Annotated in this window: 107 protein-coding genes, 1 tRNA gene and 1 riboswitch (2 of these 109 running past the window's edge); of the genes, 65 read left to right on the top strand and 43 right to left on the bottom strand. The window is 37.5% G+C overall.

What is annotated here, in order from left to right; all coding sequences use genetic code 11:
* From FB2170_RS01055 to FB2170_RS00980, 15 genes are all read left to right on the top strand, one after another.
* Positions 1-608: the 3' portion of a HEPN domain-containing protein gene (locus FB2170_RS01055; protein ID WP_013304638.1), read on the top strand. 1,483 nt of this gene lie to the left of the window's left edge; the window shows 608 of its 2,091 coding nt (coding positions 1,484-2,091); the start codon falls outside the window, past its left edge; the stop codon is at positions 606-608.
* Positions 601-1,368: a uroporphyrinogen-III C-methyltransferase gene (gene cobA, locus FB2170_RS01050; RefSeq protein ID WP_013304637.1), complete on the top strand. Its 768-nt coding sequence runs from the start codon at positions 601-603 to the stop codon at positions 1,366-1,368. The genes FB2170_RS01055 and cobA overlap by 8 nt, the downstream gene beginning before the upstream one ends.
* A 2-nt stretch (positions 1,369-1,370) precedes the next feature.
* Positions 1,371-1,952: a bifunctional precorrin-2 dehydrogenase/sirohydrochlorin ferrochelatase gene (locus FB2170_RS01045; protein ID WP_013304636.1), complete on the top strand. Its 582-nt coding sequence runs from the start codon at positions 1,371-1,373 to the stop codon at positions 1,950-1,952.
* Between the two features lie 91 nt (positions 1,953-2,043).
* Positions 2,044-2,149: riboswitch (SAM riboswitch) on the top strand.
* Positions 2,150-2,249: 100 nt separating this feature from the next.
* Positions 2,250-3,242 carry a homocysteine S-methyltransferase family protein gene (locus tag FB2170_RS01035; RefSeq protein WP_013304634.1) on the top strand — a complete coding sequence of 331 codons (993 nt, stop codon included), beginning with the start codon at positions 2,250-2,252 and terminating at the stop codon, positions 3,240-3,242.
* Positions 3,243-3,264: 22 nt separating this feature from the next.
* Positions 3,265-3,747 carry a hypothetical protein gene (locus FB2170_RS01030; RefSeq protein WP_013304633.1) on the top strand — a complete coding sequence of 161 codons (483 nt, stop codon included), beginning with the start codon at positions 3,265-3,267 and terminating at the stop codon, positions 3,745-3,747.
* Entirely contained in the window at positions 3,747-6,437 is a 2,691-nt protein-coding gene (metH, locus tag FB2170_RS01025; RefSeq protein ID WP_013304632.1) for a methionine synthase, read from the top strand. Before FB2170_RS01030 ends, metH begins: the two co-directional genes overlap by 1 nt.
* A gap of 18 nt (positions 6,438-6,455) precedes the next feature.
* On the top strand, positions 6,456-7,409 hold the full coding sequence (gene metF, locus FB2170_RS01020) for a methylenetetrahydrofolate reductase [NAD(P)H] (protein ID WP_013304631.1): 954 nt from the start codon (positions 6,456-6,458) through the stop codon (positions 7,407-7,409).
* Between the two features lie 84 nt (positions 7,410-7,493).
* Positions 7,494-8,594 (top strand): acyloxyacyl hydrolase, encoded by a 1,101-nt coding sequence (locus tag FB2170_RS01015; protein WP_013304630.1) that lies wholly within the window; start codon positions 7,494-7,496, stop codon positions 8,592-8,594.
* Entirely contained in the window at positions 8,591-9,340 is a 750-nt protein-coding gene (locus FB2170_RS01010) for a head GIN domain-containing protein (protein WP_013304629.1), read from the top strand. The genes FB2170_RS01015 and FB2170_RS01010 overlap by 4 nt, the downstream gene beginning before the upstream one ends.
* A gap of 81 nt (positions 9,341-9,421) precedes the next feature.
* Positions 9,422-10,516, top strand: a complete 1,095-nt coding sequence (locus tag FB2170_RS01005) for a serine hydrolase domain-containing protein (RefSeq protein ID WP_013304628.1) — start codon at positions 9,422-9,424, stop codon at positions 10,514-10,516.
* A 288-nt stretch (positions 10,517-10,804) separates the two neighbouring features.
* Positions 10,805-11,632: a prephenate dehydratase gene (locus tag FB2170_RS01000; RefSeq protein ID WP_013304627.1), complete on the top strand. Its 828-nt coding sequence runs from the start codon at positions 10,805-10,807 to the stop codon at positions 11,630-11,632.
* Complete coding sequence (locus tag FB2170_RS00995; RefSeq protein WP_013304626.1) at positions 11,629-12,774, top strand: pyridoxal phosphate-dependent aminotransferase; 1,146 nt, start codon at positions 11,629-11,631, stop codon at positions 12,772-12,774. The genes FB2170_RS01000 and FB2170_RS00995 overlap by 4 nt, the downstream gene beginning before the upstream one ends.
* 1 nt (position 12,775) lies before the next feature.
* Entirely contained in the window at positions 12,776-13,633 is an 858-nt protein-coding gene (locus FB2170_RS00990; RefSeq protein ID WP_013304625.1) for a prephenate dehydrogenase, read from the top strand.
* Positions 13,634-13,646: 13 nt separating this feature from the next.
* The gene (locus FB2170_RS00985; protein ID WP_013304624.1) at positions 13,647-14,729 is read left to right on the top strand and encodes a bifunctional 3-deoxy-7-phosphoheptulonate synthase/chorismate mutase type II; all 1,083 of its coding nucleotides are present in this window, start codon (positions 13,647-13,649) and stop codon (positions 14,727-14,729) included.
* A 94-nt stretch (positions 14,730-14,823) separates the two neighbouring features.
* A complete protein-coding gene (locus FB2170_RS00980; RefSeq protein ID WP_013304623.1) occupies positions 14,824-15,498 on the top strand; it encodes a head GIN domain-containing protein in 675 nt (224 codons plus the stop codon).
* A 36-nt stretch (positions 15,499-15,534) separates the two neighbouring features.
* On the opposite strand, the gene FB2170_RS00975 is transcribed toward FB2170_RS00980, so the two are convergent.
* Together FB2170_RS00975 and FB2170_RS00970 are read right to left on the bottom strand one after the other, a co-directional pair.
* Entirely contained in the window at positions 15,535-15,975 is a 441-nt protein-coding gene (locus FB2170_RS00975) for a hypothetical protein (RefSeq protein WP_013304622.1), read from the bottom strand.
* A gap of 142 nt (positions 15,976-16,117) precedes the next feature.
* Entirely contained in the window at positions 16,118-16,921 is an 804-nt protein-coding gene (locus FB2170_RS00970; protein WP_013304621.1) for a hypothetical protein, read from the bottom strand.
* Between the two features lie 109 nt (positions 16,922-17,030).
* Between FB2170_RS00970 and rsgA the strand changes: the two genes are divergently transcribed.
* The 10 genes from rsgA (at position 17,031) to FB2170_RS00920 (ending at position 25,992) form a co-directional block, all read left to right on the top strand.
* Entirely contained in the window at positions 17,031-17,984 is a 954-nt protein-coding gene (gene rsgA, locus FB2170_RS00965; RefSeq protein WP_013304620.1) for a ribosome small subunit-dependent GTPase A, read from the top strand.
* Positions 17,985-18,011: 27 nt separating this feature from the next.
* Positions 18,012-18,464, top strand: coding sequence for a D-aminoacyl-tRNA deacylase (gene dtd / locus FB2170_RS00960; protein ID WP_013304619.1), 453 nt, complete (start codon positions 18,012-18,014; stop codon positions 18,462-18,464).
* Positions 18,464-18,790: a nucleotide pyrophosphohydrolase gene (locus FB2170_RS00955; protein ID WP_013304618.1), complete on the top strand. Its 327-nt coding sequence runs from the start codon at positions 18,464-18,466 to the stop codon at positions 18,788-18,790. The genes dtd and FB2170_RS00955 overlap by 1 nt, the downstream gene beginning before the upstream one ends.
* A 36-nt stretch (positions 18,791-18,826) precedes the next feature.
* On the top strand, positions 18,827-20,056 hold the full coding sequence (locus FB2170_RS00950) for a 3-phosphoshikimate 1-carboxyvinyltransferase (protein WP_013304617.1): 1,230 nt from the start codon (positions 18,827-18,829) through the stop codon (positions 20,054-20,056).
* 99 nt (positions 20,057-20,155) lie between these two features.
* The gene (gene queA / locus FB2170_RS00945) at positions 20,156-21,205 is read left to right on the top strand and encodes a tRNA preQ1(34) S-adenosylmethionine ribosyltransferase-isomerase QueA (protein WP_013304616.1); all 1,050 of its coding nucleotides are present in this window, start codon (positions 20,156-20,158) and stop codon (positions 21,203-21,205) included.
* A gap of 100 nt (positions 21,206-21,305) precedes the next feature.
* Positions 21,306-22,352, top strand: a complete 1,047-nt coding sequence (gene rlmN / locus FB2170_RS00940; protein WP_013304615.1) for a 23S rRNA (adenine(2503)-C(2))-methyltransferase RlmN — start codon at positions 21,306-21,308, stop codon at positions 22,350-22,352.
* Between the two features lie 93 nt (positions 22,353-22,445).
* Complete coding sequence (locus tag FB2170_RS00935) at positions 22,446-23,423, top strand: polyprenyl synthetase family protein (RefSeq protein ID WP_013304614.1); 978 nt, start codon at positions 22,446-22,448, stop codon at positions 23,421-23,423.
* Positions 23,424-23,535: 112 nt separating this feature from the next.
* Complete coding sequence (locus FB2170_RS00930; protein ID WP_013304613.1) at positions 23,536-24,099, top strand: RNA polymerase sigma factor; 564 nt, start codon at positions 23,536-23,538, stop codon at positions 24,097-24,099.
* Positions 24,086-24,829, top strand: a complete 744-nt coding sequence (locus FB2170_RS00925) for a hypothetical protein (protein WP_013304612.1) — start codon at positions 24,086-24,088, stop codon at positions 24,827-24,829. Before FB2170_RS00930 ends, FB2170_RS00925 begins: the two co-directional genes overlap by 14 nt.
* Before the next feature lie 80 nt (positions 24,830-24,909).
* On the top strand, positions 24,910-25,992 hold the full coding sequence (locus tag FB2170_RS00920; protein WP_013304611.1) for a hypothetical protein: 1,083 nt from the start codon (positions 24,910-24,912) through the stop codon (positions 25,990-25,992).
* A 21-nt stretch (positions 25,993-26,013) separates the two neighbouring features.
* Here FB2170_RS00920 and FB2170_RS00915 read toward each other — a convergent pair whose 3' ends face one another.
* On the bottom strand, positions 26,014-26,253 hold the full coding sequence (locus FB2170_RS00915) for a zinc-ribbon domain-containing protein (RefSeq protein ID WP_013304610.1): 240 nt from the start codon (positions 26,251-26,253) through the stop codon (positions 26,014-26,016).
* 69 nt (positions 26,254-26,322) lie between these two features.
* Here FB2170_RS00915 and dnaG point away from each other — a divergent pair, with 69 nt between their 5' ends.
* A complete protein-coding gene (dnaG, locus tag FB2170_RS00910) occupies positions 26,323-28,302 on the top strand; it encodes a DNA primase (protein WP_013304609.1) in 1,980 nt (659 codons plus the stop codon).
* 75 nt (positions 28,303-28,377) lie between these two features.
* On the opposite strand, the gene FB2170_RS00905 is transcribed toward dnaG, so the two are convergent.
* Positions 28,378-29,007 carry a response regulator transcription factor gene (locus tag FB2170_RS00905; protein ID WP_013304608.1) on the bottom strand — a complete coding sequence of 210 codons (630 nt, stop codon included), beginning with the start codon at positions 29,005-29,007 and terminating at the stop codon, positions 28,378-28,380.
* Positions 29,008-29,163: 156 nt separating this feature from the next.
* Positions 29,164-29,952 carry an NAD(+) synthase gene (gene nadE / locus FB2170_RS00900; protein ID WP_013304607.1) on the bottom strand — a complete coding sequence of 263 codons (789 nt, stop codon included), beginning with the start codon at positions 29,950-29,952 and terminating at the stop codon, positions 29,164-29,166.
* A gap of 91 nt (positions 29,953-30,043) precedes the next feature.
* Here nadE and gldB point away from each other — a divergent pair, with 91 nt between their 5' ends.
* From gldB to FB2170_RS00885, 3 genes are all read left to right on the top strand, one after another.
* Positions 30,044-31,000, top strand: coding sequence for a gliding motility lipoprotein GldB (gene gldB, locus FB2170_RS00895; RefSeq protein ID WP_013304606.1), 957 nt, complete (start codon positions 30,044-30,046; stop codon positions 30,998-31,000).
* Complete coding sequence (gldC, locus tag FB2170_RS00890; protein ID WP_013304605.1) at positions 31,001-31,336, top strand: gliding motility protein GldC; 336 nt, start codon at positions 31,001-31,003, stop codon at positions 31,334-31,336.
* A gap of 156 nt (positions 31,337-31,492) precedes the next feature.
* Complete coding sequence (locus FB2170_RS00885; protein ID WP_041632964.1) at positions 31,493-32,821, top strand: ATP-dependent 6-phosphofructokinase; 1,329 nt, start codon at positions 31,493-31,495, stop codon at positions 32,819-32,821.
* A 4-nt stretch (positions 32,822-32,825) separates the two neighbouring features.
* On the opposite strand, the gene FB2170_RS00880 is transcribed toward FB2170_RS00885, so the two are convergent.
* Positions 32,826-34,442, bottom strand: coding sequence for an alkaline phosphatase D family protein (locus tag FB2170_RS00880; protein ID WP_049782660.1), 1,617 nt, complete (start codon positions 34,440-34,442; stop codon positions 32,826-32,828).
* A 99-nt stretch (positions 34,443-34,541) separates the two neighbouring features.
* Between FB2170_RS00880 and FB2170_RS00875 the strand changes: the two genes are divergently transcribed.
* Positions 34,542-34,904 carry a hypothetical protein gene (locus FB2170_RS00875; RefSeq protein WP_013304602.1) on the top strand — a complete coding sequence of 121 codons (363 nt, stop codon included), beginning with the start codon at positions 34,542-34,544 and terminating at the stop codon, positions 34,902-34,904.
* 7 nt (positions 34,905-34,911) lie between these two features.
* Here the strand turns inward: FB2170_RS00875 and yihA are convergent, their stop codons facing one another.
* From yihA to FB2170_RS17310, 3 genes are read right to left on the bottom strand one after another with little or no spacing between them, the layout of a single operon-like run.
* Complete coding sequence (gene yihA / locus FB2170_RS00870) at positions 34,912-35,523, bottom strand: ribosome biogenesis GTP-binding protein YihA/YsxC (RefSeq protein ID WP_013304601.1); 612 nt, start codon at positions 35,521-35,523, stop codon at positions 34,912-34,914.
* Between the two features lie 11 nt (positions 35,524-35,534).
* Entirely contained in the window at positions 35,535-36,299 is a 765-nt protein-coding gene (locus FB2170_RS00865) for an alpha/beta fold hydrolase (protein ID WP_013304600.1), read from the bottom strand.
* A gap of 17 nt (positions 36,300-36,316) precedes the next feature.
* Positions 36,317-36,457 carry a hypothetical protein gene (locus FB2170_RS17310; protein WP_013304599.1) on the bottom strand — a complete coding sequence of 47 codons (141 nt, stop codon included), beginning with the start codon at positions 36,455-36,457 and terminating at the stop codon, positions 36,317-36,319.
* 109 nt (positions 36,458-36,566) lie between these two features.
* On the opposite strand from FB2170_RS17310, the gene FB2170_RS00860 reads away from it, so the two are divergent.
* From FB2170_RS00860 to FB2170_RS00785, 16 genes are all read left to right on the top strand, one after another.
* Positions 36,567-37,037 carry a division/cell wall cluster transcriptional repressor MraZ gene (locus tag FB2170_RS00860; protein ID WP_013304598.1) on the top strand — a complete coding sequence of 157 codons (471 nt, stop codon included), beginning with the start codon at positions 36,567-36,569 and terminating at the stop codon, positions 37,035-37,037.
* The gene (gene rsmH / locus FB2170_RS00855) at positions 37,027-37,920 is read left to right on the top strand and encodes a 16S rRNA (cytosine(1402)-N(4))-methyltransferase RsmH (RefSeq protein ID WP_013304597.1); all 894 of its coding nucleotides are present in this window, start codon (positions 37,027-37,029) and stop codon (positions 37,918-37,920) included. Before FB2170_RS00860 ends, rsmH begins: the two co-directional genes overlap by 11 nt.
* Before the next feature lie 7 nt (positions 37,921-37,927).
* Positions 37,928-38,248: an FtsL-like putative cell division protein gene (locus FB2170_RS00850; protein WP_013304596.1), complete on the top strand. Its 321-nt coding sequence runs from the start codon at positions 37,928-37,930 to the stop codon at positions 38,246-38,248.
* Positions 38,248-40,254: a penicillin-binding protein gene (locus tag FB2170_RS00845; protein ID WP_013304595.1), complete on the top strand. Its 2,007-nt coding sequence runs from the start codon at positions 38,248-38,250 to the stop codon at positions 40,252-40,254. Before FB2170_RS00850 ends, FB2170_RS00845 begins: the two co-directional genes overlap by 1 nt.
* A complete protein-coding gene (locus tag FB2170_RS00840) occupies positions 40,251-41,714 on the top strand; it encodes a UDP-N-acetylmuramoyl-L-alanyl-D-glutamate--2,6-diaminopimelate ligase (protein ID WP_013304594.1) in 1,464 nt (487 codons plus the stop codon). Before FB2170_RS00845 ends, FB2170_RS00840 begins: the two co-directional genes overlap by 4 nt.
* Before the next feature lie 24 nt (positions 41,715-41,738).
* Positions 41,739-42,959 carry a phospho-N-acetylmuramoyl-pentapeptide-transferase gene (mraY, locus tag FB2170_RS00835; protein WP_013304593.1) on the top strand — a complete coding sequence of 407 codons (1,221 nt, stop codon included), beginning with the start codon at positions 41,739-41,741 and terminating at the stop codon, positions 42,957-42,959.
* On the top strand, positions 42,960-44,294 hold the full coding sequence (gene murD / locus FB2170_RS00830; protein WP_013304592.1) for a UDP-N-acetylmuramoyl-L-alanine--D-glutamate ligase: 1,335 nt from the start codon (positions 42,960-42,962) through the stop codon (positions 44,292-44,294).
* A 2-nt stretch (positions 44,295-44,296) separates the two neighbouring features.
* Positions 44,297-45,496 (top strand): FtsW/RodA/SpoVE family cell cycle protein, encoded by a 1,200-nt coding sequence (locus FB2170_RS00825; RefSeq protein WP_013304591.1) that lies wholly within the window; start codon positions 44,297-44,299, stop codon positions 45,494-45,496.
* A complete protein-coding gene (murG, locus tag FB2170_RS00820) occupies positions 45,483-46,574 on the top strand; it encodes an undecaprenyldiphospho-muramoylpentapeptide beta-N-acetylglucosaminyltransferase (RefSeq protein WP_013304590.1) in 1,092 nt (363 codons plus the stop codon). Before FB2170_RS00825 ends, murG begins: the two co-directional genes overlap by 14 nt.
* On the top strand, positions 46,575-47,927 hold the full coding sequence (murC, locus tag FB2170_RS00815) for a UDP-N-acetylmuramate--L-alanine ligase (RefSeq protein WP_013304589.1): 1,353 nt from the start codon (positions 46,575-46,577) through the stop codon (positions 47,925-47,927).
* Positions 47,917-48,636: a cell division protein FtsQ/DivIB gene (locus FB2170_RS00810; RefSeq protein WP_013304588.1), complete on the top strand. Its 720-nt coding sequence runs from the start codon at positions 47,917-47,919 to the stop codon at positions 48,634-48,636. Before murC ends, FB2170_RS00810 begins: the two co-directional genes overlap by 11 nt.
* A gap of 8 nt (positions 48,637-48,644) precedes the next feature.
* Positions 48,645-49,967, top strand: a complete 1,323-nt coding sequence (gene ftsA / locus FB2170_RS00805) for a cell division protein FtsA (protein ID WP_013304587.1) — start codon at positions 48,645-48,647, stop codon at positions 49,965-49,967.
* Between the two features lie 47 nt (positions 49,968-50,014).
* Positions 50,015-51,934, top strand: coding sequence for a cell division protein FtsZ (gene ftsZ / locus FB2170_RS00800; RefSeq protein ID WP_013304586.1), 1,920 nt, complete (start codon positions 50,015-50,017; stop codon positions 51,932-51,934).
* Between the two features lie 90 nt (positions 51,935-52,024).
* Positions 52,025-52,471 (top strand): GatB/YqeY domain-containing protein, encoded by a 447-nt coding sequence (locus FB2170_RS00795; protein WP_013304585.1) that lies wholly within the window; start codon positions 52,025-52,027, stop codon positions 52,469-52,471.
* A gap of 19 nt (positions 52,472-52,490) precedes the next feature.
* Positions 52,491-52,564, top strand: a tRNA-Arg gene (locus FB2170_RS00790).
* Positions 52,565-52,738: 174 nt separating this feature from the next.
* Positions 52,739-53,824, top strand: a complete 1,086-nt coding sequence (locus FB2170_RS00785; RefSeq protein ID WP_013304584.1) for a hypothetical protein — start codon at positions 52,739-52,741, stop codon at positions 53,822-53,824.
* Positions 53,825-53,865: 41 nt separating this feature from the next.
* Here the strand turns inward: FB2170_RS00785 and FB2170_RS00780 are convergent, their stop codons facing one another.
* Positions 53,866-54,624 (bottom strand): flavodoxin family protein, encoded by a 759-nt coding sequence (locus tag FB2170_RS00780; RefSeq protein WP_013304583.1) that lies wholly within the window; start codon positions 54,622-54,624, stop codon positions 53,866-53,868.
* Between the two features lie 377 nt (positions 54,625-55,001).
* On the opposite strand from FB2170_RS00780, the gene FB2170_RS00775 reads away from it, so the two are divergent.
* The 4 genes from FB2170_RS00775 to FB2170_RS16970 all read left to right on the top strand — a co-directional run bounded on the left by FB2170_RS00775 (position 55,002) and on the right by FB2170_RS16970 (position 61,100).
* Positions 55,002-56,222 carry a Tm-1-like ATP-binding domain-containing protein gene (locus FB2170_RS00775; RefSeq protein WP_013304582.1) on the top strand — a complete coding sequence of 407 codons (1,221 nt, stop codon included), beginning with the start codon at positions 55,002-55,004 and terminating at the stop codon, positions 56,220-56,222.
* 172 nt (positions 56,223-56,394) lie between these two features.
* Complete coding sequence (locus FB2170_RS00770) at positions 56,395-57,258, top strand: phosphoenolpyruvate hydrolase family protein (protein ID WP_013304581.1); 864 nt, start codon at positions 56,395-56,397, stop codon at positions 57,256-57,258.
* A 5-nt stretch (positions 57,259-57,263) separates the two neighbouring features.
* Complete coding sequence (locus FB2170_RS16975) at positions 57,264-57,674, top strand: cupin domain-containing protein (protein ID WP_013304580.1); 411 nt, start codon at positions 57,264-57,266, stop codon at positions 57,672-57,674.
* A gap of 87 nt (positions 57,675-57,761) precedes the next feature.
* The gene (locus FB2170_RS16970) at positions 57,762-61,100 is read left to right on the top strand and encodes a PVC-type heme-binding CxxCH protein (RefSeq protein WP_013304579.1); all 3,339 of its coding nucleotides are present in this window, start codon (positions 57,762-57,764) and stop codon (positions 61,098-61,100) included.
* Between the two features lie 6 nt (positions 61,101-61,106).
* On the opposite strand, the gene FB2170_RS00755 is transcribed toward FB2170_RS16970, so the two are convergent.
* From FB2170_RS00755 to FB2170_RS00730, 6 genes are all read right to left on the bottom strand, one after another.
* A complete protein-coding gene (locus FB2170_RS00755; protein ID WP_013304578.1) occupies positions 61,107-61,973 on the bottom strand; it encodes an AraC family transcriptional regulator in 867 nt (288 codons plus the stop codon).
* Positions 61,974-62,053: 80 nt separating this feature from the next.
* The gene (locus tag FB2170_RS00750) at positions 62,054-63,022 is read right to left on the bottom strand and encodes a YpdA family putative bacillithiol disulfide reductase (RefSeq protein WP_013304577.1); all 969 of its coding nucleotides are present in this window, start codon (positions 63,020-63,022) and stop codon (positions 62,054-62,056) included.
* Positions 63,022-63,681: a ribulose-phosphate 3-epimerase gene (gene rpe, locus FB2170_RS00745; RefSeq protein WP_013304576.1), complete on the bottom strand. Its 660-nt coding sequence runs from the start codon at positions 63,679-63,681 to the stop codon at positions 63,022-63,024. Before rpe ends, FB2170_RS00750 begins: the two co-directional genes overlap by 1 nt.
* 95 nt (positions 63,682-63,776) lie before the next feature.
* Positions 63,777-64,706 carry an SGNH/GDSL hydrolase family protein gene (locus FB2170_RS00740; protein ID WP_148232035.1) on the bottom strand — a complete coding sequence of 310 codons (930 nt, stop codon included), beginning with the start codon at positions 64,704-64,706 and terminating at the stop codon, positions 63,777-63,779.
* A gap of 13 nt (positions 64,707-64,719) precedes the next feature.
* Positions 64,720-65,652: a tetratricopeptide repeat protein gene (locus FB2170_RS00735; RefSeq protein ID WP_013304574.1), complete on the bottom strand. Its 933-nt coding sequence runs from the start codon at positions 65,650-65,652 to the stop codon at positions 64,720-64,722.
* On the bottom strand, positions 65,645-68,275 hold the full coding sequence (locus tag FB2170_RS00730) for a c-type cytochrome (protein WP_013304573.1): 2,631 nt from the start codon (positions 68,273-68,275) through the stop codon (positions 65,645-65,647). The genes FB2170_RS00735 and FB2170_RS00730 overlap by 8 nt, the downstream gene beginning before the upstream one ends.
* A gap of 138 nt (positions 68,276-68,413) precedes the next feature.
* On the opposite strand from FB2170_RS00730, the gene FB2170_RS00725 reads away from it, so the two are divergent.
* Positions 68,414-69,382: a sugar phosphate isomerase/epimerase family protein gene (locus FB2170_RS00725; RefSeq protein ID WP_013304572.1), complete on the top strand. Its 969-nt coding sequence runs from the start codon at positions 68,414-68,416 to the stop codon at positions 69,380-69,382.
* A 16-nt stretch (positions 69,383-69,398) separates the two neighbouring features.
* Here FB2170_RS00725 and FB2170_RS00720 read toward each other — a convergent pair whose 3' ends face one another.
* The 5 genes from FB2170_RS00720 to rpsO form a co-directional block, all read right to left on the bottom strand.
* Positions 69,399-69,851: a tRNA (cytidine(34)-2'-O)-methyltransferase gene (locus FB2170_RS00720; protein WP_013304571.1), complete on the bottom strand. Its 453-nt coding sequence runs from the start codon at positions 69,849-69,851 to the stop codon at positions 69,399-69,401.
* Positions 69,841-70,071: a VF530 family DNA-binding protein gene (locus FB2170_RS00715; RefSeq protein WP_013304570.1), complete on the bottom strand. Its 231-nt coding sequence runs from the start codon at positions 70,069-70,071 to the stop codon at positions 69,841-69,843. The genes FB2170_RS00720 and FB2170_RS00715 overlap by 11 nt, the downstream gene beginning before the upstream one ends.
* Positions 70,072-70,284: 213 nt before the next feature.
* Positions 70,285-71,148, bottom strand: coding sequence for an RNA polymerase sigma factor RpoD/SigA (locus FB2170_RS00710; RefSeq protein WP_013304569.1), 864 nt, complete (start codon positions 71,146-71,148; stop codon positions 70,285-70,287).
* 158 nt (positions 71,149-71,306) lie between these two features.
* Entirely contained in the window at positions 71,307-73,520 is a 2,214-nt protein-coding gene (locus tag FB2170_RS00705; protein WP_013304568.1) for a polyribonucleotide nucleotidyltransferase, read from the bottom strand.
* A gap of 193 nt (positions 73,521-73,713) precedes the next feature.
* Positions 73,714-73,983: a 30S ribosomal protein S15 gene (gene rpsO, locus FB2170_RS00700; protein ID WP_013304567.1), complete on the bottom strand. Its 270-nt coding sequence runs from the start codon at positions 73,981-73,983 to the stop codon at positions 73,714-73,716.
* 163 nt (positions 73,984-74,146) lie between these two features.
* Between rpsO and FB2170_RS00695 the strand changes: the two genes are divergently transcribed.
* Positions 74,147-75,007, top strand: a complete 861-nt coding sequence (locus FB2170_RS00695) for a hypothetical protein (protein WP_013304566.1) — start codon at positions 74,147-74,149, stop codon at positions 75,005-75,007.
* 50 nt (positions 75,008-75,057) lie between these two features.
* On the opposite strand, the gene accD is transcribed toward FB2170_RS00695, so the two are convergent.
* From accD to FB2170_RS00680, 3 genes are read right to left on the bottom strand one after another with little or no spacing between them, the layout of a single operon-like run.
* Positions 75,058-75,915, bottom strand: coding sequence for an acetyl-CoA carboxylase, carboxyltransferase subunit beta (accD, locus tag FB2170_RS00690; protein WP_041632961.1), 858 nt, complete (start codon positions 75,913-75,915; stop codon positions 75,058-75,060).
* A 27-nt stretch (positions 75,916-75,942) separates the two neighbouring features.
* Entirely contained in the window at positions 75,943-77,010 is a 1,068-nt protein-coding gene (gene fbaA / locus FB2170_RS00685; protein WP_013304564.1) for a class II fructose-bisphosphate aldolase, read from the bottom strand.
* Between the two features lie 59 nt (positions 77,011-77,069).
* Positions 77,070-79,691 carry a BamA/TamA family outer membrane protein gene (locus FB2170_RS00680; protein ID WP_041632960.1) on the bottom strand — a complete coding sequence of 874 codons (2,622 nt, stop codon included), beginning with the start codon at positions 79,689-79,691 and terminating at the stop codon, positions 77,070-77,072.
* A gap of 24 nt (positions 79,692-79,715) precedes the next feature.
* Here FB2170_RS00680 and FB2170_RS00675 point away from each other — a divergent pair, with 24 nt between their 5' ends.
* Entirely contained in the window at positions 79,716-80,438 is a 723-nt protein-coding gene (locus FB2170_RS00675; RefSeq protein WP_013304562.1) for a TrmH family RNA methyltransferase, read from the top strand.
* Between the two features lie 7 nt (positions 80,439-80,445).
* On the opposite strand, the gene FB2170_RS00670 is transcribed toward FB2170_RS00675, so the two are convergent.
* Both FB2170_RS00670 and ubiE read right to left on the bottom strand, forming a co-directional pair.
* The gene (locus FB2170_RS00670) at positions 80,446-81,141 is read right to left on the bottom strand and encodes a porin family protein (RefSeq protein WP_013304561.1); all 696 of its coding nucleotides are present in this window, start codon (positions 81,139-81,141) and stop codon (positions 80,446-80,448) included.
* A 4-nt stretch (positions 81,142-81,145) separates the two neighbouring features.
* Positions 81,146-81,874: a bifunctional demethylmenaquinone methyltransferase/2-methoxy-6-polyprenyl-1,4-benzoquinol methylase UbiE gene (ubiE, locus tag FB2170_RS00665; RefSeq protein WP_013304560.1), complete on the bottom strand. Its 729-nt coding sequence runs from the start codon at positions 81,872-81,874 to the stop codon at positions 81,146-81,148.
* A gap of 253 nt (positions 81,875-82,127) precedes the next feature.
* On the opposite strand from ubiE, the gene trkA reads away from it, so the two are divergent.
* Positions 82,128-83,477 (top strand): Trk system potassium transporter TrkA, encoded by a 1,350-nt coding sequence (gene trkA, locus FB2170_RS00660; protein WP_013304559.1) that lies wholly within the window; start codon positions 82,128-82,130, stop codon positions 83,475-83,477.
* A gap of 1 nt (position 83,478) precedes the next feature.
* Positions 83,479-84,969, top strand: a complete 1,491-nt coding sequence (locus FB2170_RS00655) for a TrkH family potassium uptake protein (RefSeq protein WP_013304558.1) — start codon at positions 83,479-83,481, stop codon at positions 84,967-84,969.
* Positions 84,970-85,022: 53 nt separating this feature from the next.
* Here the strand turns inward: FB2170_RS00655 and FB2170_RS00650 are convergent, their stop codons facing one another.
* Both FB2170_RS00650 and FB2170_RS00645 read right to left on the bottom strand, forming a co-directional pair.
* Positions 85,023-86,210, bottom strand: coding sequence for a pyridoxal phosphate-dependent aminotransferase (locus FB2170_RS00650; protein ID WP_013304557.1), 1,188 nt, complete (start codon positions 86,208-86,210; stop codon positions 85,023-85,025).
* A gap of 16 nt (positions 86,211-86,226) precedes the next feature.
* The gene (locus FB2170_RS00645) at positions 86,227-87,327 is read right to left on the bottom strand and encodes a fatty acid desaturase family protein (RefSeq protein ID WP_013304556.1); all 1,101 of its coding nucleotides are present in this window, start codon (positions 87,325-87,327) and stop codon (positions 86,227-86,229) included.
* 119 nt (positions 87,328-87,446) lie between these two features.
* Here FB2170_RS00645 and rsmG point away from each other — a divergent pair, with 119 nt between their 5' ends.
* Positions 87,447-88,082 (top strand): 16S rRNA (guanine(527)-N(7))-methyltransferase RsmG, encoded by a 636-nt coding sequence (gene rsmG, locus FB2170_RS00640; protein WP_041632959.1) that lies wholly within the window; start codon positions 87,447-87,449, stop codon positions 88,080-88,082.
* Positions 88,083-88,452: 370 nt separating this feature from the next.
* Here the strand turns inward: rsmG and pruA are convergent, their stop codons facing one another.
* The 4 genes from pruA to FB2170_RS00620 form a co-directional block, all read right to left on the bottom strand.
* Complete coding sequence (pruA, locus tag FB2170_RS00635; RefSeq protein WP_013304554.1) at positions 88,453-90,081, bottom strand: L-glutamate gamma-semialdehyde dehydrogenase; 1,629 nt, start codon at positions 90,079-90,081, stop codon at positions 88,453-88,455.
* An 84-nt stretch (positions 90,082-90,165) separates the two neighbouring features.
* Positions 90,166-90,552 (bottom strand): Co2+/Mg2+ efflux protein ApaG, encoded by a 387-nt coding sequence (gene apaG / locus FB2170_RS00630; RefSeq protein ID WP_041632958.1) that lies wholly within the window; start codon positions 90,550-90,552, stop codon positions 90,166-90,168.
* A 7-nt stretch (positions 90,553-90,559) separates the two neighbouring features.
* Positions 90,560-91,693 (bottom strand): DUF3667 domain-containing protein, encoded by a 1,134-nt coding sequence (locus FB2170_RS00625; RefSeq protein ID WP_013304552.1) that lies wholly within the window; start codon positions 91,691-91,693, stop codon positions 90,560-90,562.
* A gap of 28 nt (positions 91,694-91,721) precedes the next feature.
* Positions 91,722-92,966, bottom strand: coding sequence for a DUF5103 domain-containing protein (locus FB2170_RS00620; RefSeq protein WP_041632617.1), 1,245 nt, complete (start codon positions 92,964-92,966; stop codon positions 91,722-91,724).
* A 152-nt stretch (positions 92,967-93,118) separates the two neighbouring features.
* Here FB2170_RS00620 and FB2170_RS00615 point away from each other — a divergent pair, with 152 nt between their 5' ends.
* From FB2170_RS00615 to FB2170_RS00580, 8 genes are all read left to right on the top strand, one after another.
* Positions 93,119-94,468, top strand: a complete 1,350-nt coding sequence (locus FB2170_RS00615) for a Na(+)-translocating NADH-quinone reductase subunit A (protein ID WP_013304550.1) — start codon at positions 93,119-93,121, stop codon at positions 94,466-94,468.
* Between the two features lie 3 nt (positions 94,469-94,471).
* On the top strand, positions 94,472-95,746 hold the full coding sequence (locus FB2170_RS00610) for an NADH:ubiquinone reductase (Na(+)-transporting) subunit B (RefSeq protein ID WP_013304549.1): 1,275 nt from the start codon (positions 94,472-94,474) through the stop codon (positions 95,744-95,746).
* Positions 95,747-95,748: 2 nt separating this feature from the next.
* Positions 95,749-96,498 (top strand): Na(+)-translocating NADH-quinone reductase subunit C, encoded by a 750-nt coding sequence (locus tag FB2170_RS00605; RefSeq protein ID WP_013304548.1) that lies wholly within the window; start codon positions 95,749-95,751, stop codon positions 96,496-96,498.
* A gap of 1 nt (position 96,499) precedes the next feature.
* Positions 96,500-97,147, top strand: a complete 648-nt coding sequence (locus tag FB2170_RS00600; RefSeq protein WP_013304547.1) for an NADH:ubiquinone reductase (Na(+)-transporting) subunit D — start codon at positions 96,500-96,502, stop codon at positions 97,145-97,147.
* 21 nt (positions 97,148-97,168) lie between these two features.
* A complete protein-coding gene (nqrE, locus tag FB2170_RS00595; RefSeq protein ID WP_013304546.1) occupies positions 97,169-97,915 on the top strand; it encodes an NADH:ubiquinone reductase (Na(+)-transporting) subunit E in 747 nt (248 codons plus the stop codon).
* Positions 97,916-97,917: 2 nt separating this feature from the next.
* Positions 97,918-99,225 (top strand): NADH:ubiquinone reductase (Na(+)-transporting) subunit F, encoded by a 1,308-nt coding sequence (nqrF, locus tag FB2170_RS00590; protein ID WP_013304545.1) that lies wholly within the window; start codon positions 97,918-97,920, stop codon positions 99,223-99,225.
* 95 nt (positions 99,226-99,320) lie between these two features.
* Positions 99,321-99,686, top strand: a complete 366-nt coding sequence (locus tag FB2170_RS00585; RefSeq protein ID WP_013304544.1) for a hypothetical protein — start codon at positions 99,321-99,323, stop codon at positions 99,684-99,686.
* Complete coding sequence (locus tag FB2170_RS00580; protein WP_013304543.1) at positions 99,664-100,692, top strand: FAD:protein FMN transferase; 1,029 nt, start codon at positions 99,664-99,666, stop codon at positions 100,690-100,692. Before FB2170_RS00585 ends, FB2170_RS00580 begins: the two co-directional genes overlap by 23 nt.
* Here the strand turns inward: FB2170_RS00580 and FB2170_RS00575 are convergent.
* From FB2170_RS00575 to gpmI, 3 genes are read right to left on the bottom strand one after another with little or no spacing between them, the layout of a single operon-like run.
* A complete protein-coding gene (locus FB2170_RS00575; RefSeq protein WP_041632957.1) occupies positions 100,689-101,456 on the bottom strand; it encodes a class I SAM-dependent methyltransferase in 768 nt (255 codons plus the stop codon). The genes FB2170_RS00580 and FB2170_RS00575 overlap by 4 nt on opposite strands.
* A gap of 40 nt (positions 101,457-101,496) precedes the next feature.
* Positions 101,497-102,315: a type I methionyl aminopeptidase gene (gene map / locus FB2170_RS00570; RefSeq protein ID WP_013304541.1), complete on the bottom strand. Its 819-nt coding sequence runs from the start codon at positions 102,313-102,315 to the stop codon at positions 101,497-101,499.
* A gap of 33 nt (positions 102,316-102,348) precedes the next feature.
* On the bottom strand, positions 102,349-103,851 hold the full coding sequence (gene gpmI, locus FB2170_RS00565) for a 2,3-bisphosphoglycerate-independent phosphoglycerate mutase (protein WP_041632613.1): 1,503 nt from the start codon (positions 103,849-103,851) through the stop codon (positions 102,349-102,351).
* A 241-nt stretch (positions 103,852-104,092) separates the two neighbouring features.
* Here gpmI and FB2170_RS00560 point away from each other — a divergent pair, with 241 nt between their 5' ends.
* A complete protein-coding gene (locus FB2170_RS00560) occupies positions 104,093-104,488 on the top strand; it encodes an ankyrin repeat domain-containing protein (RefSeq protein WP_041632956.1) in 396 nt (131 codons plus the stop codon).
* Positions 104,489-104,596: 108 nt separating this feature from the next.
* Here FB2170_RS00560 and FB2170_RS17400 read toward each other — a convergent pair whose 3' ends face one another.
* From FB2170_RS17400 to FB2170_RS16965, 8 genes are all read right to left on the bottom strand, one after another.
* Positions 104,597-104,764: a DUF6747 family protein gene (locus FB2170_RS17400; RefSeq protein ID WP_013304538.1), complete on the bottom strand. Its 168-nt coding sequence runs from the start codon at positions 104,762-104,764 to the stop codon at positions 104,597-104,599.
* Between the two features lie 129 nt (positions 104,765-104,893).
* Positions 104,894-105,658: a M48 family metalloprotease gene (locus FB2170_RS00555; protein ID WP_013304537.1), complete on the bottom strand. Its 765-nt coding sequence runs from the start codon at positions 105,656-105,658 to the stop codon at positions 104,894-104,896.
* 40 nt (positions 105,659-105,698) lie between these two features.
* Positions 105,699-106,433, bottom strand: coding sequence for a M15 family metallopeptidase (locus tag FB2170_RS00550; protein ID WP_013304536.1), 735 nt, complete (start codon positions 106,431-106,433; stop codon positions 105,699-105,701).
* A gap of 373 nt (positions 106,434-106,806) precedes the next feature.
* Entirely contained in the window at positions 106,807-107,949 is a 1,143-nt protein-coding gene (locus tag FB2170_RS00545) for a gliding motility-associated C-terminal domain-containing protein (protein ID WP_148232034.1), read from the bottom strand.
* A gap of 4 nt (positions 107,950-107,953) precedes the next feature.
* Entirely contained in the window at positions 107,954-109,075 is a 1,122-nt protein-coding gene (locus FB2170_RS00540) for a hypothetical protein (protein ID WP_013304534.1), read from the bottom strand.
* A 4-nt stretch (positions 109,076-109,079) separates the two neighbouring features.
* Positions 109,080-112,778 (bottom strand): collagen-like protein, encoded by a 3,699-nt coding sequence (locus FB2170_RS17630; protein ID WP_013304533.1) that lies wholly within the window; start codon positions 112,776-112,778, stop codon positions 109,080-109,082.
* 413 nt (positions 112,779-113,191) lie between these two features.
* Positions 113,192-114,373 carry a gliding motility-associated C-terminal domain-containing protein gene (locus FB2170_RS00530; RefSeq protein ID WP_148232033.1) on the bottom strand — a complete coding sequence of 394 codons (1,182 nt, stop codon included), beginning with the start codon at positions 114,371-114,373 and terminating at the stop codon, positions 113,192-113,194.
* Between the two features lie 11 nt (positions 114,374-114,384).
* A protein-coding gene (locus FB2170_RS16965) for a beta strand repeat-containing protein (RefSeq protein ID WP_049782630.1) crosses the window boundary here: on the bottom strand, positions 114,385-115,343 show its 3' portion. It continues 3,388 nt past the right edge of the window; 959 of the gene's 4,347 nt are visible here — the last part of the coding sequence; its start codon lies beyond the right edge, outside the window; the stop codon is at positions 114,385-114,387.

The following is a 115,343-nucleotide window of genomic DNA, read 5'->3' as shown; positions in this document are numbered from 1 at the left end:
TGATAAAGGTGCCAAGCAGAAGAGGACCAGAAGCATTACGGTTGGTTTTGAATGATTATGATGCAAATGGAGAGGGTTTGTCATATGCTTCCTATTACGAAAAAAAGGGAGAGCCCTACTTCTACAATTTACTCAAGCCATTGGGAGCATTGGATAATCTTACCCAAGAAGATTTTATTGATTGGGGGGCAAAGGAAAAATACCAGAAAGCTATAGGAATAGGAGAATGCGCGGGCGTAGTTATTGACCTAATAGCCACCTTGTTATATGAGAGCGAGGAGAAAGTGCAAAATGCTTCTTCCAGTTATGGGCAGGGTAAATGGGCTGCAAGTATATATCATTCATATGCTGCAATGGTTAATTCAGCAAAGGCTCTATTGACTGCGGAAAAAACAAAAACCAATACCCATTCGAGTATTATAAAAGATTTTGATAAAATATTCGTGGATTCAAAGAGAATTGAACTTAAAAGTGAATTTTCTGAATTGGTTTTACAAATAAAGAAAAATGAGCCAACTTCTGAATTTGCAAAAAGCTATTTAGAGGATGCAAAATACTTTCTTGAAAGTGTTGACGCTTATAGAAAATTGGACTTGGTCAATGTATAAAGAACCTAAATTAACGGTAGTTGGGGCTGGCCCAGGAGATGTGGACTTAATCACTTTGAAGGGTGTAAAAGCCTTATCAAATGCTGTCGTTGTTTTATATGATGCTTTGGTTGATAAAGAGTTATTGGGTTATGCTCCCCAAGCAGAACACATATTTGTCGGTAAGCGCAGAGGTTGCTACGCTTATCAGCAAGAACAAATAAATGAGTTGATTGTCAAAAGAGCTAAGTCGCATGGCCATGTTGTTAGATTAAAGGGTGGTGATCCATTCGTTTTTGGTAGAGGGGCAGAAGAAATGGAATATGCAGCCGCCCATGGGTTGGAAGTTGCTATGGTGCCAGGTATTTCATCATCGGTATCAGTGCCGGCAGCCCAGCAAATTCCAGTAACTAAAAGAGGTGCTGCAGAAAGTTTTTGGGTGATAACAGGGACAACTAAGGACCATAATTTATCCAAAGATGTTCACTTGGCAGCCAAATCAAACGCTACTGTAGTAATTCTAATGGGGATGAGTAAATTAACTGCAATTGTTGATTTATTCAAACAAGAAGGGAAATCAGAAACACCAATAGCCATCATCCAAAATGGCACGCGGAAAAATGAGAAAGTTGGTGTAGGGACAATTGGTACAATAGAGACTATAGTTAAGCGACAAGAACTGGCAAACCCAGCTATTATAATTATTGGCGAAGTTGTGCAACATAGAGAACGGATTTTTGAAGTTCAAAAACAATATTCTGAATTGGAAGTAACACATTGATAATGGAAAGGAACAATCTATACCCAATTTTTTTGAAGACTTCAAAGTTGACAATTTTGATTATCGGTGGGGGTGAGGTTGCAGAAGAAAAATTACGGTTTTTGACTAAGTCGAGTCCAGATGCAAATATTACCATAGTATCACCAATGTTCAGAGATGAAACTTTAATTTTGGCCAAAAAGTTTGAGGCTGTATTAATAAAAGAGACCTATCATAAAAGGCACTTAGATGGCATGCACCTAGTTGTGGCAACAACTGATAATCCAAATGTTAATCTTAAGGTGTACAAAGATTGTAGGCAGCAGGATAAATTAGTAAATGTGGCCGACAATCCGCCATACTGTGATTTCTACATGGGGGGTATTGTAACAAAGGGTAATGTCAAAATTGCAATATCAACCAATGGTCAATCCCCAACAACGGCAAAAAGACTGCGCCAATTTTTTGAGGAAGTAATCCCAGAGGATATAGATGAAATGGTAAGGAATCTTAATAGTTATAGGAAAAGGCTAAAAGATGACTTCGGGCAAAAGGTGGATAAAATGAACAGGTTGACTAGGTCGTTGGTAAATTCCGACGAGTAATGTTTATTGGATTACCTAAATCTTCGGCTATTCCTTGCATTTAAAGTAACTGTGCCGTTTCTTTGCAACCAGTTCATAAACAATACTGAAACCGTTATCAAGAAAGGCGGAGGGACTAGACCCAATGAAACCTTGGCAACCCTTTACTTTAAAGTAGGTGCTACATTCTATTACGCCTATGGCGTGAAAGATAACAGAGAAAAAGAAGGTCTTTCTTTCATCCAATCTTGATACATTTTTTAACAGTTTTAAACCATAGTCTATTGACTATATAATTCACATGGTTTTGAATTAAGAATGAAAGAGATAAAAGACATATTAAAAGAACGTGTATTGATACTTGATGGTGCCACGGGCACCATGCTTCAACGGTATAAATTTACGGAAGAGGATTTTAGGGGAGAGCGTTTTAAAGAATGGCCACTGTCATTACAGGGTAATAATGATTTATTGTCGTTAACACAGCCTGAGGCCATTGCTATAATTCATGCGAAGTATTTAGAGGCTGGTGCCGATATTATTGAGACGAATACTTTTTCTGGAACAACAATCGCGATGGCAGATTACCAGATGGAGGAGTTGGTCTACGAGCTGAATTATGAATCAGCAAGGATTGCCCGAAAAGTCGCTGATGAGTTTACTGTTAAGAACCCGGACAAACCAAGATTTGTAGCAGGGAGTATTGGTCCAACCAATAAAACAGCTAGTATGTCACCAGATGTCAATGACCCAGGATTTAGGGCGGTTTCATTTGATGAACTAAGAATTGCTTATAAACAACAAGTTGAGGCTCTAATTGATGGAGGGGTCGATTTACTTTTGGTCGAAACAATTTTTGATACGTTGAATGCAAAGGCTGCACTTTTTGCTATTGAGGAAGTGAAGGAAGAGCGAAATATGGATATTCCGATTATGGTGAGCGGTACTATTACCGATGCCTCCGGAAGAACCTTGTCAGGACAAACAGCCGAAGCATTTTTGATTTCGATTTCCCATATCCCAATCTTGTCAGTAGGATTTAACTGTGCCCTTGGGGCAAGTCAGTTGGTGCCTCATTTAGAAGTTTTGTCCGCAAAGACAGATTTTGCTGTTTCTGCGCACCCGAATGCTGGATTGCCAAACGCTTTTGGGGAATACGATGAAACTCCAGAACAGATGGCTTCTCAGATAAAAGAATATCTAGAAAAAGGATTAGTGAATATTGTTGGAGGTTGTTGTGGTACTACTCCGGAACACATTTCGGCAATGGCAGATTTGGTTAAGGATTTTGAGCCAAGAAATAGTTTGTAACGAGTCTTAAATAGAATAAATCATGAGAGGTTTTGGTGTTTTTATTGTTGTCATGACAACTTTTATATCTTGTAATTTGTCCAATAAAAAACAAATTGAAAATCTCAAAGAGACAGGTAATAACTTAGAAGGTACTTGGAAATTAGTGTATGGTGAAATTCGTGAGAACGATTCAGTGGTCGTAAGGGATTTATCGAAAGCTGATTTTATAAAAATCATCAACAAATCCCATTTTGCCTTTTTCAATCAAAAACCAAAAACTAGTGAAGGGTTTTATGCAGGTGCAGGAACGTATGAGCTGAAAGGTGAAGACTATATAGAAACATTGGAATTTATTGGAGCCGATAATTTAAGAAACCACAAGTTTCCTTTTAAAATTACAATAAAAGGAGATTCTCTAATTCAAACTGGTTTAGAAGAAATAAAGGAAGCTGGTTTGAAAAGATATATTGTTGAAAAGTATATCAGGATTGGTTATGAAAACCAAATTAATCGTTTGAATTAATGAGTACAATATCTCAAAAATATCTAAAGTTAAGCGGACTCGAACCACTAGTGGTAACCCCTGAAAGTAACTTCATAAATGTAGGGGAACGTACAAACGTAGCCGGCTCAAAAAGGTTTTTGCGTCTTATTAAAGAAGAAAAATTTGAAGAAGCTTTGGATGTTGCCCGGCACCAAGTAGAGGGCGGTGCCCAGATTATTGATATTAATATGGATGACGGACTCATCAATGGTAAAGCGGCTATGGTGAAATACCTAAATCTCATTATTGCTGAGCCTGATATTGCACGGGTACCCATTATGATCGATAGTTCTAAATGGGAAATAATTGAAGCAGGACTACAGGTAGTACAAGGAAAATGCGTTGTTAATTCCATTAGTTTAAAAGAAGGTAAAGAACAATTTGTTCAACAAGCCAAACTCATAAAACGATATGGTGCTGCAGTAATCGTAATGGCGTTTGATGAAGTGGGGCAAGCAGATAATTATGAAAGACGATTGGAGATTTCTAAACGTTCCTATAGTATTTTGGTCAACGAGGTAGGTTTCGCACCTGAAGATATCATTTTTGACTTGAATGTTTTTCCGGTAGCAACCGGAATGGAGGAACACAGACGAAACGCACTGGATTTTATTGATGCAACAAAATGGGTTAAGACGAACCTTCCATACTGTAGTGTAAGTGGTGGAGTTAGTAATGTTTCTTTTAGTTTCAGGGGAAATAACCCGGTTCGTGAAGCCATGCATTCAGTTTTCTTATATCATGCTATACAGGCGGGCATGAATATGGGTATTGTAAACCCAACCATGTTAGAGGTGTATGATGATATTCCTAAAGATTTATTGAAACATGTTGAAGATGTTATTTTGGATCGGCGAGATGATGCTACAGAACGGTTATTGGATTTCGCAGAATCTGTTGTTGGAAAAGCCAAAGAAAGTAAAGTCGATCTGTCATGGAGAGAAGATTCTTTACAAGACCGAATAACCAGAGCACTGGTTAAGGGGATAGATCAATATATTGTTGAGGATGTTGAAGAGGCCCGAACAAATGTAAATAGACCTATTGAAGTAATTGAAGGTCATTTGATGACTGGGATGAATGTTGTGGGCGACCTTTTTGGTAGCGGAAAAATGTTCTTACCGCAAGTGGTTAAATCTGCAAGAGTGATGAAAAAAGCGGTGGCCCATTTACTTCCCTTTATAGAAGAAGAAAAGAAAAATAACCCTGATGCTATAGCTGGAGGTGCTGCCGGAAAAATCCTTATGGCAACGGTCAAAGGGGATGTTCATGATATCGGTAAGAATATTGTGAGCGTGGTTTTGGCCTGTAACAATTATGAGATTGTTGATTTAGGAGTTATGGTACCTCCTGAGAAAATCATCAATGCAGCAAAAGATGAAAATGTTGATATCATTGGGTTAAGTGGATTAATAACCCCATCATTGGATGAAATGGTGTTTCTTGCCAAGGAAATGGAACGTCAAAATTTTAATGTTCCTCTGCTCATAGGGGGTGCCACCACCAGTAAAGCACATACCGCAGTGAAAATTGATCCTCAGTACAAAAATGCGGTTGTTCATGTAAATGATGCCTCAAGGGCAGTTACGGTGGTTGGGGATTTATTGCAGAAAGAAAACTCGGATAATTATAAAAAAGAGATTAAGCTGAACTATGAGGAGTTTAGGGATAAATTCTTGAAACGCTCAAAACAAAAAGAATATAGGACCATTAATGAGGCTAGAGCCAATAAATTCAAAATTGATTGGAAAACTGAAGAGGTAATAAAACCAAATGAATTGGGTATTCAGGTTATCGAAGATTTTGATTTACAGAAATTGGTTCAATTTATAGATTGGTCACCCTTTTTTAGAAGTTGGGACTTACATGGTAAATACCCTGATATTCTCAAAGACAATGTTGTAGGTCAACAGGCAAGAGAACTTTTTGAAGATGCCAAGGCCATGCTGAAAACAATAGTTGACAAAAGTCAATTGAAGGCAAAGGCTATTTTTGGACTGTTTCTAGCAAATTCAGTCGATAGTGATGATATTAAGGTCTTGATCAACGATGAAACTAAAAAGTTTAGAACACTCCGTCAGCAACTGAAAAAAAGAGAAGGAGTGCCCAATTTTGCGCTGGCAGATTTCATCGCTCCACAGGAAACAGGTATTCAGGATTATATTGGTTGTTTTTGTGTTAGTACTGGTTTTGGTACTGCAGATTTAGCTGCAAAATTTGAGGAGGATCATGATGATTATAGTTCGATTATGATTAAGGCCCTAGCTGATCGTTTGGCCGAAGCATTTGCGGAGTATTTGCATAAAGAAGTGAGAACCAAGTATTGGGGCTATTCGTCGAATGAACATCTGAGTAATGAAGAACTCATTAAAGAAACATATAAAGGTATTCGCCCGGCACCTGGTTATCCTGCATGTCCTGACCATTTGGAGAAATTAACCATTTGGGAAATTCTAGGAGTTAAAGAAAAGATTGATGTTGAACTAACAGAGAGTTTGGCGATGTGGCCGGCTGCGAGCGTGAGCGGCTATTATTTTGCTAACCCAGAGGCCCGTTATTTTGGATTGGGAAAAATAAAAGAAGATCAGGTTTTGGATTATGCCAAAAGAAAGGGAATACCTTTAGAGGATGCCAATAAATGGCTGGCACCAAATATTGCGGAAGATTAAATAATTATACAAATCAGAATGAAGATTACAGATCACATATTAAATGCCAAAGGGAAAACATTGTTTTCTTTTGAGATAGTTCCTCCAGTAAAAGGGAAAAACATTCAAGAATTGTATAATAACATTGATCCGTTAATGGAGTTTAAACCTCCGTTTATTGATGTGACTACGTCCCGAGAAGAATATGTTTACATTAACAAATCTGGGCTGTTAGATAAAAAATTGACACGAAGACGTCCCGGTACTGTGGGGATATGTGCTTCTATTCAACATAAATATAAAGTAGATACGGTGCCGCATATTTTATGTGGAGGTTTTACCAAAGAGGAAACGGAATATGTACTTGTTGATTGTCATTATTTAGGAATTCAGAATGTCATGGCCTTGCGCGGTGATGCACGTAGCGAACAGAAATACTTTGAAGCCACAAAAGGCGGTCATGCTTTTGCCAGTGAATTGGTTGGGCAGATACAAAATTTAAATTGTGGTAAGTACTTGCATGAAGAGATAGAATCTGACAATTGTGCCGATTTCTGTATTGGGGTTGCCGGTTATCCAGAAAAACATTTGGAGGCACCATCACTGCAATCAGATTTAAAACGATTAAAAGAAAAAGTTGATGCAGGGGCGGACTATGTGGTGACTCAAATGTTCTTTGACAATCAAAAATATTTTGAATTTGTTGATGCGGCAAAAGAAATAGGTATCAATGTTCCAATTATTCCGGGTATAAAACCTATCGCGGTAAAAAGACATTTGCAACTGTTGCCTCAAGTATTTCGTATAGATTTGCCTCAGGATTTGATAGATGCTGTTGATGATTGTAAAGACAACAAGGCGGTTCGTCAAGTAGGTGTGGATTGGGCAATACAGCAGTCTAAAGAGTTAAAAGCTGCTGGTGTTCCTGTATTGCACTATTACTCAATGGGCAAATCGGATAATATCCATGCAATTGCAAAAGGTGTATTCTAGATTCATTTTTCTTTTTTGAAATGAGAGTTTTGAAACAGTAATACACATAATAGGGAAACCTACTTTTTACTATTTTTACACCCCATGAACCTAAGGTTACTTCCCATAGTTTTACTGGTATTTTCCATTGGCTTTTCGCAGAGTAATGAGAAGCTAATGAAATATACTTTAGATGTAAATCAGTATTATGGATCGATTATGCTTCATAATACTGATATATCACATCTCATTTCTGACCATCCAGCTGGATTGATATTGAGTCTAAATCGTAAAACCTACGGAGATGAAGAATGGCATCAAGAATATAATTACCCGGACATAGGAGCTTCGTTCATTTACCAAAATATGAACAATTCAACGTTGGGCCATAATTACAGTCTTTATGCACATTATAATTTCTATTTCTTCAAACGAAACATGCAGTTTCGTATAGGTCAGGGGATTGCCCATACTTCGAACCCCTATGATAAGTATGAAAACTTCAGGAATAATGCCTATGGCTCTGATTTTATGAGTTCTACATATCTGATGTTGAACTACCACAAAGAAAATATCTTCAAGGGATTAGGTTTTAAGGCGGGGGTTTCAATCATCCACTATTCAAATGCCAACTTTAGAGCCCCTAATACATCTACCAATACTTTTGCCTTTAACGCTGGCTTGATTTATGATTTGGATGGAGGAAAAGAATTGGCATATTTGGTTGATCCGGAAAAAGTAAATGTCACCGAACCTATAAAGTATAACTTGGTTTTTAGGGCAGGATTGAATGAAAGTGATGTTATAGATATGGGTCAATATCCTTTTTATATTATATCAGCTTATGCTGACAAACGATTGGGTAGAAAGAGTGCAATTCAAATAGGTGCAGATATTTATTTTTCAAGATTTTTGAAGGAATTGATAAGGTTTCAATCCATTGCTTTTCCTGAAAATGGCGTTTCTTCGGATGATGACTACAAACGTGTTGGTCTTTTTTTGGGTCATGAATTATTTATTAATGAGATGTCCATAATAACGCAGTTAGGTTATTATGTTTATTACCCTTTTGATTTTGAAGGGAAGATGTATAACAGGGTTGGACTAAAACGTTATTTTGGTGATAAGATTTTTGGAGCAATAACCTTAAAATCACATGGGGCTAAGGCCGAAGCGGTTGAATTCGGAATTGGAGTGAGATTATGAAAAAGATACTGAACATATTACTTTTTATGATTTTGATCTCTTGTAATAATGAGAATGCACCGGACTGTTTTCAAGATGCCGGAGAACTTGTTAGGGTAGAAGTTGACATGGACACTTTCGCAAAAATAACGGTGTTTGAAAATGTTAGCTTAATACTTGAGCAAGGTGATGTGCAAAAGGTGGAGATTGAAACGGGTGAATTTCTTCTAAACGAAGTTACTGCATACGTTGAAGGTGATAGATTGATTTTGCAAAATGAAAACGGTTGTAATTTCTTCAGGGATTATGGTCTTACCAAAGTATATGTTACTTCTCCAAATATTACAGAAATACGAAGTAGCACTGGGTTGCCAATTAAAAGCAATGGAGTTCTAGGTTATTCTTCTATAAGGTTGTATTCGGAAAGTTTTGTAAATCCGGATGCGGAAACCACAGATGGGGAGTTCGATTTGGAATTGAATTCGAAAAACGTAGGGGTGGTTGCAAACGGAATAGCATATTTCAAATTAAGGGGAAATACGGAGCACTTAAGTGTGACAGTGGCTGCTGGTGATTCACGAATTGAAGCTGAAGATTTGGTTTCTGAAACTATTAGCCTTAATCATAGAGGAACCAATGATATCCAAGTTAACCCACAACAATCAATAACTGGAGTTATCCGAGGTACTGGAGATGTAATAAGTTTTAATCAACCAGCAACAATTGAGGTTGAGGAATTGTACACGGGCAAACTAATTTTCAAGTAGTTTCGGAAATATATTGAGGGGTGGGTCCATGTAAAACTTTATAGCTATCTATTATTTTTAATTAAAAGTATTGATTCAATTTTGAAATCGATTTTGACATATTTGAATAATCTATTTTCATCTGAGAGTAATGAAAGCCTGTATCCAAATTCTAAGGGATTGGCCAAAGCAGATGATTTATTGAATTCATTAATAGAAGAAAAGAGAATTCCAGGGTTGGCAATTACTGTTTTGAAAGAAGGTAAAACCATTTTTCAAAAAGGATATGGATATGCCGATTTGGAGGAGAAAATAGTTGTTGACCCGCAGAGAACAATATTTCGTATCGCAAGTGTCTCAAAGAATATTGCCGCCACAGCCCTTGCTCATATGGTAAAAGATGGAGTCATAGACCTGGATGCCTCTTTGTATAATTATGTTCCGTTTTTTCCAAAGAAGGAATATGATTTTACCATTCGTCAATTAGCAGGTCATACCGCAGGAATCAGAGGGTACAAGGGTAAAGAATATGGATTGAACAAGCTCTATTCAATTAAGGATAGTCTTGAAATATTCAAGGACGATGATTTGCTTTTTAAGCCAGGTAGTGATTATCATTACAATAGCTTTGATTGGGTGTTGATTTCCTTGGCGATGCAAGAAGTCAGTGGTGTTTCATTTGAAGAATATGTCCGGGAAAAAGTATTGATTCCTTTGGGCTTATCGAATACATTCAGTGAGGCTGTCTGGTTGAGTGGGTTCGAGACCTTAGAACAAGGAGTTCGATATCTATCATCATTTTACTCAAAAAGTAGATTGGGTTTTCGAAAAGCCATTCCGGTCAATAATGATTATAAATTAGCGGGTGGGGGTTATGTTTCCACTTCCGAGGATATTGCCAAATTTGGGCAGTTCTATTTAGACAATGAAATTCGCGATAACGACGTTATTTCTGAATTTCTTACATCTCAAATAGTTAATGGTAAACCTACTTATTATGGTTTAGGTTGGCAGGTAAGTGAGGATAGTAAGGGAAGACGTTATTTTGGTCACATAGGAAACGGAGTTGGGGGGTATTCAAATTTGTTTGTTTACCCTAACGAACAAATTGTACTCTCAATTTTAGCGAACTGTACTAATCCCAGAATCCAGAAAGAATTGGATGAATCTATCGACCAGATAATTTGTGATTCTTAATAAATGCCCAATTTTAGAAGGAATTCTTTAATGAAATTGCACATTCATGAAAAAAACAAAAAAAAATCGTGGTAAAAGACGATTTTTAAATTTAATAATTACCTTAGCCAAAGATTTGACAATAAGATGAGTAAGCAGTATTTCTATAATGGTTTTTATTTTTTCTTCTTTTTTAAGAGAGAAACGGGACTGTTGTAGTGTATTGTAAAAAAATATAACATTGAGTCCCGTGAAAAACGGGACTTTTTTTGTTAAAAAAAGCTGGAGTATTTAGGATAATAAGAGATCATGAGTTTAAAAATAGCCATACAGGGAATAAAAGGTTCAAACCATCATCAAGTAACAAAGGAATATTTTGATAAGGATATTGATTTGGTTGAATGTATGTCTTTTCATGGTTTGGTAGATTGTTTGGTTGATTCAACAGCGGATAAAGGGGTAATGGCAATAGAGAACTCCATTGCAGGTTCAATTATTCCTAATTACGCATTGATAGACGATAAGAAATTACATATTATTGGGGAGCATTATTTGAACATACATCACAATTTAATGGCCCTCGAAGGGCAGTCTATAAATGAAATCACAGAAGTAAGGTCGCACCCTATGGCGCTTTTGCAATGTCGGGAGTTTTTGAAGACAAACCCTCATATAAAAATGGTTGAGGACGTGGATACGGCAGAAACTGCGAAACAAATCCACGATAAACAATTAAAGGGAATTGCAGCAATCGCTCCAAGTGTGGCTGCCGACCTATATGATTTGGAGATTATCGCTCCTGGAATACAGACGATTAAAAACAATTCAACTAGGTTCATCATAGTAAAGACCAAGAATAAGGAATGGCCTAAAAGTGAGATCAACAAAGCGTCTTTACGTTTTGTTACTGACCACAAAAGGGGAAGTTTGGCAACTGTGTTGAATGTGATGAGTGATTGTAGCCTCAATTTGACCAAGATCCAGTCGTTACCGATTATTGAAACCCCTTGGAAATACGCCTTTTTTGTCGATGTTACTTTTGATGAATATGATAATTTTGCCAAGGCCAAATCACTTTTGGAAATAATGTCAGAGAATTTCAGGGTTTTGGGAGAGTATAAAAATGCGAGAATATGATTCAGACAGCCGAAAGATTAAGGACAGTTGAAGAATATTACTTCTCAAAAAAGTTGAGGGAAGTTCGTGGACTAATTACTGAAGGAAAACCAATAATAAATATGGGTATCGGTAGCCCAGATTTGGCGCCGTCGGAGGAGGTGATTACTTCTATTCAACAATCAATAACAGAAGCAGGGGCACATCAATACCAAAGTTATCAAGGTTTACCTCAATTACGTAAGGCCATTTCGGATTTTTATAAAGATAAATTCGATGTGGTTGCGGATGAAAATGCAGAGATTTTGCCTTTAATGGGATCAAAAGAGGGGATTATGCATATTAGTATGGCCTTTTTAAATGAAGGCGATGAAGTATTAATTCCGAATCCAGGATACCCTACCTATACTTCAGTTACAAAACTGGTTGGGGGAGTTCCAAGACTGTATAATCTTACAGAGGAATCTGGTTGGTTTCCCAATTTGGATGATTTACAAAAGCAAGATTTAAACAAGGTTAAAATCATGTGGGTTAGTTACCCGCATATGCCAACAGGAGCTACTGCTACTAAGGACCAATTATTGAGTTTAGTTCAGTTCGCTAAGAAGAACAACATCCTTTTGGTAAATGACAACCCTTACAGTTTTGTCTTAAGTAAAAACCCCATTAGTATTTTAAGTATTGAAGGAGCAAAAGAGGTGACTTTAGAGCTTAATTCCTTAAGTAAAACCTTTAATATGGCAGGCTGGCGTGTTGGTATGGTACTTGGGAATAAAGCACACATCAACGCTATTTTGAAGGTGAAAAGCAATATGGACTCGGGCATGTTCTATGGTATTCAGAAAGGAGCTGTTGCTGCATTGAAAAGTGGAGAAGACTGGTTTAGTTCATTGGACCAACTTTATACCAAACGCAGGGAAGCGATGTTTGCATTGGTTGATAAACTCAATTGCTCTTATGATAAAAATGCGGTGGGGATGTTTGTTTGGGCGAAATTACCCAAAGGATCCGTTTCCTCAGAGGAGTTTGTAGATAGCGTTTTATACGATAAAAATATTTTCATTGCTCCAGGCACAATATTTGGAAGCAACGGAGAAGGGTATATTCGATTTTCGCTCTGCGTGAAATTGGAAAAAATAAAAGAAGCATTAGAAAGGTTTTAAGATGAATGTATTTATAATCGGTATCGGATTAATTGGCGGTTCAATGGCCAAAGACATAAAAAGGCTTAACCCTAATACCAAGATTTATGGTGTGGATTCGAGTGCGACCCATTTAGATGAAGCTATTAACTTGGATATAATAGATTACAAGTCAAGCTACAATGATTTGAATTTGGCAGATATTGTAATTGTTAGTATACCGGTCGATGCAATGGTAATTGAACTTCCAAAAATACTGGAAGAAGTCAATGATGATTGTGTTGTGGTAGATGCTGGTTCAACAAAAGCTATCCTTTGTAAAAGTTTGGAAAATCACCCGAAAAGGAGAAATTTTTTGGCAAGTCATCCAATAGCAGGAACAGAATTTTCAGGCCCATCAGCAGCAATAGATGGTTTGTACCAGGGAAAAACCAATATCATCTGCGAGGTTGAAAAAACGGCATTCAAACTTCAAGAAAGAGCATTAGAGTTATTCCAGCAAATGGGCATGCGAATTAGGTATATGAACCCAGAGGCTCATGACAAGCATATCGCCTATGTATCGCATTTATCACATATAAGTTCATTTATGTTGGGAAAGACCGTAATTGAAAAAGAGAAAAATGAGCGCGATATTTTTGACATGGCAGGGTCGGGATTTGAAAGTACGGTACGTTTAGCAAAAAGTTCACCAGCCATGTGGACACCGATTTTTGAACAGAACAAGGAAAATGTAGTAGAGACTTTAGAGGAATATATTCAAAACCTCGAAGACTTTAGACAGCTTTTACTGAAAGATGATTTTGAGGGGATTTACAAAGAAATGAACAATACAAATAGAATAAAGGAAATTTTAAGAGGAATACCACTAAACAAATAATAGTATACTAAAAATGGAGAATTCAAAAAAAATGAGAACATGGTTAGATGATTTAGGATTAGATCATCCGTTGGTTATTGCGGGCCCATGTAGTGCTGAAACAGAAGAACAGGTCTTGAAAATTGCACATGAACTTAAAGATACAGATGTTAACTATTATCGTGCCGGTATTTGGAAACCAAGAACCCGTCCAGGTAATTTTGAAGGTGTTGGGGCTTTAGGCCTTAAATGGTTACAAAAGGTTAAGGAGGAGACAGGATTGAAAACGGCAACAGAAGTTGCTAACAAAGCACATGTTGAATTGGCATTGGAGCATGACATTGATTTATTGTGGATTGGAGCTAGGTCAACTGTTAGCCCATTTATTGTTCAGGAAATTGCTGATGCTTTAGAGGGTACCGAGAAGACTGTTTTGATTAAAAACCCTGTAAATCCTGATTTGTCTTTATGGTTGGGAGCTGTTGAAAGGTTATACAGCGCAAATATCAAAAACTTAGGTGTTATACACAGGGGGTTCTCTACATATGAAAAGTCAAAGTATAGAAATATACCGGAGTGGCAATTGGCTATTGAATTACAGACCAAATTCCCTGATTTGCCAATTATCAATGATCCATCTCATATTACTGGAAACAGAAATATGATTTTTGATGTATCCCAAACTGCGTTGGACCTTAATTTTGATGGGTTGATCATAGAGACTCATCATGACCCAGAAAATGCTTGGAGTGATGCGGCCCAACAGGTAACACCTAAAACATTGGTTCAGATTATGAAAGATCTACGTATAAGAAAAGAGTCTGATGAAGAAGCTGAATACATGGGTAAATTAGATAACCTTAGGGCACAGATAGATATTTTGGACAATCAATTAATCGAGACCTTAGGAAAGAGAATGAAGGTATCAGATGGAATAGGAAAACTCAAAAAAGAAAAGAATGTGGCAGTTCTTCAGAGTAATCGTTGGAACCAGATTCTAGGTGCGATGATACTGGAAGGGGAGTCAAAAGGATTGAGCGAAGAGTTTGTGCTTAAAATGTTCAAGTCAATTCACCAAGAATCAATCAATCATCAAGAGAAGATCATGCAATCTTAGAAAAAATCCCGATTTATAATCGGGATTTTTTTTTGAAAACTGTAACAATCATTCTTAATTTCAATCTTTAAAGAAATCAAAAAGAATAGAACAAATGAAAAAAATACTTTTCCTTTTAGTGGCCATAAGTTCACTTACTGTTTCTGCCCAAAGAATGATAGATAAAGAAGTGGGTGATTTCAATAAAATCAAGGTCTTTGATCTTATTGAAGTGAACCTTATAAAATCAGATGAAAACAGAATTACCATTAAAGGTGATAATGTCTTTGATATAAAAGTTGTGAATGACAACGGTACTTTGAAATTAAGAATGCAGTTGGACAAAAGGTTTAGAGGTGAGGACACTTTCATTGAGGTCTTTTATAAACATTTAGATGTTATTGATGGGAATGAAGGAGCTAAAATCGTTTGTAATGAATTGATAAAACAAGACCATTTGGAAATACGCTCACAAGAAGGTGCCCAAATAAAAGCAGGGTTAGATGTTGTTGATTTGGAAGTTAGGGCGGTAACGGGTGGAATTGTTGAAGCTTCAGGCTTGGCCGAAAACCAATGGGTGGTATTAAATACTGGTGGTGTATTCGAAGGTAGAGAACTCAAGACTTCCAATACTGATATAAAGATAACTGCGGCAGGTGAAGCTGAAGTTTTTGCATCAGAAAAAGTGGATATAAATGTAAAGGCTGGGGGAGATGTTTATGTATATGGGAATCCCAAAGATGTAAATAAAAAGACCCTGGCTGGTGGCAGGGTCTATATTAAAGACTAAAAACTAAAAGCCCTGATGAGATCATCAGGGCTTTTTTTATCTTTTAAAAATATAACGGGTAATAAAGATCCCTGAACCATCACCTTTACCACCATCACTTTCTACAGCGCTGGTTACAAAAGCCAATTCCCATCCTTCGGCGACCATTGTATTTATTTTTGAAGTAATAAGAGCATCATTCGCTGCGATATTCTGAAAACGAATTCCACCAATATTGAAAAAGTTCAATAATTTGGTTTCCTCAAAATTCTTAACTCTAATTTCGTCTCTTTTCGATTTATTTCGGGTTTTGTCTTCATCAGTTTGGACGCTTGTGAACTCTTGATAATCCTTGTCTTCGTTAGCACTTATTATTCGAGACCTTCCCAATCCGCTGGATACAATAGATTCAACACTGGTAATTACTTTGTATTCTTGGGCATTTGTTTCATATGAAAGTAAACCCAACAAGGAAACAACGATAATTAATTTTTTCATGACGTCTAATTTAAGTTTTAATTAATATAAAGATAAGGACAACTGAATAAACAGAAGGTTGCGTAGAAAATATAAAAAAAGTCCTCTAAGATTTCATAGAGGACTTTTAATACTTTTTACTACCTACTGCTGAAAGAATATTTTATTGAATTGAGAAATCAAAAACGGATTGATTATCCCTTCCTTGAGGAACGGCACCTTGGTAAATAAAGCAGTACTCACCAGGCTCTAAAGCATCTGGAGTTACTTTAAATTTATTGCCTTCTATTTCTTCCATAGAAAAGTTCAGCGCATATTTTGGATCGATACCGCTGCTGCTTGCTATCCAGCTTTTCTTGCCAGTAATAACTTCCCGTAAGTTCTTTTTCTCTTTAACCGTAAGTTTTACCAAAACAAATTCATTAGGGTTGCTGGCCATTCTAAACCACCAGTTAAATATACCCGTATCCCCTCCTTGGTTATTCTGCATATTGTCAACCTCAGTTACACTTGGGTCGAAAATAAAAGTGAATTCTGGGGCTCTTGTTTTTAGTACATTATTTGAATGGATACCTGGCAACTGAGCCTTTTTCTTGGAATTTATTAAACCTGAAACTAGCCTTTGAGCTGCAGCATTTGAGTTTGTACCTGAAAATACGCTGGGCTGGATCAATTTATCTTCGCCATTTTCTGCCAAGTAGTAAATACCGGTTTTGGATTTGGTATTTTGTTTTGACTTTGCCATAATCAAAGAAAGAATCTCTGAAGATACACCAGCTTTTTTTAGGGTTCCAAGTGCTGAAATTGAAGCATCAAATTTGACATCTGAAGTATTGATTTTATCAATAATCATATAATCATCAAAACCAAGTTCCATCATCTGTACTACAGATTCATTGGTAATGGTTTCTTGTGAAAGGCCTTGAAAACCGATCATAATTAATAATAGTAAAAATAATTTTTTCATTTTGTAATGGTTTTATAAATGTTCTATTTTGATTATCAACAATAATACCAAATATATATTATTTTGACCATTAAATGATTTACTTTGTATCAACACTTATAAAAGATGTATGGTTGGCACGGTTTATAAATCTACTGGTAGTTGGTATACCGTAAAAACCAATAGTGGAACTTTTTATAAGTGTAGGATAAAGGGCAAATTTCGTATTAAGGGAATCAAAAGCACCAATCCGGTTGCAGTAGGTGATATTGTCAAATTTGATGTTGAAAAAATTGGTGATGAAACCATTGGTATTATTACTGAGATAACCGATAGAAAAAACTATATAGTTAGAAAATCAGTAAAACTATCAAAGCAAAACCACATTATTGCCTCAAACTTAGATCAAGTATTTTTGCTCATAACACTTAAAAACCCAAAGACATATACCATTTTTATAGATAGATTTTTGGCAACTGCCGAAGCCTATGATATTCCTGCAATTTTACTTTTTAACAAGATTGATTCTTATGATGAGGAAGAACTACTTGAGGTGAAGTATTTGGCGGCTTTGTATCGTGAAATTGGTTACACCTGTATTGGTATTTCTGCAAAAACTGGAAAAAATGTTGATAAGGTTAAAAATCTAATGATAGGTAAAACCAGTATGTTTTCTGGTAATTCAGGCGTGGGTAAATCTACATTGATAAATGTTTTGGAGCCTGAACTGAATATTAAGACCACTGAGATATCTGAACAACACCTGCAGGGCCAACATACGACTACTTTTGCTGAAATGTTCGATTTAAGTTTTGATGCCAGGATTATTGATACTCCTGGTATTCGTGGTTTTGGGATTTTTGATATGGAAAAAGATGAAATCGGGGATTATTTTCCAGAATTTTTTAAACTTAAAGCTGATTGCAAATTCAATAACTGCCTTCATTTAGATGAGCCAAAATGTGCGGTTAAGGCAGCCCTGGAAAGTAATGAAGTCACGTGGTCCAGATATAAGAGCTATGCGCAAATGGTTTCTGGTGATGACGAGACTTATCGAATTGATAATTTTGAGAATAATCAATAGATAAGTGACGGTAAGAAGATTATAAATATGAGGATTATTATTCAAAGGGTTTCAAAGGCTAGAGTGACTGTTGACGATAAAGTGGTATCAAGTATAGGTTTGGGTTACTTGATACTATTGGGGGTTGAAAATGAAGATGGTCAAGAAGATATTGATTGGCTTTCAAGAAAGATATTGAATCTTAGGATTTTCAATGATGAAAATGGTGTTATGAACAAATCATTATTGGACGTTGGCGGTGATGTCATTGTTGTTAGTCAGTTTACGTTGCACGCATCTACCAAAAAAGGCAATAGACCTTCATATATTAAAGCTGCAAAACCAGATATTGCAATACCGCTTTATAAGAAGTTTGTAGGGCAAATTCAAAAGGATCTGGGTAAGAATGTAGGAACAGGTATTTTTGGTGCTGACATGAAAGTAGAGTTGTTGAATGATGGTCCGGTTACTATAAGTATTGATTCAAAAAACAGGGAATAATGGGAATACAAAAAACGCAGCAGGAGGTAGATAATTGGATCAAAGAACATGGCGTTCGCTATTTTAATGAATTGACCAATATGGCCCAGCTAACTGAAGAGGTTGGTGAAGTGGCCCGTATTATTGCTCGAAGATATGGTGAGCAGAGTGAAAAAGAATCGGACAAAGGCAAAGATCTTGGAGAAGAACTTGCCGATGTACTTTTTGTGGTTCTTTGTCTGGCCAATCAAACAGGAATTGATTTAGAGGAAGCTTTTAATAAGAAAATGGGTCTTAAAGCTAAACGGGACCATGATAGGCACCAAAACAATGAGAAGCTCAAATAATGTTATATTTGGGCTTTTCTTTTAAACCTATCTATCTTGAAATTAAACCTATCTGGTCCAGCCAGTGATTTTTTAAATTCCTCTGTGCAAATTACCGGCTCAAAAAGTGAATCTAACCGTTCATTATTGTTACAAGCCCTTTATCCAAACATATCTATAGAAAATTTATCTAATTCTGATGACGCTGAGGTCATGCAGAAAGGTCTTGCTATTTCAAATGGGGAAGTAGATATTCATCATGCAGGTACGGCAATGCGTTTTTTAACAGGGTATTTTGCCTCCCAACCGGATAAAGAAGTGGTTTTGACGGGTTCTCAAAGAATGACAGAGAGACCAGTGAAAGTATTGGTCGATGCTTTAAAAAATTTGGGTGCCGATATTGAATATGTAAATAACGAAGGCTATCCCCCAATTAAGATAAAAGGAAAAAAAATCCAAAAACATCAGGTTAGTTTGCCTGCGAATATAAGTAGTCAATACATCTCATCTTTATTGCTGATTGCCCCTAGCTTGGAAAATGGTTTAGAGCTCAATTTAGTAGGTGAGATAACTTCCGTCCCATATATAAAGATGACATTGGGGCTATTAAACCAAATAGGAGTTGAGACCTCTTTTAGTGATAATATTATCAAAGTTTTGCCAAAAAATAATGTTGGGAGAACAGAATTGGTCGTAGAATCTGATTGGAGTTCTGCTTCATATTTCTATAGTATTGTTGCCTTGAGTAAAGTTGGTTCAGAAATTAAATTGGGCTCCTATAAACGAGACAGTTTACAGGGAGATAGTGTACTAGCTAATATTTATGAAAGCTTTGGTGTAGATACCACATTTGTCAATAACGAAATAGTATTAACGAAGACTCAGGATTGTTCACTTGATTTAATTGAGTGCGATTTGGCCAATGCCCCCGATATTGCCCAGACCATTGCGGTTACCTGTCTTGGATTGGGAATAGGCTGTGAACTAAGAGGCTTACATACCCTTAAGATTAAGGAAACAGATAGGTTGGTGGCAATGCACGATGAACTTACAAAGTTCGGTGCAGATGTTGTGGTGACAAATGAGACCTTGACTTTAAAAAAATCAAATAGTATTAAATCAGGCGTTTCGGTTGATACGTATAATGACCATAGAATGGCCATGGCCTTTGGTCCTTTAGCTTTAAAAACTTCGTTCAATATTAATGATGCCGAGGTAGTTTCCAAATCATATCCCGATTTTTGGAAAGACCTTGAGACCCTTGGTTTTAAGCTTCGGAAATTATAATTATGATTTAATCGGCGATTTACTTGACATCCGCTATGTCGAGGTCGTATATTTGCAGCCGCAATTTTTGCTAATAAAATTTACAATAATTACAACCATATGAAATTATCGCACTTCAATTTTGAACTTCCAAATGATTTGTTAGCTGAGTACCCTGCTGAAAACAGGGACGAATCTAAATTAATGGTCATCCATAGAGAAACTGGCAAGATTGAGCATAAAATGTTCAAGGATTTGATTAATTATTTTGATGAAGGAGATGTAATGGTCTTGAACAACACTAAAGTTTTTCCTGCTAGATTATATGGTAATAAGGAAAAAACAGGTGCACGTATTGAGGTGTTTTTACTACGTGAATTGAATGAAGAACAACGTCTTTGGGATGTTCTTGTTGATCCAGCACGTAAAATACGTATTGGCAACAAGCTTTATTTTGGAGAGGACGAAAGTCTAGTTGCCGAGGTTATTGACAATACGACATCTAGAGGTAGAACGCTACGTTTCTTATATGATGGCTCTTATACAGATTTTAGAAGAAAACTTCGTGAACTAGGCCAAACTCCATTGCCAAAGTATATTAAACGTGATGTTGAGGAGGAAGATGAAACACGGTACCAGACTATATATGCAAAACATGAGGGTGCCGTGGCTGCACCTACTGCTGGTTTGCATTTTTCTAAACATTTATTGAAGCGCCTTGAAATCAAGGGAGTGGATTTCGCTGAATTGACTTTGCATGTTGGTTTAGGAACTTTCAACCCTGTAGAAGTTGAAGATTTATCCAAACATAAGATGGATAGTGAAGAGTTGATTATTGATGAAAAAGCCACTGAAATAGTCAATAATGCCAAGAGCAATAAAAGAAAAGTGTGTGCAGTTGGTACAACAGCTATGCGCGGATTGGAAAGCGCGGTTTCTTCAGAACATACTTTGAATACGTTCAATGGTTGGACTAATAAATTTGTTTTTCCACCGTACGAATTCAGTATTGCAAATTGTATGGTCACTAATTTTCATTTGCCAAAATCTACCTTACTGATGATGGTTTCGGCTTTCATAGGGCATGATTTAATGAAGAAGGCATATAAAGAAGCTATCTTGGAAAGCTATAAGTTTTATTCTTATGGTGATGCAATGTTGATTATATAAGCTTTGCTTTTCCCTTAAAAAAGGAACCGTAAAACCAGAGAATTTAAAACCCGCTTTATTGATATTTTTTATAGAGCGGGTTTTTAGTTTCAATCGAATAATGAAAGAAGTTATCAAAAAGAAAGATATTAGGGCTTTGACCTTGGATCAATTGCGAGAGTTTTTCGTTGCCAATGGCGATAAGGCTTTTCGTGGAAATCAGGTCTATGAATGGCTTTGGAAAAAGTCTGCATATTCTTTTGAGGTAATGACCAATATTTCCAAAGAAACTAGAACCCTTTTGACTTCTAATTTTGTGATCAATCATATCAAGGTAGATCAAATGCAAAGAAGCAAGGATGGCACAATCAAAAATGCCGTTCGTTTGCATGATGATTTGGTGGTAGAATCGGTTTTGATTCCAACAAAAACAAGAACAACAGCTTGTGTATCTAGTCAAGTAGGCTGTAGTTTGGATTGTAAGTTCTGTGCAACAGCGAGATTAAAGCGGATGCGTAATCTTAATCCTGATGAAATTTTTGATCAGGTGGTTGCAATTGATAATGAGAGTCGATTGTATTTTAATAGGCCTCTAAGTAATATTGTCTTCATGGGCATGGGTGAACCCTTAATGAATTACAATAATGTGCTAAAGGCAATTGATAAAATCACCTCTCCCGATGGATTGGGGATGTCACCAAAAAGAATCACTGTTTCAACCTCCGGGGTACCTAAAATGATTCGGAAAATGGCCGATGAGCAGGTTAAATTCAAATTGGCCGTTTCATTACATTCTGCCATAGATGAGATTAGAACTTCGATTATGCCCTTTAATGCAACGCTGACGTTGGCAGATTTAAGAGAGGCTTTACAATATTGGTACAGTAAGACCAAGAGTAGAATAACTTATGAGTATGTCGTTTGGAAAGGAATAAATGACACACTAAATGATGCTGAGGCCTTGGTCGATTTCTGTAGATTTGCTCCATCCAAGGTTAATTTGATAGAATATAACCCTATAGATGATGGTGATTTTCAACAAGCAAATAATAAAGCCATTGATATGTATGTAGACACACTTGAGCGTAGAGGAATTACGGTGACAGTTCGGCGCTCAAGAGGCAAGGATATTGATGCCGCATGTGGTCAATTGGCGAATAAGTCGTAGCATTTGTCAATTCACCCTTTGTATTTAAGAAAATACCATATTTTTTTCCCTAAATTTAGCGACCAAACCAGGTAAGACGTTAAACTAAATTATTTGAAAGTTGTATCTCAAATAAAGGATCCTGTTAATCAGGAAATGGAGCTTTTTGAAACCAAGTTCCGCGAATCCATGTCTTCCAAGGTCGCTCTACTAAATCGCATCACCTATTATATAGTAAACCGAAAAGGAAAGCAGATGCGTCCTATGTTCGTGTTCCTGACTGCCAAATTATTGAATAATGGTGAGGTTAATGAACGTACCTATCGCGGAGCTTCTATTATAGAATTGATCCATACGGCAAGTTTGGTGCATGATGATGTAGTAGATGAAAGCAATAAACGTAGAGGTTTTTTCTCTATAAATGCACTTTGGAAAAACAAAATTGCAGTACTGGTTGGTGATTACCTATTTTCAAAAGGGCTTTTATTATCACTTGATAATGGCGATTTTGATTTATTGAGAATTATATCCGTGGCGGTTCGTGAAATGAGTGAGGGTGAGCTTTTGCAGATAGAGAAAGCACGTAGATTGGATATTGATGAAGAAATTTACTATGATATAATTCGCCAAAAAACAGCAACTTTAATCGCTGCCTGTTGTAGTATGGGCGCCTGTTCTGTCAAACCAGAATCTGAGGAAGTAGAAACTTTTAGAAAATTCGGAGAGTTTTGTGGTATGGCCTTTCAGATTAAGGATGACCTCTTCGACTATGGCGAACAGAAAATAGGGAAACCTACTGGAATAGATATTAAGGAACAAAAAATGACCTTGCCACTTATCCATGTTTTGAATATATGTTCAAAATCCGAAAAGAAATGGCTCATAAACTCGGTTAAGAATCATAACCGAGATAAGAAAAGAGTTAAAGAGGTAATTGCATTTGTCAAAGACAAAGGAGGTTTAACCTATGCAGAGTCTAAAATGCATGAGTTTAAGAAACAAGCCTTGGATTTACTTTTAAGTTACCCAAAATCGGCATATAGAGATTCGCTAGAGTTGATGGTGGATTATGTGGTTGACAGAAAAAAATAGTTTTAAATCATTCAAAATCAAATTGATAGCTATGGGTTTGAATTTTTTTTAAACCTTAGGCAACCATCTCCTTTAATTTTGCGTCTATCTTTATAGAAGACAATCAAACAATTTGAAGATCATTCCATTTTATAACAACGAGAAACAACTCATAAAAAGAGCAACTGCGGAAAATCAAGATGCGCAGAAGCGTATTTATGATAAGTATGCACCCAAAATGTTGGGGGTGTGTAGGCAATACGTGAAAGATTTACAATTTGCCGAGGACGTTATGATCTGCGGGTTTTTAAAGGTTTTCAAAAATTTGAACACTTTTAAGTTCAAAGGGAGTTTTGAAGGTTGGATACGGCGGATAATGATACGCGAGAGCATTTCTTATGTCAGAAAACAACAATTTGTGGTCTATGATGATGAGTTATATGACAGATACGAATCGGGAACGAGCATAATTTCTTCCGATATGGATGTTGAATACATACAAATGCTCATAGATGCTTTACCAGAAGGATATAAAATGGTCTTTGTGCTATATGTAGTTGAAGGTTATAAGCACAATGAAATTGCAGAGATGTTGCAGATTTCGGAAAGCACATCAAAATCGCAATTATTTAAAGCTAGAAAAACACTGCAAGAAAAATTGCAGCAACAAAATATTATAGGTTATGGAACCCGATAAATTTGAAAAACATATTAAGAACAAACTGAACGAAAGGGAGATAAGCCCATCAATGGAATCTTGGGACAAGATTTCCAGTCAGTTGCAATCACCAGAGACCTCAAAGTCCAATAGGTTCTTTTGGTATAGTATTGCGGCAGCTTTTGTTGGAGTATTGCTGATTTCTACAATATTTTTTAATAGGCAGGAGGCAGCTATTAATACGGAGGTTCAAATAGTAGAAACGCCTAAAGAAAGTATTAACATACCTGAAAAGCAGCATGAGGTAATCAACCAAAAAGAAGTAGAAGAAAAAGTTATCAATGCACAAAGAGTTATTGTTCAAAAAAAAATAAATGAACCAAGGGAAAAAATAGAGAAGGCGATAGACAATGATTCGCAAATAGCCTCTAACGAGGAGGTTAATAGAGATATTACTGAAAATGAAATTATAACCAACACAAAAGAGCAGTTGTTAAATGCAAAAATTGCAGAGGTCGTTGCTCAAGTCAATTTGTTGGAAAATAGCAATTTGCCGGTTTCAAGTGCTGAAGTAGATTCATTGCTGAGAAAGGCACAACAAGAGATCTTGACCGATAAAATTTTTGGTAAAGAGGGCAAAGTAGATGCTATGGCACTATTGAATGAAGTAGAAGGGGAGTTGGATCAGTCATTTAGAGAGCAAATTTTTGAAACCTTAAAGGAAGGTTTCCTCAAAGTAAGAACGGCGGTTGCTGACCGCAATAATTAGTATCCATCAATCAAATATTTATTTCTTTCCCTCCTCCAAATAGGAGGGGTGGGAGGATTAAATCCTAAAATCAATTTAGTATGAGAGTTATTACCATTTATTTAGTAGTGTTTTTTTCCACTTTGGCGGTCCAAAACGTAATTAGCCAGGAAGAGGATTATCAACAAAAAGTAGAATTTCTGCTGAGGCAAAAAGAACAAATAAGTCTTCAAGAGAAAGAGGCATTGAAGTTTGAAGTAGAGCAGATCAACAAACGATATGAGAAAAATCAAATTAGCTATGAAGAGTCCAAGGTATTAAAAGAAACCGCAGCAAAAAAGCGCGCACTCAACATTGAAAACCGAGTTGCTATAGTAGAAAATGAAATTCTTTTATTGGAGCGTAACCACGGAGAAGTTTTGGATGTTGAAACTATTGATAGCACTGGGATATCTTCTATAGAAATTAATTTTGATTTTAAAAGAGCAGACGGTTCATCGTTACTTTGGGAAAAAAGAAGAAGAATAAAAAGAGAATTAAAATATGACCGAAGGACGTATTCTGATTTTGTAATGGCCATTGGCCTGAACAATGCACTGATTGATGGTCGATCAATCAATGATTCTCCTTATAAAATTGGTGGTAGCCGCTTTTTTGAAATGGGTTGGTCTTGGAGAACACGGGTTTTTGAAAATACGAATTTTTTACGATTGAACTATGGGTTTTCTTTCCAGTTTAATGGCCTAAAGCCCAAGAACAACCAGTATTTTGTGGCCGAGAATGGACAAGTTGAATTGCAAGATTTCGAATTTGATCTTAAGAAATCAAAGATTAGAATGGATAATTTGGTTTTCCCTGTTCATTTGGAATTTGGTCCCTCAAAATTGCATAAGACTGACAAGACGATGCGATATTCACTTCGAAATCAATTTAGATTGGGAATTGGAGCCTACGGAGGGTTTAATATGGGAACTCGCCAGAAACTGAAGTACAACCGTAATGGTGAAAACGTGAAAGATAAATTAAAAAGAGGGTACAATACCAATGATTTAGTATATGGTTTAAGTGCTTATGTGGGTTTTGATGGGGTTTTGTTATACGCGAAGTATGATTTGAACCCGATTTTTAAAGATGCACTTATAGAGCAGAACAATATCTCTTTGGGCCTTCGGTTTGATTTATAGTGTTTATGAATCCTTGGGATTTTATTCCAAGGATTTTTTCATTTCTGTAGTAAATTCTTCCTTATAATATGTTCTTTTGCAATGAGAACATTCAATTATTTCATTCTTTGATATCTTAAAGAGTTTTATCCAGAACAAATGAAAATAATTTTTCCGTATGTATGCGGTCAAAGTACTTTTCTGTCCGCAGAAATCACATTTTATAGTATGTAATTTTTGCACTTTCTCTTTACCAGGTCTCATTCCGAAGAATAGTATCATTTGTTTAGTTTTGCCTATCCTAAGATAAACTAAAATTGCCTATTTTTATTCGCTAGTTTTATCCCACAAATGATTTCAAAATCGACCATTGATCAAGTATATGAAACCGCCCGTTTAGAGGAGGTGATCGGTGATTTTGTCCAATTAAAAAAATCAGGTTCCAATTTTAAAGGGTTAAGTCCGTTTTCAGATGAGCGAACACCAAGTTTTATGGTATCGCCTGTTAAACAGATTTGGAAAGACTTTAGTAGCGGTAAAGGAGGTAATGTGGTTGCGTTTCTAATGGAGCATGAACATTTCACTTACCCTGAAGCCATAAAATATTTGGCAAAAAAATACAATATTGAAGTTGAGGAAACCGAGCGTACTGATGAGCAAAAACAAGAGGCCAATGAAAGGGAAAGTATGTATTTGGTTTCAGAATTTGCTCAGTCCCATTTTGCCCAAATGTTATGGGAGTCAGAATTGGGTAAGGCAATTGGGTTAACATACTTCAAAGAACGGGGCTACACTGATGAGACCATCAAAAAATTTGGACTCGGTTATTGTCTTGACCGGTGGGATGGTTTTACCACCGCGGCTTTGGATAAAGGGTACAAGTTAAACTATCTTGAGAAAACCGGTCTTACCATTGTAAAAGAAGACCCCAAGAATCCTAATGGTTCTAGAAAGTTCGATAGGTTTAAGGGTAGGGTAATGTTCCCAATACATTCGATGAGTGGCCGGGTTTTGGGTTTTGGAGGACGTATTTTGACCAATGACAAAAAGGCTGCTAAATACTTAAACTCTCCTGAAAGTGAGATTTATCATAAGAGTAAGGTTCTCTATGGTATTTACTATGCAAAGCAAGCCATAGCCAAAGAAGATAATTGTTATTTGGTGGAAGGGTATACAGATGTAATTCAATTTTATCAAAGAGGAATTCATAATGTAGTTTCTTCAAGTGGAACAGCGCTGACTCCTGAGCAAATTCGTTTAATAAATCGTTTGACCAAAAACATCACGGTTCTTTTTGATGGCGATGCTGCTGGTCTTAGGGCATCTCTTCGGGGTATAGATTTGATATTGGAGCAGGGAATGAACGTTAAGGTCTGTACTTTTCCTGAAGGAGAAGACCCAGACAGTTTTGCTAAAAACAATGAGCTTGAGGATATTATCAATTTTTTACAGCAGAATTCAAAAGACTTTATTCAGTTTAAGGCTTCATTGTTGGTTGAAGAAGCTTCCAATGACCCTATAAAGAGGGCCGATACTGTTCGGGATATTGTAAATAGTATTTCAAAAATTCCTGATACCATTAAAAAAGAGATTTACATTCAAGAATGCGCTCAGATAATGAATGTTTCCGAGGCTGTCTTATTCAATACTTTGGCCCAGATTGGAAAAAAAGATATTGCAGAGGCTTCCAAAAAAGCAAAACAGGAGCAAAAGGCATTTGATGTTGTCAAAAATGAACCTGTGCCTGAAAAGGTAGATGTTCAATATGAATTGGAACGGAAAATAATTGAGCTGTTATTGCTTTACGGGAACAAAAAAGAGGAGTTCGAGGATTTGGTGTTAAAAGAAAATGAAGATGGCGATTTAATTTTGGAACCTGAATCTTTAGAAGTTAAAGTGTATGAAAAAATATACCTGGATCTTCAAGACGATGAAATTGAACTTGCAAATCAGCATTTTAAGAGTATTTATTATAAGTTAATCGAGCAACTTAATGAGAAAGAAGATTTTGCGATAAATACGTTTATAGCTGATTTAGATCAGGAAATGGTTACTGAGATATCTTCCATTTTAATGGAAGAGGAAAAGTATGTATTACACAATTGGGAAAGTAAGGATATCTACCCCAAGGATAAAATAATAGGTGTATCTCAGTTGGTCAGTGAAACTATTCTCACCCTTCGTTGTTTCTTGATTAAAAGAAGAATGGAGACCTTACAGAATAGTACGGAAGATAATTTTGAAGATAATAGTGAGACGCTCGAGGAGATAATGAACTATTTAAACCTGAATAAGTTACTTAACAAAAAGCTGAATAGGGTATTGTCCTAAAACTGAAAAAATGATGCGATTAAAAAAAGCCTGACCAATATTGGTCAGGCTTTTTAATACTTAAACTTTTAGGATTTAATACAATTCCAAGGCTTTTGCTTGTTGCAATAAATCTACCATGTTGTCAACGTTTAATTTTTTCATTAAGCGCGCCTTATAGGTACTAACCGTTTTTTCATTCAGGTTAAGACCCAAGGCAACATCTTTGTTACGTTTGCCGCTCGCCAATAATTTAAGAACTTCAACTTCTCTTGTAGATAGTTTTCTAAAGAATCTACGTGGTTTTTGAGTTCCTTCATCAAAAGCCAAACGTTGTGCAAGTTCATTGGTGATAAACATATTTCCTTCGGCCACTTTCTTTACAGCAGAAATGATGTAATCAATATCAGATGCTTTTGAAAGGTAACCAAAAGCACCTGCTCTTATGGTACTTAGAGCGTAGACGTCTTCAGATTGTCCACTGTACATTAACACCTTCACATCAGGATATTCTTTTTTCATTCTCCTTAAAGTGGCGATACCATTAATCTCTGGAATGTCCATTTCTAACATTACCACATCAGGTGAAGTTGCTTCAAGCTTATTAAAAAGCTCCGAAGTAGTTGAAACATCCTCTACAACTTCAATTCCACTTGCATTGTTCAATACTTGTTTAACGCCCATTCTAATGATAGGATGGTTGTCCGCAATTAGCACTTTAATCATTTTGTTGATTTTTTCTAGATAAGTTCATACAATGTCATCCAAAACTACTGACAGACAATGTAAGATAAAAATATCTAATTTGGTTGGTAAAATTCAGTTATTTAGTTAATGTTTGGTATTATTTTCGATTTATGTATTTGATTTTTAGTTGAATGGTTATTTTAATGTCTCAGGAATCTTACAAATTGGTATTGGTATCATTTTATGTTGATTCACTGAATTCAATTTTTTAAATATAGTGAAAACTTGTTGTTTTCGGCCAGAAAAGTCGTTGGCGGACATGCCTTTATCGCTTTCTTCCATAGCCCACTCCAATTCAGGGTATGTGGCTCCTATTTGATCTTCATCAGTTCGGTCATCACCCCAGAGGCCATCAGTAGGTGCGGCTTTTATTATTTCTTCATTGATTCCCAATACTTTGGCAATTTCGTACACTTCGCTTTTCATTAAATCGGCAATCGGACTAAGGTCCACTCCGCCATCACCATATTTGGTATAAAAACCAACTCCAAAATCTTCAACCTTATTCCCTGTTCCAGCTACTAAATATCCGTTCAAAGCAGCAAAATAATATAGGGTGGTCATTCTGAGTCTTGCCCTGGTATTGGCTAAAGACATAAATCTATCCGCTTCATTCTCAACTGCGGGTACTGCGCTTATAAAATTATCAAAGACAGCGGTAAGCTCAACAGTTAAGTCACTTGTTTTGTCAAAATTGGTTTTCAGCCATGCAATATGATTTTGAGCTCTACTTACTTGGCTCTTTTCTTGGTGAATTGGCATTTCCAAACAAAGTAGGTCTAGACCGGTTTTAGCACATAAGGTTGAAGTAACGGCAGAATCAATCCCTCCGGAGATTCCAATAACAAACCCTTTAATTCCTGCATTTTCAGCATAATCTTTTAACCAAAGAACGATATGGTCAATAACTTTTTCGGTTTTCATGGGAGTTTTTATTTGATTAAAACGATTAACTTTGCCCGATAAAAATAAAGCCTTGCTCTTTAAGATTAAAATTTAAAGGAAATTACTTTATATGAAGAACCCATTTTATTTATTATTGGTATTTCTAATTATTATTACTGGTTGTGAATCGGAAGATAAGGTCAGTGAAGAAGTTAGCAAGATGTCTTTGGATTTAAAAGTGTCAAGATTTGATAATGAATTTGCCAATGCTTCGCCGGTTGATATTCCAAAACTTAGAAAAGAATACCCTTATTTATTTCCCGCCCCTGATAGTGTCTGGATTGCAAAACTACAGGACTCACTGCAAATGGAATTACGGGAAGAAGTAAAGGTTGAATTTAGCGACTTTGAAAAAGAGAAGGCAGATATTGAGTTGTTGTTTAAGTATATAAAATACTATTTCCCAAAATATGAGGTGCCTAGGGTAATTACGGTTACTAACACAGTAGACTATAATAACCGCATAGTTTTGGCCGATAGCTTATTACTTATTGGACTGGATAATTACCTGGGAGCAGAGCATAAGTATTATAGGGAGTTGCAGAACTACATCGCTTCGGATATGAATCGTGATTATATTGTTAGTAACGCGGCAAATGCATTTGCCAATAAAGTCGTTTCACGTCCAAGAGAAAGAACTTTCCTGGCGCAATTGATTTATCAGGGTAAAGTATTATATCTAAAAGATAAAATAATGCCCTTTCATTCAGATGAACAAAAGATAACATATTCGGAAGATGAATTGACATGGGCTCAGCTTAATGAAGAACCTATGTGGAGGTATTTTATTGAACGCGAATTATTATATAGTACGGATAGTAAATTGTCACAACAATTTTTAGACCCGGCCCCCTTTTCTAAATTCGGCTTGGAACTGGACAATGAGTCCCCTGGCCAATTGGGACGTTTTTTAGGATGGCAGATTGTTCGGTCTTTTATGGAAAAGAATGATGTTTCTTTACAACATTTAATGAACTTTTCGGCGGAAGAAATCTTTAAAAAATCCAACTACAAACCAAAGAAATAAATGGCAAAATCACACACATCGGAGATAACTTTAAAGGTGGGATTAGATGAAAATCGTGTTCCTGAAGAACTAACTTGGTCTGCAGAAGATGGAGGTATCAATAACGAAGACGCAAAAGCTATGCTTTTATCTGTTTGGGATAGTAAAAACCAAGAATCTTTGAAAATTGATTTATGGACAAAGGATATGCCCGTTGATGAGATGAAGGTGTTTTTTCATCAAACATTGGTATCTCTTTCCGATACGTTTATGAAGGCCACGCAGGATGAAAAAATGACGGCCACAATGAAAGATTTCTGTGATTATTTTGCAGAAAAATTGGAATTGAAAAAGTAAAGATTGCCCTCAATCGTTTGCGCTGATACAATTGTTCCAATGTATTGTCAAATATCGTCTTCAAGGTATTTTTCAGGTTATTGAAGTATGGAAGTCTTGTTGATAAGTCGTAAATTTATAGCTTGTTTTAATTCGTAATACGTCTGGACAATGGAAATGAAAAACGAAGAAATGTTCGATATTAATGTTCTGGGAAAAGCTTTATTTGATTCTCCTTTGGGGTTAAGTAAAGTTCAAGGTGATGATATATTCAATTTTGTCAACGAAGATGAAAAAATACTACAGAATATCTCTCTAAAAGAATTCAAGAAGAATACTGCTGATGCGAAGGAACCTTTAGCTATGGAAAAAGCGGGTCCGAGAGAAAAGATCTTTTTTGATCCCAAAAAAACCACAGCGGCAGTTGTTACTTGTGGGGGATTGTGCCCTGGAATTAATAATGTGATTCGAAGCCTTGTAATGGGGTTACATTACTTTTACGGTGTCAAGGAAATATTGGGTGTCCGTTATGGTTTTGAAGGATTAAACCCTTCATACGAGCACGGTTTTGTGAATCTAACGCCAGAATATGTCAAGGATATCCATGAATTTGGAGGAACAATTCTGGGTTCGTCCAGAGGTGGTCAGGATATTGGTATAATGGTGGATACCTTGGTTGATAATGGTGTTGATTTGTTATTTACCATTGGTGGTGATGGAACTTTAAAAGGTGCCAATGCCATTGGTGAGGAAATAGAAAAACGTGGTTTGAATATTTCGGTCATAGGTATTCCGAAAACAATAGATAACGATATTAATCTTATTGACAAGTCGTTTGGATATGAAACGGCTTATCATGTTGCAAATCCAATTATTAGGGATGCTCATAATGAAGCAACTGGTGCCTATAATGGCATTGCCATTGTAAAACTAATGGGTCGAGATAGTGGTTTTATAGCAGCATCAGCGGCAATATCAATGCCCGTTGTAAACTTTGTTTTGATTCCGGAAATGCATTTTGAACTCGAGGGTGAAAACGGATTTTTAGAAACGCTTAAAAAAAGGTTGGATTCAAAACATCATGCGGTTATAGTAGTGGCCGAAGGAGCAGGACAGAATCTTTTCAACAAAGATAAGAACGGGCAACTTACAGACGCCTCTGGGAATATTCAGCATGATGACATTGGGCTATTTTTGAAAAATAGTATAGCTGATTATTTTAAGAAAAATAACTACGAAGTCACCATAAAATATATAGACCCAAGTTATATTATTAGGAGTGCGCCAGCCAATCCTGGAGATAGCGTTTTTTGTAGCGGATTGGCTTATCATGCAGTACATGGAGCTATGTCTGGAAGGAGTAAATTTGTAGTCGGTCGAGTTAATAATCAATATGTATACTTACCGATAACAGCAGTAACCAACAAAAGAAAGAAAATTAATATGGAAGGCGGTTATTGGTACGCCGCTCTAGAAAGTACAGGACAGCCCTTTGAGATGCGCTAATTCTCTACTTTATCTTAACCGTCATTGGCCACCCTTCAAATTGTTGGGCATTTGGTTGTGTAACATCAACATATCTCGGCCAACATTCAAAAGTTGTTTCATTTGATTTTGTGTTGAACCTTATAAGTCCGTAACCACCTCCTTTTGAACTACTCTCAGGATTTACATAGGCATACATGCTTATTTTATTATTGAAACCATCCAAATAATCTCCAGTCCAGGGTAGTGATGTGTTGGTGTTTGGATTTGCCCCAGCTTTTTCATCTTCTGGCCACCACCACCTGCTATAATAGTCATTCACGATTGCGGGTACCACGAAGGCCCAGGGTCCATCTCCAAATTCATGTATACCCTGTTTTATAACTGTTGCTAAATGCTGGTCTCCAGCTATATGAACTGCACTCGCCTTTTTTATCAATCCGAGAGCTTTGTTTCTTCCAGTTTGGGGCCAACCGTTTGAGTCTAAATCTGCATGTAAACGATTCTCTTTTTGCCCATGAATATGAGCTCCGCCGCAGAAACCAGTTTGAGAGAGGACCACTTTCACTAACTCCGTATTTTGATTGCCCCAATCCTCTAAAAAGTGTAATTGACGGTTACCTAATAGTTTCAAGCCCTCTAAATCAATCGATGCTGGATCATATTCCGGATTTCTTATATGATCAGGCCTTGGTCCTTGTTGAGGTATTTTTCCTTTCGGCCCCGATTTGAACTTTCGATCTTCCAAAATCGCAAAATCAATATCACCCAATAATAGATTGGTATAATAAACGCCTATTCCTTGTTCCACAGGTGTAGGATCATAAGGGTCAGGTAAATGGGAAGTCTGGCACCGTTCCACCATTTTCACATATTCAGGATGATAGCGATAGCCGCCATCCGGACTGCCTTTTGCCGTGGAAACCTTGCCATTTTCACCCCATAGGTTACCTTGGCCAATATCATGATCATCAGGAATGGTAATGCAAGGTCGGTTTCTGAACGTCTCTTTAAATTGAAGTCCAAATTTTAGCCAAGCAGCTGTATGTTCCGTATGGTCATAGGATTGGTCGCCGGCGAAAAACATTAAATCTGGATTTTGATGATTAATGTTACGTACATAGTTTTCCCTTAATCCACGGTCTTTGTTAGAGTTACAGGACAAGGCAGCCAACACTACCTCGTTTTTGTTTTTTGGATCTTTGCGTATCAAACCCTCAAAAGTTGATTTCTCCCCATGGCGCAATCTATATTTATAGTTATTGGAGTCATCCCAATCTTCTACCCTAAATAGGGCAGACCACCCCAAATCGTTTACAATTTGATTTTGGATTTCTCGCCACATCCCATTTTCTTCAATTTCTAATCTAACTTCACGTGTTTCTTCTGGATATAATGGATATAACTGGGCACTTAGTTTTAGTGTTCTATTGGAAACCGTGTAAATTCCAAAGGCCAAAACACTATCCCGATTTACTTTTAGATTAATTATTGGGTTGTTCTTGCGATTCCACCAATCATTTATAGACAAAGTATCAACATTCGAAAAAGGTGAAATCACAGGTGGAATTTGTTCCTTTTTTTGCTCAGCACAGCCTAAAATGCAAATAAAGAATAGTGAAAGAATCAGTGTTTTTCTCATAGGAAGAATTTTAGTCATTTAAGGTAAGGGCACATTGGTTTGTATGACCAATGTGTTATTAAATATAATACTTTTAGATATTAAACACTTAGAGTTGAAATGCTGGAAAAAATAATCTTTGTTTATAATGCCAATTCAGGTAAGCATAATATGATACTTGATAGTCTTCATAAGATATTCAGTCCAAGTACCTACGAATGTAATCTTTGTGATATTACCTATGGAGTATTTGCTGAAAATAAAGTTTGGAAGAAATTTAGAAAAGAGACCAAGTTGAGCATGGAGTTTTTGCACAGGGATGAATTCACGAAAAAGTATGGGTCAAAGGCACAATTAAAATTTGAATATCCTGTGGTTTTGACTGTTGTTAGCGGTGATTTGAAGGTTTTGGTACAAACAAAAGAAATGAATGCAATGCAAAGAGCGGAAGATTTGATAAAAATAATTCAGCAAAGGGTTTGATCTCTTACTAGTTTTCTTTGAAGAATTCTTGATTTATACTTTCTATGTAGTGTAAGAGTTCGTCTCTGCCCATATTTTTTGAGGAGGAAGTAACAAAGTAATTAGGTGCTTCTTCCCAAACACCATTGAGCAATTCCTTGACATAGGAATTCACATTAGCCTCCATTTGCTTGGGTTTCAATTTATCTGCTTTTGTGAAAATGATGCTAAAAGGAATCATGTTTTCTCCTAGGTATTCCATAAACTCCATGTCAACCTTTTGGGGTTCATGACGAATATCTACCAAGACAAAGGCGCTGACCAATTGCTTGCGCTTTATAAAATAGTCGGTGATATATTTTTGAAAAGTCCTTTTGTCCTTTTTTGAAACACGGGCGTAGCCATAGCCTGGTAAATCTACCAGAAACCAATTGCCATTTATTTTGAAATGGTTTATGAGCTGTGTTTTTCCAGGTCTTCCCGAGGTTTTGGCGAGACTTTTACGTTCGGTCAACATATTAATGAGCGAAGACTTACCTACATTTGAACGTCCTATAAAAGCATACTCAGGTAAAGGTTCATTAGGGCATTTGGCAACATCGGAATTGCTCATTACAAAGTCTGCCGACTTTATTTTCATAAAATTGAATTTTAGAAATTTCGTTGCTCTAACCAAGCATCAAGAATCTCGTTGAATTGATCAGGGTGTTCCATCATTGGTGCGTGACCGCACTTTTCTATCCAAAACAGGTCAGAGTCAGGTAATAACTCATGAAATTCCTCCGCGACATTTGGTGGAGTAACCGAGTCATTTTTCCCCCAAATAATGCAGGTGGGGTTTTTCATTTTGGGAAGATCCTTTGACATATTGTGACGAATGGCACTTTTCGCAATTGAAAGGGTCTTAACTAATTTCACCCTATCATTTACAGTTGCAAAAACCTCGTCCACAATTTCTTTGGTAGCTACGGCAGGATCATAAAAAACATCTTGCGCTTTTTTCTTTATGAATTCATAATCCCCGCGCTTGGGATAACCGTCACCCATGGCACTTTCGTAAAGCCCTGAGCTACCGGTGATTACCAAAGCCTTAACCATTTTTGGGTATAATTTTGTATGCAATAGTCCAATGTGTCCGCCTAAAGAATTACCCAAAAGAATAACATCTTTTAGACCCTTGTATTCAATGAATTTCTCTAAATATTTAGCGAAGCTTTTTACGTTGGTCTTCAATAGTGGCATTGTATAAATCGGAAGCTCGGGAATCAAAACTTTATATCCTTTTTGTGGAAAATGTTCGGATACACCTTTGAAGTTGCTCAACCCGCCCATAAGACCATGTAAAATTATAATAGGTGTTCCTTCTCCCTTTTCAATATATCGATATTTGCCTTCTGTAATAATCTTTTCTTCCATTCAGAACACTTCTGGTCTTAATTGGCAAATATAGGCAATTCCTCAAAATTCCTGTCCATTGCTGCCATATTGTAATTGGAAGGTTGGGATATTCTTCGAACAATGCCTCCAAAGTTGAACGAAAACATAATCTCATTCGAATTCAATAACCATCCCATTTACTTCAAAATGAATTGAATTTATCAACAAAGTGGTAAATAGTGGTAAATAGTGGTAATAATTTATATATATTTGAGTTATAAATAGAGAAATTGGCCTTTTGGCGTGATGAATTTTAACGAAGCATATTATTGTAAAGCTGATGCCAAAGGTAGGGTAATGTTGCCTTCTGCCCTAAAAAATAGGTTATTGCCTGTTTTGAAAGATGGTTTCGTTCTGAAACGATCAGTGAGTGGAGCATGCTTGGAATTGTGGCCAATGTCCCGATGGAATGATATGATGTTGAACATTAAAAAATTGAATCGTTTCGTCAAAAAAAACAATGACTTTATCCGCATTTTTATGGCTGGGGTAAAGGAGGTTGAAATTGACAATGCCGGTAGGTTGTTGATTCCGAAGAATTTAATGGGAATTGCTGGTATCACGAAGGAAATAGCATTAAGCCCGTCTATTGATATTATAGAAATATGGGACCAGAATAATTACGAAAAGGCCATTAAGATTTCAGATAAGGAGTTCGAAGTTTTGGCCGAGGAGGTAATGGGTGATTTTGGAGAAAATATTCCCGATGTATCATAATCCGGTACTCTTAAAAGAGTCTGTTGAAGGACTGGATGTAAAGAAAGATGGAGTTTATGTTGATGTGACATTTGGTGGAGGAGGTCATTCCAAGGAAATATTGAAAAGACTAGGGCCTAAAGGTAGGTTGTTGGCATTTGATCAAGATGAAGATGCTTTGGACAATAAATTGGGTGATGAACGTTTTACGTTGATCAATGAAAATTTTAGGTATATAAGACAGTTTCTGAAGTTCTATGGCATTCGAAAAGTAGATGGGATTTTGGCTGATTTTGGTGTTTCATCACATCAGTTTGATAAAGCTGAACGTGGGTTTTCAACACGTTTTGATGCTGATTTGGACATGCGAATGAGTAAAAAAAATAGTGTTTCGGCCTATGATGTAGTAAACTCATACGAGTTTAATGATTTGAGGAAAGTTTTATTTCAGTATGGAGATTTGCGAAATGCAAATGCAATGGCCAATAAGATTATAACGAGCAGGGAGGAGGCTCCAATAAAAACCTCAGCACAGTTAAAAGAGGTGTTGAGGCAGTTTTTGCCAAAGCATAAAGAACATAAGATATTGGCCCAGATATATCAGGCTATTCGCATAGAGGTGAATCAGGAGATACAGGTAATAAAAGAGTTGTTGGAGCAGGTTCCCGAGTTGTTGAATCTTGGAGGTAGATTAAGTGTGATAAGTTATCATTCCTTGGAAGATCGATTAGTTAAACGGTTCATTAGGGCCGGATTATTTGAAGGAGAACCGGAGAAAGATTTTTATGGAAACATCGATGTTCCCTTGAAAAAAGTTGGAGGATTAATAGTTCCATCTCGCGAAGAAACAGCTTTGAACAATAGAGCACGTAGCGCCAAATTAAGAATAGCAGAACGTATTTAAGGTTAAAATGAAAAAAGGAATTCTAGATGTACTAAAAGGCAAGTTTTTGGTCAGTGGCGATGCTCCACGAAATTGGCTGTTTATAATTTTTGTTTCGTTTTTGGCAACAGTAATGATAGGAAGCTCACATAGCGCTGATAAAAAAGTACATCAAATTGCAGCTCTAAATGAAGAGGTCAAGGAGCTGCGTAGTGAATTTGTTGACCTGCGGTCAGATGTTCAAAGATTAAAGTTGGAATCTACAATTACAAAAACAGTCGAGGGAAATGGATTGTATCCATCAGAAACACCTCCAAAGAAGATAAAAGTAAAATCTGAAAAGGATTAATGGCAGTTACCGAGAAAAGCATATTGACCAGGTTGTACGTTGTGGCGGGTTGTCTATTCCTGTTTGCTGGTATAGTGCTTTTTAAATTGGTGAGTATTCAGATGGTACATGGTGAAAAGTACAGGGGTCTTGCCATGAAACGAACGGAAAAAGTATTTACTATAGCTCCAAATCGAGGAAATCTATATTCTGATGATGGCAGCCTTTTGGCCACATCAGTATCAAGGTATACTATTCGTTTTGATGCTGTTACAGTTAGTGATACCGATTTTAAAGAGCAGGTCAAACCATTATCCAACTCTTTGTCCAAGCTTACAGGCAAAACATCTTCCTATTACCAACAACTTTTACGAAAGGCAAAAGCAAATAAAAACAGGTATACACTTTTAGCAAGAAATCTTGATTATTCCGATTATATGTCGGTCAAGGAGTTCCCTTTATTGAATAAAGGGCCTTATAAAGGTGGGTTGATCGTTGAGCAGAAAACAGTAAGAGAGCATCCGTTAGGTAAAATTGCTGAAAGAAGTGTTGGGTACGAACGTAAAGATGAAAACGGTTATTACACTAGGGTTGGACTTGAAGGTGCTTTTGGACAATATTTGCGAGGGGTTGAAGGTAAACGTCTTAAGCAGAAAATTGCCAAAGGACAATGGAAGCCTATCGGGATGGATAATATTATTGAGCCTAAAGACGGTTATGATGTAATATCCACAATCGATATTAATATTCAAGATATTGCCCATCACGCCCTTTTAAAACAATTGGAGCATTATAAAGCGGACCACGGTACCGTGATTGTGATGGAAACCAAAACAGGTGAAGTTAAGGCGATTTCCAATTTAGGAATGACCAAAGAAGGTAAGTACTATGAGCGCTTGAACTATGCCATCGGTGAGTCCCATGAACCGGGTTCTACTTTCAAATTAATGAATATGGTTGCTGCGCTTGAAGATGCGGTTATCGATACCAGTGCAGTCGTAGATACGGGTAAGGGATCTTGGAAAATATATAAGCACCGTGTCAAAGATTCCAAGCATGGTGGGTATGGTAAAATTTCTTTTGCCAAAGCATTTGAAGTTTCCTCAAATACGGCATTTGCCCAAGTCATTCATAATAATTATAAAGAAAATCCTGAAAGATATGTTAACCGTTTGCGAGGTATGCAATTACATCAAGAATTGGGGCTTCCGATAAAAGGCGAGGGGACACCTGTACTCCGTAATCCTGGTGATAAAGGGTGGTCAGGGCTTTCATTAGCACAAATGGCATATGGTTATGAGGTCTCAATGACACCATTGCAGGTACTCACATTCTATAATGCAATCGCCAATGATGGGGAAATGGTAAAACCCCGAATGATAAAAGAGGTAAAAGAATGGAATAGGTCGGTTATTAAATTTGAAAAAGAGGTTATCAACCCTTCAATATGTTCGGAAGAGACCGCTGCAAAAGTGAAACAATTATTGAAAAATGTTGTGGAGAAAAAGCATGGTACGGGTCATAAACTGTATTCTCCCAACTTCTCAATGGCAGGAAAGACAGGTACAGCTCAGAAAAACTATGTTTCTAAAGACCCAGATAAATTAAGGTACATATCAACTTTTGCTGGTTATTTCCCGGCAGAAGAACCAAAGTACTCTTGTATTGTAGTTATTCATGAACCTGATAAAAGTGTTGGGTATTATGGTGCTGATGTATCAGGTCCTGTTTTTAAATCTGTGGCGCAAAAAGTTTATGCGACCAACCCATTGATTGATGAGGTTCAGATGCTGAATTCTGAGAATCAAAAATTGGACGAGTCCTATCAGAAATACTATGTGGAAGCCCAGAAAAAATACAATAAGGTGCCGAATGTAAAAGGAATGTGTGGAATGGATGCTGTGTCAATCCTTGAGAACCTCGGAATCAAAGTTGAAGTTCGGGGCAATGGAAAAGTTAAGAAGCAATCTATTTCGCACGGAACGGATATTAATAAAGTGGATAAAATCGTATTGGATCTTTCATGAAGTTGCTAAAAGACATATTATTTGGAGTTGGCCTTACCGCAGTGAGCGGGTCCACCAATCTAATGGTAGGTACTTTATGTTTTGATTCGCGGAAAGTAAAATTAGATGATGTCTTCGTAGCTATAAAAGGCACTTTAACCGATGGCCATAAGTTTATCGAAAAGGCTATTGATTCTGGTGCGGTTTGCATAGTCTGCGAGACCATGCCAGAACAATTAGTAAATGGGGTTACATATGTTGAGGTAGATAGCGGTAATAAGGCATTGGCAATAATGGCCTCCAATTATTATGATAACCCATCCAAGAATTTGAAATTGGTGGGAATTACTGGTACTAATGGTAAGACTACTATTAGTAGCCTTTTGTATCAACTGTTTAAAAAGGCAGGATTTAAGGTGGGGTTGATTTCCACTATAAAAATAATGGTTGACGATAAAGAATATGCCACAAGTCATACCACTCCCGATGCAATGACCATAAACGAGCATTTGGATTTAATGAATGAAGAAGGTGTGGAGTTTTGCTTTATGGAGGTGAGTTCTCATGGCATTCATCAAAAACGGACTGAAGGTTTGGTGTTTGAAGGCGCTATTTTTACCAATCTTACACATGACCATTTAGATTACCATAAAACATTTGCAGAATATCGGGACACTAAAAAATCGTTGTTTGATAAGTTGCCAAAAAATGCTTTCGCACTTACCAATGTTGATGATAAGAACGGACTGGTAATGTTGCAAAACACAGCGGCAAGAAAGTTTACATATGCTTTAAAATCATATGCTGATTATAGGGCACAAATTCTGGAAAATCAGTTTGACGGTCAATTGTTGAAGGTTGATGATGATGAGTTATGGACCAAACTTATAGGTCACTTTAATGCCTATAATGTTTTGGCCATTTATGCCACGGCAGATTTGTTAGGCCTGGAAAAATTGGAAACGCTTCGATTATTAAGCGAATTGGATAATGTAGATGGCAGATTTCAATATTATATATCAAAGGAGAAAATTACGGCAATAGTTGATTATGCCCATACGCCGGACGCCCTAAAAAATGTGCTCGAGACAATCGGCACATTGAGGACTGGAAATGAAAACGTCATCACCGTTGTGGGGTGTGGTGGCGACAGAGACAAGTCTAAGCGTCCGGTAATGGGTAATATCGCTTCACAAATGAGTAATAAGACCATTTTTACATCAGACAACCCACGAACGGAATCCCCGTCTGTAATTATTGAGGAAATGGAAGCAGGTGTTGAGCCTCAGAATGTCAAAAAAATACTATCAATAGAAAACCGTGAACAGGCAATAAAAACCGCTTGTCAGTTAGCAACGGCAAACGATATTATTTTGGTGGCTGGGAAAGGCCATGAGACCTATCAGGAAACAAACGGAAAGCGAATTGATTTTGATGATTTCAAGATAATAACAGATGTATTAAAAAGTCTGGATAAGTAAAGAGTTTAATAAGAAGAACAAGGAATGCTATACTATTTATTTGAATACTTGGAGAATGAATATCAAGTGCCGGGAGCTAGCCTTTTTGGGTTCACGACTTTTAGGGCAGCTATGGCTATTCTTTTTTCTTTGCTTTTAGCAACTGTTTATGGTAAAAAAGTAATTCTTTTTCTTCAACGTAAACAAATTGGTGAGAGTATTCGCGATTTGGGTTTAGACGGTCAGAAACAAAAAGCGGGTACGCCAACAATGGGTGGTTTGATTATTATTATGGCCACTTTGATACCGGTTTTATTGTTCGCTGACATTATGAATATCTACATAATCCTGTTGATAGTTACTATTCTTTGGATGGGTACAATTGGATTTATAGATGATTATATCAAAATCTTCAAAAAAGATAAAGCCGGCCTAAAAGGAAGATTCAAAATATTGGGCCAAGTGGTTTTAGGATTAATTGTAGGTGCAACGCTATATTTTCATCCTGAGGTAACCATGCGTGAACATGATAAAAGTATAATTACTGAACAATATACCGTAGAACAGGTAAAGGGAGAGGATATAAAATCTACAAGAACAACGGTTCCATTCATAAAGAATAATGAATTTGATTATGGGAATCTTATATCATGGGCTGGAGATGGCGCAAAGGATTATGTCTGGTTGATATTTGTTCCTATGATAATTTTAATTGTGACTGCCGTTTCTAATGGTGCCAATCTAACCGATGGCATTGACGGATTGGCGGCGGGTACATCGGCTATTATCGTTTTTACTTTAGGGGTTTTTACTTGGGTGTCTGGTAATATTATTTTTTCGGATTATCTGGACATTATGTATATAACCGGAGTTGGTGAACTTTTGGTTTTTGTAACGGCTTTTGTGGGTGCGTTGGTCGGATTTCTGTGGTATAATGCTTTTCCGGCGACAGTCTTTATGGGAGATACTGGGAGTTTAACTATTGGAGGGGTAATTGCCGTCATTGCTATTATCATTAGAAAAGAACTATTGATTCCAATTTTATGCGGAATCTTCTTTGCTGAGTCGATTTCTGTAATGCTGCAAGTAGGTTATTTTAAGTATACCAAAAAGAAATTAGGTGAGGGAAAACGAATATTCCTTATGGCGCCATTACACCATCATTACCAGAAAAAAGGGTATCACGAGAGTAAGATAGTAACGCGTTTTTGGATTGTGGGAATTTTGCTTGCGATTATTACAATTGTGACACTTAAAGTACGTTAGATGGCACGATTGGTAATCCTTGGTGGAGGAGAAAGTGGAGTGGGTACAGCCATTTTAGGATTGAAAAAAGGATTTGAGGTTTTTGTCTCAGATAAAGGCAAAATAAAGAAAAAATATAAAGACGTTCTTGAACATATTGGGATTAATTGGGAAGAAGAAAAACATTCAAAAAGTGTAATTCTGAATGCCGATGTTGTTATGAAAAGTCCGGGAATACCTGATACGGTTCCTTTAATAAAAGAATTAAAGGAGAAGTTGATTCCGGTCATTTCTGAGATTGAGTTTGCTGCAAGGTATATTGATGCAACCATCATTGGCATAACAGGTAGTAATGGAAAGACCACTACAACCATGCTAACCAACCATATTTTCAAAGAGGAAGGTTTGGACGTAGGTATGGCAGGCAACATTGGGGACAGTTTTGCTAAAATGGTCGCAGAGAATGACCATGATAATTATGTCTTGGAAATAAGCAGTTTTCAATTGGATGGTATAAATGATTTTAGGCCTCACATAGCTATAATCACCAACATTACTCCTGATCATTTGGATCGCTACGAATACAAGTTTGAAAACTATGTTGCTTCGAAATTTCGAATCGCAGAGAATCAATCGAAGGAAGATTACCTTATTTATGACGCTGATGATGAGGTTATAGTAGAATGGTTGAACAAGCACCCAGTTAAATCCATATTAATGCCTTTTTCAATTAAGAACGAATTGACTCAAGGGGCATATTTAAAGAACGATAGAATAATTATTAAGACAAATAACGAGACTTTGGAAATGATGACAAGTACACTAGCATTAGAGGGCAAGCACAATTTAAAAAATACCATGGCGGCAGCCACGGCCGCTAAATTAATTGGAATCCGTAAGGAAACCATACGTGCAAGTATTGCCAATTTTCAAGGCGCGGAGCATAGATTGGAAAAAGTATTGAAGATCCAGCATGTTCAATATATCAACGATTCCAAGGCTACGAATGTGAATGCAACATACTATGCCCTGGATAGTATGAGTGCACCTACTGTGTGGATTGTTGGCGGAGTGGATAAAGGAAATGATTATAAAGAATTAATGCCCTTGGTGCGTGAGAAGGTAAAAGCAATCATTTGTTTAGGTAATGATAATTCAAAAATTGTTGATGCATTTGGCAATGTGGTCGATTTAATGGTTGAGACCTACGCTATGGAGGAGGCCGTTAAGGTGGCCTACAAAATAGCCGAACGAGGTGATACTGTTTTATTGTCTCCGGCATGTGCCAGTTTTGATCTGTTTGAGAATTATGAGGATAGAGGGCATCAATTTAAAGAAGCGATTAAAAATTTATAGAAGTGTTGAATTTCTTTAAAAATATCAAAGGTGATAAAGCCATTTGGGCCGTAGTGGCACTTCTGGCCTTGTTTTCATTTTTGCCCGTTTATAGTGCGAGCAGCAACTTGGTCTATGTAGTTGGTAATGGAACTACCAGTGGGCATTTGATCAAGCATGCTCTTCTGTTGTTTTTGGGTTTTGGAATTATTTATGGTGTACATAAGATACCTGCACACTTTTTTAAGGGCTTGTCATTAATTGCCATGCCTATTGTTTTGGTGTTGTTGGTATTTACTTTGGCGCAAGGAACAACTATCGATGGAGCTAATGCCAGTAGGTGGATACGTATTCCTCTGGTTGGGTTCACTTTTCAAACCTCAAATCTAGCTGCTGTTGTATTGATGATCTATGTGGCTCGCTATCTTACTAAAATAAAAGATGACGTTATAACATTCAAAGAAAGCATTCTTCCACTATGGGTCCCGGTTTTCTTGGTGATTATACTTATTCTACCTGCCAACTTTTCAACTGCTGCAATTATATTTTCAATGGTTTTACTATTGTGTTTTTTAGGAGGTTATCCGATGAAATATTTAATGGGTATAATAGGAACGGGAATATTGTGCTTAACCATTTTTGTGTTAACAGCTAAAGCAGCGCCAGATTTGTTTCCTAACCGTGTGGATACTTGGATAAGCAGAATAGAAAATTTCTCAAACCCTGAAGATACCGAAGCTGATTACCAAATAGAAAGAGCTAAAATAGCAGTTGCCTCTGGAGGAATAGTGGGTAAAGGTGCCGGTAAAAGTGTGCAAAAGAACTTTTTGCCACAGAGTTCATCAGATTTTATATATGCGATTATAGTTGAGGAATACGGTTTGGTTGGCGGTTTTGTGTTGATGTTCTTCTATCTGCTATTGTTGTTTCGCATAGTGGTAGTGGCCAATGGGAGTCAAACTATTTTCGGGAAACTTCTAGTTTTGGGAGTTGGTCTGCCCATTGTTTTTCAGGCGTTGATAAATATGGCAGTTGCGGTAGAATTATTTCCGGTTACAGGTCAGACTTTACCACTGATCAGTAGTGGAGGTACATCAAGTTGGATGACATGTTTGGCAATAGGAATTATTCTGAGTGCTAGTAGAAAAAGCGACATTTTAGAGAGAGAGGATACTGAAATTGATGATACAAATCCGTTAGAAGTATTAAGTGGGCAATTATAGATTTATACTATCCGGAGGCGGCACAGGAGGGCATATTTACCCTGCGATTGCCATAGCAAATGAGTTAAAAAAAAGACATCCAAATGCCGAGTTCTTGTTTGTCGGGGCCAAAGACAGGATGGAGATGGAGAAAGTACCGCAAGCAGGATATAAAATAGAAGGATTATGGATTTCTGGGTTACAAAGGAAACTGACCCTAAAAAATTTAATGTTTCCATTTAAATTAATAAGTAGTTTGTTCAGAGCAGGTAAAATATTGACCAAATTCAAACCTCATGCAGTTGTTGGCACTGGAGGCTTTGCCAGTGGGCCATTATTGAAAGTGGCTTCGGGTAGGGGCATACCATGCGTGTTACAGGAACAAAACTCTTATGCTGGTATAACCAATAAGCTGTTAAAAGATAAAGTAGCCAAGATTTGTGTGGCCTATGATGGAATGGAAGCCTTCTTCCCTTCAAATAAAATTGTAAAAACTGGTAATCCGGTCCGTGGTGATTTGGTCCGTTTAGGAGCTGATAAAAAACAGGCATTGGATTTTTTCGAATTGGATAATAGCAAGCCAACGTTGTTGATATTGGGGGGAAGTCTCGGAGCGCGTCGAGTTAATCAACTAATAGAACAAAAGTTGGATTATTTCAAGGAGCTGGGCATTCAGTTGATTTGGCAATGTGGTAAACTTTATTTTGAAGAATACAATAAGTACAATTCGGAAACCGTAAAGGTCATGGATTTTTTGAATAGAATGGATTATGCATATACCTCAGCTGATATAATTATTTCAAGGGCAGGGGCAAGTTCGGTTTCAGAGCTTTGTATAGTAGGTAAGCCCGTAATGTTTATTCCATCTCCAAATGTTGCGGAAGATCATCAAACAAAAAATGCAATGGCTTTGGTAAATGAAGAGGCTGCGTTAATGATCAAAGAAAAAGATTTGGATGATGATTTTGAGAACGCTTTCAGTGCGTTGTTCGAGTCAAAATCAAAACAGGGGGATTTAGCAAAGAATATTCAAGAATTGGCACTTCCAGATGCCACAAAAAATATAGTTGACGAAATAGAAAAGTTGTTGGTTGTTTAAATGGATTTGAAAAAAATAAATAGCGTTTATTTCATAGGCATCGGAGGCATAGGAATGTCCGCCTTGGCACGCTATTTTAGGTTCATTGAAAAGAATGTGGCAGGTTATGATAAAACCGAAACACCGTTAACTCAAGAGCTGGAGGCACTAGGGATAGATATTCATTATAATGATGATTTGAAAGCAATTGATGATTGCTACAAAAATACGGAGGATACGTTGATAATTTATACACCCGCGGTTCCCAAAACACATTCTGAATATCAATATTTCCTATCAAAAGGATTTGAGGTTCATAAGCGTTCCGAGGTGTTGGGAATGATTACAAAAGATACTTTTTGTTTTGCTGTTGCCGGCACCCACGGGAAAACCACTACCTCAAGTATATTGGCTCATTTGCTCAATGAGACGGGAACGCCTTTTACTGCATTTTTGGGAGGTATATCAGAAGACTTTAATAGTAACTTTTTATTTAGGGGCTCGGATTATTCTGTCGTTGAAGCTGATGAATTTGATCGTTCGTTTTTAAGACTTTATCCCGATGTGGCCTGTATTACCTCAATGGATGCCGACCATCTTGATATTTATGGTAATAGCGAAGAGCTTACTAAGTCATTTAATGATTTTGTTGGTAAAATAAACCCAGATGGAAAATTGTTTGTTAGGAATGGTTTGCCACTTGACGGCATAACATATGGGATTGAAGATGATTCAGATTATTGTATTCGAAACTTAAAAATAGAACATGGTGCCTACATTTTTGATTTGAAAACTCCTAAGACAACATTGTCAGGAGTTAAATTCAACAAACCCGGAAAGCACAATTTGCTTAACGGATTGGTTGCTTTTGCAATGGCGATAGAGGCTGGTTCCCCTCCCTATCGCCTTGCTGAAGCTTTAGGTACTTTTAAAGGTGTGCAACGTAGATTTTCATATAAAATCAAAGAAGATGATTTTGTATTTATCGATGACTATGCGCATCATCCAACTGAAATAAATGCCGTTTACGATGCTATTGCAGAAATGCATCCTGATAAAAATGTACTTGCGGTTTTTCAACCACATTTATTTTCAAGAACAAGGGATTTTGGCGACGATTTTGCTGAAAGTCTATCAAAATTTGATAGTATTCTGTTATTGGAAATTTATCCGGCCAGGGAGCAGCCAATTGAAGGAATCACTTCGAAGTGGTTGATGAAAAAAATTGATAATGACAATAAGAAATTAATTGGGAAATCAAACCTTATCCAAGAAATAAAAGCACAGAGCCCAGATGTCTTGGTGACTATGGGAGCTGGGGATATTGGTCTAGAGGTATCAAGAATAAGAAAAGAATTTGAGTATGCGAATTAATTGGAATTACATTAAGATGATTGCTCTATTACTTGTGATTATGGGGCTTTACGCGTTTTCTAATCATAGGAGCAAGGAAAAAAGTGTTAAGGGGCTGAATATAGAATTCGTTGGGGATCAGAACCTTTACATAACTCAGGGCATGGTTAATAAATTGTTAATACAAAATTACGGACCCCTCACAAATGTGCCCAAAGAAAATTTAGTTTTGAATACTATAGAGAAGGTCATTGAGGCCAATGAAATGGTGAAAAGTGCCCAAGTTTATCTTACTGTAAACGGTGAGCTTACGTCAAAAATCGTGCAACGCAAGCCAATCGGACGAATCGAGGGGAATTCTAAGTTTTATCTGGATGATGAAGGTAAAAGTATGCCATTATCCATGAGTCATTCTGCTAGAGTTCCAATAATCACTGGTAAGGTGACAGGAAAAAGTCTTGAGGATGTTTATGAGATTTTAAAGTACATAAACCAAGATGATTTCTTGAGAAAAAATGTGATAGGTATTCATATTGAGGATGATGAAAGATACCAGTTGAAGTTTAGAATGGAGCAGTTTGTAGTGAATTTGGGAGGAGTTGATAATCTAGAGGAAAAGTTCAACAACTTCAAAGCATTTTATGTAAAGGCAAACAAGGATGAAACCTTGGAAGAATATAATGTTGTGAGCTTAGAGTTTAATAATCAAGTAGTGTGCACCAAAATATAATATAGAAAATGGAACAAGGTAAATATTCAGTTGGTTTAGATATCGGAACTACAAAAATCGTTGCCATAATCGGTAAGGAAAATGAATACGGGAAGATAGAAATACTTGGTATTGGTAGGTCAAAAAGTTTGGGTGTACACAGGGGTGTTGTTAACAACATCACACAAACGATACAATCTATACAACAAGCCGTTGAAGAAGCAGAGGTTAATTCTGGTTTAAAAATAGGTTCTGTTGTTGTAGGTATTGCTGGCCAGCATATACGCAGCTTACAACATAGCGATTATATAACCAGGGCAGATGCCGAAGAGGTCATCAACGAGGATGATTTGGATAGATTGTGCAATCAGGTTTATAAACTGGTGATGTTGCCGGGTGAGGAGATTATTCATGTATTGCCTCAGGAATATAAGGTTGACGGCCAAGCAGAAATAAAGGAGCCTATCGGAATGTACGGTGGTCGTTTGGAGGCTAATTTCCATGTGGTGGTTGGTCAGGTTTCCTCAATAAAAAATGTAGGGAGATGTATTAAAAGTGCAGGTCTTGATTTAGGAAAAATTACCCTTGAACCGTTGGCATCTTCTGATGCAGTATTAAGTCAGGAAGAAAAAGAAGCTGGTGTTGCGCTCATTGATATAGGAGGCGGAACTACTGACCTTGCTATTTTTAAGGATGGTATTATCAGGCACACTGCGGTTATACCTTTTGGGGGTGGTGTTATCACTGAAGATATCAAAGAAGGTTGCTCAATCATTGAGAAGCAAGCTGAATTGTTGAAAATAAAATTCGGGTCGGCATGGCCAGGGGAGAACAAGGATAATGAGATTGTTTCTATTCCTGGCTTGAGAGGCAGGGAACCAAAAGAAATAACCTTAAAAAATCTTTCAAAGATCATTCATGCAAGAGTAGTTGAGATTATTGAGCAGGTTTATGTTGAGATCAAAAACTATGGTCACGAAGAGCAAAAGAAAAAGCTGATAGCCGGTATAGTTTTGACGGGTGGCGGTAGTCAATTAAAACACCTTAAACAGTTGGTGGAATATATTACAGGAATGGATACAAGGATTGGATATCCAAATGAACATTTGGCGGGCGATACCGATGAGGCGGTGGCCAGCCCTCTATATGCAACTGCAGTAGGTCTTTTGATGAATGCTGTTAAAAATAATGGTATGGATATCATTTCGCATGAAGAAGAAGTCCAAGAAGAAATGGCATACGCCGACTCTGAGAGTATGAAGACCAGCTCTAAAATTCCAGCAGGTGAGCGCAAAACAGTATTTGATAAATGGTCTGAAAAATTGAAAGATTTCTTGGACAACGCGGAATAAATGGCGTAGAAAATATAAACACTATAAAAACCAGTAATATTAACAATATGAGCAAGAACACTGAAATTGAGAGTATCTCTTTTGATCTACCTAAGAATCAAAGCAATGTTATAAAAGTCATTGGAGTAGGAGGAGGTGGTAGTAACGCCATTAATCACATGTTTGAAGCCGGCATCAACGGAGTTGACTTTGTAATTTGTAATACAGATTCCCAAGCTTTGGAGAACAGTGCAGTTCCAAACAAAATACAACTCGGCGTTTCACTTACCGAAGGCTTAGGAGCTGGTGCGAACCCTGAAGTTGGTGAGCAAGCTGCCATTGAAAGCATGGAAGATATAAAAACCATGTTGGACAATACTACAAAAATGATATTCATCACCGCTGGAATGGGTGGAGGAACAGGTACTGGTGCTGCTCCTGTCATTGCCAAACAAGCAAAAGAGATGGATGTTCTGACCGTAGGTATTGTGACCATGCCTTTCCAATTTGAAGGTAAAATGCGGTGTCAGCAAGCCCAGTTGGGTATTGAAAAACTTCGTGCCAATGTTGATTCGCTCATAGTCATCAACAATAATAAATTAAGGGAAGTATACGGTAATTTGGGATTCAAGGCTGGTTTCTCCAAGGCGGATGAAGTATTGGCAACTGCCGCTCGTGGTATTGCCGAGGTAATAACACACCATTATACCCAAAACATAGATTTACGCGATGCTAAAACTGTCCTTTCAAATAGTGGTACAGCAATTATGGGCTCTGCAATGGCCTCAGGTTCCTCAAGGGCCAATGAAGCTATTATGAAAGCTTTGGATTCACCATTGTTGAATGACAACAAAATATCAGGAGCCAAGAATGTATTGTTATTGATAGTATCTGGTTCCCAGGAAATCACTATTGATGAAATTGGTGAAATCAATGATCATATTCAAGCGGAGGCTGGTCACGGTGCCAATATTATTATGGGTGTTGGTGAGGATGATACTTTAGGTGAAGCGATTGCTGTAACAGTTATTGCAACAGGTTTTAACCTTGATCAACAAGATGATATTGTAAATACTGAATCCAAAAAAATAATTCACACGCTAGAGGAAGAGCAAAAAGCGGAGCAAGATTTAACGCCCAAGAACATTGTTCATCAATTGGTAGAGGAAGAAGAGAATGACGAACCTCAGATGATTACTGAAATTGAGGAGTTGGATGGTTTAGACTTGATTCCAACGACGAACTACATTAAGAACTTTAACGTGTTTTATGAAGAGGTGGTCGCGGAAAATGTTTCTGAAGATGATTTTGTGATATTTGACGCAAAAGACTCAGTTAAAGATATTGAAGTTGTTGACCCAGAGGTGGTTTCATCAAAGAAGATAGAGGAAGATCAATTTGCCATAAGTTTTGATTTGCCCCTGGCGGAAAGTACTGAGGAGGATAAAGAAAATGTGATTTTGTTCAACCTTGATGATGATGTTAAGGATATGGATGTTAATGAGCATGTCGAGGTCATTCCTGTTTTGGAATATAATAAAGAAGGTGAAACCCGATATAGTCTGGATGATTATATGGAGTTGGAAAATCAATTGACCGGTGCCAAATCAAAGGCAGAGGAGTTCGAGCCAAAAATAATAGAGGATGAATTGGTTTTCGAAAAGAGAACTTTAGGTGCTGAGGGTGAAGAAGCAGTGACAACGGCCAAAACGAAAGAGGTGGATCCAATGGACAGCCCCATCGAAGAGTTGTTGAAGGAAAGAGCAGATGAACGTCGTAGAAAATTAAAAGACTTCAATTATAAATTCCAGAATGGTCTAAGCAATATAGATGAGATTGAAAAAGAGCCGGCCTATAAACGTCAGGGAGTAAACTTGGACGAAAATTCTATTCAGAATAAAGTTTCAAGAACTACCCTGAGTGAAGATAGTAATGATGAAATTCAGTTGCGTTCCAACAACTCATTTTTGCATGACAATGTAGATTAATCTCTAATTGAACAACCTGCTGTGAACCCGAAAATAGAAACTATTTTCGGGTTTGTTTTTTTATCTTTGTAATTCTAAAATAATCAGATTATGAGCTTACAGAAACAAGTAATGGAACAAATGAAATCAGCAATGAAGGCAAAAGACACGGTTGCTTTAGAATCATTGCGAGCAATCAAATCTGCATTGCTATTGGCGCAAACCAGTGGTAAAGGGGGGGAGTTATCTGAAGCTGATGAGACCAAGCTGGTTCAAAAGTTGGTAAAGCAGAGAAAAGATAGTGCCGCTATTTTTACCGAACAAGGTAGAGACGATCTTGCTGCGCCTGAACTGGCCCAAGTAGCTGTTATCGAACAGTTTTTGCCGGAACAATTGACTGAGGAGGAAATTGAAAAAGTAGTGGTACAGACTATCGATGCCGTCGGTGCTCAGGGTATGAAAGATATGGGAAAGGTCATGGGGATGGTATCAAAGGAATTGGCCGGTCAAGCAGATGGCAAGACCATTTCTACCATAGTTAAAAATAAACTATCTTAGCGCCCTTGTAAAATAAAACGGCCGCGTGGCGCAACTGAATAGCGCATCAGATTTCGGCTCTGAGGGTTGGGGGTTTGAATCCCTTCGCGGTCACTACAAGCATAGAACCATACCATTTTTGGTGTGGTTCTTTGTTTCTATGAAATGCTAAGCAATGATTTAAGCTCTTGGTTGGTTCAAATGACACTTCAACGAATTTCCATTATAATCCGAAATAATATAATGTACGAGACGTTCTTTTTATGTTAACCCCATATCTAGAACTATATGATACCTACTTACCCTAAGAGAGCAGTTACCACTGTACAAACATTCTTTTTAGTTTTTTTTCTAATAATATCCTCTTGTTCCAAAGATAATGTTGTCGATATATTAGATAGCGAGGAGAATGGAGAAAATGAAAATCCTATTGCCCCAGATGATTCGCAATTGGAGAACAACTTTGTTTTAGACGAAAGCAATAGAGTGGTTAATTACATTTTACCTAAGATTGAATATGATAAATATTTGGAGGATGAGGGCGATTTTTCTTTGATTTCGAAAAAAATCTATGAACACTTTAATGATGATTTTGATTTCATTTTTGTGTTATCCAACGAAGAAGAAGTACCCCAAGATTTGTATTATGGAATTTCTTATAAAGTACAGAATCATGTTGAAGGTATTGGCTCAGGAATCTATGATGGTACTGTTAACTATGGTTCCGCTGGTCGTTTAAAAAGTGTGATTCATTTACCTGTTCCTGGCTTGGTCAAAAACGGCCCTTTCTTGCATGAAATCATGCATTACTGGGGCAATCAAGGGTTTGTTCCTACTACTGTTGGTGGTCATTGGGGATATGCCAATGTTGGCGGACAACTTGGTGGTTTTGATGCGTTGGTTGAACTGGGAAACAATACCTATCAAGGTAAAATGGAGGGTGAAAATGGATTTGGGACTTTTGCCAATGGAGGAAATTCTGTTCCCTACGGAAACTTAGAACTTTATCTTATGGGTCTAGTGGGCGTTGACGAATTAAAAGATATTCAATATGCTGATAATCCGGAATCCCAAGGCTCAGGTAAATTCACGGCTGATGAAATAATTACCAGAACACCTGCCCAATTGGTATCTGAGCATGGTAGTCGAATACCTTCTGTACAGGATTCTCAAAAAGAGTTCACTGGAATAACGGTTATACTTTCGCATGAGAAAATGTCTGATAGTGAATTGGCTAACATAAGTACAAATCTGGAGAATTTTTCCCGTAAATCAGCCCCAGATGGTTCTTGGAATGGTCTTTATAATTTTTGGCAGGCCACACAGGAAAAGGCAACCCTTACTATTCAACTTTCAGAAGACAATTTGAAATAAACTGCTGTAAGGATTTTTGCCAATTCATTAATGTTCACATTTTAGCGCTGGTGCTCAGGACTATCAAAACCTGCCTTACAACCAGCTTGCCATTCATCTGGCTGATTGCCATGTGCTGGTATTCCTCCTTGATCTTTTAACATTCGAGCTAAGTGGAGACAATTCCATACTAGAAAAGTTGTATTTCTATTCGTGAAATCGTTTTCAGGTCCTCCGGAGCCCTCATCCCTATATGATGGCCCTGGACCTGCTTCTCCCATCCAACCGGCATCTGCCTGTGGAGGAACTGTATAGCCTATATGTGATAATGAAAAGAGAATATTCATAGCACAATGCTTAACACCATCCTCATTTCCCGTAATCAACGTAGCACCCACTTTTCCATAATCCCTATACTGACCTTTTTCGTTGAATTGATGAGTGTAACCATACATACGCTCCAAGGTTCTATTACAAACCGATGATTTTTCTCCCAACCAAACTGATGTGCAAACGATTAGGATATCACAAGTATCTATTTTTTTTTGAATCAATGGCCAGTCATCTTTATCCCATTCTGGAGTTTTAGACATGTCTAGGCCTAAACCAGCAGGTATTTCATAATCTACTGGGCGTATAATTTTGGTTGATGCACCGTTTGCTTCAAAAATTCTTTGGGCAATGTGAATCAACCCCTCCGTATGAGATAAAACTGGGCTTCTATTCAAAGTGCAATTAAGGAAAAGCACTTTTAAATCATCATATTTTGCAGGGGTATTAGAACACTGGTGTTCGGTCATTTTTTTTAGTTGTTCGGACATAACGTTGTTATTTAAAAATTGAACTTTTGCTTTGTCCCTCGAGCAAGGGCTACAAAACATATATTAAGTCGTAAACAATCCTTTTCCTTTCGTTCCAATAAGGGAAAATATCAACTTTTAAAATGTGCGGCTATGCCAACATCCAGGCTGTGTATTTAAGCTGAATCACTATTTTCGAATACACATGATTTTGTAAAAAATAATTACTGTTTTTTGACAAGTAATCATGTTTTTAACCAGTTGTAGGATATAAAACAGGTCGTTTTGGATATAAAATAGATTGAAGTTAACCTAAAATTCATTGAATTTTGTAAATAGGTCATTATTGAAATGGGCCAAAAGATTAAATGCATATAAAAAACTTATATTAAGTGACGATGCCATCAACCAAGACCGTACTAATTATAGGGTGTTTTGATACCAAAGGAGAAGACTTTGATTTTCTCTATAACTGTTTGCTTGAGCAAAATATCGAGGTCATATCGATTAATACGGGGGTTTTAGGGACAACAAAACTTTTCCCGGTGACTATTGATTCCGTCACAATAGCTGAGGCCGCCGGAACATCCCTTTTCAATCTTATTGAGGATGGAGATAGGGGAAGGGCATTGGAAAAAATGGGGGAGGGGGCTTCCATTATAATTTCAGAGCTGATGACCAAAAAAAAAATTGATGGATTCATTGGTATGGGCGGTGGCGGCGGAACCTATGTTTTTTTATCAGCAGTTAATAAAATTCCTTTTGGTATTCCCAAATTGTGTCTAACCACCCTTGCCACCAAAGACCTTTCAGAGCATATTGGAAGTAAGGATATCACCTTGATACCTTCCATCGTGGACGTAGCTGGACTCAACAAAATTAGCCGCATTCTTATCAATCAGGCTGCTGGTGCCTTAGTTGGAATGATGAACGTTATCGATAAAAGCCAATCCCAGACAAGAGGTAGTATCGCAATAAGTATTTTTGGAAATACCACCCCTTGTGTGGATCGATGTTCCAAAATATTGAGGAAAAAGGAATTTGATGTACTTTCTTTCCATGCGGTTGGGGCAGGAGGAAAAACTATGGAAGATCTTGTTCTCGATGATTGTTTTGATGCGGTTTTGGATATTACAACAACTGAGTTGGCCGATGACCTTTGCGGGGGTATTTGCAGTGCCGGACCGGAGCGATTGACCGCTGCAGGTAAAATGGGAATACCTCAAGTTGTAGTTCCAGGATGTTTGGATATGGTCAATTTTGGTGCATTAAAAACTGTCCCACGACACTATCAACAAAGACAGCTGTTCAGTTGGGATCCGAATGTGACTCTAATGCGAACCAATAAAGCTGAAAATAAAATACTAGGCACGTCTTTTGCACAAAAATTGAACGATTCCCAGGGAAAAGTAGTAGTTCTATTGCCAATGAAGGGAATCTCCAAAATTAGTAGGGAAGGAGAGGTTTTCTATGCTCCTGATGTTGATAATGTTTTATTTGATTCTATCAAGCAAAACCTTAGTCCAGAGATTCCAATTATTGAAGTGGATACTGATATCAACCATGCCAAATTTGCAGATATCGCGGTGATGGAATTATTGAAGCTCATACAAGACTAGGAAAATGACAAAAGCTATATTTTTCTGTTTTATAACTGAAATTTATAAAAATAGATAATGATATGATATAATACAGTTGTTTTTGGAATTGAAACAACTGGATTTCAAATAAAATATGTTGCTCCTTTGCCTAATTAAAAGGCCATTGATAAAACAGTAAAACATTTAGAAGATGCCAAATCCATGGACGGGAATAGGAAATCCCTATACAAAACAGGAAGTAAGAGATAGGTTGCAAGCCACCTTAGATCAGAAAAAAGCAATTATAGCAGCTGGTGCCGGTACTGGTATTAGTGCCAAGTTTATTGAAAAAGGAGGTGCCGACCTTATAATAATTTACAATTCAGGGCGATTCAGGATGTCAGGTCATGGTTCAACGGCCGGATTAATGGCTTATGGCGACGCGAATGCCGTTGCCATGGAAATAGGAGAGTTCGAAGTATTACCCGTGGTCGAAGAGATTCCAGTTATTTGTGGAGTGCATGGTACCGACCCCAGAAGACGAATGTGGCATTTTCTAGGTCAAGTAAAAGACATGGGCTTTTCAGGAGTAAATAACTTTCCTACCCATTGTATTGTAGATGGTCATTTCAGAAATGTACTTGAGGAAACCGGTATGAGCTTTCAGAAAGAAGTAGATATGGTCAATTTGGCAACTAAAATGGATTTGTTCTCAATAGTATATGTGGCTGAGCCCGAGGAGGCTGTGCAAATGGCCGATGTGGGAGCGGATGCAATCATTTCGCATGTTGGAACAACGGTAGGGGGTTCTATTGGAGTTACAGGAGCGACCCGTTCTATGGATTTTGCCATTGATAAAACACAGGAGATTATTGAAGCGGTAAGAAAATCAAACCCTGATACATTTTTCCTTGCGCACGGTGGGCCGGTTAATACACCAGAAGATGTACGAATAATTTTAGATAAAACAGATGCACATGGGTTTGTAGGAGCTTCATCATTGGAAAGAATGGGAGTGGAGCAATCACTGACTGACCTAACGAGACAATTCAAGTCCCTTACACTGAACAAATAGTAGATATGAGTAAGTATTGGAAGTTTGTCAAAGATTCGGAAACGATAAAAGAGCGTGTTTTAGGACGTGACCATTATTGGCATTTCAATGCTGATATGACCAACCAAGCTGATACCTATATGGTCAAAGTGGTTATGCCCGTGGGAGGTATGCACAATTTTCATCGACACCCAGAAATGAATGAGATTCTTTATATTCTTAAGGGTACAGCGGAGCAATGGGTAGAGAATGAAAGGCAAATTCTAAAAGCAGGAGACTCGGTCTATATAGACCCCAATGTTGTACACGGAACTTTCAACATAGGAGATGAGGATTTAGAGTTTTTGGCCATTTTGGCTCCTTCTTTTGGCTGGGAAACAGGTACAATTGATGAATATCAAAATTTGCCCTACTCTGAATATAGAAAGGACTTATAACCAACTAGGATTATAGGCATTATAATATAAAATAAGAAGCAATCATACGAACATATTAGTTCAGTATTAAAAACCAAAAATCAGCAGATGAAAAAATCGATTATTCGCCTATCATCAATTATAGTGGTTTTAGCAATAGTGATTTCCTGTTCTGGAAAAAAAGAAAAACTACCGGAACTGACATATAGCGGTGAAGAACCACGAATACAAAACCCTTTAAGTCCTGAAGATTCTCAAAAGCATATTCAAGTGCCAGAAGGCTTTGAGGTTGAGTTGTTCGCTGCGGAGCCTAATATTATTAACCCCATTGCTTTTACCTGGGACGAGAGAGGAAGACTTTGGGTTGTACAATCCCAAGATTACCCACACGGACTCAGTAATGATGTTGGTGGTGATAGGATTACAATTTGTGAAGACACCAACAGAGATGGAAAGGCAGATAAATTTATCGATTATGCTACCGAGCAGAGCCTGTCTACTGGAATTACTAAAGTAAAAGGTGGTATAATCGTAGCCCAAGCCCCTAATATGGTTTTTCTCGAAGATACTGATGGTGATGATAAAATGGATAAGAGTACGGTACTCTTTGATGGTTTTGGAATCTGGGATACTCATGCGGGACCGTCTAGTCTACGATATGGTATTGACAACCATATTTGGGGGTCGGTCGGGTACTCGGGATTCGAGAATAAGTTTGGTGATAATGCGGTCAATTTTAAAATGGGGGTATATCGTTTCGCCAAAGATGGTTCATATTTTGAGCCTGTAGGTCAATTTAATAATAATACATGGGGGCTTGGCTTTAATGAGAGTTTTGAAATTTTTGGATCCACGGCAAATAACAATCATTGTTGTTACGTGGGTATTCCATTAAAACATTATGACTATTTAGATAAAAGGCCCAAATGGGCCCTTAACGCCGATTTCATTCAAGGGCATTATGAAATAGCTCCAGCGGATACCATTCCCCTACAGCAAGTTGATGTTCGTGGTGGTTATACAGCAGCAGCAGGCGCCAATTTTTACACAGCGAGAAACTACCCTAAAACATATCAAAATCAAATGTATGTAAACGAACCGACAGGGCATTTGGTGCATTTATCAAGAATTATCAAAGACGGTGCTGGGTATAAAGAAGAGGATGGTGGAAATATTTTTGCAAGTACTGATGCTTGGACCGCTCCCGTATTTTCTGAAACAGGGCCTGATGGTAATTTATGGGTCGCTGATTGGTATAATCCCGTTATTCAGCATAACCCCGATAAAAGGGGAATGGACAATCAGATTTGGAATGATGATAAAGGAGAAGGGAATGCACATCTCAATGAACACCGTGACAAAGGACATGGTAGAATTTATGTAATAAAACATGAAGATGGGGACGATTCTGATATTGAGGCACTGGACGCCGAAAATGACAAAGATCTTATTGAAGCACTCCAAAGCGAAAATATGTTCTGGAGAACTACGGCCCAACGTCTTATTGTTGAAGAAATCAAAATAGATCTCATTCCAGATTTGGTTGCATTGGTAAGAAATGAGAGCAACTTAGATGAAAGTGGCTTAAACGCAGGGGCATTACACGCACTTTGGGCCCTTGATGGGCTTAATGCTTTGACAGTTAACGATCAGGCCAAGACAGCAGCAATCAATGCATTGAAAAATGAATCCTACGCGGTAAAAAGGGCAGCACTTACATTATTGCCAGAATCAATTGAAGGTAGTCAAAAGTTAGCTGAATCAGGACTGTTGAATGATTCGGATATGGCGATGAGGTTGGCGGCTATATTACGCGCAGGAGAATTGCCAGAAACAAATGGGCTATACAAACAGATAGAAGAGGCGGCTAAAAATCCTGAAAATAGTTCAGATAGATGGTTACAGGCGGCTATTAAGGTCTATTATCAAGAATTAAATTATTCAACAGTAGACCCAAAGATGGTTGTGCTTTTAATGCCATCGGCTGAGGAGCAAAAGACCATATGGAGTTATACACAAGCTAAACCATCTGATGATTGGGTCAATTCGGATTTTAATGACTCTTCATGGGAAAACGGTCCTTCAACTTTTGGAAGTAAGAACACCCCCGAAGTAAAAACAGCCTGGACCACCTCTGATATTTGGATGCGACGGGAGTTTGTATTAAATGAGGAAATTTCCGAGCCAGTGTTGAAAATCAAGCATGATGATAATTATGCAATTTATGTAAACGGACAATTACTAATCGAAGAAGAGGGGGTAAGTAACCCCTACAAGTATATTAAGCTTGATACTGAAAAAGGAAAACTCTTTAAAAAAGGTAAGAACGTTATTGCGGTCTATTGCCATGACAGTGGAGGAGATCGCTACATAGATGTGGGTATTGGTATGGCAGGAAAAATAGAAGCAGATGTGGTTTTTAACTTAAAAACCGTCAACCAAAAAATGGCCTTTGATAAAACAATTTTAAAGGCGACGGCTGGTCAGACAGTCGAGATTGTGTTAAATAATACTGATCAGATGCCACATAATTTGGTGGTCATCAAAGATGGAAGCTTGGAAACTTTTGGGGAGCGAGTAGATATGTTTTTAAAAGATCCAGAAGCTGCAAAGGTGGGTTATGTGCCAAATTCAAGATATGTCCTCGGTGCTACAGAAATGTTGGAACCTGGGGAGATAGGATCAATAGTAGTTCAACTTCCCGATAAACCAGGGAGATATCCCTTTGTTTGTACTTTTCCAGGACATTGGCGTTTAATGCAAGGCGTTATTATTGTAGAAGCACCAGGAACATTTTTATCCGAAGACCCAGATGCATTTAAAATTGCCATGATGGGAGGAGGGGGGTCCCATGATTTCTTGAAGTTTTTTGGTATTATGGATGGCAAGGTTTTGAGCGAAGAGGGAAAGACAACGGTCAAATACACCGAAAATTCACGTCAATTGGGAGAGAATATTAAAGATTCCGATGCTTTGTTTATTTGCAATAATAAACCTATTGATGATGAAACTCGCGCCAGCATTTTTAAAAGGGTAGATGAGGGCATGAATATGCTCATTTACCACCCTAGTACATGGTACAACTGGACAGACTGGCCCGAATATAATAAGCAACTGGTCGGAGGTGGTTCAGAGTCGCATGAAAAACTTCAAGAGTTTGAGGTACGGGTGTTAAGGCCAAATCATCCCATTATGAATGGGGTTCCTTCTAAGTTTAGGATAACAGACGAGCTCTATCGCTGGAAGAAAGATGCTGATGCAGTGGAGGTAGAAGTACTTGCCATTGGCAAGGGCCTTGAATCGGGGGAAGAATTTCCTGTGGTTTGGGTGGTAAAGCATGAGAAGGCCAAAATAGTGGGTAACACATTGGGACATGATGAAAGGGCACATGATTTACGGGCTTATAAAACCTTATTGAAAAATAGCCTAGACTGGATCAAGAAATGATAGTGGCTATGTGATTTTTTGATACCTTTTACGATATCGTAAGGGACTATCATTGGTTAATTCCTTGAATTTTTTATTAAAATTGGATAAAGTATTATATCCGCATTCGTGGGCTATTCCTAAAATTGATAAATCATTGCTGTGTAGTAGCTTGCAGGCTGCACCTATTCGTAGCTCTGCCACGAAGTTGGAAAAGGTCTTGTTGGTATGTGACTTAAAATACCTACTGAAAGAAGTTGGGGAGAGGTTGGCCAGGGAAGCGACTTCCTCCAATCGAATATCTCCTTTGAAATTATCAAGAATATAGGAATGAATGGTTCGCATACGTTTTGAATCTGAATCTGTGACTGTATTCAAATATCCCTCTTTGTTGATAAATTTAAGCTTCTGTGATGAGAGAATGTTTAGAATTTGTAATAGGGACAATACCCCATCAAAACCTTTTAAGCGCAACATGTCGCACATGATTTTTTTTACGGTATCCCTTATTTCCCCACTGATTTCCAAACCTCTATGAGATCGATCCAGTAGCTCCCGAATACCTTTCATTTCTTCCTTATTCAAGAATTCACCCTCCATAAAATCGAGCGAAAAGTAAATAACTATACAATGGGTTACTAAGCTTAAACCTTGGAAGTAGGTTTCGTCATTTCTCCATACATGAGGCAGGTTTGAGCCGGTTAGGACCATATCTCCCGCTTCAAAATGACTAATATCATCACCTACAAAGCGGGTTCCTGTTCCTTCCAGTACAATAACCAATTGATATTCGTTATGAAAGTGCCAGTGGGGATCAAAATGGGGAGCAATCAACTCATGAATTGCAAAAGATTTTGATTTTGAAATTGGTAATTTCCGGATGGCCTGCTTCATTTTGACACTTCTCTATGGTTCTGGGGTGATAATATACTGAAACTAAGATAAAATAGTATCAAAATTAAAATATCAAAAACTTAGTTCTGTTTTTGCAAAATGCTGGCAATAATCATGGGAGCATGAATACGTGAATTTTCAATAAACCATTTGTGGGTTTCCATACCTCCACAGATGACACCTGCTAAAAAGAGGCCATCGATATTGGTTTCCATTGTTTCTTTATTGTATTGTGGGAGTCTCTTTTCATCATCTGAAAGCTCTATTCCCAATTTTTCAAGAAATGCAAAATTAGGTCTATATCCAGTCAGCGCCAGTACAAAATCATTTTTTATTTCAATGTTTCCTTTTTTTGTTTCAACAAGTATCTTGTTAGGGTATATTTCTTTGACATTTGCATCGAACAATGCCTTGATACTCCCTTCTTCAATCCTATTGATGATGTCGGGTCGTACCCAGTATTTTACACGCCTGCCTACTTCTGGTTCTCTAATTATTAAGGTGACCTCGGCACCTTTGCGATAACATTCAAGAGCAGCATCAATAGCTGAATTACTTGCTCCTATAACAGCCAATTTTTGACTGGCATAAAAATGGGAGTCTTTATAATAATGCGAAACTTTGGCTAAATCTTCCCCAGGGATATCCAATAAATTTGGAATGTCATAGAATCCTGTGGCAATGATCACATTGGTTCCTATATATTCTTGTTTATCTGTAATCACTTCAAAACCTTCATCAATTTTATTTACATTGTCAACGGTCTCAAAAAGATTTATTTTCAATGCATTGCTGGTAACAATTCTGCGATAATACTCTAATGCCTCATTTCTTTTAGGCTTTGCTTCATTACTGATAAAAGGAATATTATCTATCTCCAACAAATCTGAAGAGGAGAAAAACTGCATATTTATAGGATAGTTGAAGAGAGAGTTTACAATAGGTCCTTTTTCAATAATAATGTAGCTGAGTCCATTTTTTTGAGCTTCCAAGCCACAGGCAATACCTATTGGTCCTCCTCCGACAATTACTATATCAAGCTTGTTCATTATTCAGCAATCTCTTTTAATTCCTTAATGGTTTCTGTAGGATTATCGCTTTTAAAAACAAAGCTACCAGCTACTAAAACATCGGCGCCTGCTTCAACCAAAGATTTGGCATTTTTAGATGTAACACCCCCATCAATTTCAATGAGCGTATTTGCGCCTTTTTTATTGATTAAAGCTTTTAGTGCTTTTACCTTTTCATATGTATTTTCAATAAAGGATTGACCACCAAATCCAGGGTTCACACTCATAAGACAAACAACATCAATATCATTGATCGTTTCTTCCAATAAATTGATACTTGTATGTGGATTAATGGCAACACCTGCTTTCATACCTTCGGCCTTTATAGCTTGCAACGAGCGATGTAAATGATTACATGCTTCATAGTGTACGCTTAATACACTGGCCCCCAAATCGGCAAAAGTTTTGATATAACGATCGGGGTCAACAATCATTAAATGAACATCCAGTGGTTTGTTAGCATGTTTTTGAATTGCCTTTAAAACAGGCATTCCGTAGGATATATTTGGAACAAAAACGCCATCCATAATATCAATATGATGCCAATCTGCCTCACTGTTGTTTACCATTTCTACATCTCGCTGTAAGTTACCGAAATCCGCTGCTAATAAAGAGGGGGCTATTTTTGTTTTGCTCATTCTATTGATGGTATATATTTAAAAGCAAAGGTAGTGAAATGACTAAAGTTATAAGAATGAAAATGAATTATGAAAGTAATTCGAAAAGTGAATTTTTATTGATTCAATAACATCGTAAGTTGTTTTTTCAACTTCTTGGATTTCAGTTGGGCTTCTTTAAGTGACATACCCTCAGTCATACCAGTACGCTCATGTCCAATAGCCGAAAGCCAAGCATCTTTATTGATTGCCTGCCTTTTTTCAATAAGTTCCAATGCCTTTTTGCCATTTTCAAATTCTGTGATGGCCTCTTCTATGCTATTGAATTGGGCGGAAGTGTTTTCGCCTAAACTTAAAAGCACTTGTTGGGCCATTACCCAATGCCCTTCCTTATTTGGGTGAACCCCGTCAGGTGCAAAAGTGAATTTTGGATTTTGTACTCGCTCTTTTTGTAATTGCCCCTTCATTGGGGAATGGATGTCAATAATCTTCCATTCATCGGTGTATCTCTTGCTCAATAACCAATGGGAATAAATGTCCATTACATTATCATAAACTGCAGTATTTGGACCATCGTATACCGGAGGAGTTAGGTGAACAATCTCTGCCCCGGACTTTGCAACTTCGTTATGCATCCATAGAATACCATCTTTAAATTTTTTAAAGCGTTCATTATCAAATGGTAGATAAATACCATCGTTGATGCCGTAATTTGCAAATACAAAATCAGGTTTCGCTTTTGAAAGAACTCTGTGTAATCGTTCTTTTAAATCTGGTCGAGGAAATTTGCCTTGTGCGTGATTGTGTTCGGATAGCCCGGAAACTGTTTCGCTAGGTAAACCAACATTTATGAATTCTAATTTTTTTTCTGGGTACTTTAATGTCAAATATGTCTCAATATAAGAGATATACTGTCCTGAGTAGGTGATACTGTTTCCAAGAAAAAGAATCTTGTTTGCCTTTTCAGGGATTTTTATGGTTTCCTGTGATTTAACCTGAAATAGGACAAAAAACAAAATGAATCCAATAAATGATTTCTTTGCCATAAAGAAAATGCTGTTAATCATTGAAATATTCTATAATATCGCTTTCAGCAGCTAAGTATCCAAAAGAACTCCATGCTTTGCTTTCCATCATTTCCAGCATCATTTTATGGGCTTTGGGCTTATCGTTATTATAGAAATGCCAATTGGCCAAACCATAAAAAACGGCATCTGAAGACGGATTTCCTTTTTCGGTATTCATCAAAGAGTCTATGGGAATAATGCCCTTGTAAAATTTACATAGGTCATGATAGCCTTGATTTTCGATGATATTTGCGTCTGCCGAAATGGGCTCAAGCATTTCTTTGGCCTTGTCGGGGTTACCCATTCTTTGTTGAATCATATATAGCCAATGCGTACTGGAAACAATATTATCGGCATTATTTCCAGATTGTCTACATTTTAAATATGCAGCATAGGCATTTTCATAATCATGAATTAGGTAATAAGCTAAACCAAGATGATACCAAATGTTACCGTGTTTTGAGCTAACAGGGGTATTGAGGGCATTTGGTATTCCGTCTGCTTCCATTTCGTTTTCTTTATCCTCAATAAGTTCACTGGCTTTTTTTAGGTCATTGATGGCCATATTGTACTTTCTTAACGAAATTAAACGATGCCCTCTGTGCCTATAAAGTCTGGATTCAGAAGGGTATTTTTCAATTCCATCTGAATAAATATCTATCGCTTTTTCATATTGACCTATATATGCGGCTCTTCGGCCATACCAAATTATATTCTCTAGGTTGTCAGGGTCATTTTCAAAATCTTTCTTGGCCTTTTCAAATAGTTCCGACATTTGTCCCCATGGTTCTGGGATGATGATTTCTTTAGCTAAAGGGGTGATGAACTTCTGAGGTGTTTTCTCAACTAAAACTTCCTTTTTGGTTTCTTTACATCCAACAATTACCAGCAAAAAGATGAATACGGCATTTTTTAAATTAATCATCTTTGTAAACTTTGTGGTTAGGGTCGCCACCTGCCTCTAGATAAACAAAAAGATCCCTTACCTCCTTTGGATTTAATCGATTGAGTAACCCAGGAGGCATTGGTGATAAAGGAGATAATTCTCTTTTTTCTACATTTGATTTTTCAACCTCTATTGTATAATTTTCATTAAAAGGATTAGGCATTAAAGTGATTGTTGCTTCATTTTCAGATTTGATTCTTCCCGAAAACTTTTTTCCATCTTTCATATGAAACAGGGTATTTGCATATTGATCAGATATCGCATCATTTGGACTATAAATGGCAAATAAAAGGTCACCTCTACTAAATTTATCTGAGATTTGGGTCAAATCGGGACCCGCTGCACCACCTTCACCTCGAACTCTATGGCACAAGATGCATGTCGCGGTTTTATATGCAAGTTCCCCTTTGTCAAAATCTGTTTTATAATCAGCGAGTTCTTTTCCCCAAGCGGCTCGCCTCATTTCAGTTGCAGTTAATTGATTGGAAGGACCAGCAGGCATAGGCAAATTTGCTATGGCTGTCGACGGCGAGTAAACTCCGGATAGTTCTTGAAAATATTCTTTTTCTTTTTCTGGGACATGTTGCATGGCCGCTAAACGAATATTCTCCATACCGGGCTTAAAACTTAACCCACCTTGCGCATTAAAAACATCGTAGAACCATTGAAAGTATTTCTCTCTAGCCTTCTTTGTCCATCCAGTTTCAGCATGACTAAGTAAAACTCCATAATATATGGATTCACTTGGGGGCATTTTAGCAAGAATTTCACGAATTAATGGTCCATATTGTTCGCTTCTAAGCGTGGTTTCTTCGGATAAAAATTCCTTTGTGAGTGTTGTTTTTTCTTTGGTGTGCTTTTCAAGTAGCTGTACCAGACCTTCAACAACTCCGTCTGCCTTTAAGTATAATAATAGTTGACCCAATTCTCGATTCATGGCATTATTGGCGTGGGGAAAATAGGAATTCAACTTTTTGCTTGTTGCTAGCCTGTCTTGTTCACTTGGTGTTCCCGTCCTAATAAAAAGGAGTTCGTAGGCTCTAAGCATGTTGAGCTGTTGTTGTGCCAACTGTGTTTCTAAGGGTATACGGTTTAATTTATCTAATATTTTCGATTGTAAAGCTGCATCACCTTGTCTTGCCAAACCGATACTGGCTTCTATAATTTTTTTGGATTCTTTTTCAATCATAAACCTATTTATCCAAAGGTCTACAGGTTGGTGCTCCAAAGCAATTCTTGCGGCATATCGCACAAATCTGTCATCATTATCTAAATTCTTCCATGCAAGTGGAATGACGTCTTTAGAAGGTTGGTCATGGAATTTTTCAAGACTCTGTCTAAGATTTCTTAGTTCTTTGGTTTTGGAATCACTGGCAATTTCATCTTGTGAATCCTCAGGACCCGTATAGCGAAGTCTGAATAAATGGGAATTTATTCTTCGACCTCCAGTTGCAAAATAGAGATTACCGTCACCTCCCGCAATCATATCAGTCAATGGTAGTGGAGTGCCAGAAAGGAACTCGGTTCTTTCGGCGGTGTAACTACTGCCTTTGGGTTTTAGATCTGCAAAATAAATCGTGCCAAAACTCCAATCCATAAGTAAGAGCCCATTCCTGTATTTAGACGGAAAGTTTAGCTTTGTTCCTGAAAGCACGGCTGTTGGTGAACCTTGCTCCAAATTATGAACTGCCGGAAGGCCGTCACCATAATATTCAGGCCATTTACCTGAACCCGTTCTCCATCCATATTCACTTCCGCTTGTTACATGACAGATTCGAGTAGGACGATACCAAGGCATTCCTATGTCCCATTCCATATCGGCATCATATGCAAATAATTCTCCGTCTTTATTAAAACCAATATCAAAGGCATTTCTATATCCAGCAGAGACAATTTGCCAATCTGTTCCATCAGGATTGAATTTGGCTATCCACCCTCCTGGAGCTTTGACATCGTTGGCATGACCACGTGCATCCAAATATGGGGTAAATAGATTGTCTTCACCCCAATTGGTCGGAAGTCTACTACCTTTTTTGAGTTGCTCTGGAACTGAGGTATGGTTCCCAGCGATAAAATAGATTTCTTTGCCGTCTGGCGAGGGTACAAAACTATGTGGCCCATGCTCTCCTGCGCCATTAAGTTTTAACAACATCTCAACCTTATCCAATTCTCCATTATTGTCAGTATCGGTAATTCGGTATACGCCACTTCCATTTTCTTCATTATCAGGGACATCATCTTTCCATTGTTTATTTACCGCGACATACAAACTGTTATGGGACCATAGAAGGCCATGTGCTTCCCCTATTTCTAGATTGAGGGGGTGCACATCCTCTTCTTTAATGGTTTTTCCAATTTCCGGTGTTTCAAAATGATATATTTTACCGTATTGATCACAGGAGTAAATAGTATTATTTGGACCTTTTGCCATTGCCACCCAAGAACCTTGTTCATGTTCACTGGGTCTGTATAATTCTTCTAGCTCAAAGTTAGCCGGAAGCTTAAATTCTATTGGTTTTTCAGTTAGGTCCTTTGGTTTTTCTGTATTACATCCAAAAGAAAGTAAAGTCAGCAGAATAAACGCAATCTTGGTTATTTTCATCTTAAAGAATATGGTTTAGCTATAAAGATAAGCAATTGAAAAAAATGGTTGATGCATTTGAAAATTAAGCATTTATAAAATCATTTCAAGGATTTTTATGAGTTAGTAATTGCGTATCTTTAGTATAAATATTATAGTATGGATAGGCGTAAATTTATTAATGGTGCTGCAGCCCTAAGTATAGGTTCAGTAGCTATGGGGAACACGTTGAAAGATGATTCGAATTTGTTTGACAATTCGGTAAAACCTTTAAAAAAAATAAAACATAATCCAATAGGGGTTTCTTCATACTCATTTTGGCAATTTGAAGGTCCAAAAGAGAATGTACCCATGGAACTTTGCATAGATAAAGCGGCTGCTATGGGATTTGATGGGATTGAACTTTTGTTGGTTCAAATGTCATCAGAAGAAAATGGATATTTACAAAAATTAAAGAAAAGAGCGTTTCATGCAGGCTTGGATTTAATGGGTTTTTCAACACATCAAGGTTATTTGAATCCAGATAAAGCATACAGGGATGAGAATATAACTAAGACCATTCACCAAATAGAACTTGCTTATAAACTCGGAATTCCTACCATGCGATTGAATACTGGTCGATGGGGTACATCCGAGTCCTTCGACTCTTTAATGGCAAATAAAGGAATTGAGCCAACGATTGAAGGATATACGGACGAGGATGGATATAAATGGGTTATTGATTCGATAGAAAAATGTTTGCCCGTTGCAGAAAAATGTGGTGTAGTGTTAGGTTTGGAAAATCATTGGGGATTAGGTCGTACTGCGGAAGGGGTAAAAAGAATTGTTGATACCATAGATAATCGATGGCTTCAGGTTACGTTGGACACTGGAAATTTTTTAGAGAATAGAGAAGAACAAATGAAGATGTTGGCACCGCAAACATTTTTGGTTCAGGCTAAAACTTATTACGGTGGAGGAAAATGGTATACCTTGGATATTGATTACCCGAAAATTGGGGAGATGATGCGGGCACATAATTATAGGGGGTATATCTCTTTAGAATTTGAAGGCAAGGAAGACCCTAACATTGCAGTGCCCAAAAGTTTGGAAGTATTGCGAAATGCTTTTTATTATGAATTGGATTAAGTTTTAGTAATTGGCATTATCCAAGTTGTCTTAGTCCCTCATAAATGGTTACGCCAACAGCGTTGGCTAAATTCAGGCTTCTTATTTTTGAACTAAAAAGAGGTATTTTGTAGAGTTTGTCAGAATTGTTTTGGAGAATTTCTTTTGGTAGTCCTACGGATTCTTTTCCAAAGATTAGATACATATCATCTTTGTAATCGATGGACCAATGATTTTTCTCTCCGTGACTTGAAAAGTATACTAGGTTTTTATCGTTGTGTTGTTTATAAAACTCTTCAATATTTTCATAGGTAAAAAGTGAAATATGTGGCCAGTAATCTAAACCAGCACGTTTTAAGCGTTTATCATCAAGCTCAAAACCAAAAGGTTTTACCAAATGTAAATTGGAGCCAGTTGCTAAAGCCAATCGACCAATGTTTCCTGTGTTATTGGGAATTTCAGGTTCAAAAAGAACAATATTAAGAGGCATTGTTTTTAATTGATTTTAAATATAGATGTTCTACTTTTTCTCTGGCCCAAGGTGTTCTGCGCAAAAATTTTAGACTCGATTTTATTGATGGATTGCTTTTGAAACAATTGATATTGATTTTGGATGCTAGTTCTTCCCAACTATAGGTGTCTACTAAATATTCAAGAATGTCAGCAAGTTTAATACCGTGCAATGGGTTGTTGGGTTGTTTGTTATTCATGATTTGTCTATATGCCGACGATTTGTTACTACAAATTTACCCCTTTGTTCTTTCCTAAAATGTATAAAATGAAAAACTCCGGTAATCAGCCGGAGTTTATTCATCAATCAAAAAACGAACAGTCATGATAAACTGTTGTTATGCTTCACAAATTACAATTTATATGCCAAATTTCCAATATTAAGAATATTTAACATTCGATTTGTGTCCCGTTTACCCGAGATATGTCTTTAAAATCTTACTTCGAGAAGTATGTTTTAATCTTCGTATTGCTTTTTCCTTGATTTGACGTACTCTTTCCCTTGTCAGGTCAAAAGTTTCACCAATTTCCTCTAAGGTCATAGAATGTTGACCAGCTAAACCAAAATATAAACGAATTACATCAGCTTCTCTTGGTGTCAATGTTTCCAAAGCACGTTCAATTTCTGTACGTAAAGATTCGTGGAGTAACTCCCTATCAGGGTTTGGTGATTCACCACTACGAAGTACATCATATAGGTTAGAATCCTCACCGGCAATTAAGGGGGCATCCATAGATACGTGACGACCTGAATTTTTCAAGGATTGTTTAACATCCTCAACGGTCATATCCAATTCTTTTGCAATTTCCTCAGCAGAAGGCATTCTTTCATGCGCTTGCTCTAAGAAAGCAAAAGTCTTGTTGATTTTATTAATAGAACCAATTTTGTTCAATGGTAAACGAACAATACGAGATTGTTCGGCCAATGCTTGTAATATGGATTGACGAATCCACCATACTGCGTACGAGATAAATTTAAATCCACGAGTTTCGTCAAAACGTTGTGCCGCTTTTATCAATCCTAAGTTTCCTTCATTGATTAAGTCAGGCAGAGTAAGTCCTTGGTTTTGGTACTGTTTGGCAACTGATACTACGAATCGAAGATTGGCCTTTGTTAGTTTTTCAAGAGCGATCTGGTCGCCTGCCTTGATACGTTGTGCCAATTCTACTTCTTCATCTGCAGTAATCAAGTCTACTTTGCCAATTTCTTGCAAGTACTTGTCCAAAGATGCGGTTTCCCTATTGGTAACCTGTTTTGTAATCTTAAGCTGTCTCATCTACTGTTTTTAAATTCAATTTGCATAGACTGCATATACTTATACGTAGAAATGCCCAAAATGTTACAAAAGGGTCAATAAAAGTTGCTTTTTACGTTAAAAAACATAAAAAAGCCCCGACAAAACTGTCGAGGCTTACTATTTATTAGAAAAGAAACTTAGTCTCTTCTAGGTTTACGATCTCTATTATCTCTTCCGCGGCGATCATCTCTTCCGCGACGATCATTGTTACGTGGTGGTCTTTCAACATAACCTTCAGGTTTAGGTAAAAGAGCTTTTCTTGATACCTTATCCTTACGAGTACGTTTGTCCAATCCAAAATACTTCACATCAAAAACGTCACCCATGTTAACTACATCACTAACATTTTCAGTGCGTTCCCATGCTAACTCAGAAACGTGTAACAGTACTTCATTACCCGGAGCTTCCATATACTCGACTACAGCACCAAAATCTAACATTTTGATTACTTTCACTTCGTATACACTACCAACTTCTGGTTTGAACATCAACGAGTCAATTTTAGCTTCAACAGCGGCAATACCTTCGCTACCAACACCTAAAATTTCTACAATTCCTTCTTCAGTCACAGGATCTTCGTTGATAACGATAGTGGTCTCAGTTTCTTTTTGCATTTCCTGAATCACTTTTCCACCTGGCCCAATTAAAGCACCAATAAATTCGTTAGGAATTCTACGTGTTACCATTGTAGGGGCATGCTCTTTAACATTTTGAGCAGGCGTAGCAATCGTATCAGTAATTTTACCTAAGATATGTAAACGACCTTCACGTGCTTGTTTTAGCGCGTTCACTAAAATTTCATATGATAAGCCTTTAATTTTAATATCCATTTGACAAGCGGTAATTCCTTCAGAAGTACCTGTTACTTTAAAGTCCATATCTCCAAGGTGATCTTCATCACCTAAAATATCAGACAATACAGCATAACGATCACCATCAGAAATTAATCCCATTGCAATACCAGAAACTGGTCTTGTCATTTGCACACCAGCATCCATCATCGCCATTGTTCCAGCACAAACTGTTGCCATAGAAGACGAACCGTTAGATTCTAATACTTCAGATACAACACGTACTGTGTAAGGACAATCTTCTGGAACCATACCTTTTAAAGCACGTTGCGCTAAGTTACCATGACCAACTTCTCTTCTTGAAGTTCCTCTTAATGGCCTAGCTTCACCTGTGCAAAAAGGAGGGAAGTTATAGTGTAAATAGAAGTTTTCTTCACCTTCATGAGAAGGCATATCAATTTTGTTGGCATCTCTAGATGTTCCTAATGTAACAGTAGCTAAAGCCTGAGTTTCTCCACGCGTAAATATTGAAGAACCGTGTGTGGACGGTAAATAATCAACCTCACACCAAATGGGTCTAATTTCATCAGTCTTTCTACCATCTAAACGTAAACCTTCGCTTAATGTCAATTCACGAACAGCTTCTTTTTCTGCTTTACCGTAATACCCTCCAACAAGATGTCCAAATTCTTCCATCTCTTCTTCAGTAAAGGAAGCTTTAACCTCTTCTTTTACTTCAGCAAATGCATTACTACGTTCTACTTTAGAAGTTCCTTGCTTAGCAATAGCATAACATTTATCATAAGCTAAATCATGTATTCTTTTTTGTAAATCTTCATTTACTTCTGCAGTTTCATACTCTCTAACTTCTTTTTTACCAAATGCTTCTGCTAAACGTAATTGAGCAGCAATTTGTACTTTAATCGCTTCGTGTGCAAACTTGATAGCATCAGCCATCTCTTCTTCAGAAATCTCATCCATTTCACCTTCAACCATCATTACTGAATCAGCAGACGCTCCAATCATCATCTCTATGTCAGACTCTTCTAATTGAGCACGTGTTGGGTTGATAACGAATTCACCATTTACACGACCAACTCTTGCTTCAGAAATCGCACATTCAAATGGGAAATCTGATAACTGTATAGCTGCAGAAGCAGCTAAGCCAGCCATAGCTTCAGGCATAACATTCTCATCATGAGACATTAATTGAATCATCACCTGTGTTTCTGCGTGATAATCTTTAGGGAATAATGGGCGTAAAACACGGTCTACAAGACGCATTGTTAAAACTTCACCATCACTAGGTCTTGCTTCTCTTTTAAAGAAACCGCCAGGGTAACGACCCGCGGCAGCAAATTTTTCACGATAATCTACCGTTAGCGGAAGAAAATCTACATCCGCTTGTTTGTAATTGGAAACAACTGTACATAATAACATACATTTTCCTGACTGAACAACAACAGAGCCATGTGCCTGTTTTGCCAATTTTCCGGTTTCGATAGAGATTTCTCTACCATCACCAAGGTCAATGACCTCTTTAAATACTTGTGGAATCATAAATTCGATTTAAAACTTGAATTTTATCAAGTTTATTATACAATGGTCTTTTCCGACATTTTTCTGGTCGGATCGTGTTGTGTTGTTGTGTTGACCAATGAAAAACTGTGTGCAGCTTTTTGAAATTGTCCTTTTTTGACTCCTGGACCAAGGAGTATATAAAAAAGGGGAAGCCAAGCTTCCCCTTTTATACTTATTTTCTAATATTAAGCTCCTTGATAAGTTCACGATATTTTACAATATCCTTTTTCTTCAAGTAATCTAAAAGACTCCTTCTTTTACCTACCAGTTTCACCAATGAACGCTCAGTATTATAATCTTTGTGATTGTTTTTAAGGTGACCGGTCAAATGATTGATACGGTGTGTGAACAATGCAACTTGACCTTCTGTAGAACCTGTGTTCTCTGCTTTTCCGCCGTGTTTTTTGAAAATCTCGGCTTTGATTTCTTTTGTTAGATACATTCCAATATTGTTTTAAATGATTTTTATGTACTTGATTGATTTTCAATCAGGGCGCAAAGATAAGAATATTTTTTGTTTAAGCCGTCAAGGTATTTCTTTTTAATCAATATTAAACCTTTCTGAATTTCGCTGGTCAAAGAATAAATGTTAAAAAAATGTTATTATGAAAAAGAATTTAAGAAAAGTGAAGTTTATGGGATCATTGCTTTTGGCAATTTGTGTGTTGGGATCCTGCGACAAAGATGATTCTCAGAACATTTCTGAAGATATGACGATTACAGCTACAGAACTAAATGCAAGTGATGAGGCAGATTTAATTATTGAAGATGTTGTTAATATTGGGGAAGAAGTCTATGCTACTGATGAAATAATGACTACTTCCAAAGCTGATTACAGATCTGACTATTTACCGGATTGTGTTACAATAACAACTGTTTTGACAAGTACAAGCAAAGAAAAATCTATTGATTTTGGAGAGGGATGTGAATTGCCTAATGGTAATATCCTGAGTGGGATAATACAATTAAGCTATTTAAAGGATATGGATTTAGCTACAAAGACATTGAGTATGTCCCTGGAGAATTTTACGTTCAATGGAGTGGCAGTTGACGGGAATGCATCAATAGTAAGAATGCGAAACAATGAAAATGGCAATCCCGAATCCAATGCTGAAGCCGATTTTGAAGGTAATTGGCCAGATGGAGACTCGGCGAGTTTTTCGGCAAATAGAACACGCGAATGGATTGAAGGGTATGGCTCGGGCTACTGGGGTGATAATGCCTTTTTAATTTCGGGTAAGGCAACGTATACTGGTAAATTGGGTAATGTGTTCATGAAAGAGACTATTGTGCCTTTGCGTAGAGAATTGTCCTGTAGGTTTATTGTTAGTGGGATTCTTGAGATTTCGAGAAATGATGCTACAGCAAGTCTTGATTTTGGTGATGGTTCGTGCGATGCAAAAGGTATTTTGACACATCCTGACGGAGAATCAGAGGAAATATTTTTACGCCGGTTCAAGCACTAAAAATGCTGTAAATAAAAAAGCCCTGATTGCAACATCAGGGCTTTTTCCTATTATCTGACTGGATTGTTTTGAATCAAATCAATATAAAGATTTATCTTTTTCTTTAAATCCCTTCGGTGTGTAATGAAATCCAGAAACCCATGTTCTTGAACAAATTCCGATGTTTGAAAACCTTCAGGCAAATCCTTTCCTGTAGCTTCTTTCACAACGCGTGGACCAGCAAAACCTATTAGGGCACCTGGTTCAGAAATATTAATATCCCCTAACATCGCATATGATGCAGTAGTGCCTCCAGTTGTTGGATCAGTGCATAAAGAAATGTACGGTAGTTTTGCCTCGGCCAGCTGTGCTAATTTCGCAGAGGTTTTTGCCAATTGCATTAAAGATAGTGCGGCTTCCATCATTCGAGCACCACCCGATTTAGAAATCATTACAAAAGGCACCTTCTTTTTAATGGCATGATCTATGGCTCTGGCGATTTTCTCACCAACAACACTACCCATAGAACCTCCAATGAAACTAAAATCCATACAAGCGATTACCAAATCTTTGCCATTTGATTTGCCAATTGCCGTTTTCACGGCGTCTTTCAAACCAGTTTTCTTTTGGGCTGCTTTTAAACGATCAGTATACTTTTTGGTGTCAGTGAATTTTAACGGGTCTTTTGAATATAATTTGGCATCTAACTCGGTAAATTTATTATCGTCGAAAAGAATTTCGAAATACTCTTTACTGCCAATGCGAACGTGATAGTCATCCTCTGGACTTACATAGAAGTTTTTGGCCAAATCTTCAGATTCAACAATCTTACCAGTAGGGGATTTATACCAAAGACCTTTTGGTGTATCTTTCTTCTGCTCAGTAGCTGTTTGTATTCCTTTTTCTTTTCTCTTAAACCACGACGACATATCTTCCATATTGAGTTAAACTACTTTTTATAAAGTATTAACGTTATTAAGATCGTCAAACGCTTTTTTCAAACGTTCGATAAAAGATTTTTCACCTTCGCGCAACCATACCCTTGGGTCATAATACTTTTTGTTTGGTTCGTCAGAACCACTTGGGTTACCAATCTGGCCTTGAAGATAATCTTTTTTATCCTGAACATAATCTCTTACACCTGCCAAGAATGCATATTGCAAATCTGTGTCAATATTCATCTTGATAACACCGTAGCCTATCGCCTCTCTAATTTCCTCAACTGTAGATCCTGATCCGCCATGGAAAACGAAATCAATATGGTTGTGCTCTACACCGTATTTTTTTGAAATATACTCCTGTGAGTTCTTTAAAATTTTTGGTGTCAATTTTACATTTCCCGGTTTGTAAACACCATGGACATTCCCAAAGGCTGCCGCTATAGTGAATTTAGGACTTACTTTAGAAAGTTCCTCATATGCGTAAGCTACCTCTTCAGGCTGGGTGTAGAGTTTAGAATCATCAACATCTGAGTTGTCAACTCCATCTTCTTCACCTCCCGTGATTCCAAGTTCAATTTCCAAAGTCATATCCATTTTACTCATTCGTTCAAGATATCCCTTGCATATTTCAATATTCTCTTCAATCGGTTCTTCTGAAAGATCAATCATGTGTGAACTGAACAATGACTTACCAGTTTCTGCATAATGTTTTTCACTGGCATCCAATAGACCATCAATCCAAGGCAATAATTTTTTCGCACAATGATCAGTGTGTAATATCACACTAGCACCATATGCCTCAGCCAATTGATGAACATGTTTAGCACCTGCAACTGCACCTTGCACCGCTGCATTCTGCCCGTCGTTTGACAATCCTTTACCGGCATTAAACTGAGCACCTCCATTTGAGAATTGAATAATAACTGGAGCATTCAGGGCCGCAGCTGTTTCCAATACACCATTAATGGTATCAGAACCAATTACATTAACTGCTGGTAATGCAAACCCTTTTTCTTTTGCATAATTGAAAATCTCCTGTACTTGATCGCCGGTAGCAACACCTGGCTTAATATTATGGGCCATAATTTTTTAGGTTATTGGTTTCTTAAAAATTGAAGGACAAAAGTAATAAATAAATAAGTCTAAAAAGGATAGTTTATACCAATTTGTAATACGGAATTGGCAAAATTATAATCCCTAAACCATCTTTTTGAAATTTCTTCTGCTGGATTGTATGTTTTGAAACCAAGGTCTACTCTTATCAAGAAATACGTAAAATCATATCTGACACCAAATCCAGTGCCCAAGGCAATATCCGTTAAAGAATCTATGCCATTAAAAGTTTTGTCTGGATCATCCTCATTATCAAAGACATTCCAAATATTACCAGCATCTGCGAAAAGCGCACCTTTTATATCACCAACCACTGGAAAACGATATTCGAGGTTAAATGCCAACTTTAAATTTGCTTCATTAAAGTCATTGATCTCATTTGTCTTTCCCGGACCTAATGAATATGGGTTCCATGCTCTATTATCATTTGATCCACCTGCGAAATAACTTCGGACGAACGGAATGTTATCAGAATTGCCATAAGGTATGGCTATACCAAAAAAGCTACGGAACGCCAAAACATTGGATCGCGACAAATCCCAATATTTGATATAATCAAATTCTGTTTTAATGTATTGGGAGTAGGGTACATCAAAAACCAAAAGATCACCATCTTTCTCATTGAATGGGATTACATATGACAGGGCAGAAAGTAAGTTGCCCGCACTTTCTACTTTGAACCTAAAACGGTGAAAACTATTGTCGGTAATACCATTTTGGTTATGCTTGCTAAAAGAATAGTTTGTGGCAAATATTAGATTGTTCTCTGTTAATCTATCCCTTCTTTCCTCAATGCTTCTAACCTCATTTAAATCATCCGTGGAAACAGGTACTGTATTATCGGTTATTTCATCAATAAAACCATCGGTGCCAGATGGGATACTTAGGTCAGGGTCATTTGGGTCATCTGATGGTTCATAAAACCCGGAAAAGGTTTCATAATCGTTTGGATCATCAAATTCATTTGCCTCATCATATTTGTTGGCTATTTCATTTAATCGATCATATGAGTTCTGATAAACATTGAAAAAACGATATGGTTTTAAATTATCAACAAATTGAATATTAAGAAGTTCTACATTGTGCTTTTTAAAGTCAGATGGCGTCCAATTATATCCTAAAACCGTGTTGAATGTCCATTTATCCAAACCAATATTCTTTTGTGAACTGGCACCTAATGACAACCTTGTTTGGGGCAAGGTATAGTTTGGGATTATTTTATCGGTTTTTATAAACGGAAACCAGATTCTTGGAAAAGTGAGGTTTACGTCCGCACCAAACTCCAATAAATTAAAAAAGTGACTATCCGAAGCTCTAATACTCTCATCTTTTGATGAACCTATGTTCATTCTGCCGGTTAAACTGAAATTTTCGGCTCCCTTGAATAGGTTTCTTACCTGTAAAGAAGGGCTAAATGCCATACCTACTTGTTGAATGTTAGAATGTGAAACATCTAACTCCATACCAAGTGAATATTTGGGGCGTTCAGTAAGGTATATATTGGCGCTCAATCCTGATAGACTATCTGTGTCAAAAGCAATTGAAGGGTATTTAAAAACATTCAAACTTGTAATTCGCCGGTAGGTACTTGATCTATCCGACTCACGATAAATACTATCTTTTTCAAAAAAAATGGCATCGGTCAAGGTTTTCGGTTTAAATCTGAGTTTATCCTTGTAATATATATTGTAATTACCGTATTTAACAACATTGTTTTGCTCTTCATCACCGCTCAAAATAAAATCTGTGTAGATATTTATTTGTTTGAACCTTTCAACTTTATATTCTGAAGATGAAATGGTATTATCGTTTCTTGTTCTAAGATTATCAATGTTTATTGCTATATCTGTTTTTTTATTTGTGCCGGACTTTGTTGAATCTCTGGTGATAGCAAAATTGACGGAGCTTTCTTGAAAATTCCGAATTCCAGAATTACGAAAAAGAGCAGTTAAGCGTTTCCTTTCATTGTCGAAGTCAAGAAAATCAAACTGTTTGCCTTTTTTGATCAATGATTGTTTTTTATTCAATTGGTATATTGAATCTATTACTTTAGAGGATATTATGTCTGAAATAGAATCAATGACATAAGGTTCGCCTAATGTAATCTTATAGTCTATTGCAGCTCTTTTTGGCCGCTTCAAGGAGTCTATTGCATATGTGGTATTGTTATTAAAATATCCTTTACTATTGTAGTAGGCTTTCAGACGCTCCAATGTTCTTTGGGTGTCCAAAGTATCAATAATTGCTGGTGGTTCCCCAATGTTTTTAAGCCATTCGCTCATTCCTTTTACTAGAAATGATTCGCCTAGCCTATCCACCTGTTTTTCGGAAAGTATGTTCGCAAGTCTTTTCCTTCTTTTCTCTTTTCGATAGAGCCAATCTTGAAATAAAGAATCAGGATTCTGTTTAGCAAGATTATATAAATTTAATCTTAGCGGATACCCTAATAATGTGCTATTTGGTTCTTGGATAATTAGACTTTGTATATCCTCATCGTTTACTTTTTCCTCATCTGCATATATTGTATTCCCAGTTAAAAGCAATTCGCCATCATCTACTTTTTTCAGGGCATTACAAGAGACAAGCGTAATCGCAAAAAATAATAAGCTTATTTTAGCGTAGGGATTTTTAAAACGAAACACTATCCTCATAGAAATCAAAAATACATTATTTGCATGGTTGGTAAAAGCCAAATAAAGTTTATAAAAAGCTTACAGCAAAAAAAGTACCGAAATCAACATAGGATGTTTGCGGTCGAAGGAATCAAGAGCGTTAAAGAGCTTTTGAATTCTAATATTGAAGCGCATAAGGTATATTGTGTAAATCCAAGTTTAATTGAAAATGAGAGCGGTCTTGTAGAGTTGATTTCTGCGGGAGATTTTAAGAAGATCAGCACCTTGAAGAACCCGAACGGAGTGCTTGGGGTATTCATAATTCCCAAACCCAAGGTCGTTGATCAAAATGATTGGTTATTAGCTCTGGATGATGTGCGTGACCCTGGTAATCTTGGAACCATTATTAGACTTTGCGATTGGTTTGGAATCAAGAATTTGCTATGTTCTGAAAATACGGTTGATTGTTTTAACCCCAAAGTACTACAGGCAAGTATGGGGTCTATAACAAGAGTCAATGTGGTATATACAGATCTTGTTACGTTTTTGGAGCAAACGAAATTACCTGTTTATGGTACTTTTATGAATGCTGCGTCAGTCTATAATAAGGCCTTGCCAAAAAAAGGAATCTTGGTCATGGGTAATGAGGGAAATGGCATTTCAAGTGATATTGAAAATCTGGTGAATTCAAAAATCAGCATTCCACAATTTGGAGATAAGGCAACAGAAAGTCTTAACGTAGCTAGCGCAACCTCAATTTTTTTGAGCGAGATAAGAAGGGTTTAAATAAAATTTATTCAAATGTGAAGTTAACAAAAAGCCCTCTAGTGCGCATGGCTGCAATATTTCCTGTCCATGGGCTGTTCGGGTCATTGTCCGGCACTAATTCATCACTAATGGCAAATACTCCGCGAATAGAAGGAGTGAACTTGAAATATTGTAAATAAAAGTCTATCCCAAAACCTAATTCGTAGTTGTAGACCCATTTTTTCATTCGAAAAGTACCGCCAGAATTATCGTCTAAGCTAGTTTCGTTACTTCCAAGATTTAGAGACGTAGATGCACCTCCAATAAGAAAGGGTTTCCAATTTGCAAATCGCCTTGTACTTACTTTAAGAAGAACGGGAAAATTAATATACGTTGACTTTACTTCTCTTATGGCATCTTTTTCCTCAAGAAATCCAGGAAATCCCAATTCCCTCGAATTGTACAAAAGACCAGGCTCTAAACGAGCATCAAGGAATTCATTGATTCGCATTTCGCCAATTAGGCCAACATTGAACCCCAATGATTTGTTGACAAGAATGTCTTTAGTATCATTCTTGTAATCAAACTTAAAATCATATTGATTAAAACCAAGAAAATACCCCCAGTTCAAAAAGGCCTTGTCCTCATTTTCTTTGTTCAAGACAGGTTTTTCGTTAAATTGGGCCATAACTGGTTGGCTTAGGAATACCAGCCCAATTAAGATAAGAAGGTAATGTTTCATATGCTTATTTTGTAGCTACATAAATAGAAGCAACCCCAAAGGTTTGCGGTTTATTCACTACATCTATAAACCCGATTTTTCTTAAAATATTGTTGAACTTCTCGCCATGAGGAAAAACCGATGCAGATTCACTCAAATAGGCATAGGCCGAATTGTCTTTCGAGAATATTTTTCCTATTCTAGGAAGTACGTTTTTAGTATAAAAGTGATAACCTTGTTTAAATGGCGTTTTTGTAGGAACCGAGGTTTCTAAAACGACAAATGTGCCACTAGGTTTCAACACTCTACGGATTTCGGAAAGGCCTTTTTCCAATGTTTCAAAATTACGAACTCCAAAAGCAACAGTGACTGCATCGAAGGAGTTATCAGGAAACGGAAGATTTTCACTATCGCCTTCAACCATTTCAATTGTTTGTCCTAAATTTTTTTGAGCAACTTTCTTTTTGCCAACTTCAAGCATTCCCGGAGAAATATCCAAACCGACGATATTTGTAGCGCCTGTTTTAACTAGGTTTATGGCCAAATCACCGGTTCCGGTGGCAATATCAAGAATATTGACTGGCTTCTTTTTTTTGAGGATTGAAACTACTCTTTTTCGCCATTTAACATCAATTCCAAAAGAGATAACCCTGTTCAGGCCATCATAATTTCCTGAAATGTTATCGAACATTTGCGTAACCTGCTCTTTTTTCCCGAGGTCTGAATCTTGATATGGAGTTACTTTCTCTGACATTCAATAAATTTCGGCAAAGATACAATTTAGCAATAAGCTATACATTTATTTCGTTAACAAAGCGAGCAATTAGGATTCAATAAGAAAGACATTCAAAGTTGAACCCGAATAAATTGTGTAATTTTGTGTCGCAAATACTGCAAACTTGCTTTGGAATGAGCTGTGATTTAGCCAATTTTCCTTTAAAGGATTCTCTTTCAGAAAAACCATTAAGGCGTAATGTACTTAGTGTTGAATACAACAATCATAATAGATGAAAATTATTATTGCCGGTGCAGGTGAAGTAGGATTTCACTTGGCAAAACTTCTCTCCTACGAATCTCAGGATATTACCCTTATCGACACCGATAAGGAGAGTTTAATGTATGCGGACAATCATTTGGATATTAGGGTTCTCCGAGGGGATGCTACTTCAATATCAATATTGGAAGATGCTCAAGTAAAGGATTGCTCGTTGGTGATTGGAGTAACATCATCCCAGACAACCAACATCACTTTTTGTATGCTTGCCAAACAATTGGGATGTAAACGTACCATCGCAAGGATTTCAAATACTGAATTTATTGAACATAAAGAGCGTATTAGATTTTCTGAATTGGGAATTGATGAATTGATTTCACCAGAGGAGTTGGCTGCGGAAGAAATTCGGATGCTTTTGAACAAATCTGCCTTCAATGACACCTATGAATTTGAGGATGGTAAATTGATAATGGTAGGGGTTTCACTACAGAAAAGTGCACCTTTTGTTGGGAAAATGGTGAAAGAAGCGGCAATGATATTCCCCGAGCTTCATTTTATGCCTATTGCCCTTCAAAGAACTGGAACTCAATTTACGGTTATACCGAGGGGAGATACTGTTTTTAAAGAAGGTGATCAAGTTTATTTTATCATAACGCCAGAAGGGGTTGATGAGTTATATAAACTTACCGATAAGAAGAAAGAGGATATCAAGAATGTAATGATTTTGGGAGGAAGTAAAGTTGGCTTCAAATCGGCACGAGATCTTTGCACAAAAAAATTCAACGTAAAGCTTATTGAAAAAAATAAGGAAAAAGCTTTTGACCTTGCAGATGAACTTCCAAATGCCTTGGTTATTAATGGAGACGGAAGAAATGTTGAACTTCTTGAAGAGGAAAGCCTGGATTCTATGGATGCCTTTATTGCCGTTACAGGGAATTCTGAAACCAATATAATGTCTTGTTTAGTTGCGAAATCAAAACATATTAAGAAGACCATAGCACTGGTTGAAAATATGGATTACTTTCAACTATCCCATTCCATAGGAATTGATACGTTAATCAATAAAAAACTTTTGGCCGCCAACAACATTTTCAAATACATAAGAAAAGGAGAAGTGGTTGCCTTAATGCGTTTGAATAATATCAATGCCGAAATTTTGGAATTTGTGGTTAAACCAAAATCTAAGGTCACAGGTTCTATTATAAGGGAGCTCGATATTCCGAAAACTGCAACTATTGGTGGTGTGGTAAGAAATGGGAAGGGAATTATTGCCTTGGGTGGTTTTGAGATAAAAGCAGGGGATAGGGTAGTGGTCTGTTGTTTGCCCAATGCCATTCCGATAATTGAAAAACTTTTCCTCTAAAATGGATTTGAATTCTAAAATCATATTTCACTTAATGGGGCTTTTATTGCTCTTTAATGGGCTGTTTATGCTCATAGCCGCAGTGGTAAGTGGTGTTTATGATGATGGTGCCACACTGGATATTACAATAGCATCAATTACTTCAATGTTCATAGGACTTTCCTCAATGTATTTTACGAGGGAACATAAAAAGGAGGTAAAACGAAAAGAAGGATACATCATTGTAGCTTTTGGTTGGATAATAATGTCCTTGTCAGGAATGTTGCCTTATTTGTTTTCTGGTGCCATACCCAATGTGACCAATGCTTTTTTTGAAACGATTTCGGGTTATACTACTACAGGAGCTACGATTTTAGATGATATTGAATCTCTTCCTGAAGGAATTTTACTTTGGCGTAGTTTAACGCATTGGATAGGGGGTATGGGTATCATTGTTCTGGCAATTGCCATTTTACCTCTTTTGGGAATTGGTGGCATGCAACTTTTCGCTGCAGAAGCTCCAGGCCCAAGTGCTGATAAATTACACCCAAGAATCACAGACACAGCCAAACGTCTCTGGTATATTTATGTTGGATATACAATAGCTGAAACCTTGTTATTGAAGCTTGCCGGTATGTCTTTTTTCGACGCCGTAAATCATTCTTTGGCCACTTTATCAACAGGAGGGTTTTCTACAAAAAATGCAAGTTTAGCATATTGGAATGATCAACCTTTGATTCAGTATATAGTAATCTTCTTTATGTTTCTGGCAGGGAGCAATTTTGTTCTAAGCTATTTTGCCTTCAAGGGAAAAGTGCAGAAAGTTATAAAAGATGAAGAGTTTAAATTTTATTTAGGGTTTGTGGTATTATTTACAGTGGTTGTTGCTTTGGTAATTTATTTTGATGCCAATGTCCCGGTATCGGATTATCACCCGATGGTCAATGGTGCAGAGGAAAGTTCATTTAGACATGCATTGTTTCAAGTAGTGGCCGTTGTGACCACCACCGGTTTTGTTACAGCTGATTTTAGTAGTTGGACACCTTTTTTAACTGTGTTCTTTTTTGGACTGTTTTTTCTTGGGGGTTCTGCGGGGTCAACTGCCGGTGGTATCAAGGTCATGCGACACCTCTTGATTATTAAAAATGGTTTACTCGAGTTCAAAAGAACATTGCATACCAATGCGGTAATTCCTGTACGGTATAATAATAAAACTGTAAAGGAACATATAGTGTACAACATCATTGCCTTCTTTGTACTGTATATGCTTTCTTTTATTATTGGTTCAATGGTGTTGAGTTTTTTAGGTCTCGACTTTGAATCGGCTATTGGTGGTGCAGCTTCTTCATTGGGCAATGTGGGACCTGCGCTCGGAAGTTTAAATCCGCTCAGTAATTTTAATGATATACCAATGCTTGGTAAATGGTGGTGTGGATTTTTAATGCTTCTTGGGAGGTTGGAGCTTTTTACGGTTTTAATTATTTTGACCCCTTATTTCTGGAAGGATATATAAAAGAAAAAAACCTGCGAAAGCAGGTTTTTAATAGTGATAATCTTGTAGAAGTTTTATAAAACAGCTTTTATTCTAGCAATTGCTTCTCGTATGTCATTCTCTGAGGCCGCATAAGAAATTCGAATACAATTGCCATTTCCAAAAGCATCTCCTGTTACGGTAGCAACGTTGGCTTCTTCGAGTAAATACATTGCAAAATCAGATGCATTTTTAATTTCTTTGCCTTTAACAGTCCTCCCAAAGAATGCTTTTACATCCGGGAATACGTAGAATGCCCCTTCAGGTTCGTTGCAGGTAAACCCTTCAATATCGTTAAGTAATTCAAGAATAAGCTTTCTACGCCCTTTAAATTCTTTAACCATAAATTCAATACGGGCTGGTGATTCCAATAATGCGGTAATCACAGCTCTTTGAGCTATACAGTTGGCACCACTGGTTACCTGTCCTTGTAATTTATTCGTAGCTCTTGCGATATAAGCAGGTGCTCCAATATAACCGATTCTCCAACCTGTCATTGCAAAAGCCTTTGCCACACCATTTACTGTAACAGTACGATCGAACATATCTTCAAATTCTGCCATTGAAGCGTGTTCTGTAACCCCATAGTTTATATGTTCGTAAATTTCATCGCTAACAACAATAATCTGAGGATATTTCTGAAGAACATCGGCTAATTCCCTTAATTCTTCTTTGCTATAAATAGAACCACTTGGATTACAAGGAGAGCTATACCATAGCATTTTGGTGTTTGGCGTTATGGCAGCTTCTAATTGTTCAGCTGTCATTTTAAAATCATTTTCCAACGATGTTGGCACTTCTACTGGCACCCCATCAGCTAATTTTACTATATCGCTATAACTTACCCAATATGGGCAAGGCAATATAACTTCATCACCTTTATTGAGACATACCTGGGCTACATTATAAAGCGCTTGTTTAGCCCCGGTTGAAACAACGATTTGTGTTGGTTCGTAATTGAGATTGTTATCTCTCTTGAATTTTGTGATAATGGCGTCTTTCAACTCTACATAACCATCAACTGGAGTATAGGAATTGTATCCTTCATTTACGGCATCAACTGCAGCGTTTTTTATGTAATCAGGTACTTTAAAGTCTGGTTCCCCCAAACTTAATCCTATAATGTCTTTTCCTGAAGCTCTTAATTCTCTGGCCTTTGCAGCCATTTCAAGGGTTGCGGAAGGAGTTACGCTGTTTATCCTATCCGATAGTTGGTTGCTCATTTTAATAGTAGAATTTCTAATATTGTAAGGCAGGTCTTTTGCCTAATTCCTTTAAATGTTTAAAATGCGAAATTATAGCTTTTCTAGTAGTTTTATATTCATTATAAGGCAAATTAAACTCCTTCGCAGTTTGTTTAACAATTTTGGAAATTTTTGTGTAATGAACATGACTAATGTTGGGAAAAATGTGATGTTCAACCTGATGGTTCAATCCTCCCGTAAACCAATTTACAATCTTGTTTTTAGTGCCAAAATTTACAGTGGTAAATAATTGGTGAATCGCCCATGTGTTTTTCATCGTACCATTCTCATCTGGCAAAGGGGTATCTGCTTCATCTACTACATGTGCCAATTGAAAAACAACACTTAAAATTACTCCGGCGACATAATGCATTATGAAAAATCCTAATAGAATCTTCCACCAGGCAATATCTAAAATAAGCATTGGCAAAACAATCCAGATCGTAACATAGAGTGTTTTGGTGATGACCAACGTACTCCAATTAACAACAGGATTTGGGAATTTACCAAAAGACAGTTTCCTTTTCATATACCGGTACATTTGTTGAAAATCAGTGGTAATTGCCCAGTTGAATGTTAAGAGTCCATATAGGAAAATGGAGTAAAAATGTTGAAATTTATGATGTTTTCTCCATTCAGCATGCTTTGAAAAGCGTAAAATCCGACCTGCTTCCAAATCTTCATCATGATTATGAATATTGGTATAGGTATGATGTAGAACGTTGTGTTGAACTTGCCAGTTGTAAACATTTCCAGCAAGAATATAAATACTACCGCCCATTATCTTATTGATCCATTTTCTTGAGGAATATGAACCATGATTTCCATCATGCATTACATTCATACCAACTCCCGCCATACCCACACCCATGACTATGGTTAATAATAGATTGGCCCAATTAGGAAGACCAAGGGTTAAGATCAAAAAATAAGGAGTTAGGAAAAGAGCAAACATTACTATTGTTTTCAAATGCAATCGCCAGTCTCCAGTTTTTTCTTTGTGATTTTCTTTGAAATAATTATTCACCCGTTTATTCAAGGTCTTAAAAAACTGGGTCGAATCTTTTCTAGAAAATCTTATGGGTTTGGTTTCCATCTTATAAAATTTTTGTAAATATACGGCAATAACTTCTGTCCTTTATGGTCAAGCCTGCATTTAGTGAATAAACATAATTGATTTCGAATATGCTATTTTTGCCAAATACAAAGGTAAGAATGAAAGCTGAATTAGTATTTAAATATTTTCCCAATTTATCTGAAGCCCAAAAAACCCAGTTTATTCGTTTAGAAGAGCTTTACAAGGACTGGAATCTGAAAATTAATGTAGTATCCCGAAAAGATATTGATGAGTTGTACTTGCGACATGTCTTGCATTCACTTGGAATCGCCAAAATTCAGGAGTTTAAACCTGGTGCTTCAATATTGGATGTTGGAACTGGAGGGGGATTTCCAGGTATACCTTTGGCCATATTGTTTCCGGAAGCTGATTTTACACTTGTAGATTCTATTGGTAAAAAAGTAAAGGTGGTCCAAGAGGTTGTTGAAGGCCTGGGAATTGAAAATGTAACCTCAATCAATAGTAGGGTTGAGGAGGTTAATGGCCGATACGATTTTATTGTAAGTAGGGCGGTGGCCGCAATGCCAACATTTGTGCATTGGGTAAAAGGAAAAATAAAGAAAGAATCAGTTCATGATAGAAGAAATGGAATACTTTACCTAAAAGGAGGGGATTTGTCGGAAGAACTTAAAGACTATAAAAATGCGCAGACATATGACTTGCCCGCCTATTTCACGGAGGACTTTTTTGAAACGAAAAAAGTCGTGTATTTACCTTTGAAATATAAAGGATAAATTCCTAGATACTCAACATTGAATTAAATGAATGTCTGCAATTTTCGGCATATTTCTTTACATATTTTTGTACCCTGTTAAGATAAGAGAACATGCTTGTCATTGAGGTGTTTTCGTTGTTGTTTTCTTCAGTCATAATAGTTTTTTGAAAGATTTCAAAAGATGTAAATCACTATAAATTTACAATTAATTAACGTTAAATTTACATAGATATTGTATTAAATGCAAATTTGAAGCTCTCAAGTTTTTGAAAATGAGCATTTTATACTAAAATAGTCAGATGCATAGTATAATTATAGATCTCATGGAAATATAAAAAAAAGCCTGCACTCCTAGAGGAGTACAGGCGCGTAAACAATTAGTGTTTGTCCTATCCTAAGAATGGATATTTATAATCAACAGGAGTTACAAATGTCTCCTTGATCAATCGTGGTGAAACCCATCTTAATAAGTTTTGGGCTGAACCTGCTTTATCGTTTGTTCCCGAAGCGCGAGCTCCACCAAATGGTTGCTGACCAACAACAGCGCCAGTAGGTTTATCATTAATATAGAAGTTTCCTGCACAATTTTGCAAAGCCTTGGTTGCTTCTTCTATGGCATATCGATCAGTAGATAAAACAGCTCCTGTTAAAGCATACTCTGATGTGCTATCGATTAACTTTAATGTATCGGACCAATCTTTATCATCATATACATAAACCGTAACCACAGGTCCAAATAGTTCGGTTTCCATAGTGGTGTAATTTGGGTCTGTTGTTAATATCACTGTAGGTTCAACAAAATAACCTTTTGATTTGTCATAATTACCACCAACAACGATTTCGGCATTTTTGTCATTTTTGGCTTGGTCTATATACTTTGTGAGCTTATCAAATGATCCTTCGTGTATTACCGCTGTAATAAAGTTGCTCATGTCTTCTGGAGAGCCAGGTTTGTTAAATGTAGCAACATCTTTTTTAACTAAGTCCAAAATTTCTTTTGCATTTGACTTTGGTAAATATACCCTTGATGCTGCACTGCATTTTTGCCCTTGAAATTCAAAAGCACCTCTCTCAATCGCGGTAGCGACTTGCTGTGTGATTGCGGTTGGGTGTGCAAGAATAAAATCTTTTCCGCCTGTTTCCCCAACTATCCTAGGATAGGTCTTGTAATTATGAATGTTGGTGCCAATCTGTTTCCATAACTCTTTGAAAACGTGGGTTGACCCTGTAAAGTGAATGCCAGAAAAATCAGGGCTGTCCAAAACGGTTTTGGTAATCATTACGGGGTCTCCATAAACAACGTTGATAACTCCATCTGGGAGACCAGCTTCCTTAAAAACATCTATAATTACTTTCGCGGAGAATATTTGACTATCACTAGGTTTCCAAACTACAACATTACCCATCATTGCTGCACTGGCCGGTAAGTTACCTGCAATTGCCGTAAAGTTGAAAGGTGTAATTGCATATACAAAACCTTCCAATGGCCTGTATTCAACACGGTTCCAAATTCCTTCAGCAGAATCGGGTTGTTCTTCATAAATCTGCGACATGTATTCCACATTAAAACGTAGAAAATCTATGAATTCACAAGCTGCATCTATTTCAGCTTGATGTATTGTTTTTGATTGGGCAATCATCGTTGCAGCATTGATTTTTGCCCTATAGGGTCCAGCAATCAATTCCGCCGCTTTTAAGAAAATTGCGGCTCTTTGTTCCCATGATAAATTTGCCCAGGCATCCCTGGAGTCAAGTGCATTTTTAATAGCCTTTGAAACATGTTCTTTTTCAGCCAAATGATATTGACCGACAATATGTTTATGGTCGTGTGGAGGAGACATTGGCTTTGTATTTCCTGTCTTTATTGCCTCACTTCCAATATAAAAAGGAATATCTACTTTTCCATTAAAATATGTTTTGTATTGCTCTAATACTTCCTTTCTTTCCGGACTGTCTGGAGCATAACTTTTGATAGGCTCATTGATAGCAGTTGGTACCTGAAAAAAACCTTTACCCATAGTTGTAATTTTAAATTAAAAAACTGACCAAAGGTACAGAATTGGTAAAGGATAAAAAACTAAAAATAAGTGAAAAGAAAAATCTTAATTCAGTGCAAAAGGGGCGCTGAATCTGAAGGTAGGAATGTACACCCTAAAACTATCCGAAGAATTTAGTTTTACCATATTATAGTGGCCTTTCATTGCACCTACAGGGGAACATAACAAACAACCAGAATTATAAGTGTGGGACTCGCCAGGTTTGATTACCGGTTTTTTGCCAATAACCCCTTCACCATCCAACATTTCGGTTTCATTGAGCGAATCATAAATCTGCCAATGACGAGAGGTTAATTGAACTGAATCTTTACTTTGATTTTCAATAGTGATGGTATAGCCAAATGCGAAATGCATCTTGTAATTCTTAAAAAAAGTACCTTCAAAACTGGTCTTTACTGATATTTTTATCCCCTTCGTAACTTGTGTTATCATGCGCATCCTAGTAAGTGATTAAGCTTCCAGCGAATAGTAGGATTACTGAAATGCCTGCTAAAATAAAAAAAATCGTATTAAGAAATAGGTATTTAATTATTGTTTTAAAAGTTCCTTGATTATAGAATTTTTTCATGGACAAAAACAGATAGGTTGAAAAAATGGTAATGAAAATCCAACCGCTATTTACATTAAAAATCGAATTCACTAAGAAACTAATAATGAGCAAGATAAATAACAAAGATTGATTATGGAAGCTAAAGATGAGATGATCGGTGTAATTATATTTTTTTCTGATGTATGCCAGCCAAATGAATATAGCGAACACTGGTAAAAAGAAAAATGTTGTAAACGGGAGTTTGGAAATAAGGTCATTTGTAAACGAACCAGGTTGTCTCGAAAATTTAGAAACACTACCAGAAGTATTAAAGATTATTCTATTTTCTCTAGTTTCAGGAATTCCATATTTTTCTTTTAATTCACTAAATCTTCTTAAGTTTCTTTCTTTTATTAAAAGAGTCAAAACTTCAAATTTTTCTGGAATTCTTTTTTTAAATGTGCTGTTTTTGTTTTTTTTAAAATGAAATTCGGGGTTGCTCAATAGAGTTGAGTCTCTACTTTTTTTTAAGTCGGTAGCTTTTTTGATTTCTGTATTAAGTTTTAACGAATCCATTACATCCTGCAGCTGGTTCTGCTGTTCTTCATCTCCAAAATTAAAACTAAGAGTGCCATTTTCATCCAAATAATCTGATGTCTGAGTTGTCGACCCAAATTTGTCCCACTCAGCAAAATCGTTATCATAGCTTATCATTAGAAAATAAATGATCGCCAAACTCAATAAAAACCGAAATGGATTGGTGTAAGAAACCCTTTTGCCATTTATATAGTCTTTTGTGATTTTACCGGGAAACCACAACAATGCGACAAGGGTTTTCAGTAATTTTGAGTCATAGGATATTAGGGTGGAAAAAAACTCATCGAAAAAATCCTTTAAAGTTAATTTCTTGGTGCTGTTCGCTTGAGAACAATTAGGACAATACTTGTCACTAATGTCCAAAGGATGACCACAGTTTTTGCATTCCGTGCCTCTATGTTTTAATTGGTATCTACCCTTTGTGTAAGAAACTAACTTGTTGTGCATATTTTATTCCCAAAGGGTTAAATATACACTAATTGCTTATATTTTGTGAGTTGGCAGACCCTACACCGATTATGCTATCATAGAGGTCACCAAAATTTCGATAGTAGACGAGTATTGTATAAGTGTTTTCTGTAAAATGAAAATTACCGGAGATTGTATTGAGGTCTATTTGTTCGCTCCCTCGTTGAATAACATATTTATAATTATAAAAACCTTGTTTCATTTTTACAGTGCCTTCCATCATACCATTCTTTTCATTATAGATCATCTTGTTTTCATTTGTGAAAGCATAATTATTATGTTTCCCATAAACATATACATCATCTAACCCAATGGCATCTGAATAGGGTAGGCTAAAATGAACATTGGTGTACTCGGCTTCCCGCGACACATCAGTACCCTGTAATGTTCGCACAACAAAATCACCATTTATATCTGGGAAGTAGGTATAGGGTCTATTTGCTCTAATCCGGTTTGAAAATAAATAATGATTGTATAGCTCTCCTATTTCTATATGGGAAATGGCCGAACTTGGAGCTCGCAAATCTTTTGTGTCAAAATTCAAATATTCATTACCTCCAAAAAAACTGGTTTCCTTATCATATTTATAGACTAGTTCACTGCCTAGCGTAAATTGGGGCTTAATATTAAAAACAGCTGTAGGCCAATGATAATTCTGTAATAAGGCAACCTTAACTTCTTTCTTGGGGTTGACCAATCTAAAATTCCCAGCATTAATATTAAATTGGACTACTTGTTTTTCGTTCAAGTATTCGAAATCACGCGAGCGCTTTATAATACCTCCTACTTTAACCAAATCTTTATATACTACAAACTTTCTGGAAAACTGTAATTCGTAACTACTGTTGTAAATTTCAAGTAGATAGTTTCCGCTAACCTTTAATCGAACATTGCTGTTCGGAATGGTTAGTTTATAATTGGAATAGGATTGTAAAGTTGAATAACTGTTTTCATAATCCAATATTCTTTGGTTGTCAATACCACTTAGATATTGTGATTTTAATAATCTTGATGGTGACCAATCGTAATCACAATGAACTATTTTGTAGTAATAATCCTGTTCATTTGCCAAGAGGTCATCAAACTCCAAAAAGATGGGTTCGCCTATCTCAACAATTGGAAATTGATCTTCTTTTTCGCCTTTGAAAATGACCGACTTAATATGCTCTGGTGGATTTACTTCCTCCTGGACTTGACTTAGTCCGGTTGATGCAAAAAGCAAGAACATTAGTTGTGTAAGAAAAAGGCGCATTTATAGTTAAATTTTCCGGTAAAGGTAAACAAAAACCATACCTAACAAATTTACATCGTTGTATTGCCCAAATTTATAGTCGATAATTATGAATACTTTCTATTAAATGCTATTTTTGCCCGAAATTTTGTTAACCTAAGGTCTACAATAATATGTCTAAAGACATTCGAATAAGAAAGGGGTTGAACATTAACCTTGTAGGTGCTGCTGAACAAACGACTTCAAAAGCGGTATTAAGCAATGTTTATGCTATAAATCTTGAAGATTTTCATGGCATAACTCCAAAAATGCTAGTTAAACAAGGTGCCGAGGTAAAAGCTGGCCAGCCTTTATTTTATAATAAGAACTGTGAGGAAATGATGTTCGTTTCCCCGGTGAGTGGCGAGCTTGTTGAAATCGTTCGTGGTGCTAGGAGAAGAATTATTACCTTAAAAATTCTGGCAGATAAAACACAAACCGATACCGACAACGGTATTTTTAATATAGAAAATGCTTCCTCAAAAGAAGTTAAGGCACATTTGTTGAAATCTGGGTGTTGGCCATTTGTAAAACAAAGACCATATGATATTATTGCAAATCCTGATGCAAATCCAAAAGCAATTTTCGTTTCAGGATATACAACAGCACCTTTAGCGGCATATAGCGATTATGTGCTTCAAGGAAAAGAGAATGAACTTCAAGCGGCTATTACGGCTTTAGGAAAAATGACACCTGGTAAGGTTCATGTTTCTGTTGCAAATTCTAATTCACCTTTGGCAGGATTAAAAGGAATAGAGCTTCATAAAGTTTCTGGTCCTCACCCTGCTGGTTTGGTAGGAACTCAAATTAACAAAATAGCCCCTATCAATAAAGGTGAGGTTGTTTGGACGGTTTCTCCTCAAGATTTGGTGATAATGGGTGAACTGCTTTTGACCGGGAAATTCAATTCAGAACGTGTTGTTGCCTTGGTGGGCTCCTCAGTAAAGGATCCAAAATATTTCACAACAAAAATCGGAACGGAGATATCTACCTTCCTGTATGGAAGTGGCGTGAACGGTGAGAACTTTAGAGTAATCAATGGTGATGTTCTAACAGGCTCAAAAACCAGACCTGATGGGTATTTAGGTTATTATAACAATACCGTTACCGCTATTCCAGAAGGAGATGACTATGAACTGTTTGGTTGGAACAAACCAATTTTCAATAAAATATCTACTACAAGAGCAATGACCTTTTCTTGGTTACAACCTAAGAAAAAATACGATCTTACAACAAACACCAATGGTGAACACAGGGCATTTGTTGTAACAGGGCAATATGAAGAAGTTTTTCCAATGGATATTTTTCCCATGCAATTATTAAAAGCATGTATGGTAAAAGATCTTGATGAGATGGAACAATTGGGACTATATGAAGTGGCTCCTGAGGATTTTTCATTAACTGAATTTATTTGCATTTCAAAACAACCTCACCAACAGATTATTCGAGAAGGGTTGGATTTATTACAAAAAGAAATAGGCTAAAAGATGAGTGATAAAAGATTGACTCTTAAGAAAAGGCTTCACATACTAAAGCACCATTTTAGGGATAAGAAGATGGCACCTGCATTCAATGCGTTCCATACATTCTTGTTCGCACCGGATGAAACAACACATTCCGGTTCCCATGTGAGAGGTGCGGATGATTTAAAGCGTACAATGAACACAGTGATATTGGCCTTGGTTCCGGTATTGTTGTTTTCTATGTTCAATGCTGGGTATCAACATTTTTCAGCGATAAACGGTTTTCCGTCGGAATTTTCGCTTATGGAACATTTCCTTACTTGGGATAATTTCTGGATAGGAATAGTAAAGGTATTACCATTATTGGTGGTTTCTTACGGAGTTGGACTTGGCGTTGAATTCATTTTTGCCGTGATAAAAGGTCATGAGGTTGAAGAAGGGTATTTGGTCACAGGTATGTTGGTTCCTCTAATAGTACCTATTGATACACCTTTATGGATGTTGGCCGTTGCCGTAGTATTCGGTGTGGTAATTGGTAAAGAGGTTTTTGGTGGTACCGGAATGAATATCTTAAATCCTGCATTGACTATTAGGGCCTTTTTGTTCTTCGCTTACCCAACTTGGATGAGTGGGGATAAGGTTTGGGTTCATGAAGCTGTTGATAGGGCAGGAACTGCCGATGCTATTTCAGGTGAAACGGTATTGGGATTTTTGGCGCAGAACAAAGGTGCTGAAATGACCTATTCCACTATGGATATGTTTTATGGTTTTATTCCAGGATCCGTGGGTGAAACTTCAGCATTGTTAATCCTTTTAGGTGGTCTGTTTTTGATATTCAGTAAAATAGCTAGTTGGAGAATTATGCTTAGTGCAGTTATTGGCTCTTTGGTTATGGGCTTGGTTTTCAATCTTGTGGTTGATGCTGAAATTATTACTGAAACCAGTAAGTTCTACGGGCTAATGAGCTTTGATTATTGGAAACATTTATTGGTGGGTGGTTTGGCCTTTGGTATTGTGTATATGGCCACCGATCCCGTTACTGGAGCACAGACTAATAGAGGAAAATGGATATACGGATTTTTAATCGGGTTTATTTCGGTAATGATACGTGTTTTCAATCCAGCTTACCCAGAGGGGGTTTTCTTGGCAATCTTATTAATGAACGTGTTCGCACCAACTATTGATCACTATGTTGTTCAAGGTAATGTGAAAAAGCGTTTAAAACGACTTAAGAATGCTACGATTTTACCGAAGGATTCGGAAAGTAAAGCAGAAGAATTAAAAGCAGAAACAGTTTAATCATGGCAATTAATACAGACAAGAATAGTTACACAGTGATTTTTGCGGCCGTAATGGTTGTTATTGTTGGTACGGTTTTGGCCTTTTTGGCTTCCTCTTTGAGCGATAAGATCAAAGAAAATGAACGCTTGGAAAAACAGCAGAACATTCTTTATGCCATGGGTATAAATGAAAATGAAGGTGAAGGCAGTGTAAGTTTTATTCCTACAGATAAGGTGGCAGGAGAGTTCACTAAATATATTAAGGCGCAATTGATTATTGAAGGTGATAAGATTACCAAAGACGATCAGGCTTATTTAATAGATTTAAAAAAACAGGCTACAGCTGCAAAAAATGGTGAGACTAGAAAATTGCCGTTGTTCGTTGGAAATAAAGATGGTGCCGATTTCTATATTATTCCTATGAGAGGTAAAGGACTTTGGGATGCCATTTGGGGCTTTGTTGCTTTAGATGATGATATGGTAGTGCAGGGAGTTTATTTTGACCATGCTGCTGAAACACCAGGGTTAGGGGCAAATATTAAACAACGTTACTTCATGGATGATTTTACTGGCGAATCAATTCTTTCTGGCACCCAGTATGAAGGTATTGCTGTTGCAAAAGGAAATAATGACCCTTTGAATGAAATTAAGGATGATAATGAAGTTGATGCACTTGCTGGAGCTACAATTACAGGAAACGGAGTTTCTGATATGATTCGTGAGAGTGTTAATCTTTATAAGGACTATTTAGAAACGATTAGAGTTAAATAATATGGCGCTACTATCAAAAAAAGATGCAAATCTGATCTTAGATCCACTTGCAGATAATAACCCGATTACCATTCAGGTTTTAGGAATATGTTCGGCTTTGGCGATTACCGCTGAATTGAAAGCTTCAGTAGTAATGGCAATATCGGTGCTATTTGTATTGGGTATTGGGAATGTGGTCATTTCATTGATGAGGAATATTATCCCATCAAAAATTAGGATTATCGTACAGTTGATTGTTGTGGCAACTCTTGTGATCATAGTTGATCAGGTATTAAAAGCATTTGCTTATGAGTTAAGTAAAACCTTATCGGTGTTCGTTGGGCTGATTATTACCAATTGTATTATTATGGGTCGTTTTGAGGCCTTTGCCTTGGCCAATGGCCCTTGGAAATCATTTTTAGATGGTATAGGTAACTCTCTTGGTTACGGTGTTATTTTAATAATCGTAGGTTTCTTTAGAGAACTTCTAGGTTCAGGAACTTTGTTCGGTTACCCAGTTTTAGGAAACCCGATAACAAAAACAGGTTTGTACGCTACTGGATATGAAAATAATGGATTCATGATTATTCCTCCTGCTGCACTTATAGTGGTTGGTATTATTATATGGATTCAACGTTCAAGAAATAAGGCATTAATAGAAGACAACTAATAGTTATTTAAAGAAAATATCATGTTAGAGCATATAGAATTATTTTTTAGATCCATATTTATTGATAATATGGTATTTGCAGTGTTTTTAGGAATGTGTTCCTATTTAGCTGTATCGAAAAAAGTAGCCACCGCTGTTGGTTTAGGTGCTGCCGTAATATTCGTTTTGGCTGTGACCGTTCCATTGAACTGGTTATTAGATCAATATTTATTACGCGATGGTGCATTGGCCTGGTTAGGACCTGAATATGCCGATTATAACCTTAGCTTCTTATCTTTTATTCTCTTTATAGCCACCATTGCTACAATGGTTCAATTGGTAGAGATTGTTGTTGAGAAATTCTCACCTTCATTATATAACTCTTTAGGTATATTCTTGCCATTGATTGCTGTAAACTGTGCTATCTTGGGAGGGTCTCTATTTATGCAATCCAGGGAAATCGCTTCATTGGGATTAGCCTTTAATTATGGTGTTAGTTCTGGTATTGGATGGTTTCTGGCAATTTTGGCAATCGCCGCAATTCGCGAAAAAATCAGGTATTCAAATGTCCCTGCTCCTTTGAGAGGCCTTGGTATCACTTTTATTATTACTGGCTTGATGGGAATAGGTTTTCAGAGTTTTGGTGGAATGTTGACAGGTGGAGGCGAAGAAGCTGCACCGGTTAAAGAAAAAACCACTGCGGAGAAGCTTGAAAAGGTTGATAAAAAAGAAAATAATAAAGAGATTGATGAAAAAGAGATCTCATATAATGACGCTATAAACAAGTAAAAATGATTTTAGCTACAAGTACAGGCGGAACAATTTTAATAACGGTAATATCTTTCCTGATTCTTTTATTGGCGTTGGTCGCACTTTTGTTATTCACAAAAGAAAAACTATCTCCTTCAGGACCGGTTACCATTACAATTAATGGAGAAAAGAAAGTTGAAGTAAGCTCAGGTGGATCATTACTTTCAACTTTAGGAAACCAAAAAATATTTCTTCCTTCGGCTTGCGGAGGCGGTGGTACCTGTATCCAGTGCGAATGCCATGTACTCGAAGGTGGTGGTGAAGCATTACCTACTGAGACACCCCATTTTTCGAAAAGGGAGTTAAATGAAGGAGCTCGTTTGGCGTGCCAGGTAAAAGTAAAACAGGATATGAATATTACCATTCCTGAAGAAGTATTCGGAATCAAAAAATGGGAGGGCACTGTAGTTCGAAACTACAATGTGGCTTCTTTTATAAAAGAGTTCGTTGTTGAAATCCCTGAAGATATGGGATATAAAGCGGGGGGGTATATTCAGATTGAAATTCCACCTTGTGAAATCAAGTATTCTGATATTGATATTACAGCGCATCCTGAAGAACATGAGACTCCTGATAAGTTTCAGGCGGAATGGGATAAATTCAACTTGTGGCCATTGGTAATGAAAAACCCTGAGACGGTAGAAAGAGCTTATTCAATGGCTTCTTTTCCAGCGGAGGGTAGAGAGATTATGTTGAATGTTCGTATTGCTACTCCACCTTGGGATAGATCTAAAAATGGATGGATGGATGTTAATCCTGGTGTAGCATCTTCTTACATTTTCGCACAAAAACCTGGTGACAAAGTTGTTATTTCTGGACCTTACGGTGAATTCTTCATCAATGAATCAGAATCTGAGATGTTATATGTTGGAGGTGGAGCAGGTATGGCGCCAATGCGGTCCCATTTATATCACTTGTTCAAAACACTTAGAACGAATAGAAAAGTGACATATTGGTACGGTGGGCGTTCTAAAAGAGAATTGTTCTACTTGGATCATTTCTATCAGTTAGAGAAAGAATTTTCAAATTTCAAATTTTATTTGGCACTTTCAGAGCCTATGGAAGAGGATAATTGGAAAGTTAAAGAAGATATAGATGCTCCTGGAGACGGTTTTGTAGGCTTTATACATAATTGTGTTATTGATAATTATTTGAGCAAACATGAGTCTCCTGAGGATATAGAATTGTATTTCTGTGGTCCACCGTTGATGAATAAAGCTGTTCAAAAAATGGGCGAGGACTTTGGTATCCCTGATGAGCATATTCGTTTTGACGATTTCGGCGGATAATTATACTATCATTATTGAATTGCGTAGCGGTTCTAAACAAAATATTGGCCGATATGATTTATATCGGCCTTTTTTGTATCCCTTTGATATATTATATGAGTACAATGAGACCACTTTCAGAACAGGAATTACATAACTTGGCTATGAACATCGTTGGTAAACAGTTGGAGGCGGAGGGTTATGAATTTATGGGAGTCAATAGTAAACCCAAAAAAAATCCACAGTTTGTCTGCTTGAAGGATAAAGAACTTCATTTTATTGTGGTTCGAAATGTTATTTTTCCAATGGATCCAAAAAAGTATGACACCGAATTAATGGACAAAATGAAGGATAACGCTCAAAAACATAATGGCAAAGTGTACTTTGCGGGGGTTGGGTTATATAATGCAATTGATCAAAGCCTACCCGTTTTGTTAAATGAAAAATATATAGTTGAATATGACGGACTCATTGAACTTTAGGGTAAAAGGGGTGTTTGTTCTTTTAATTTTAATTGCGATTTCCTGTAAATCGGGACCTGAAACTTATATCAAGAATTCTAATACCGGTGGCGCTTTAGGAACCTCCTACAGTATTATTTATTTGGCGGATAAGAAAATGGACCTTCAGATCCAGATTGATTCTGTTTTCAACGTAATGAACCAATCTCTGTCAACTTATGTTCCTTCTTCTGATATTTCCCAAATAAACCAAGGCAATTCAGAGGTACATGTGGATTATATGTTCCAAGAGGTATTTGAACTCTCGAAGGAGATATATGCGTCAACTGATGGTTATTTTGACCCAACTGTTGGCTCTTTGGTCAATGCCTGGGGATTTGGCCCTGGCGAAAAAGTAACAATGGATAGCACTAAGGTTGACAGCCTTATGACTTTTGTGGGTTTTGATAAAGTTCTAATGAATGAATCGGGGCAAGTAGAAAAAGAATCACCTAATGTTTATATGGATTTTAATGCTATAGCCAAAGGCTATGCAATTGATCGATTGGCTAAATTAATGGATGCTAGAGGTATAGAAAATTACCTTTTGGAGGTTGGCGGTGAATTGGTTGCAAAAGGAGTAAATCAAATCAAACAAAAACCGTGGGTGGTTGGTATTGATGATCCTCAGGTAGAACAAGGTCGGCGTCTAAAAAAGCTTATTGAATTAAAGGATATGGCACTGGCATCATCTGGCAATTACCGCAAATTCAGAATAGATTCGATTACAGGTAAAAAATATGTGCATACGATTGATCCAAAGACCGGGTTTACGAAAAATGCAAGTACGTTGGGCGTTACAGTTCTAGCAAACACTTGCGCCAAAGCTGATGCTTACGCTACCGCATTCATGGCGATGGAACTTCAACTGGTCAAATCTACATTAACTGAACAAAAGGATTTGGAAGCTTATGTAATTTACCTAGACGATGCGGGAGAAACCAAAGAATTCATGACCGAAGGATTTGAGAAAGTGGTACTGGATTAGACTTTTTTGACCAAGGGAATGATTTCACCTATTGCCAATCGATAAAGGTCTATTTCATCTAATGAAAGGGCGGCTGTATAATCTATTTCATCAACTTCAAAACCAACAGTCTTTAGCTTGTTAAAATAGTCTCTTCCATAGATCCGAACATGGTCATACTGACCAAAAATCTTTGCTCTTTCCTTTTTATCGGTAATTGAATCATCTTCGAAGGTATACTCTCTTTTCAAATCCTGTGGAATTTGAAATACGCCCCAGCCTTTTGGTTTCAATATGCGGTATAACTCTTCCATAGCTTTTTTATCATCAGGAATATGTTCTAAAACATGATTGCAAAAGATGACATCAAAAGTGTTATCCTTAAACGGAAGATTACAAATGTCTGCTTGTACATCCGCCAATGGTGAATCTAAATCGGTTGTGGTATATGTAATATTTTTTAGCTTTTTAAAACGATTGTAAAACGCCTGTTCTGGAGCAAAATGCAATACATTTAATTGGGCAGAAAAGAAATCAGTTTTATTTCTAAGGAATAACCAAAGCAATCTATGACGCTCCAACGATAGGGTAGAAGGGGAAAGTACATTGTCTCTGGGACTTTCATAACCATATGGTAAAAAGGTTCTAAAACTCTTGCCATCTATTGGGTCTGTGTATTTACTTCCTTTTAACAATAGGGCCATTACGGGCCTTATCCAATAACTGAGCTTTATCAGTATAGGTCTTGGGATTAGATTCAAGAAATATTTAAAAAGCTTTTTCATATGGCCGTTCCTGCTATTCACAGGAATCTACGATTCAGTGCTAAAGTTGAATTTTCTTTTGTCGAAATTCATCCTCTTCATCACTTTCAATCCCTAGTGCTTTATAAATATATTGAAAAGTGGAAAGTAATTCTGGTTTGCCGTTTATAATCGCAATATTATGCTCGAAATGGGCACTTGGTTTTCCATCAGCTGTAAGTATGGTCCAACCATCTTTCAATTGTTTGATTCGCTTTGTACCCATATTTATCATTGGCTCAATGGCCACAACCAAACCTTCCATGAACTTTTTACCTCTTCCACGTCTACCGTAATTAGGCATTTCAGGACCTTCATGAAGTTTGGTTCCCAATCCATGTCCGACCAATTCCCGAACGACACCGTAGCCATAACTTTCACAATAATTTTGAATGGCATATGCGACATCACCAACCCGATTTCCAGATTTGAACTGGCGAATTCCTAGGTAAAGAGACTCTTTTGTGACCTGTAACAATTTCTTGGTTTCAGGTGCCACTTCACCAACTTCGAAAGTATAAGCGTGGTCACCATAAAATCCATTTTTTAATGCTCCACAATCTACAGAGATAATATCACCATCTTTCAAGGGTTCATTCGTGGGAATGCCATGAACCACTTGTTCATTGGGGCTCATGTTCAATGTGTTGGGAAAGTCGTACATACCCAAAAACCCTGGTTCCGCACCTTGTTCCCTAATGAATTCCTCGGCCAACTTATCTAGAAAAAGAGCATTTACCCCTGGTTTTATTTCAGAAGCAAGCATACCTAAAGTCTTAGAAACAACTAAGGCGCTTTCGCGCATTAGCTCAATCTCTTCAGATGTTTTGATTTTTATCATAGCTGGCAAAGGTAAAACAATCTTGTAGATTTACTAAATCAAGGACTTTCCGGTCATAGCTTTAGGTTGTTCAATTCCAATCAATTCTAAAATTGTTGGAGCAACATCACCCAATACCCCGTCTTTAATCTCTTTTAAATTTTTATCTATTAAAATTACAGGAACAGGATTAGTTGTATGTGCCGTATGAGGTGAACCGTCTGGATTGATCATAGTTTCGCAATTACCGTGATCAGCAATTAATAGGGTAGAGTATCCGTTCTCTAACCCAGTTTCTACCACATCTTTTACACAGATATCCACGGCTTCACAAGCTTTTATAGCTGCTTCCATAATACCTGTATGTCCTACCATATCACCATTTGCAAAATTAAGGCAAACAAAATCTGCCTCTTGCTTTTTTAAATCCTCAACTAAAGCATCTCTTAATTCATAAGCACTCATTTCTGGCTTTAGGTCATAAGTTGCTACTTTGGGAGAATTTCTTAAAATTCTGCTTTCACCTTCAAATGGTTCTTCTTGACCACCTGAGAAAAAGAAAGTTACATGCGGATATTTTTCCGTTTCGGCTATTCTAATTTGCTTTTTACCTGCCTTAGATAAAACTTCGCCAATGGTTTCAGTTATATTGTCCTTATTGAATATTACATTAATACCTTTAAAACTATCATCATAATTAGTCATAGTAACATAATGCAATGATAATTTTTTAGTGTTGTCTTCAGGGAAATCGTTTTGAGATAACATATTGGTTAACTCTCTACCACGATCTGTTCTAAAGTTGAAAAAGATAATTACATCATCTTCTTCAACGATTCCATTCTTATCGGCCACTAAAGGTTTGATAAATTCATCGGTAACATCATTGGCATAGCTCGATTTTAAGCTATTGACAACATTATCCGTCAATTGCCCATCACCATTGACAATAACATCATAAGCAAGTTTTACCCTTTCCCAACGATTATCACGATCCATGGCATAGTAACGACCTGTAACTGTGGCAATTTTCCCAGTAGTTTTCGCCATATGGTCTTCTAAGTCGGCAACAAATGAAGCGCCTGATTTGGGATCCACATCTCTTCCATCAGTAAAAGCATGTACATAAACGTTGTCAAGGTTATTATCCTTGGCAGCACTTAATAACCCCTTTAAATGGTTTATGTGAGAGTGTACTCCACCGTTACTCAATAGTCCTAAGAAATGAACTTTCTTATTATTGGCCTTGGCATAGTCAAAAGCATCAACCAATACTTTTTCATCTTTTAATGTGTTGTTTTCAATGGCAAGATTGATTCTTGTTAGTTCTTGATAAACAATTCTTCCGGCACCTAAATTCATATGCCCAACTTCACTATTTCCCATTTGACCATCGGGTAAGCCAACATTTAAACCGTCTGTACGTAAGGCAGCATTTGGGTATTTAGAGTATAAAGCGTCTATATATGGTGTTTTGGCATTATCAATTGCCGAAACTTTAGGGTCAGGAGATGTTCCCCAACCATCCAATATCATAAGAATTACTTTCTTGTTCATAGTAACATTATTTAAAAGTGCAAAAATACTACCTAAAGCCAAGGTAATCTACTTATTAGGACGGCTTTTTTGACATTAACGCGCGAAAGTATAGGTAAATGCAAAACAGGCAACTTGTTAAAATTTAGTTATTTAACAGTTAATGCTGAAACATATTTATATAGACATAGTCTATATTTATATAATCAAGAATTATTCATCAATCAAGACTGAACCTGTTTCAGTCGTAAAATCAATCATCATGAGAAAAACAATGTTAATTGTAGCCGCAGCAATGATGCTGACGGTTACGTATGCGTCTGCCGAAGTCTTACCTGTAAAGAACAATACGGTCGAGTTTAGCGTTTTATTGAAAAAAGGAACTGTAAGTACTTTTTGTAAAGCAGTAATGCAAGGGGATATTGGAACCGTAAAAAGATTAATTGAGCTAGGTGAAGATGTCAATAAAAAATCCCTGGGAATGACACCAGCTATCTTTGCCGCTAGATACAATAAGGCAGAGATATTAAAGTTGTTGATTCAAAATGGTGCAGATATCAAAATACGGAGTGACAAGGGTTATTCTATTACCAAATATGCGGAATCTGCAAATGCCAAAGATGCTCTCATGGTAATTAATGCGGAGTTGGGCAGTTGAACAGTTGTTTCAATGTTTAGACAAAAAAACCCATCATTTCGTGATGGGTTTTTTAATGAGTTTTACTCACTTCAGATTGTGTTCATGTAAAAGAGTGAATAGAAAAGTCTAAAATTCGAAACCTGTAAACGCCCTATACATAAATGCATAAACCGCCATCCCGAGCATCAAAACACAAAAAATGGAGTATCCTTTTAAGAGTAATACTACAAAACTTGGTTTGCAATTCTCGAATGCTTCAGTGTAAATGTTCTTAAAATGTAAAAGTGTTCCCATATAGTTTTGTTTAAATAACTGTAAATCAAAGCTATAAGGGTTAAATTTGAGGCGGATAGAAGATTTGGTAGGGTGTCAAATATAGCAATTAATATTTGATATACATAGAATTTAACTTAAATTAGATTGTTACTGACCCTTGTATTTTGCGATGGCTTCCCTGATTTTCTCAATCCGGTTTTCAGGATCAGGATGAGAACTTTGGAATTCAGGAACTCTATTAGGTCCGGCAGCTGCCTTTAGAATTTTCATGACTTCTATCATTTCCGTTGGCTCATAACCAGAGTTTATCATAAACCAGACACCAAGTTCATCACTTTCCAGTTCATCACCACGGCCATTTTTTAAAAGGGTGTTTTGTCCAATACTCCCCACAATACCACCAGCATCTGCCCCAACTGTGGCACCCATGGTAACGGTCTGCCAAAAATTACTGTCCGCAATTCTTTCAGCCGAATGCCTGCCGATTACATGGCCAATTTCGTGTCCTAGAACTCCTGCCAATTGTGCTTCATTTAACTTTGAAAACAAGGCATAGGTTATAAAAATCTGTCCACCTGGTAGTGCAAATGCATTTATGGTCCGATCGTCCGCTAATAAATGAAAATCGTATTTATAAGGTGTGTTTCTGGCAATACTGTTATCCACCAACTTTTTGCCAACAAAGTCGACCAATGATTGTAAACGTTCATCTGGGTAAAGACCACCATGTTGCTGGGCCATTTCGGGAGCACTCTGCAAACCTATAGCAATTTCTTGCTCAGAGGTCATATTAATATTTTGTACCCGACCTGTATATGGGTTTTCTTCTTTGTTGTTACAGCGTTGAATGAAGGCAAAGGCAACTATAGCCAAACCAATGAAAATTCTAATTTTCCAGCTTCCTCTTCTCATAGTAAATGGTGTTCAGTGTTGCCACAATTTACAAAAAGACTTATAAAAGCTCAGGATTTATATCTAAAATATTGTTTTGGATATAATTTTTTATAAAACCGGTTGTAAAATGTTCGCTGCCGTACAACTCTTCTTGTCGTAGCAATTGTAAGATATTCAATCGTCTGTATGCAGTTAACATGGGAATTGAAATTGGGGCATAGCTGTAGTGCCAAGGTTCATATTTAAATCCCCTTCTTTTAGGTTCGTTTGTATACACCAAATAGTAACCAAAAGAATTACAGTTTTCATCCATCCATTTCTTAAGGTCTACAAATGGGCCTTCGGATTCAAATTTTTCAGGTACTAAAACATCACCAGTGGTTTTTCGGTACCCATCTATAATATCAATATCGGTACCCCAATGGTGTCTACTCGTACCAGGAATCGTCGAATACTCAATGATTTTATCAATAGCCTTCAATGGTGTCATACCATCGTCTTCGGTATAACGCATATATTTTCTTTCCCAAATCCCTTCTTGTCTGTAATAATTGCGATAGCTTGAAACAATTTTAAGGTCGATACCATCACTATACGCTGCTTTTTTCATTTTTAGAAAGGCATCGTGTGCTTCTTTTCGAAGGTTGATTCCTTCACCATAGAGCTGTATGTCTTCTTTGCCCATTAATTCAAGGACCGAATATTCATTTTCGTTTGGGAACACGAAAGAGGGCACCATTGTTAGTGCTAAACCGGAAATACTGCTTTTTTTTATAAATGACCTGCGTTTCATCTTATCATGAATTTTCTGGGTTATTCTATCTTAATTCAAGGTGGAATATCTCAATAACTTTGCCAATAATAAGAAATTCCATAACTACAACGGAAAATATTATGGATTGAATATAACGGAATTCCAATTTTTACACCAATTTATGAAAATAGTATTGTTTAGAAGCAAGTGCTAACCAATGCAAAATAGTATTTTCAATGTGGTACTAAATTGGTATAAATACTAAAAAGAATAAAAAAAAGATGAATAGAAAAAGTATGCCCCTTTACCATATTAGTTGGCTACCAACTATTAGGTCTTTGATCAATATTTAAGCATTTAATTATTTCTGAATATTGAAATTGTCTTAGTAAGGAAAATTGTAGCCAAATAGTTAGAGCGACAAATAAAAATATCCTTGGTGCTTAAGGTTCAGATCTTTCAGTTCAATTATATAGTAATATACCCCTTTTGGAAGCTTTTGATTGATTTTGTTGGTGTTTTTATTGGCAATACCATGGAATTCATTCTTGTAGTTCGTTTTTTCATAAACCAACCTTCCTGACCGGTTGAAGATTTTTAATTCATTATCAGGAGATCGCTCAATAATATCCAGGGCAAAATAGTCGTTGACACCATCACCGTTAGGTGTTAATGCGTAATTGCCTGGTTTATTTGTCTCTATATCAAATAAGAAGCCTAGCGTAAAGACTTCATAATTGTTTGCATTAAAGACGTTTGAGGTTACCACACCTTCATCTAAATTTCCTTCGAATTTCGAATTACCAAGATTATCCCATTGTTCATCTTTTTTATTCCAAGCGGTGACCATTACATTGTCAATTTTTTTTGTGGATGTGGATAGATTAGATTCTTCTTTCCAATTTAATGAGACCTGAACCATTCCCGAAGTCCCTAATTTCCAAAACTCTTCCGGGTGTATTGAGCCTAAAGTAATGTCCTTTTTAGTAAAGTCTTGGCCTGTGGAATAGCTACTGGGAAGGTCAGCACTTTCATGGTAATATTCGCACTTTGCGAAGAAAGTTTCATCAATGAATTTGATTGTCAAGGGTCTTAATATATCGTCATAACCTACTGGGAAGCTAAACTCTTTTTGATTTTCAACAGCGACATGTCCATCAATTTTTGAAAGGTTCATTTCACCATCATAGATGGCATTTTCAGAAAGCTTTACATACACATTTTTTTTGTCTCTCGAAGAGATGATATTCCCATAAATAAAGTTGAGGGAATTATCTATACCAATTGATACGTCTATATATAGATTGTTTTCGATAGCCATTTCAAAATCATAGAAGACTGGACTGGAAGTCCCAGAAACCAGAAGGTTAGTTGCATCATGGTAAAATCCAACTAGGCCTAGGTTCTTATCAAAACCAGCATCATTAATGAAGTCAGAATGAAAACCCATTGAACCATGATCATGCAATTGTAGACCCCCAAAGTTATGCACGGCCTGTTGACCTATAAGCTGTTGACTTATAAATAGTATTATTGTTAAGGATATAGATTTCAAAACGCTATTTTAATTTATTTATCATAAAACTTGAGGTTCCCGAACCATTAAATCTTACTTCTCCGGTATTGGCCTCCATAAAGGTGACAATTGTGATAACATCATTGACATTTAATTGTATAATTTCATTTAAATGTAAGCTTGATTCTTCGTGGTTATTAGTAAACCGAATATATCCAGTAGCACCCATTGCACCAACTGGGGCCCCATTTACAGCAATCCTTGCAGTGGTATTTGTCCTAGTTCTAGAATTATTGAAGATTCCCAATAAATATATGTTGGCCCTGATATCGTATCTGCCGGCTTCCTTAACTATAAGTGTATTTCCATTAACCTGATATAAACTTGTTCCTGCGTCCAGGTAATCCTGTGTTCCGAAAATAGGAACATTAGAATTATTGACATTGAGATTGGTACTAGTGTTGGAATTAGTCCATCGGCCACCATAATTTATTTTTGATTGATGCAGCACACCATCTGTGTCCGCTGTTATTACATTATCGTTATCCGTCGCATTTTCCAAAACCCGAATTCTAGCGCTGCCATTTACATCTAGTTGATTAGTGGGTGTATTGGTATTAATTCCGACTTGACCTCCATTTTCTAGAAACAAACGATAATCTGCGACGTTTGATTCAACAAAGTTTAACCCATTTTGTAATAAGTTCCAATGCCATTTGGGGGCACCTGTACTGTCTTCAAAAGCCAATACATCTACTCCGTTGGCCTTTATAACCATTGGGTGGTTATTAAAGACACTTGCTTGATTCACTAGCACTTGACCTCTATCCTTAACTAATCTTAATTTTTCAATATTATTGGATTTTAGAACAAAATCCTGAACATCTGTAGTTCCAATAAAGTCGGTACTGGAAGTTGTTCCAGAATTACCATTTGAATTCCAAGCACTGGATGCACTTTTTACACTTTCCCAAGTACTACCTGTATAGTGAAATATGCCATTGATTGATGTGTTATAGATTATTGATCCCACAACAGGGTTGTTAATTGATTGTATCTCCGTTGTTGTGGCATTTGTAAGACCTAATAGCAAGTTTCCGTCAATTTGGGCATAGCTGTTGCTGCCAAACAATACCAGAACAAATATGTATAGTTTTTCTTTCATTACATTATAGATCTAATATGGTAAACATAAACTCAGAATTGAACCTTGCTCTATCAGTGCCACCATTATCATTGTCTCCAATAATTACTTCAAAATTTGTAGATGTTTGATTGGAGTAGGAGATACCTGGGTCGTCGTTTCCGGCTCCACCTCTTCCTGGTTGCGTTAACTGAATAATATAGTTCGAATCAGATACTGTCCCAGGAGGTAATGTTACCTGATAGCGTCCAGTACTAATGCGCATTGCAGTAACACCTGAAGTAGCTCTAGTTACTGATCCGTTTGATGCAATTTTACCAAATGCCTTTATAGGACTTTCATAAAAAGCACCTCCATTTGTTCCCAAAGTAAGGCTATTGTTCGTTTCTGCTCCCACGACATTTGCAACTTGCTCTGTTGAGGTTTCATTGGTATAGGTGATAGTACCAGTTGAGGTATTCTGTACTAGATTAGTAGAGATATTTGTTGCGGGATCGCCCTGCGCTCCGGTTTCTCCCGTATCACCTTTTTCGCCTTGCAGCCCGACTTCTCCTTGGATTCCCTGTGCTCCGGTTTCACCTGTGTCACCTTTTTCACCTTGCGGTCCGGTTTCACCTTGAATCCCTTGTGCTCCGGTTTCCCCTGTCAGTCCAGTTTCACCCTGAATACCTTGCGGTCCGGTTTCCCCAGTGTCACCTTTTTCACCTTGCGGTCCAGTTTCGCCTTGGATTCCCTGAGCTCCAGTTTCCCCAGTGTCACCTTTTTCGCCTTGCGGTCCGGTTTCCCCTTGTATTCCCTGTGCTCCAGTTTCTCCTGTATCGCCTTTTTCACCTTGCGCTCCGGTTTCACCTTGCGGTCCTGTTGCTCCGGTTTCCCCTGTGTCGCCTTGCGGTCCGACTTCACCTTGTATTCCCTGCGCTCCGGTTTCCCCCTGAATTCCCTGTGCTCCAGTTTCACCCGTGTCGCCTTTTTCGCCTTGCGGTCCGACTTCACCTTGTATTCCTTGGTCTCCAGTTTCTCCTGTATCACCTTTTTCACCTTGCGGTCCGGTTTCACCCTGAATTCCTTGTGCTCCAGTTTCACCCTGAATACCTTGTGCTCCGGTTTCCCCCGTGTCGCCTTTTTCGCCTTGCGGTCCGGTTTCACCCTGAATACCTTGGTCTCCAGTTTCTCCTGTATCACCTTTTTCACCTTGCGGTCCGGTTTCACCCTGAATTCCTTGTGCTCCAGTTTCACCCTGAATACCTTGCGCTCCGGTTTCTCCTGTCTCGCCTTTCTCTCCTTGAATTCCCTGCTCACCGTTGGGACCTGTCAATCCAGTTTCCCCTTGTATTCCCTGTGCTCCAGTTTCCCCTGTGTCACCTTTTTCGCCTTGCGGTCCGGTTTCACCTTGAATCCCTTGTACTCCGGTTTCACCCGTGTCGCCTTTTTCACCTTGCGGTCCAGTTTCCCCTTGTATTCCTTGGTCTCCAGTTTCTCCTGTATCACCTTTTTCACCTAGCGGTCCAGTTTCACCTTGCGGTCCGACTTCACCTTGGATTCCCTGTGCTCCGGTTTCACCTTGTATTCCCTGTGCTCCAGTTTCCCCTGTTAGTCCAGTTTCACCCTGAATACCCTGCGCTCCGGTTTCCCCTGTGTCACCTTTTTCACCTTGCGGTCCAGTTTCACCTTGTATTCCTTGGTCTCCAGTTTCTCCTGTTTCACCTTTTTCACCTTGCGGTCCGGTTTCACCCTGAATTCCTTGTGCTCCAGTTTCACCCTGAATTCCCTGAGCTCCAGTTTCACCTGTGTCACCTTTTTCACCTTGCGGTCCAGTTTCACCTTGTATTCCTTGGTCTCCAGTTTCCCCTGTATCACCTTTTTCACCTTGCGGTCCAGTTTCACCTTGTATTCCCTGTGCTCCAGTTTCACCTGTGTCGCCTTTTTCGCCTTGCGGTCCGGTTTCACCTGTGTCGCCTTTTTCGCCTTGCGGTCCGGTTTCACCCTGAATTCCTTGTGCTCCAGTTTCACCCTGAATACCTTGGTCTCCAGTTTCTCCTGTATCACCTTTTTCACCTTGCGGTCCGGTTTCACCCTGAATACCTTGCGCTCCGGTTTCTCCTGTCTCGCCTTTCTCTCCTTGAATTCCCTGCTCACCGTTGGGACCTGTCAATCCAGTTTCCCCTTGTATTCCTTGGTCTCCAGTTTCTCCTGTATCACCTTTTTCACCTAGCGGTCCGACTTCACCTTGGATTCCCTGTGCTCCGGTTTCACCTTGTATTCCCTGTGCTCCGGTTTCACCTTGTATTCCTTGGTCTCCAGTTTCTCCTGTTTCACCTTTTTCACCTTGCGGTCCGGTTTCACCCTGAATTCCTTGTGCTCCAGTTTCACCCTGAATACCTTGTGCTCCGGTTTCCCCTGTGTCGCCTTGCGGTCCGGTTTCACCTTGGATCCCTTGTGCTCCTGTTTCACCTTTTTCACCTTGCGGTCCGGTTTCACCCTGAATTCCTTGTGCTCCAGTTTCACCCTGAATACCTTGTACTCCGGTTTCACCTTGTGGTCCGGTTTCACCCTGAATACCTTGGTCTCCAGTTTCTCCTGTCTCGCCTTTCTCTCCTTGAATTCCCTGCTCACCGTTGGGACCTGTCAATCCAGTTTCACCTTGTATTCCCTGTGCTCCAGTTTCCCCTGTGTCACCTTGCGGTCCGGTTTTCCCTGTGTCGCCTTGCGGTCCGGTTTCACCTTGTGGTCCGGTTTCACCCTGAATTCCCTGTGATCCGGTTTCACCCGTGTCGCCTTTTTCACCTTGCGGTCCGACTTTACCTTGTATTCCCTGTGCTCCAGTTTCACCTGTGTCGCCTTGCGGTCCGGTTTCACCCGTATCACCTTTTTCGCCTTGCGGTCCGGTTTCACCCGTATCACCTTTTTCGCCTTGCGGTCCGGTTTCACCCGTATCACCTTTTTCGCCTTGCGGTCCAGTTTCACCCTGAATTCCCTGAGCTCCAGTTTCACCTGTGTCACCTTTTTCACCTTGCGGTCCAGTTTCACCTGTGTCGCCTTTTTCGCCTTGCGGTCCGGTTTCACCCTGAATTCCTTGTGCTCCAGTTTCACCCTGAATACCTTGTGCTCCAGTTTCACCTGTGTCACCTTTTTCACCTTGCGGTCCAGTTTCACCTTGTATTCCCTGTGCTCCAGTTTCACCTGTGTCGCCTTTTTCGCCTTGCGCTCCGGTTTCACCCTGAATTCCTTGTGCTCCGGTTTCCCCTGTGTCGCCTTTCTCTCCTTGAATTCCCTGCTCACCGTTGGGACCTGTCAATCCAGTTTCACCTTGTATTCCTTGGTCTCCAGTTTCTCCTGTATCACCTTTTTCACCATTTTGTTCTGTGGGGCTATTGGAAGTATAAGAAGTGCCGTCCGAATTACGAATGGTAAAAGTTCCATTTCCATTGTCCACAAAAGATAGACCTTGACCATTGGAACTATTGCACATGCTATTCCAATTTTTACCATCATAATGGTACACACAAGAAGTATCGGTATTGTAAATCAATGCCCCGGCTAGCGGCTTGATTTTTTGCATTAATGAGGTATTCACCCTAGAAAGTACTAAAGCCTTGTCTCTACTTTCGAGTTCTAGAAGAGATGATTTATCTATTTTATCTGGACTATCTCCTACTTTAAGTTGTGCAATTACATTATTTGCACATAGTAGCAAAAGTAGAATGGTCAATTTTTTGATATTCATTTCTTTGGGGGTTATTCGGTTTTTTTTTCAACTTGCAAACTATTTCAAAGAAATTTATTGGCATATTAAATGTTGTGTATATGTAGGAAAAGTATGTATATGCGCGTAATAATGTTGTTACTGTATTAAGAGAAATTTAATTAATATATAACTAGATTGTGGCGATTATCGATTATTTTGGTATTTCATCGGATCAATCCAATACGGACTAGGTTATATACCAATTTTTTGAATCGTGAAAGGGTGTTACCAAAAAGAATATTAAAGAAAGAAGAAGCTATTTTCTTTCAACAACATTCCAAGGATGATTCAATGACAGATATTATCCATTATTCCAAACCTTGCCGTGAGAAAAGGGCAGTGAGAACAAAAAGTGTTTAAGAACTGAGATAAATTCTCTTTAAAAAGTTAAATCACTGATTATAAATTAGATACAAGTATCCTTGATGCTTTTGTCTTACATCATTGAGTTTAATCATGTAGAAGTATATGCCCGATGTTAAACTAGAACCTTTATCAATCACAAATTTACTGTTTGAAACCCCGTTGAAGTCATTTTCGTAGTTTGACTTTGAATAAACCAAAACCCCATATCTGTTAAAAATCTGGATCTGGTTACTCGGTGATTCTTTGATGCCATCGAGAACTAAGTAATCATTTTGGCCATCCCCGTTAGGTGTAAGAAAGTAGTTGCCCAAGTCCATTGTACTGAATTCTTCCAATTCATCATCATTGCCACCAATGGTGATTATTTCATAATCATTAGGTACAAAAGCTTCAGAGGTTATCTTTCCGTAATTCATGCCACCATCGACATGGCTATTCCCTAGATTAATCCATTTGCCTTGTTCCTTGCTCCAGCCTACAACTTTAAGGTTGTTCAAATATTCACCTAAGGTGCCAACATTACTCCATTCATCCCAGGTAAGGGTTACTTTTGAGGGCATTTCACCTTCTAAATGCCAGAATTCCTCTGAACTCACTTTTAAATATTCCGTTCCTTTTTTTTGTGTTTCAAAGATTTTACCAAAGGTAGAAGGGGAATTTGGGTCTTCGTCGAAATAGGCACATTTTGCTTGGGCGTTCACCCCGTACGAGTCTATTGTAAGAGGTCGTAGACGCTGATTGGTTCCAATTGGAAATGTAAACGATTCCTTATTGGTTATTGCCGCGTAACCATCTACAAGTGAAATTGCATTTTCACCAACGTAAAAAGCTTCATCCAAAAAATTCGAAAAAACTGAGGTATAATCTCTGGGAGTAATAATGTTACCTGAGATCAAATTTACGTTATTGATAGCGCCAATAGCGGTATCCAAAAATAAACCATTATCCACGGCAATTTCGGTATCATAAAAGATAGGAGTGAAGGCTCCAGAAATCTTTATTGATTCCTCTTCTCCATAAAACCCCACAAGTCCTAAATTTTGATCAAAACTACCATTGTTGATTAGATCTATATGAAAACCAACCGCAGCGGTATTATGCAGCTGAATAGTGCCAAAATTATGAACAGCTTCTTGAGCATTGTTCTTTTGGGAACAAAACAAGGTGGATAAAAATCCAATTCCTAATATGTATATTCTGGTATTCATTATTCTTCCCATTAATAATCCATTACGGTAAAGTGCCACTTTCTATCTCTTACTGTATTAGCCGTACCTCCATTGTCTCCTTCTGAAATGACTACTTCAAAGCTTGAAGAAGTTTGGGATGTAATATGAATATCGATATTGTCCCTTCTGGAATAAGATTCTTCAACTGTTAATTGAACAATATAGTTTGCTGTGGATCTTGATGAACTTAGAGTGACCCTATATCTTCCTGTGGATAACCTTTGAACCGTCGCATTTTGAATACGTAATGCCGATCCATTGGAATTAACTTTGCCAAATGCCTTTATAAAGGAATCTCCGTCATCACCCTTGTCACCTTTATCTCCTTTGGCGCCATCAGTTCCGTTGATACCATCTGCACCAGCAGCTCCGGTATCGCCCTTGTCACCCTTGTCACCTTTGTCACCTTTATCACCTTTATCACCTTTGTCACCTTTATCTCCTTTAGCGCCATCAGTTCCGTTGGTTCCGTCTATTCCGTTGGTTCCGTCAATACCAGCTGCACCAGCAGCTCCGGTATCACCCTTGTCTCCTTTGTCGCCTTTATCTCCTTTAGCGCCATCAGTTCCGTTGGTTCCGTCTATTCCGTTGGTTCCGTCAATACCAGCTGCACCAGCAGCTCCGGTATCACCTTTGTCTCCTTTGTCACCTTTAGCACCATCTATTCCGTTGGTTCCATCCAATCCGTTGGTTCCATTGATACCATCTGTACCAGCGGCTCCGGTATCGCCCTTGTCACCTTTATCTCCTTTGGCGCCGTCTATTCCGTTGGTTCCATTAATACCATCTGCACCAGCAGCTCCGGTATCTCCTTTGTCACCCTTGTCACCTTTAGCACCATCTATTCCGTTGGTTCCATTGATACCATCTGCACCAGCGGCTCCGGTAACCCCCTTGTCACCTTTATCACCTTTAGCGCCATCTGTTCCGTCTATTCCGTTGGTTCCAT

Source organism: Maribacter sp. HTCC2170 (assembly GCF_000153165.2).
Lineage (GTDB): Bacteria > Bacteroidota > Bacteroidia > Flavobacteriales > Flavobacteriaceae > Maribacter_A.
The sequence above is the reverse complement of the archived record's forward strand: the minus strand, read 5'-3'. Positions and strand labels throughout refer to the sequence as shown.

Coding starts and splice junctions, on each gene's coding strand:
- FB2170_RS00715 (WP_013304570.1), bottom strand. CDS start 70,071: ATGAATAACAAACAACCCAACAACCCATTGCACGGTATTAAACTTGCT.
- nqrE (WP_013304546.1), top strand. CDS start 97,169: ATGTTAGAGCATATAGAATTATTTTTTAGATCCATATTTATTGATAAT.
- FB2170_RS00655 (WP_013304558.1), top strand. CDS start 83,479: ATGGATTTGAATTCTAAAATCATATTTCACTTAATGGGGCTTTTATTG.
- FB2170_RS00785 (WP_013304584.1), top strand. CDS start 52,739: ATGATACCTACTTACCCTAAGAGAGCAGTTACCACTGTACAAACATTC.
- FB2170_RS00755 (WP_013304578.1), bottom strand. CDS start 61,973: ATGAAGCAGGCCATCCGGAAATTACCAATTTCAAAATCAAAATCTTTT.
- murC (WP_013304589.1), top strand. CDS start 46,575: ATGGATTTGAAAAAAATAAATAGCGTTTATTTCATAGGCATCGGAGGC.
- FB2170_RS00600 (WP_013304547.1), top strand. CDS start 96,500: ATGGCGCTACTATCAAAAAAAGATGCAAATCTGATCTTAGATCCACTT.
- FB2170_RS00970 (WP_013304621.1), bottom strand. CDS start 16,921: ATGAAAAAATTATTTTTACTATTATTAATTATGATCGGTTTTCAAGGC.
- FB2170_RS17310 (WP_013304599.1), bottom strand. CDS start 36,457: ATGGGATGGTTATTGAATTCGAATGAGATTATGTTTTCGTTCAACTTT.
- FB2170_RS00540 (WP_013304534.1), bottom strand. CDS start 109,075: ATGAAAGAAAAACTATACATATTTGTTCTGGTATTGTTTGGCAGCAAC.
- FB2170_RS00730 (WP_013304573.1), bottom strand. CDS start 68,275: ATGAAAATAACCAAGATTGCGTTTATTCTGCTGACTTTACTTTCTTTT.
- FB2170_RS00575 (WP_041632957.1), bottom strand. CDS start 101,456: ATGAAAAAGCTTTTTAAATATTTCTTGAATCTAATCCCAAGACCTATA.
- cobA (WP_013304637.1), top strand. CDS start 601: ATGTATAAAGAACCTAAATTAACGGTAGTTGGGGCTGGCCCAGGAGAT.
- FB2170_RS00735 (WP_013304574.1), bottom strand. CDS start 65,652: ATGATTAATTTAAAAAATGCCGTATTCATCTTTTTGCTGGTAATTGTT.
- gldC (WP_013304605.1), top strand. CDS start 31,001: ATGGCAAAATCACACACATCGGAGATAACTTTAAAGGTGGGATTAGAT.
- FB2170_RS00990 (WP_013304625.1), top strand. CDS start 12,776: ATGAATGTATTTATAATCGGTATCGGATTAATTGGCGGTTCAATGGCC.
- gldB (WP_013304606.1), top strand. CDS start 30,044: ATGAAGAACCCATTTTATTTATTATTGGTATTTCTAATTATTATTACT.
- FB2170_RS00675 (WP_013304562.1), top strand. CDS start 79,716: ATGGTTGGTAAAAGCCAAATAAAGTTTATAAAAAGCTTACAGCAAAAA.
- FB2170_RS00750 (WP_013304577.1), bottom strand. CDS start 63,022: ATGAACAAGCTTGATATAGTAATTGTCGGAGGAGGACCAATAGGTATT.
- FB2170_RS00740 (WP_148232035.1), bottom strand. CDS start 64,706: ATGGCAAAGAAATCATTTATTGGATTCATTTTGTTTTTTGTCCTATTT.
- FB2170_RS01015 (WP_013304630.1), top strand. CDS start 7,494: ATGAACCTAAGGTTACTTCCCATAGTTTTACTGGTATTTTCCATTGGC.
- queA (WP_013304616.1), top strand. CDS start 20,156: ATGAAATTATCGCACTTCAATTTTGAACTTCCAAATGATTTGTTAGCT.
- FB2170_RS00920 (WP_013304611.1), top strand. CDS start 24,910: ATGAGAGTTATTACCATTTATTTAGTAGTGTTTTTTTCCACTTTGGCG.
- FB2170_RS00625 (WP_013304552.1), bottom strand. CDS start 91,693: ATGCACAACAAGTTAGTTTCTTACACAAAGGGTAGATACCAATTAAAA.
- FB2170_RS00875 (WP_013304602.1), top strand. CDS start 34,542: ATGCTGGAAAAAATAATCTTTGTTTATAATGCCAATTCAGGTAAGCAT.
- FB2170_RS00780 (WP_013304583.1), bottom strand. CDS start 54,624: ATGTCCGAACAACTAAAAAAAATGACCGAACACCAGTGTTCTAATACC.
- FB2170_RS00610 (WP_013304549.1), top strand. CDS start 94,472: ATGAGTGATAAAAGATTGACTCTTAAGAAAAGGCTTCACATACTAAAG.
- rpe (WP_013304576.1), bottom strand. CDS start 63,681: ATGAGCAAAACAAAAATAGCCCCCTCTTTATTAGCAGCGGATTTCGGT.
- FB2170_RS00580 (WP_013304543.1), top strand. CDS start 99,664: ATGACGGACTCATTGAACTTTAGGGTAAAAGGGGTGTTTGTTCTTTTA.
- mraY (WP_013304593.1), top strand. CDS start 41,739: ATGCTATACTATTTATTTGAATACTTGGAGAATGAATATCAAGTGCCG.
- FB2170_RS00775 (WP_013304582.1), top strand. CDS start 55,002: ATGCCATCAACCAAGACCGTACTAATTATAGGGTGTTTTGATACCAAA.
- ftsZ (WP_013304586.1), top strand. CDS start 50,015: ATGAGCAAGAACACTGAAATTGAGAGTATCTCTTTTGATCTACCTAAG.
- FB2170_RS01000 (WP_013304627.1), top strand. CDS start 10,805: ATGAGTTTAAAAATAGCCATACAGGGAATAAAAGGTTCAAACCATCAT.
- FB2170_RS17400 (WP_013304538.1), bottom strand. CDS start 104,764: ATGGGAACACTTTTACATTTTAAGAACATTTACACTGAAGCATTCGAG.
- FB2170_RS00845 (WP_013304595.1), top strand. CDS start 38,248: ATGGCAGTTACCGAGAAAAGCATATTGACCAGGTTGTACGTTGTGGCG.
- rsmG (WP_041632959.1), top strand. CDS start 87,447: ATGAAAGCTGAATTAGTATTTAAATATTTTCCCAATTTATCTGAAGCC.
- FB2170_RS17630 (WP_013304533.1), bottom strand. CDS start 112,778: ATGAATATCAAAAAATTGACCATTCTACTTTTGCTACTATGTGCAAAT.
- FB2170_RS00605 (WP_013304548.1), top strand. CDS start 95,749: ATGGCAATTAATACAGACAAGAATAGTTACACAGTGATTTTTGCGGCC.
- ubiE (WP_013304560.1), bottom strand. CDS start 81,874: ATGTCAGAGAAAGTAACTCCATATCAAGATTCAGACCTCGGGAAAAAA.
- accD (WP_041632961.1), bottom strand. CDS start 75,915: ATGTCGTCGTGGTTTAAGAGAAAAGAAAAAGGAATACAAACAGCTACT.
- metH (WP_013304632.1), top strand. CDS start 3,747: ATGAGTACAATATCTCAAAAATATCTAAAGTTAAGCGGACTCGAACCA.
- FB2170_RS01045 (WP_013304636.1), top strand. CDS start 1,371: ATGGAAAGGAACAATCTATACCCAATTTTTTTGAAGACTTCAAAGTTG.
- gpmI (WP_041632613.1), bottom strand. CDS start 103,851: ATGAACAAGAAAGTAATTCTTATGATATTGGATGGTTGGGGAACATCT.
- FB2170_RS00885 (WP_041632964.1), top strand. CDS start 31,493: ATGAAAAACGAAGAAATGTTCGATATTAATGTTCTGGGAAAAGCTTTA.
- FB2170_RS00880 (WP_049782660.1), bottom strand. CDS start 34,442: ATGAGAAAAACACTGATTCTTTCACTATTCTTTATTTGCATTTTAGGC.
- fbaA (WP_013304564.1), bottom strand. CDS start 77,010: ATGGCCCATAATATTAAGCCAGGTGTTGCTACCGGCGATCAAGTACAG.
- FB2170_RS00925 (WP_013304612.1), top strand. CDS start 24,086: ATGGAACCCGATAAATTTGAAAAACATATTAAGAACAAACTGAACGAA.
- FB2170_RS00795 (WP_013304585.1), top strand. CDS start 52,025: ATGAGCTTACAGAAACAAGTAATGGAACAAATGAAATCAGCAATGAAG.
- dtd (WP_013304619.1), top strand. CDS start 18,012: ATGAGGATTATTATTCAAAGGGTTTCAAAGGCTAGAGTGACTGTTGAC.
- FB2170_RS00995 (WP_013304626.1), top strand. CDS start 11,629: ATGATTCAGACAGCCGAAAGATTAAGGACAGTTGAAGAATATTACTTC.
- FB2170_RS00705 (WP_013304568.1), bottom strand. CDS start 73,520: ATGATTCCACAAGTATTTAAAGAGGTCATTGACCTTGGTGATGGTAGA.
- murD (WP_013304592.1), top strand. CDS start 42,960: ATGGCACGATTGGTAATCCTTGGTGGAGGAGAAAGTGGAGTGGGTACA.
- FB2170_RS00585 (WP_013304544.1), top strand. CDS start 99,321: ATGAGTACAATGAGACCACTTTCAGAACAGGAATTACATAACTTGGCT.
- metF (WP_013304631.1), top strand. CDS start 6,456: ATGAAGATTACAGATCACATATTAAATGCCAAAGGGAAAACATTGTTT.
- rsgA (WP_013304620.1), top strand. CDS start 17,031: ATGGTTGGCACGGTTTATAAATCTACTGGTAGTTGGTATACCGTAAAA.
- FB2170_RS00695 (WP_013304566.1), top strand. CDS start 74,147: ATGAAAAAGAATTTAAGAAAAGTGAAGTTTATGGGATCATTGCTTTTG.
- FB2170_RS00865 (WP_013304600.1), bottom strand. CDS start 36,299: ATGGAAGAAAAGATTATTACAGAAGGCAAATATCGATATATTGAAAAG.
- FB2170_RS00810 (WP_013304588.1), top strand. CDS start 47,917: ATGCGAATTAATTGGAATTACATTAAGATGATTGCTCTATTACTTGTG.
- rsmH (WP_013304597.1), top strand. CDS start 37,027: ATGTATCATAATCCGGTACTCTTAAAAGAGTCTGTTGAAGGACTGGAT.
- FB2170_RS00860 (WP_013304598.1), top strand. CDS start 36,567: ATGAATTTTAACGAAGCATATTATTGTAAAGCTGATGCCAAAGGTAGG.
- nadE (WP_013304607.1), bottom strand. CDS start 29,952: ATGAAAACCGAAAAAGTTATTGACCATATCGTTCTTTGGTTAAAAGAT.
- FB2170_RS00905 (WP_013304608.1), bottom strand. CDS start 29,007: ATGATTAAAGTGCTAATTGCGGACAACCATCCTATCATTAGAATGGGC.
- yihA (WP_013304601.1), bottom strand. CDS start 35,523: ATGAAAATAAAGTCGGCAGACTTTGTAATGAGCAATTCCGATGTTGCC.
- FB2170_RS00955 (WP_013304618.1), top strand. CDS start 18,464: ATGGGAATACAAAAAACGCAGCAGGAGGTAGATAATTGGATCAAAGAA.
- FB2170_RS00980 (WP_013304623.1), top strand. CDS start 14,824: ATGAAAAAAATACTTTTCCTTTTAGTGGCCATAAGTTCACTTACTGTT.
- FB2170_RS16970 (WP_013304579.1), top strand. CDS start 57,762: ATGAAAAAATCGATTATTCGCCTATCATCAATTATAGTGGTTTTAGCA.
- apaG (WP_041632958.1), bottom strand. CDS start 90,552: ATGATAACACAAGTTACGAAGGGGATAAAAATATCAGTAAAGACCAGT.
- FB2170_RS00725 (WP_013304572.1), top strand. CDS start 68,414: ATGGATAGGCGTAAATTTATTAATGGTGCTGCAGCCCTAAGTATAGGT.
- FB2170_RS00550 (WP_013304536.1), bottom strand. CDS start 106,433: ATGAAACGCAGGTCATTTATAAAAAAAAGCAGTATTTCCGGTTTAGCA.
- map (WP_013304541.1), bottom strand. CDS start 102,315: ATGATAAAAATCAAAACATCTGAAGAGATTGAGCTAATGCGCGAAAGC.
- nqrF (WP_013304545.1), top strand. CDS start 97,918: ATGATTTTAGCTACAAGTACAGGCGGAACAATTTTAATAACGGTAATA.
- FB2170_RS00710 (WP_013304569.1), bottom strand. CDS start 71,148: ATGAGACAGCTTAAGATTACAAAACAGGTTACCAATAGGGAAACCGCA.
- FB2170_RS00670 (WP_013304561.1), bottom strand. CDS start 81,141: ATGAAACATTACCTTCTTATCTTAATTGGGCTGGTATTCCTAAGCCAA.
- FB2170_RS01030 (WP_013304633.1), top strand. CDS start 3,265: ATGAGAGGTTTTGGTGTTTTTATTGTTGTCATGACAACTTTTATATCT.
- pruA (WP_013304554.1), bottom strand. CDS start 90,081: ATGGGTAAAGGTTTTTTTCAGGTACCAACTGCTATCAATGAGCCTATC.
- FB2170_RS00915 (WP_013304610.1), bottom strand. CDS start 26,253: ATGATACTATTCTTCGGAATGAGACCTGGTAAAGAGAAAGTGCAAAAA.
- FB2170_RS00975 (WP_013304622.1), bottom strand. CDS start 15,975: ATGAAAAAATTAATTATCGTTGTTTCCTTGTTGGGTTTACTTTCATAT.
- FB2170_RS00650 (WP_013304557.1), bottom strand. CDS start 86,210: ATGAGCAACCAACTATCGGATAGGATAAACAGCGTAACTCCTTCCGCA.
- rlmN (WP_013304615.1), top strand. CDS start 21,306: ATGAAAGAAGTTATCAAAAAGAAAGATATTAGGGCTTTGACCTTGGAT.
- FB2170_RS00615 (WP_013304550.1), top strand. CDS start 93,119: ATGTCTAAAGACATTCGAATAAGAAAGGGGTTGAACATTAACCTTGTA.
- FB2170_RS00555 (WP_013304537.1), bottom strand. CDS start 105,658: ATGAGAAGAGGAAGCTGGAAAATTAGAATTTTCATTGGTTTGGCTATA.
- rpsO (WP_013304567.1), bottom strand. CDS start 73,983: ATGTATCTAACAAAAGAAATCAAAGCCGAGATTTTCAAAAAACACGGC.
- dnaG (WP_013304609.1), top strand. CDS start 26,323: ATGATTTCAAAATCGACCATTGATCAAGTATATGAAACCGCCCGTTTA.
- FB2170_RS00985 (WP_013304624.1), top strand. CDS start 13,647: ATGGAGAATTCAAAAAAAATGAGAACATGGTTAGATGATTTAGGATTA.
- FB2170_RS00645 (WP_013304556.1), bottom strand. CDS start 87,327: ATGGAAACCAAACCCATAAGATTTTCTAGAAAAGATTCGACCCAGTTT.
- FB2170_RS00840 (WP_013304594.1), top strand. CDS start 40,251: ATGAAGTTGCTAAAAGACATATTATTTGGAGTTGGCCTTACCGCAGTG.
- FB2170_RS00720 (WP_013304571.1), bottom strand. CDS start 69,851: ATGCCTCTTAATATTGTTCTTTTTGAACCTGAAATTCCCAATAACACA.
- FB2170_RS00620 (WP_041632617.1), bottom strand. CDS start 92,966: ATGCGCCTTTTTCTTACACAACTAATGTTCTTGCTTTTTGCATCAACC.
- FB2170_RS00530 (WP_148232033.1), bottom strand. CDS start 114,373: ATGAATACCAGAATATACATATTAGGAATTGGATTTTTATCCACCTTG.
- trkA (WP_013304559.1), top strand. CDS start 82,128: ATGAAAATTATTATTGCCGGTGCAGGTGAAGTAGGATTTCACTTGGCA.
- FB2170_RS00680 (WP_041632960.1), bottom strand. CDS start 79,691: ATGAGGATAGTGTTTCGTTTTAAAAATCCCTACGCTAAAATAAGCTTA.
- FB2170_RS16975 (WP_013304580.1), top strand. CDS start 57,264: ATGAGTAAGTATTGGAAGTTTGTCAAAGATTCGGAAACGATAAAAGAG.
- FB2170_RS01035 (WP_013304634.1), top strand. CDS start 2,250: ATGAAAGAGATAAAAGACATATTAAAAGAACGTGTATTGATACTTGAT.
- ftsA (WP_013304587.1), top strand. CDS start 48,645: ATGGAACAAGGTAAATATTCAGTTGGTTTAGATATCGGAACTACAAAA.
- FB2170_RS00560 (WP_041632956.1), top strand. CDS start 104,093: ATGAGAAAAACAATGTTAATTGTAGCCGCAGCAATGATGCTGACGGTT.
- FB2170_RS01010 (WP_013304629.1), top strand. CDS start 8,591: ATGAAAAAGATACTGAACATATTACTTTTTATGATTTTGATCTCTTGT.
- FB2170_RS00850 (WP_013304596.1), top strand. CDS start 37,928: ATGAAAAAAGGAATTCTAGATGTACTAAAAGGCAAGTTTTTGGTCAGT.
- FB2170_RS00770 (WP_013304581.1), top strand. CDS start 56,395: ATGCCAAATCCATGGACGGGAATAGGAAATCCCTATACAAAACAGGAA.